The sequence below is a fragment of the Idiomarina sp. UBA3176 genome (genome assembly GCF_002364295.1).
GTDB lineage: Bacteria > Pseudomonadota > Gammaproteobacteria > Enterobacterales > Alteromonadaceae > Idiomarina > Idiomarina loihiensis.
The window spans coordinates 54,386-169,728 of record NZ_DEXU01000007.1; the positions used below are offsets into that span (position 1 = coordinate 54,386).

Annotated in this window: 104 protein-coding genes and 1 tRNA gene (2 of these 105 running past the window's edge); 65 read left to right on the forward strand and 40 right to left on the reverse strand. The window is 47.4% G+C overall.

The window, feature by feature from the left end; genetic code table 11:
• From gspE to B2U97_RS03445, 11 genes are all read left to right on the forward strand, one after another.
• Nucleotides 1-527 carry the final stretch of a type II secretion system ATPase GspE gene (gspE, locus tag B2U97_RS03395; RefSeq protein WP_011235253.1) on the forward strand. It extends 958 nt beyond the left edge of the window, so the window shows 527 of its 1,485 coding nt (coding positions 959-1,485); its start codon lies beyond the left edge, outside the window; it ends in the stop codon at nucleotides 525-527.
• Nucleotides 528-530: 3 nt separating this feature from the next.
• Nucleotides 531-1,757 carry a type II secretion system inner membrane protein GspF gene (gspF, locus tag B2U97_RS03400; protein WP_011235252.1) on the forward strand — a complete coding sequence of 409 codons (1,227 nt, stop codon included), beginning with the start codon at nucleotides 531-533 and terminating at the stop codon, nucleotides 1,755-1,757.
• Nucleotides 1,758-1,759: 2 nt separating this feature from the next.
• Nucleotides 1,760-2,197: a type II secretion system major pseudopilin GspG gene (gene gspG, locus B2U97_RS03405; protein ID WP_011235251.1), complete on the forward strand. Its 438-nt coding sequence runs from the start codon at nucleotides 1,760-1,762 to the stop codon at nucleotides 2,195-2,197.
• Nucleotides 2,172-2,738 (forward strand): type II secretion system minor pseudopilin GspH, encoded by a 567-nt coding sequence (gspH, locus tag B2U97_RS03410; protein WP_231378587.1) that lies wholly within the window; start codon nucleotides 2,172-2,174, stop codon nucleotides 2,736-2,738. Before gspG ends, gspH begins: the two co-directional genes overlap by 26 nt.
• 2 nt (nucleotides 2,739-2,740) lie before the next feature.
• Entirely contained in the window at nucleotides 2,741-3,133 is a 393-nt protein-coding gene (gspI, locus tag B2U97_RS03415) for a type II secretion system minor pseudopilin GspI (RefSeq protein WP_011235249.1), read from the forward strand.
• On the forward strand, nucleotides 3,123-3,806 hold the full coding sequence (gspJ, locus tag B2U97_RS03420; protein WP_011235248.1) for a type II secretion system minor pseudopilin GspJ: 684 nt from the start codon (nucleotides 3,123-3,125) through the stop codon (nucleotides 3,804-3,806). The genes gspI and gspJ overlap by 11 nt, the downstream gene beginning before the upstream one ends.
• Nucleotides 3,796-4,782 carry a type II secretion system minor pseudopilin GspK gene (gene gspK / locus B2U97_RS03425; RefSeq protein ID WP_011235247.1) on the forward strand — a complete coding sequence of 329 codons (987 nt, stop codon included), beginning with the start codon at nucleotides 3,796-3,798 and terminating at the stop codon, nucleotides 4,780-4,782. The genes gspJ and gspK overlap by 11 nt, the downstream gene beginning before the upstream one ends.
• Before the next feature lie 3 nt (nucleotides 4,783-4,785).
• Complete coding sequence (gene gspL, locus B2U97_RS03430; protein WP_286823031.1) at nucleotides 4,786-6,006, forward strand: type II secretion system protein GspL; 1,221 nt, start codon at nucleotides 4,786-4,788, stop codon at nucleotides 6,004-6,006.
• Complete coding sequence (locus B2U97_RS03435; protein WP_273024778.1) at nucleotides 6,003-6,521, forward strand: type II secretion system protein M; 519 nt, start codon at nucleotides 6,003-6,005, stop codon at nucleotides 6,519-6,521. Before gspL ends, B2U97_RS03435 begins: the two co-directional genes overlap by 4 nt.
• Nucleotides 6,518-7,264, forward strand: coding sequence for a type II secretion system protein N (locus B2U97_RS03440; RefSeq protein ID WP_011235244.1), 747 nt, complete (start codon nucleotides 6,518-6,520; stop codon nucleotides 7,262-7,264). The genes B2U97_RS03435 and B2U97_RS03440 overlap by 4 nt, the downstream gene beginning before the upstream one ends.
• An 83-nt stretch (nucleotides 7,265-7,347) precedes the next feature.
• The gene (locus B2U97_RS03445) at nucleotides 7,348-8,166 is read left to right on the forward strand and encodes a mechanosensitive ion channel domain-containing protein (RefSeq protein WP_011235243.1); all 819 of its coding nucleotides are present in this window, start codon (nucleotides 7,348-7,350) and stop codon (nucleotides 8,164-8,166) included.
• Nucleotides 8,167-8,220: 54 nt separating this feature from the next.
• On the opposite strand, the gene B2U97_RS03450 is transcribed toward B2U97_RS03445, so the two are convergent.
• Together B2U97_RS03450 and B2U97_RS03455 are read right to left on the reverse strand one after the other, a co-directional pair.
• The gene (locus B2U97_RS03450) at nucleotides 8,221-9,489 is read right to left on the reverse strand and encodes an O-acetylhomoserine aminocarboxypropyltransferase/cysteine synthase family protein (protein WP_011235242.1); all 1,269 of its coding nucleotides are present in this window, start codon (nucleotides 9,487-9,489) and stop codon (nucleotides 8,221-8,223) included.
• Entirely contained in the window at nucleotides 9,486-10,394 is a 909-nt protein-coding gene (locus B2U97_RS03455; RefSeq protein ID WP_011235241.1) for an alpha/beta fold hydrolase, read from the reverse strand. Before B2U97_RS03455 ends, B2U97_RS03450 begins: the two co-directional genes overlap by 4 nt.
• 151 nt (nucleotides 10,395-10,545) lie before the next feature.
• Between B2U97_RS03455 and xseA the strand changes: the two genes are divergently transcribed.
• From xseA to B2U97_RS03475, 4 genes are all read left to right on the forward strand, one after another.
• Entirely contained in the window at nucleotides 10,546-11,856 is a 1,311-nt protein-coding gene (gene xseA, locus B2U97_RS03460; protein ID WP_011235240.1) for an exodeoxyribonuclease VII large subunit, read from the forward strand.
• 75 nt (nucleotides 11,857-11,931) lie between these two features.
• Entirely contained in the window at nucleotides 11,932-13,239 is a 1,308-nt protein-coding gene (locus B2U97_RS03465) for an alkaline phosphatase (RefSeq protein ID WP_011235239.1), read from the forward strand.
• Between the two features lie 124 nt (nucleotides 13,240-13,363).
• A complete protein-coding gene (gene ppk1, locus B2U97_RS03470) occupies nucleotides 13,364-15,454 on the forward strand; it encodes a polyphosphate kinase 1 (protein ID WP_286823027.1) in 2,091 nt (696 codons plus the stop codon).
• A complete protein-coding gene (locus tag B2U97_RS03475) occupies nucleotides 15,429-16,940 on the forward strand; it encodes an exopolyphosphatase (RefSeq protein WP_273024768.1) in 1,512 nt (503 codons plus the stop codon). Before ppk1 ends, B2U97_RS03475 begins: the two co-directional genes overlap by 26 nt.
• Nucleotides 16,941-16,999: 59 nt before the next feature.
• On the opposite strand, the gene B2U97_RS03480 is transcribed toward B2U97_RS03475, so the two are convergent.
• Nucleotides 17,000-18,199, reverse strand: a complete 1,200-nt coding sequence (locus B2U97_RS03480; protein ID WP_286823026.1) for a DcaP family trimeric outer membrane transporter — start codon at nucleotides 18,197-18,199, stop codon at nucleotides 17,000-17,002.
• A 182-nt stretch (nucleotides 18,200-18,381) separates the two neighbouring features.
• On the opposite strand from B2U97_RS03480, the gene acs reads away from it, so the two are divergent.
• Genes acs through B2U97_RS03515 form a run of 7 tightly spaced genes read left to right on the forward strand, consistent with a single transcriptional unit; the run spans nucleotide 18,382 to nucleotide 27,875 of the window.
• Entirely contained in the window at nucleotides 18,382-20,322 is a 1,941-nt protein-coding gene (gene acs / locus B2U97_RS03485) for an acetate--CoA ligase (protein WP_011235235.1), read from the forward strand.
• A 21-nt stretch (nucleotides 20,323-20,343) separates the two neighbouring features.
• Entirely contained in the window at nucleotides 20,344-20,976 is a 633-nt protein-coding gene (locus B2U97_RS03490; RefSeq protein ID WP_011235234.1) for a response regulator transcription factor, read from the forward strand.
• Nucleotides 20,973-24,446: a PAS domain-containing hybrid sensor histidine kinase/response regulator gene (locus B2U97_RS03495; RefSeq protein ID WP_286830241.1), complete on the forward strand. Its 3,474-nt coding sequence runs from the start codon at nucleotides 20,973-20,975 to the stop codon at nucleotides 24,444-24,446. Before B2U97_RS03490 ends, B2U97_RS03495 begins: the two co-directional genes overlap by 4 nt.
• Nucleotides 24,443-25,444 (forward strand): UDP-N-acetylmuramate dehydrogenase, encoded by a 1,002-nt coding sequence (murB, locus tag B2U97_RS03500; RefSeq protein ID WP_011235232.1) that lies wholly within the window; start codon nucleotides 24,443-24,445, stop codon nucleotides 25,442-25,444. The genes B2U97_RS03495 and murB overlap by 4 nt, the downstream gene beginning before the upstream one ends.
• Nucleotides 25,441-26,436, forward strand: a complete 996-nt coding sequence (gene birA, locus B2U97_RS03505; protein WP_286823024.1) for a bifunctional biotin--[acetyl-CoA-carboxylase] ligase/biotin operon repressor BirA — start codon at nucleotides 25,441-25,443, stop codon at nucleotides 26,434-26,436. Before murB ends, birA begins: the two co-directional genes overlap by 4 nt.
• The gene (locus B2U97_RS03510) at nucleotides 26,423-27,211 is read left to right on the forward strand and encodes a type III pantothenate kinase (protein ID WP_272990294.1); all 789 of its coding nucleotides are present in this window, start codon (nucleotides 26,423-26,425) and stop codon (nucleotides 27,209-27,211) included. Before birA ends, B2U97_RS03510 begins: the two co-directional genes overlap by 14 nt.
• 37 nt (nucleotides 27,212-27,248) lie before the next feature.
• Nucleotides 27,249-27,875 carry a tetratricopeptide repeat protein gene (locus tag B2U97_RS03515; protein ID WP_011235229.1) on the forward strand — a complete coding sequence of 209 codons (627 nt, stop codon included), beginning with the start codon at nucleotides 27,249-27,251 and terminating at the stop codon, nucleotides 27,873-27,875.
• A gap of 52 nt (nucleotides 27,876-27,927) precedes the next feature.
• Here B2U97_RS03515 and nspC read toward each other — a convergent pair whose 3' ends face one another.
• The 9 genes from nspC to B2U97_RS03560 all read right to left on the reverse strand — a co-directional run bounded on the left by nspC (nucleotide 27,928) and on the right by B2U97_RS03560 (nucleotide 41,040).
• Entirely contained in the window at nucleotides 27,928-29,061 is a 1,134-nt protein-coding gene (nspC, locus tag B2U97_RS03520; RefSeq protein WP_273024763.1) for a carboxynorspermidine decarboxylase, read from the reverse strand.
• 15 nt (nucleotides 29,062-29,076) lie between these two features.
• Nucleotides 29,077-30,276 (reverse strand): saccharopine dehydrogenase family protein, encoded by a 1,200-nt coding sequence (locus tag B2U97_RS03525; protein WP_273024761.1) that lies wholly within the window; start codon nucleotides 30,274-30,276, stop codon nucleotides 29,077-29,079.
• Between the two features lie 72 nt (nucleotides 30,277-30,348).
• Nucleotides 30,349-32,505, reverse strand: coding sequence for a prolyl oligopeptidase family serine peptidase (locus B2U97_RS03530; protein ID WP_273024759.1), 2,157 nt, complete (start codon nucleotides 32,503-32,505; stop codon nucleotides 30,349-30,351).
• 65 nt (nucleotides 32,506-32,570) lie between these two features.
• Nucleotides 32,571-34,409, reverse strand: coding sequence for a GNAT family N-acetyltransferase (locus B2U97_RS03535; RefSeq protein WP_272990283.1), 1,839 nt, complete (start codon nucleotides 34,407-34,409; stop codon nucleotides 32,571-32,573).
• A 1-nt stretch (nucleotide 34,410) separates the two neighbouring features.
• Nucleotides 34,411-35,829 carry a sodium-dependent transporter gene (locus tag B2U97_RS03540; RefSeq protein ID WP_011235224.1) on the reverse strand — a complete coding sequence of 473 codons (1,419 nt, stop codon included), beginning with the start codon at nucleotides 35,827-35,829 and terminating at the stop codon, nucleotides 34,411-34,413.
• 249 nt (nucleotides 35,830-36,078) lie between these two features.
• The gene (gene zapE / locus B2U97_RS03545) at nucleotides 36,079-37,200 is read right to left on the reverse strand and encodes a cell division protein ZapE (RefSeq protein WP_011235223.1); all 1,122 of its coding nucleotides are present in this window, start codon (nucleotides 37,198-37,200) and stop codon (nucleotides 36,079-36,081) included.
• A gap of 93 nt (nucleotides 37,201-37,293) precedes the next feature.
• Nucleotides 37,294-38,145 carry a thioredoxin gene (gene trxA / locus B2U97_RS03550; RefSeq protein ID WP_011235222.1) on the reverse strand — a complete coding sequence of 284 codons (852 nt, stop codon included), beginning with the start codon at nucleotides 38,143-38,145 and terminating at the stop codon, nucleotides 37,294-37,296.
• An 82-nt stretch (nucleotides 38,146-38,227) separates the two neighbouring features.
• Nucleotides 38,228-39,601, reverse strand: a complete 1,374-nt coding sequence (locus B2U97_RS03555) for an aldehyde dehydrogenase family protein (RefSeq protein WP_011235221.1) — start codon at nucleotides 39,599-39,601, stop codon at nucleotides 38,228-38,230.
• A complete protein-coding gene (locus B2U97_RS03560; protein ID WP_034822553.1) occupies nucleotides 39,598-41,040 on the reverse strand; it encodes an NAD-dependent succinate-semialdehyde dehydrogenase in 1,443 nt (480 codons plus the stop codon). Before B2U97_RS03560 ends, B2U97_RS03555 begins: the two co-directional genes overlap by 4 nt.
• A 343-nt stretch (nucleotides 41,041-41,383) precedes the next feature.
• On the opposite strand from B2U97_RS03560, the gene B2U97_RS03565 reads away from it, so the two are divergent.
• On the forward strand, nucleotides 41,384-43,168 hold the full coding sequence (locus B2U97_RS03565) for a DEAD/DEAH box helicase (RefSeq protein WP_286823020.1): 1,785 nt from the start codon (nucleotides 41,384-41,386) through the stop codon (nucleotides 43,166-43,168).
• Here B2U97_RS03565 and B2U97_RS03570 read toward each other — a convergent pair.
• Complete coding sequence (locus B2U97_RS03570; RefSeq protein ID WP_286823019.1) at nucleotides 43,165-43,701, reverse strand: lipocalin family protein; 537 nt, start codon at nucleotides 43,699-43,701, stop codon at nucleotides 43,165-43,167. The genes B2U97_RS03565 and B2U97_RS03570 overlap by 4 nt on opposite strands.
• An 11-nt stretch (nucleotides 43,702-43,712) precedes the next feature.
• Entirely contained in the window at nucleotides 43,713-45,269 is a 1,557-nt protein-coding gene (locus tag B2U97_RS03575; RefSeq protein WP_272990269.1) for a cryptochrome/photolyase family protein, read from the reverse strand.
• 119 nt (nucleotides 45,270-45,388) lie between these two features.
• On the opposite strand from B2U97_RS03575, the gene B2U97_RS03580 reads away from it, so the two are divergent.
• Both B2U97_RS03580 and B2U97_RS03585 read left to right on the forward strand, forming a co-directional pair.
• Nucleotides 45,389-46,165, forward strand: a complete 777-nt coding sequence (locus tag B2U97_RS03580; RefSeq protein ID WP_011235216.1) for a hypothetical protein — start codon at nucleotides 45,389-45,391, stop codon at nucleotides 46,163-46,165.
• Nucleotides 46,166-46,170: 5 nt separating this feature from the next.
• Nucleotides 46,171-48,156 (forward strand): 3-deoxy-D-manno-octulosonic acid kinase, encoded by a 1,986-nt coding sequence (locus B2U97_RS03585; protein WP_153849601.1) that lies wholly within the window; start codon nucleotides 46,171-46,173, stop codon nucleotides 48,154-48,156.
• Nucleotides 48,157-48,225: 69 nt separating this feature from the next.
• Here B2U97_RS03585 and B2U97_RS03590 read toward each other — a convergent pair whose 3' ends face one another.
• The 4 genes from B2U97_RS03590 to mutY all read right to left on the reverse strand — a co-directional run bounded on the left by B2U97_RS03590 (nucleotide 48,226) and on the right by mutY (nucleotide 52,072).
• A complete protein-coding gene (locus tag B2U97_RS03590; RefSeq protein WP_011235214.1) occupies nucleotides 48,226-49,479 on the reverse strand; it encodes a glutamate-5-semialdehyde dehydrogenase in 1,254 nt (417 codons plus the stop codon).
• The gene (gene proB / locus B2U97_RS03595; RefSeq protein WP_011235213.1) at nucleotides 49,476-50,591 is read right to left on the reverse strand and encodes a glutamate 5-kinase; all 1,116 of its coding nucleotides are present in this window, start codon (nucleotides 50,589-50,591) and stop codon (nucleotides 49,476-49,478) included. The genes B2U97_RS03590 and proB overlap by 4 nt, the downstream gene beginning before the upstream one ends.
• Before the next feature lie 156 nt (nucleotides 50,592-50,747).
• Nucleotides 50,748-51,020, reverse strand: a complete 273-nt coding sequence (locus B2U97_RS03600; protein ID WP_273024748.1) for an oxidative damage protection protein — start codon at nucleotides 51,018-51,020, stop codon at nucleotides 50,748-50,750.
• A gap of 11 nt (nucleotides 51,021-51,031) precedes the next feature.
• A complete protein-coding gene (gene mutY, locus B2U97_RS03605; RefSeq protein WP_273024746.1) occupies nucleotides 51,032-52,072 on the reverse strand; it encodes an A/G-specific adenine glycosylase in 1,041 nt (346 codons plus the stop codon).
• A gap of 115 nt (nucleotides 52,073-52,187) precedes the next feature.
• Here mutY and B2U97_RS03610 point away from each other — a divergent pair, with 115 nt between their 5' ends.
• Nucleotides 52,188-53,279: an OmpA family protein gene (locus B2U97_RS03610; protein ID WP_273024744.1), complete on the forward strand. Its 1,092-nt coding sequence runs from the start codon at nucleotides 52,188-52,190 to the stop codon at nucleotides 53,277-53,279.
• 112 nt (nucleotides 53,280-53,391) lie between these two features.
• Nucleotides 53,392-54,129, forward strand: coding sequence for a tRNA (guanosine(46)-N7)-methyltransferase TrmB (gene trmB, locus B2U97_RS03615; RefSeq protein ID WP_011235209.1), 738 nt, complete (start codon nucleotides 53,392-53,394; stop codon nucleotides 54,127-54,129).
• Here the strand turns inward: trmB and hemW are convergent.
• Both hemW and rdgB read right to left on the reverse strand, forming a co-directional pair.
• A complete protein-coding gene (hemW, locus tag B2U97_RS03620; protein ID WP_011235208.1) occupies nucleotides 54,126-55,277 on the reverse strand; it encodes a radical SAM family heme chaperone HemW in 1,152 nt (383 codons plus the stop codon). The two genes, trmB and hemW, sit on opposite strands and share 4 nt — an antisense overlap.
• Nucleotides 55,274-55,882 carry an RdgB/HAM1 family non-canonical purine NTP pyrophosphatase gene (gene rdgB / locus B2U97_RS03625; RefSeq protein WP_272990307.1) on the reverse strand — a complete coding sequence of 203 codons (609 nt, stop codon included), beginning with the start codon at nucleotides 55,880-55,882 and terminating at the stop codon, nucleotides 55,274-55,276. Before rdgB ends, hemW begins: the two co-directional genes overlap by 4 nt.
• Nucleotides 55,883-56,015: 133 nt before the next feature.
• Between rdgB and B2U97_RS03630 the strand changes: the two genes are divergently transcribed.
• On the forward strand, nucleotides 56,016-57,740 hold the full coding sequence (locus B2U97_RS03630) for a potassium/proton antiporter (protein WP_272990251.1): 1,725 nt from the start codon (nucleotides 56,016-56,018) through the stop codon (nucleotides 57,738-57,740).
• A 2-nt stretch (nucleotides 57,741-57,742) separates the two neighbouring features.
• Here the strand turns inward: B2U97_RS03630 and B2U97_RS03635 are convergent, their stop codons facing one another.
• From B2U97_RS03635 to B2U97_RS03650, 4 genes are read right to left on the reverse strand one after another with little or no spacing between them, the layout of a single operon-like run.
• Nucleotides 57,743-58,165: a DUF4426 domain-containing protein gene (locus B2U97_RS03635; protein ID WP_272990248.1), complete on the reverse strand. Its 423-nt coding sequence runs from the start codon at nucleotides 58,163-58,165 to the stop codon at nucleotides 57,743-57,745.
• Nucleotides 58,166-58,187: 22 nt separating this feature from the next.
• Nucleotides 58,188-58,715: a YggT family protein gene (locus B2U97_RS03640; RefSeq protein WP_272990245.1), complete on the reverse strand. Its 528-nt coding sequence runs from the start codon at nucleotides 58,713-58,715 to the stop codon at nucleotides 58,188-58,190.
• A gap of 8 nt (nucleotides 58,716-58,723) precedes the next feature.
• On the reverse strand, nucleotides 58,724-59,548 hold the full coding sequence (gene proC / locus B2U97_RS03645) for a pyrroline-5-carboxylate reductase (protein WP_272990243.1): 825 nt from the start codon (nucleotides 59,546-59,548) through the stop codon (nucleotides 58,724-58,726).
• Nucleotides 59,548-60,258, reverse strand: a complete 711-nt coding sequence (locus tag B2U97_RS03650) for a YggS family pyridoxal phosphate-dependent enzyme (RefSeq protein WP_110013963.1) — start codon at nucleotides 60,256-60,258, stop codon at nucleotides 59,548-59,550. The genes proC and B2U97_RS03650 overlap by 1 nt, the downstream gene beginning before the upstream one ends.
• Nucleotides 60,259-60,294: 36 nt before the next feature.
• On the opposite strand from B2U97_RS03650, the gene B2U97_RS03655 reads away from it, so the two are divergent.
• Together B2U97_RS03655 and B2U97_RS03660 are read left to right on the forward strand one after the other, a co-directional pair.
• Complete coding sequence (locus B2U97_RS03655; protein ID WP_011235201.1) at nucleotides 60,295-61,329, forward strand: type IV pilus twitching motility protein PilT; 1,035 nt, start codon at nucleotides 60,295-60,297, stop codon at nucleotides 61,327-61,329.
• Complete coding sequence (locus tag B2U97_RS03660) at nucleotides 61,329-62,369, forward strand: phosphodiesterase (RefSeq protein WP_011235200.1); 1,041 nt, start codon at nucleotides 61,329-61,331, stop codon at nucleotides 62,367-62,369. The genes B2U97_RS03655 and B2U97_RS03660 overlap by 1 nt, the downstream gene beginning before the upstream one ends.
• Here the strand turns inward: B2U97_RS03660 and B2U97_RS03665 are convergent.
• Complete coding sequence (locus B2U97_RS03665) at nucleotides 62,347-63,903, reverse strand: amidase (RefSeq protein WP_011235199.1); 1,557 nt, start codon at nucleotides 63,901-63,903, stop codon at nucleotides 62,347-62,349. The genes B2U97_RS03660 and B2U97_RS03665 overlap by 23 nt on opposite strands.
• Before the next feature lie 126 nt (nucleotides 63,904-64,029).
• On the opposite strand from B2U97_RS03665, the gene tsaD reads away from it, so the two are divergent.
• A complete protein-coding gene (tsaD, locus tag B2U97_RS03670) occupies nucleotides 64,030-65,064 on the forward strand; it encodes a tRNA (adenosine(37)-N6)-threonylcarbamoyltransferase complex transferase subunit TsaD (protein ID WP_011235198.1) in 1,035 nt (344 codons plus the stop codon).
• Here the strand turns inward: tsaD and plsY are convergent.
• Complete coding sequence (gene plsY, locus B2U97_RS03675; RefSeq protein WP_011235197.1) at nucleotides 65,048-65,638, reverse strand: glycerol-3-phosphate 1-O-acyltransferase PlsY; 591 nt, start codon at nucleotides 65,636-65,638, stop codon at nucleotides 65,048-65,050. The two genes, tsaD and plsY, sit on opposite strands and share 17 nt — an antisense overlap.
• Before the next feature lie 97 nt (nucleotides 65,639-65,735).
• Between plsY and folB the strand changes: the two genes are divergently transcribed.
• Nucleotides 65,736-66,119: a dihydroneopterin aldolase gene (folB, locus tag B2U97_RS03680; protein WP_114982167.1), complete on the forward strand. Its 384-nt coding sequence runs from the start codon at nucleotides 65,736-65,738 to the stop codon at nucleotides 66,117-66,119.
• Nucleotides 66,120-66,130: 11 nt separating this feature from the next.
• The gene (gene folK, locus B2U97_RS03685) at nucleotides 66,131-66,640 is read left to right on the forward strand and encodes a 2-amino-4-hydroxy-6-hydroxymethyldihydropteridine diphosphokinase (protein ID WP_011235195.1); all 510 of its coding nucleotides are present in this window, start codon (nucleotides 66,131-66,133) and stop codon (nucleotides 66,638-66,640) included.
• Here the strand turns inward: folK and B2U97_RS03690 are convergent.
• The gene (locus B2U97_RS03690) at nucleotides 66,637-67,749 is read right to left on the reverse strand and encodes a CCA-adding enzyme (RefSeq protein WP_011235194.1); all 1,113 of its coding nucleotides are present in this window, start codon (nucleotides 67,747-67,749) and stop codon (nucleotides 66,637-66,639) included. The two genes, folK and B2U97_RS03690, sit on opposite strands and share 4 nt — an antisense overlap.
• 109 nt (nucleotides 67,750-67,858) lie before the next feature.
• Between B2U97_RS03690 and B2U97_RS03695 the strand changes: the two genes are divergently transcribed.
• From B2U97_RS03695 to B2U97_RS03710, 4 genes are all read left to right on the forward strand, one after another.
• Complete coding sequence (locus B2U97_RS03695; RefSeq protein WP_114982166.1) at nucleotides 67,859-69,277, forward strand: ExeA family protein; 1,419 nt, start codon at nucleotides 67,859-67,861, stop codon at nucleotides 69,275-69,277.
• Between the two features lie 12 nt (nucleotides 69,278-69,289).
• The gene (locus tag B2U97_RS03700; protein WP_011235192.1) at nucleotides 69,290-70,000 is read left to right on the forward strand and encodes a general secretion pathway protein GspB; all 711 of its coding nucleotides are present in this window, start codon (nucleotides 69,290-69,292) and stop codon (nucleotides 69,998-70,000) included.
• 108 nt (nucleotides 70,001-70,108) lie between these two features.
• Nucleotides 70,109-71,893 (forward strand): acyl-CoA dehydrogenase C-terminal domain-containing protein, encoded by a 1,785-nt coding sequence (locus B2U97_RS03705; RefSeq protein WP_011235191.1) that lies wholly within the window; start codon nucleotides 70,109-70,111, stop codon nucleotides 71,891-71,893.
• On the forward strand, nucleotides 71,883-72,320 hold the full coding sequence (locus B2U97_RS03710) for a hypothetical protein (RefSeq protein ID WP_114982165.1): 438 nt from the start codon (nucleotides 71,883-71,885) through the stop codon (nucleotides 72,318-72,320). The genes B2U97_RS03705 and B2U97_RS03710 overlap by 11 nt, the downstream gene beginning before the upstream one ends.
• A gap of 60 nt (nucleotides 72,321-72,380) precedes the next feature.
• Here the strand turns inward: B2U97_RS03710 and putA are convergent, their stop codons facing one another.
• A complete protein-coding gene (gene putA, locus B2U97_RS03715) occupies nucleotides 72,381-75,548 on the reverse strand; it encodes a bifunctional proline dehydrogenase/L-glutamate gamma-semialdehyde dehydrogenase PutA (protein WP_011235189.1) in 3,168 nt (1,055 codons plus the stop codon).
• A 225-nt stretch (nucleotides 75,549-75,773) separates the two neighbouring features.
• Here putA and B2U97_RS03720 point away from each other — a divergent pair, with 225 nt between their 5' ends.
• Nucleotides 75,774-77,273 (forward strand): inorganic triphosphatase, encoded by a 1,500-nt coding sequence (locus tag B2U97_RS03720; RefSeq protein WP_114982164.1) that lies wholly within the window; start codon nucleotides 75,774-75,776, stop codon nucleotides 77,271-77,273.
• Between the two features lie 7 nt (nucleotides 77,274-77,280).
• Nucleotides 77,281-80,130, forward strand: a complete 2,850-nt coding sequence (gene glnE, locus B2U97_RS03725) for a bifunctional [glutamate--ammonia ligase]-adenylyl-L-tyrosine phosphorylase/[glutamate--ammonia-ligase] adenylyltransferase (protein WP_114982163.1) — start codon at nucleotides 77,281-77,283, stop codon at nucleotides 80,128-80,130.
• Here the strand turns inward: glnE and lpxL are convergent.
• Together lpxL and tolC are read right to left on the reverse strand one after the other, a co-directional pair.
• The gene (gene lpxL, locus B2U97_RS03730) at nucleotides 80,106-81,047 is read right to left on the reverse strand and encodes an LpxL/LpxP family Kdo(2)-lipid IV(A) lauroyl/palmitoleoyl acyltransferase (protein ID WP_034822497.1); all 942 of its coding nucleotides are present in this window, start codon (nucleotides 81,045-81,047) and stop codon (nucleotides 80,106-80,108) included. The genes glnE and lpxL overlap by 25 nt on opposite strands.
• Before the next feature lie 100 nt (nucleotides 81,048-81,147).
• Complete coding sequence (gene tolC, locus B2U97_RS03735) at nucleotides 81,148-82,533, reverse strand: outer membrane channel protein TolC (RefSeq protein WP_114982162.1); 1,386 nt, start codon at nucleotides 82,531-82,533, stop codon at nucleotides 81,148-81,150.
• Between the two features lie 185 nt (nucleotides 82,534-82,718).
• On the opposite strand from tolC, the gene B2U97_RS03740 reads away from it, so the two are divergent.
• The 6 genes from B2U97_RS03740 to rraB all read left to right on the forward strand — a co-directional run bounded on the left by B2U97_RS03740 (nucleotide 82,719) and on the right by rraB (nucleotide 89,173).
• Nucleotides 82,719-83,336, forward strand: coding sequence for an NUDIX domain-containing protein (locus B2U97_RS03740; protein WP_114982161.1), 618 nt, complete (start codon nucleotides 82,719-82,721; stop codon nucleotides 83,334-83,336).
• 9 nt (nucleotides 83,337-83,345) lie between these two features.
• On the forward strand, nucleotides 83,346-83,807 hold the full coding sequence (locus B2U97_RS03745; protein ID WP_110013979.1) for a DUF1249 domain-containing protein: 462 nt from the start codon (nucleotides 83,346-83,348) through the stop codon (nucleotides 83,805-83,807).
• Between the two features lie 66 nt (nucleotides 83,808-83,873).
• Nucleotides 83,874-85,766, forward strand: a complete 1,893-nt coding sequence (gene parE, locus B2U97_RS03750) for a DNA topoisomerase IV subunit B (protein WP_114982160.1) — start codon at nucleotides 83,874-83,876, stop codon at nucleotides 85,764-85,766.
• Nucleotides 85,767-85,792: 26 nt separating this feature from the next.
• Nucleotides 85,793-88,036, forward strand: coding sequence for a DNA topoisomerase IV subunit A (parC, locus tag B2U97_RS03755; RefSeq protein WP_110013981.1), 2,244 nt, complete (start codon nucleotides 85,793-85,795; stop codon nucleotides 88,034-88,036).
• A 13-nt stretch (nucleotides 88,037-88,049) separates the two neighbouring features.
• The gene (locus B2U97_RS03760; protein ID WP_034822503.1) at nucleotides 88,050-88,790 is read left to right on the forward strand and encodes a 1-acylglycerol-3-phosphate O-acyltransferase; all 741 of its coding nucleotides are present in this window, start codon (nucleotides 88,050-88,052) and stop codon (nucleotides 88,788-88,790) included.
• Nucleotides 88,787-89,173 (forward strand): ribonuclease E inhibitor RraB, encoded by a 387-nt coding sequence (rraB, locus tag B2U97_RS03765; RefSeq protein WP_114982159.1) that lies wholly within the window; start codon nucleotides 88,787-88,789, stop codon nucleotides 89,171-89,173. Before B2U97_RS03760 ends, rraB begins: the two co-directional genes overlap by 4 nt.
• 121 nt (nucleotides 89,174-89,294) lie before the next feature.
• Here rraB and B2U97_RS03770 read toward each other — a convergent pair whose 3' ends face one another.
• Genes B2U97_RS03770 through pepA form a run of 3 tightly spaced genes read right to left on the reverse strand, consistent with a single transcriptional unit; the run spans nucleotide 89,295 to nucleotide 94,108 of the window.
• Nucleotides 89,295-92,144: a valine--tRNA ligase gene (locus tag B2U97_RS03770; RefSeq protein WP_272990223.1), complete on the reverse strand. Its 2,850-nt coding sequence runs from the start codon at nucleotides 92,142-92,144 to the stop codon at nucleotides 89,295-89,297.
• A 7-nt stretch (nucleotides 92,145-92,151) separates the two neighbouring features.
• Nucleotides 92,152-92,601 (reverse strand): DNA polymerase III subunit chi, encoded by a 450-nt coding sequence (locus tag B2U97_RS03775; RefSeq protein ID WP_153849578.1) that lies wholly within the window; start codon nucleotides 92,599-92,601, stop codon nucleotides 92,152-92,154.
• A 1-nt stretch (nucleotide 92,602) separates the two neighbouring features.
• Entirely contained in the window at nucleotides 92,603-94,108 is a 1,506-nt protein-coding gene (gene pepA, locus B2U97_RS03780) for a leucyl aminopeptidase (RefSeq protein ID WP_110013984.1), read from the reverse strand.
• A 133-nt stretch (nucleotides 94,109-94,241) separates the two neighbouring features.
• Here pepA and lptF point away from each other — a divergent pair, with 133 nt between their 5' ends.
• Nucleotides 94,242-95,351 (forward strand): LPS export ABC transporter permease LptF, encoded by a 1,110-nt coding sequence (gene lptF, locus B2U97_RS03785; RefSeq protein ID WP_255801599.1) that lies wholly within the window; start codon nucleotides 94,242-94,244, stop codon nucleotides 95,349-95,351.
• Nucleotides 95,351-96,421: an LPS export ABC transporter permease LptG gene (gene lptG, locus B2U97_RS03790; RefSeq protein ID WP_011235174.1), complete on the forward strand. Its 1,071-nt coding sequence runs from the start codon at nucleotides 95,351-95,353 to the stop codon at nucleotides 96,419-96,421. Before lptF ends, lptG begins: the two co-directional genes overlap by 1 nt.
• Nucleotides 96,422-96,443: 22 nt before the next feature.
• On the opposite strand, the gene B2U97_RS03795 is transcribed toward lptG, so the two are convergent.
• Nucleotides 96,444-96,953: an RDD family protein gene (locus tag B2U97_RS03795; protein WP_272990217.1), complete on the reverse strand. Its 510-nt coding sequence runs from the start codon at nucleotides 96,951-96,953 to the stop codon at nucleotides 96,444-96,446.
• 221 nt (nucleotides 96,954-97,174) lie between these two features.
• On the opposite strand from B2U97_RS03795, the gene B2U97_RS03800 reads away from it, so the two are divergent.
• Nucleotides 97,175-97,260 (forward strand) — tRNA-Leu (locus B2U97_RS03800).
• Between the two features lie 69 nt (nucleotides 97,261-97,329).
• On the opposite strand, the gene B2U97_RS03805 is transcribed toward B2U97_RS03800, so the two are convergent.
• Nucleotides 97,330-97,917 (reverse strand): hypothetical protein, encoded by a 588-nt coding sequence (locus B2U97_RS03805; protein ID WP_011235172.1) that lies wholly within the window; start codon nucleotides 97,915-97,917, stop codon nucleotides 97,330-97,332.
• A 37-nt stretch (nucleotides 97,918-97,954) separates the two neighbouring features.
• Nucleotides 97,955-98,311 carry a hypothetical protein gene (locus B2U97_RS03810; RefSeq protein ID WP_016341380.1) on the reverse strand — a complete coding sequence of 119 codons (357 nt, stop codon included), beginning with the start codon at nucleotides 98,309-98,311 and terminating at the stop codon, nucleotides 97,955-97,957.
• Between the two features lie 194 nt (nucleotides 98,312-98,505).
• Here B2U97_RS03810 and rnr point away from each other — a divergent pair, with 194 nt between their 5' ends.
• The 11 genes from rnr (at nucleotide 98,506) to dnaB (ending at nucleotide 107,154) form a co-directional block, all read left to right on the forward strand.
• Entirely contained in the window at nucleotides 98,506-100,815 is a 2,310-nt protein-coding gene (gene rnr, locus B2U97_RS03815) for a ribonuclease R (protein ID WP_272990214.1), read from the forward strand.
• Nucleotides 100,812-101,558: a 23S rRNA (guanosine(2251)-2'-O)-methyltransferase RlmB gene (gene rlmB, locus B2U97_RS03820; RefSeq protein ID WP_110013988.1), complete on the forward strand. Its 747-nt coding sequence runs from the start codon at nucleotides 100,812-100,814 to the stop codon at nucleotides 101,556-101,558. The genes rnr and rlmB overlap by 4 nt, the downstream gene beginning before the upstream one ends.
• Nucleotides 101,548-101,979, forward strand: a complete 432-nt coding sequence (locus tag B2U97_RS03825; RefSeq protein WP_011235169.1) for a hypothetical protein — start codon at nucleotides 101,548-101,550, stop codon at nucleotides 101,977-101,979. The genes rlmB and B2U97_RS03825 overlap by 11 nt, the downstream gene beginning before the upstream one ends.
• A gap of 137 nt (nucleotides 101,980-102,116) precedes the next feature.
• A complete protein-coding gene (gene rpsF, locus B2U97_RS03830) occupies nucleotides 102,117-102,467 on the forward strand; it encodes a 30S ribosomal protein S6 (RefSeq protein ID WP_011235168.1) in 351 nt (116 codons plus the stop codon).
• A 24-nt stretch (nucleotides 102,468-102,491) separates the two neighbouring features.
• Nucleotides 102,492-102,791 carry a primosomal replication protein N gene (priB, locus tag B2U97_RS03835; RefSeq protein ID WP_011235167.1) on the forward strand — a complete coding sequence of 100 codons (300 nt, stop codon included), beginning with the start codon at nucleotides 102,492-102,494 and terminating at the stop codon, nucleotides 102,789-102,791.
• 10 nt (nucleotides 102,792-102,801) lie between these two features.
• Nucleotides 102,802-103,029: a 30S ribosomal protein S18 gene (gene rpsR, locus B2U97_RS03840; RefSeq protein ID WP_011235166.1), complete on the forward strand. Its 228-nt coding sequence runs from the start codon at nucleotides 102,802-102,804 to the stop codon at nucleotides 103,027-103,029.
• 41 nt (nucleotides 103,030-103,070) lie between these two features.
• Nucleotides 103,071-103,523, forward strand: a complete 453-nt coding sequence (gene rplI / locus B2U97_RS03845) for a 50S ribosomal protein L9 (protein ID WP_011235165.1) — start codon at nucleotides 103,071-103,073, stop codon at nucleotides 103,521-103,523.
• 135 nt (nucleotides 103,524-103,658) lie between these two features.
• The gene (locus B2U97_RS03850; protein WP_153849575.1) at nucleotides 103,659-104,186 is read left to right on the forward strand and encodes an RNA polymerase sigma factor; all 528 of its coding nucleotides are present in this window, start codon (nucleotides 103,659-103,661) and stop codon (nucleotides 104,184-104,186) included.
• On the forward strand, nucleotides 104,176-104,691 hold the full coding sequence (locus B2U97_RS03855; RefSeq protein ID WP_011235163.1) for a hypothetical protein: 516 nt from the start codon (nucleotides 104,176-104,178) through the stop codon (nucleotides 104,689-104,691). Before B2U97_RS03850 ends, B2U97_RS03855 begins: the two co-directional genes overlap by 11 nt.
• A 13-nt stretch (nucleotides 104,692-104,704) precedes the next feature.
• Nucleotides 104,705-105,664 (forward strand): DUF4097 family beta strand repeat-containing protein, encoded by a 960-nt coding sequence (locus tag B2U97_RS03860; RefSeq protein ID WP_272990206.1) that lies wholly within the window; start codon nucleotides 104,705-104,707, stop codon nucleotides 105,662-105,664.
• A gap of 95 nt (nucleotides 105,665-105,759) precedes the next feature.
• Nucleotides 105,760-107,154 (forward strand): replicative DNA helicase, encoded by a 1,395-nt coding sequence (gene dnaB, locus B2U97_RS03865; RefSeq protein ID WP_011235161.1) that lies wholly within the window; start codon nucleotides 105,760-105,762, stop codon nucleotides 107,152-107,154.
• A 6-nt stretch (nucleotides 107,155-107,160) separates the two neighbouring features.
• Here the strand turns inward: dnaB and B2U97_RS03870 are convergent, their stop codons facing one another.
• Genes B2U97_RS03870 through zur form a run of 4 tightly spaced genes read right to left on the reverse strand, consistent with a single transcriptional unit; the run spans nucleotide 107,161 to nucleotide 110,941 of the window.
• The gene (locus B2U97_RS03870; protein ID WP_011235160.1) at nucleotides 107,161-107,631 is read right to left on the reverse strand and encodes a chemotaxis protein CheX; all 471 of its coding nucleotides are present in this window, start codon (nucleotides 107,629-107,631) and stop codon (nucleotides 107,161-107,163) included.
• Between the two features lie 3 nt (nucleotides 107,632-107,634).
• A complete protein-coding gene (locus B2U97_RS03875; protein ID WP_011235159.1) occupies nucleotides 107,635-108,141 on the reverse strand; it encodes a DUF6702 family protein in 507 nt (168 codons plus the stop codon).
• Nucleotides 108,134-110,464: a M1 family metallopeptidase gene (locus B2U97_RS03880; RefSeq protein WP_011235158.1), complete on the reverse strand. Its 2,331-nt coding sequence runs from the start codon at nucleotides 110,462-110,464 to the stop codon at nucleotides 108,134-108,136. Before B2U97_RS03880 ends, B2U97_RS03875 begins: the two co-directional genes overlap by 8 nt.
• 36 nt (nucleotides 110,465-110,500) lie before the next feature.
• Nucleotides 110,501-110,941 (reverse strand): zinc uptake transcriptional repressor Zur, encoded by a 441-nt coding sequence (gene zur / locus B2U97_RS03885; RefSeq protein WP_011235157.1) that lies wholly within the window; start codon nucleotides 110,939-110,941, stop codon nucleotides 110,501-110,503.
• Nucleotides 110,942-111,098: 157 nt separating this feature from the next.
• Between zur and dusA the strand changes: the two genes are divergently transcribed.
• The 6 genes from dusA to rplD form a co-directional block, all read left to right on the forward strand.
• Nucleotides 111,099-112,097 (forward strand): tRNA dihydrouridine(20/20a) synthase DusA, encoded by a 999-nt coding sequence (gene dusA, locus B2U97_RS03890; protein WP_011235156.1) that lies wholly within the window; start codon nucleotides 111,099-111,101, stop codon nucleotides 112,095-112,097.
• 172 nt (nucleotides 112,098-112,269) lie between these two features.
• A complete protein-coding gene (locus B2U97_RS03895; RefSeq protein ID WP_011235155.1) occupies nucleotides 112,270-112,527 on the forward strand; it encodes a hypothetical protein in 258 nt (85 codons plus the stop codon).
• A 174-nt stretch (nucleotides 112,528-112,701) separates the two neighbouring features.
• On the forward strand, nucleotides 112,702-113,922 hold the full coding sequence (locus B2U97_RS03900; protein WP_011235154.1) for a dipeptidase: 1,221 nt from the start codon (nucleotides 112,702-112,704) through the stop codon (nucleotides 113,920-113,922).
• A 208-nt stretch (nucleotides 113,923-114,130) separates the two neighbouring features.
• On the forward strand, nucleotides 114,131-114,442 hold the full coding sequence (gene rpsJ / locus B2U97_RS03905; protein ID WP_008488677.1) for a 30S ribosomal protein S10: 312 nt from the start codon (nucleotides 114,131-114,133) through the stop codon (nucleotides 114,440-114,442).
• A gap of 38 nt (nucleotides 114,443-114,480) precedes the next feature.
• Entirely contained in the window at nucleotides 114,481-115,119 is a 639-nt protein-coding gene (rplC, locus tag B2U97_RS03910) for a 50S ribosomal protein L3 (protein WP_011235153.1), read from the forward strand.
• 18 nt (nucleotides 115,120-115,137) lie between these two features.
• Nucleotides 115,138-115,343 carry the 5' end (the start) of a 50S ribosomal protein L4 gene (gene rplD / locus B2U97_RS03915; RefSeq protein ID WP_011235152.1) on the forward strand. 400 nt of this gene lie beyond the right edge of the window, so 206 of the gene's 606 nt are visible here — the first part of the coding sequence; it begins with the start codon at nucleotides 115,138-115,140; its stop codon lies off the right edge, out of view.

The following is a 115,343-nucleotide window of genomic DNA, read 5'->3' on the forward strand; positions in this document are numbered from 1 at the left end:
TAGTGATGGTTGGTGAGATACGTGATGTCGAAACCGCGCAGATTGCTGTGCAGGCGTCGCTCACCGGTCACCTGGTCTTGTCTACATTGCACACCAATACAGCCGCCGGCGCTATTACTCGTCTGGAAGACATGGGCGTAGAACCTTTCCTGCTTTCATCGAGCTTATTGGCGGTGTTATCACAGCGCCTGGTGCGGACACTCTGTAGCGAGTGCAAACAGCCGCACCAGCCTGATGACGAAGAAAAGAATATGCTGGGCCTTGATGCTTCAGATACGAGTGTGATTTATCGTGCAGGGAGTTGTGAACGATGCAATCACACCGGTTATCGTGGACGAACCGGTATTCACGAACTGCTGCTGGTGGATGACCACGTACGTGAGTTAGTCCATAACGGTCACGGTGAGCAGTCTATTGAAAAGTATATTCGGCAGTCGACCCCAGGTATTCGCCAGGACGGCTTAGCAAAAGTACTGAAAGGCAAAACAACGCTGGAAGAAGTGCTGCGGGTTACCCGCGAGGAGTAGAGGGTGGCAGCATTTGAGTACCAAGCCGTTGAAGCTAATGGCAGAAAGAAAAAAGGTGTACTGGAAGCCGATACTGAGCGACAGGTACGTCAGTTATTGCGTGAAAAAGGCTTAATGCCTTTAACCATTGAACCTGCCGCTGATCAAGACAGAAAGAAAACCTTACAGCCCCGATTTGGGCTTCCACAGCGTAAGGTTAAAGCGCAGGACTTGGCATTAATTACCCGTCAGTTATCCACCTTAGTAGGTTCAGCGTTGCCCATTGAGCAGGCATTGTTAGCGGTTGCTGATCAAACCGAAAAGCCGCGCCTGAAAAAGTTACTGATGTCGGTACGCAGTAAAGTGGTTGAAGGTTATGGCCTTGCCGAAGCTATGTCGGAGTTTCCCGGTGTTTTTGATTCTTTATATACCGCAATGGTCGCTGCAGGTGAAAAATCCGGCCATTTAGACACCGTATTGGATGAGCTGGCAAACTATACCGAGCAGCGGCAGCACATGAAAAGCCAGTTGACTCAGGCGCTAATTTATCCGCTTATGCTGACTTTGGTTGCCATTGGCATTGTGGTTTTTCTGTTGGTTTCTATTGTGCCGCAAATAGTGGATAACTTTTCAACCATGGGCCAGGACTTGCCGCCAACCACTCTGGCGATGATAGCCATTAGTGAATTCTTGCAAAACTGGGGGCTGTGGTTACTTATTGGTATTGCTTTGGTACTGGTGGCCTTTAACCAGTGGTTGAGAAATGAAAAGAACCGCCTGAAATATCATCGAAGGCTGTTAAAACTTCCCATGCTGGGTAAGGTCATAAGAGGTGTGAGTACCGCCCGTTTTGCCCGGACTTTAAGTATACTGACGTCCTCGGCGGTTCCTTTGCTTGATGGACTACGTATTACTTCATCAGTTATCGGTAATTTGGCCATACGCCAGGCGGTAGATGAAGCGGCCGGACGCGTTCGCGAAGGGGCGTCAATGCGCGGTGCGTTGCAGGAAACGGGGTTGTTCCCACCAATGATGCTGCACATGATAGCGGCAGGTGAGAAGTCCGGTGAACTGGAACAAATGTTAAAACGTTCAGCCGATAATCAGGACAAAGAATTTGAAAACTTGGTGTCGGTCAGCTTAAAAGTATTTGAGCCGGTGTTGATAGTGACGATGGCAGGTATCGTCTTCTTTATTGTGCTGTCTATCATTCAACCCATTTTACAATTAAATAATAGTGTAGGGCTTTAGGTATGAGACGTAATCAACAAGGTTTTTCATTGGTCGAAGTAATGGTGGTTATTGCCATTATCGGTATTTTGGCCACTATGGTGTTACCAAATGTACTGGGTAATCAGGAAAAGGCCAACGAGCAAAAAGTGATAGCCGATATTGTCGCTTTAGAAAACGCACTGGCTCAGTATCACTTAGACAACGGTATGTTTCCAACGACCGAGCAGGGACTTGAGGCTTTAGTCAATGAACCGAACATGGATCCGCAGCCTCGCAGCTACCGCAGCGGCGGTTATATTCGTCGTTTACCGCAGGATCCTTACGGCAATGACTATTTACTCCTGAACCCGGGTCAGTACGATGATGTTGATATTTTTTCCCCGGGCCCGGACGGTCAGCCCGGAACAGATGATGATTTTGGCAACTGGATGATTGGCAACAACAATCGTGATCAATAAGCGTTGTTCAGTTGGTTTTACTTTAATTGAAGTCATGCTGGTGATGGCCATTCTTGGTCTCATCGCCAGCGCTGTCATGTTTACACTGCCCGGTGGTGATCGTGGGCAGGACTCTCCTCAAAATGCGGCCGTGAGTTTACGTCAACAGCTAAACTATGCACGCGAATACGCCATGGTTCGACAACAACCTCTCGGATTAAAGTTTCAAGAAGATGGCTATCGTTTCTTATTCTGGAAAGATGAGCAATGGCGCGAACAAAACGCTCGTGGTTTGCGGGCGCAGGAAACAGAATGGCCACTACGCTGGCAGTTTACTAGCCGGGGGCTGAAGATATTGGAACAAAACGAATCGCTGAGTAGCGGGTTGTTTGCTGAGGAAAGTGACGAAGACAGCATCATTCCCGATATTCTGATTCTACCTAGTGGTGAAATGACACTATTTGAAGTTCATATTGAGCATTTAAACGACCCCGATGCTGAACGTTGGCTTATTGCTGAAAACAGCTGGCAAGTCAGTATTTCTGCCGAGGCTCCGGAGTAACTATGCGGTGGGTGCGTGGCTTTACCTTAATTGAAGTGATGGTTGCCTTGTCGGTGTTCAGTCTGGCGGCACTTGCTGCACTACAGGCCGCTAGTGGGCATCTGACCGGGTTAAGTGCTTTGCAGGATAAAACCTTTGCTCAGTACGTAGCTTCTAACCGCCTCGCAGAATTGTCGCTTGAACAAAAGTGGCCACTTGAAGATAAACGGAGCGGCCAGCAGGAACAGGCCGATGTTACCTGGTACTGGCAGCAACAAGTGACTGAAACCGTCACGCCGAATGTTGTTGCAGTGACGGTGAAAGTGATGAAAAACGAGGACGGTCGTGAGCACTTTCGGCTAACCCGCTATGTGCGTAAACCGGATTCAGCGGGAGGAACGAGCAATGGTCGTTAACTCCGCAAACAAGGGTTTTACCTTAGTAGAAGTGCTGGTGACCATGGTGATATTTGCCATTATCGGTATTGCCAGCTTTCAGGTTCTGAACCAAATGGTCAATACCGAAGAGCAATCTCAAAAACAGCGCGAGCAACTGGAACGTTTGCAGTTTAGCCAGTTGCTGATACAGCAGGATATTCGGCAAATGGTCGCTAAACCAACACGACCATCGGGTGTCGAAGTGACTCATCAATACCTGAGTAATGATCCGAGTTACTTCGATTCTGACGGCGGTGTGCTGGCCTTTGTCAGAAGTGGTTTTGATAACCCCGGTAACATGATGCCCCGCAGCGAATTGCAGCCGGTAGTTTACCGTTTATGGGATGGGAATTTGCAACGGGTAACCGAGACTTTCGTTAACGATCGCTCCTCAGAGCCATCCGTTCAGACCTTATTAGAAGGCGTTGAAGAACTGTCTTTTCGGTTTTACCGCAGTGATGGCGTGAGTAACGCGAATCAGGGGTTAGAACAAGGCTGGAGCGACAACTGGGAAAGCGCAGGTGATTTGCCTCAAGCCGTTGAAGTGACCATTCGTAGCAAAAACTTTGGCACCATCAGACGCGTGTTTTTGATAGCCGCAGTAGGACAGCAAGTGGAAAGTAATAGCGGAGGGCTGCAACGTGCCAATTAGCCCGCGTAAGTCATCACAAGCCGGAGCGGCACTGATAACCGTCTTGCTGGTTATTGCTATTGTGTCGGTTATTGCAGTGAATTTAGGCGGCAAACTGCAGTTGCAAATAACCCGTATGGGCAACTTGCAGCAAGCTGAACAAAGCTACTGGATGTGGTTAAGCGCAGAGGATGTGCTAAAAGAAGTGCTGCAAACTGAGCTGGAAGAGAACGATGGAGTTGCGCACAAAGAGCAAAACTGGGCTCAGCGCAGCGGACCTTTTCCGGTAGAAGGTGGGCAGATTGCCGCGAAAGTCAGGGATTTATACAGTTGCTTTAACCTTAATAGCCTGGTTACCGATGCAGAAGATCCCGGAACTCTGGAAAAGCGCAAACGACAATACAAAGCGCTGCTGGAAGCACTGGAAATTGATAACTATCAGGCCGAAATTTTAACCGACAGTCTGGTAGACTGGCTGGATGAAGACAGTCAGTTGTCGGGCAGTAACGGTGCCGAAGACCCTGATTACGAGAGTCTACCTAAGCCTTATTTGGCCGCAAACAGTCAACTACTTGAGATGAGTGAACTAAGAATGGTGCGTGGATACAGCGCTAAAGTTGTCAATTCTTTAAACTCTGTTGCTTGCGTTATTCCCAATGAGACAGACTTAAAAATTAATATTAATACTCTGGAACAGGATCAGGCTGCGGTTTTAACCGGGGTTACCGAAGGTAAGCTAGCACTTGCTGATGCTATGGCTTTGTTGAATAACCGGCCGCCTCAAGGCTACGAATCCGATGAGGAACTCGCTGAGTTGGCTGAGCTTTCGGGAGTGAGGTCGGAATTAGAAGGTGAGTTGCCGGAACTGACCGTGAGTAGTGAGTATTTTCAGCTGGTTGCGATGATTCAGTGGGGCGAGGTAGAAATGAGAGCGCGCTCGGTATTACATTTAAACGAAGGTCGAGTACAAACCCTGTACCGGGCGATGGGAGATTAGTTTATGCATGAAACACTGATTCTGCGGTTACCGGCTTATGGTACCGAAGAACCCATACCCTGGTTGGTCTGGCATAAAGGGCAGCAAGAGTTAATAGCCAGTGGAGAGCTGAGTTCGGTAGCAGAGCTTGTTCAGTTAAAAGATAAGGCCAACCGTTGCGAAGTCATTGTGGCCTTGCCCGGGCAAGATGTTTCGATGACAAGAGTGACTTTGCCCGCAGGCACAAAAAGGCATCTGCAGCGCATTATTCCTTATGCTCTGGAAGAAGAGCTGGCGACAGACATTGAGCAACTGCACTTTGCCTGGCCGGATCTAAAAAACACAGAATTGCCAGTTGCTGTAGTCGCCAAAGAACGAATGAATTATTGGCTGCAGGTATTAACCGAAGCCGGCATTGATTCTGCTTTCTGGGTACCCGACTGCTTCTTGTTGCCGCATCAGAACGATACCTGGCAGGCCATTGAGCTTGCCGACAGTGTTATTGTCAGAACTGGTGAGTGGCAGGGCTTTACCATAGAAAAAGAGCAGTTTGCTCAGTTAGCACCAGCTTTTGCTGCTGAACAGAACAGTCCAACAGAAATTATTCACTATGGCGCGCTAAACTGGCCGCAATCGCCAGCACCTTTAATCCCTGCTGATATTGAAGTGCCTTTTACTATCGCGGTGCAAAGTATCGCGACAGGAAATCGTATTAACTTAAGGCAGGGGGCTTATCGCTCACAACGGGCAAAACGTTCAGTTGATTTACCCTGGAAGGGGCTGGCTACTGCTGCGAGTGTACTCTTTGTTTTGGCCGTGTTGTTAAACGGCGTACGCTATTGGCAACTGGAGTCTCAGCGGGGCGCTTTAAAAGCTCAGGCTGAGCAACTTTATCGTGATGCCTTTCCGGGTCAGACTCGTATTGTGAATTTAAAAGTACAGTTGCAACGACAACTGGAAAGCCTTGGACTAGGCAGTGCGGATGAAGCTTCAGTGCTTGCGGTTTTGCAGCAACTGGCTCCGGCGTTTAAGTCGCAGCCTGAACTGCAGCTTGAGTTACTGCGCTTTCAGAATAATGAATTGCGCTTACAGGCAACTGCCAGTAGCTTTTCTCAATTTGAGGCTTTTCAACAGGCGGCGAAAGCCGAAGGGCTAACTGTTGAAGCGGGTTCAATGAGTAACCGTGGTGAACAAGTTTCGGGTTCTTTAACCGTGCAGCTCGATGCTCAGGGAGCGCAGTCATGAACAGATTTACTCGTCAGTTAACGCCTTATCTGGATTTAGGCAAGCAGCGCTGGAGCCAGTTTAACCAACGCGAGCAGAGCTTGTTAGCTGTTTTGGCAGGCGTACTGTTTATTGCTTTTCTGTACTTTGTCATTTGGCAGCCCAGCTCCCAGGCAGTAGCCAATGCAGAGCGTCAGCTTGCAGCTCAACAGCAGCAATACCAATGGGTTCAGCAGGCAATAGCGCGCTATAAAAAACTGGAAGAGAGCAGCTCTGAACAACAAAGTGCATCAGGCTCTGTCAGTCAACGTATCAACCGTGCTGCAGCTGCGCAGGATATTCAAATTGCGCGTTTGCAGCCTCAGGGGCAGGAGTATCTGTTAAGTGTTGATGAGGTGGCTTTTTCTGATTTATTAAGCTTTTTAGCCGAACTGGAGCAACGCCAGGGGTTATCACTAAAAGCTGTTGATATTGCGAAATTAAATACGCCCGGACAGGTGCGTTTACGTAAACTATTAGTAAGTGAGGCTTCATGAACTTAAAACGCTGGATACCCTGGTTAGTGGTCGTGTATCTGGTTGCCATGCTGGTGATGTTACCGGCAAGGGTTATTTACTGGTTTCCTTTACCGGATAACATCAGGCTCTCTCAGGTCAGCGGAAGCTTATGGAATGGCGTTGCCGGGCAGGTCGCAGTTGACGATATCGTACTGAATAATCTTAGCTGGAACTGGCAGGTGTCTTCTGTATTTCTGGGAGAGTTGGTCATGGATGTTAACTTGCCTGCCAAAAGTAACCCGTTTGCGCTGAATGGACGCTTACTGGCAGGGTCCACCAAAGTTGGAGCCAAAAATATAACAGCCAGTGGTGATGTTAATGCTCTGCTGCAGTTGGCAAACACCCGCTTGCCTTTAAAAACCGGAGGTAACTGGCGTTTGTCCTTAGACAGTTTTGTCGTTACTGCGCCCGGCCCGGTACGTTGGTGCGACGAGTTGAAAGGTCAGGCCCGGGGCGAGCAGATTCGGGTGTTGGTTAATAATCAATGGCAGTCGCTGGGAGATTTTCCGGTAGAACTTAGCTGTAACGACGATAACTCGGTGGGCTTAGCCATGAATGGTAATAACAGTTTAGGGTTAGACTTTCAGGGCAGCATTAACAGCCAGAGTTTCAATGCTGAAGGCACAGTGAAGCCGAATCTGGAAACACCTGAAGGGCTGGCTAAAATGATGGAATACATGGGAACGCCGGATTCGCGCGGACGTTACTCATTTCGCTTGTGATCCCACTTGCGGGCATAAACGTTTATGATTACTGTAATAATAAGTCACTAATTAAAGTCTCTGCGGAATAAGGAATAATTTGTATGGATAACATCGTCCAGTGGATTAATGATAATCAGGACATGCTGATAGGTTTCTCGATTAAATTTGTCATCGCTATTGCGATACTAATTGTCGGTAAAATCGTCGCTAACACCGTGACAGGTGTAATGACCAAAGGCATGAAAAAGCGTCAGGTCGACGGTGCTGTTATCAGCTTTGTCGGTGCAATTTTAAAAACGGTGATATTCATTGCCGCTATCATGATGGCACTGTCGCATGTGGGCGTTGAAACTACTTCCTTCATTGCCATACTAGGTGCCGCAGGTCTGGCAATTGGTCTGGCGTTGCAGGGCTCCCTGTCTAATATCGCATCGGGCGTTCTGCTTATTATGTTCCGTCCAATTCGTGCGGGTGAATATGTTGATGCTGGTGGTGTTTCAGGAACCGTTGAGCAAATTAATATCTTTCAGACCATTATGAAAACCCCTGACCGTAAGGTGGTTTTTGTGCCTAACTCTGAAATTATCGGTGGCCCTATTGTTAACTATAACCGAGAAGAATTGCGCCGTATCGACCTGGTTATTGGTGTAAGTTACAGTGCGAATCTACAGCAGACGAAGAAAGCACTGATGGATGTGATTACCAGCGATGAGCGGGTATTAAAAGATCCTGAACCTGTTGTTACGGTGACCAACCTTGGCGATTCGTCGGTCGACTTTAATGTTCGCCCGTGGACGAAAAATGAGGACTACTGGCCGACCCGCTGGGATTTACTAGAGCGAATTAAAGACCGTCTGGATGAGGAGGGCATTGGTATTCCCTTTCCCCAAATGGACGTTCACCTGAAAAAAGACGACTAACGTATTGTTGTTCTGACAAAAGGCCACTTCAACAGTGGCCTTTTTTGTGGGTGCTCAAGCGAGTGCCTGAGAGATATCGGCAATAATATCTTCCGCATTTTCAATGCCAACACATAAACGAATAGCTTCTGGTTTTACGCCAACCGCGGCCTGTTCGCCAGCAGACAACTGCCGGTGAGTTGTGGAGGCCGGGTGGCAGGCCAGTGACTTTGCGTCACCAATGTTGACCAGGCGTTTAAACAGTTTCAGCTTATCGTAAAACTCAACGCCAGCATCGTAGCCGCCTTTAACGCCAAAAGTTAACAGCGACGCAGGAACCCCATTTTTAATATACTTTTTCGCTCGCTCGTAGTTAGTGTGCTCTGGCAGCGCTGCAAAGTTTACCCAGTCTACGCTTGGGTGCGACTGTAAGTATTCAGCCACTTTCAGCGCGTTTTCGCAGTGGCGCTCAATACGCAAAGGTAAAGTCTCCAAACCCTGCAGTAACAGGAAGGCGTTAAAGGGTGACAAGCAAGCACCGGTATTACGCAAAGCGACAGTACGAACGCGGGCTATGAAAGCCGCCGGACCAAAAGCGTCGGTATAGACTACGCCGTGATAAGCTGGCTCCGGTGAGCTAAACTGAGGAAAGCGTTGTTTTTGTTTAACCCAGTCAAACCCTCCGCTATCGACTATTAATCCGCCAACTGAATTGCCATGACCCCCAATGTATTTGGTTAGTGAATGCACCACAATGTCAGCGCCAAAATCAATGGGTTTGCAAAGTATCGGTGTAGCAACCGTGTTGTCCACGACCAGTGGAACTCCATGCTGGTGAGCGACCTCAGCATAGCCTTCTAAATCGGCGATGTTTCCCGCCGGGTTGCCAATACTTTCACAGAATACGGCTTTAGTTTTACCGTCTATAAGTTTGCCTATGTCTTCCGCTTTATCCGATTCGGCAAAACGGACTTCAATGCCAAATGAAGGCAACATATGCTGGAATAGTGTGTAGGTTCCGCCGTAGAGTTGTGGTGTCGTCACTATGTTATCGCCCTGACGGGCAAGCGTAATTAATGCGTACTCAATGGCTGCCATGCCTGAGGCTACGGCAAGTGCGGCGACACCATGTTCAAGTTCTGCGACACGTTTTTCCAGAACATCGTTGGTCGGGTTCATAATGCGGGTATAAATATTCCCTTCAACTGCCAGGTCAAACAGGTCAGCGCCATGCTGTGCGTTATCAAACTCGTAGGAAACGGTTTGGTAAATGGGAGTAGCTACTGACTTAGTCGTTGGGTCAGTTTCATAGCCGTGGTGGATGGCCAATGTTTCGTCTTTCATACGGACTCCAGTTCAGATTCAGTTAAAAAATGCGTTAAAGCCGATTGGTACTGTTCAACATTCTTGATAAACCCGTCGTGGCCGAACGGCGTTTCAATAGTGACCCGGCCAAATGGGTTGGGAAGTAAGCTTTCCAGTTCATTCACCAGGCTGGGCGGGGCAATAGCGTCGTTGTTAAAGTCGACTAGCTGCACTTTTGCCTGCACGCGGGTTGGATTAATACTGTAATCATTGAGTATTGGCGTAAGGTGCGTAAATAAGCTGCGGCAGCCATTGCCGTTTTGCTTCAACAGTTTTTCGCCCTGATACAGTAAGTATTCAAAGGCATCGTCCGCATGATTAAAACGTTGTTCGAATTCTTCCGCGGTGCGATAACTCAGCATGGCCAGCGCCCGCGCCAGAATAATGCCTGACTGTTTATCATCGCATCGTTGAATGAGCGCTTGCTGAAAGTAGCGCAGTAACGCTGAATGTACTGACGGCTTATGAGCGGCGCCAATAGCACTTAAACGTGGCAACTCAGTTGGGTGGTCAGCGGCATACTGAAGTCCCAGAACGCCACCGAAAGACCCCCCGATCCATGCCTGTAAGTTGTCGGTTTCCTGTTTAAGTGCGTGTCGTATGGCTTCACTGTGTTGCTGCACCGTTAAAGGCACCGACGGACACTCTGATCCTCCTATGCCGCCGGGGTAATCGAAGCTGATGACTTGCACATCAGTCAGCTCTGAAAAGAGCGGATGCAGCGACTGCCACCAGCCACTTTCATCAGCTTTCCAGATTTGGCCACTGGCACTGATCCCGCCCTGAACAACAACGACCGGTTTATCAGGATCGCCATAGCGATAACCTTTAAGACGTGCGAACGGAGTGTTTGCATAAAAACTGCGGGCAACTGGCTGAACCATAGTTAACCTCAATATTCTGAGTGAGGTTTTGACTGTAATAAATAGATATCAGGACGTCAAGACATTTAGACGTCCAAATTGGCTGGGCGTATTTGAGTGCGAGCGGAATATGGTATGATTTATCTTTCATTTCAAAATAAGAGTGATGCCCATGGTGTATTCGGTCAGACAGTTAAATACTGAGATTCGACAACTGTTAGAGCAAGGCTTTGGTCAAATAAGCCTGGTTGGAGAAATCTCAAATTTTGCAGCGCCGGGTTCAGGACACTGGTATTTCACTTTAAAAGACGAGCGGGCTCAGGTTCGCTGCGCTATGTTCCGCAATGCGAATCAGCGTGCAAAGGTTCGGCCGCAAAATGGTATGCAGGTACTGGTAAGAGCCAAAGTCACGGTTTATGAACCGCGGGGCGACTACCAACTGATTATTGAGCAGGTTGAAGACGCTGGTCAGGGGCTTTTACAGCAGCGTTATGAACAGCTAAAAGAGAAATTGTCAGCCGAAGGGTTATTTGCGGCAGAACGCAAGCGCTTACTACCCGACCATATTCGCAAAGTCGGCGTGCTGACCTCACCCACCGGCGCTGCTATCAAAGACATTCTGGCGGTGATGAAACGCCGCGACCCCGGCGTCGAAGTGATTATTTATCCGAGCGCGGTACAGGGAGAGGCAGCGGTTCCGCAGTTGCAGGCTATGCTAAAAACGGCATTTGAACGTAATGAAGTGGATGTACTGTTAGTCAGCCGTGGCGGTGGCTCTCTGGAAGACTTGTGGTGTTTTAACGATGAGACTTTTGCGCGTCTTTTGGCAACCGCGCCCATGCCAACCATTAGCGCTGTAGGTCATGAGATTGATTTCACTATTGCCGACTTTGTTGCCGATGTCCGCGCTCCTACACCTTCCGCAGCCGCTGAGTTAGTTACCAGAGATCAACAACAACAACAGCAAAAAGCGCAGGCACTGCAACAGCGCTTAGGGCTGGCGCAGCAAAGATTGCTGCAGCGTTTACAGCAACGTTGGCAATTTTTACAAACCCGGCTGCAACAGCAGCACCCGCAACGACAATTGCAACAACAGTCGCAATTAGCCGATGAACTGCAAGCCCGAGCTAACCGGGCTTTGCAGAACCGGCTGGCGCGGCAGAAGCAGCAAGTGTCATATTTACATGGGCGCCTGCAGGCAATGCATCCGCAAAAAGAGTTACAGCGTTTGCAGCAAAAACTTCAGACGCAGCAGCAACGATTACCGCAGGTTATGCAACGAGTTTTAAAAGACAAGCGAACTCAGCAGCAACAGTTGATGCAGGCTCTGAACCTTGTCAGTCCTTTGAATACTCTGGAAAGGGGCTACGCTATTGTCCGTACAGAAAAGGGTGATGTGGTTCGTAGCGAGAAGCAAGTGACTGTGGGTGAATCAATAGAAGTTCGTCTGGCTGACGGTAATATTACCGCTAAACGGCAATGATTCTGCGGCTATTGTCATATTCCTGACATTCGCGCTTTGTTATACTGACTAGGTTATTCACAAAGGAGTCGTGGTATGAAACTCAAAGCATTGGCAGCCGGTATTGGACTGGCGTTGGCATCTACAATGGTGCAGGCAGAAGAACAGAAACCCAATATTATTTATATTATTGGTGACGGTATGGGATTTGAATATATTAGCGCGTACCGTTATGCCATGTCTGATTTAGACAGCAAAACGATTGCTGAAACTGAGTTTGATGCCATGCTGAAAGGCGCCGCAACAACCTATCCTGATGATAATACCTGGGTTACTGACTCAGCTGCGGGTGCAACCGCTCTGGCTACAGGCGTTAAAAGTTACAATGGCGCTATTGCGGTCGATTCAGATAAATATCCGCTGCAGAGTATCATGGAACTGGCTCGTGAAAATGGCTGGTCAACGGGTTCGGTATCGACATCACAAGTTAATCATGCAACACCGGCATCGTTTTTCACTCATCACCCGTCGCGCTACGAATATAATCAAATAGCCGACAAAATTGCGACTCAGGTGGTTGAAGGTAAGCCGTCTTTTGACGTCATGCTAGGTGGCGGACAAAGCTATTTTAACCGTGACGACAAAAACTGGCTGGATGTATTGCCAGAGCATGGCATGCAGGTAGTAACCGATATGCAAAAGCTAAACTCGGTTGACTCTACGCCTGTAATGGGGCTTTTTGCAGAAAAAGGTCTGCCGTTTGCTATTGATGGCGATGTTGATGCGTTGGCCAATATGACACGTACCGCTTTGCGCTTATTGGATAAAAAGCAGCAGCCGTTTGCTTTAATGATTGAAGGCAGCGAAATTGACTGGTGTGGTCATGCTAACGACATTGCTTGTGCCGTACACGAAATGGACGGGCTAAACCGCGCCTTGAAAGTGGTGAGTGAATACCGCGAAAACAACCCCAATACCTTAATTGTTATGACGGCTGATCACTCAACTGGCGGTCTGACACTAGGGCGTGACGGCGAGTATGCCTGGCATTCTGACCGTGTTATGAAAATTAAAAGCTCTATTGCGTCCATGAGTAAGGAAATGCTGACCATGGATACGGATAGCTGGGCGGAGTATGTAGCTGACAAAGTTAACTTTGAGCTGACTCAGGAGTATCTTGATGAACTTGCTATTGCTGCTGAAAAAGAAGGTGAAGAGCAGCAGGAGGCTCTGCATCAGGCATTGGTCTATATAACGGGCGATATTACCGGCACTGGCTGGACAACCAGCGGACACACCGGCGTTGATGTTCCTGTCTTCGCCGACGGCCCGTATAGCGAGAACTTCGGTGGCTATATGGACAATACTGATATTGGCAAGCAGCTAATAAAAGTCGTTAAATAATCCCTCTTTGTAAGTTCCCTCCGACAGTCGCGTTTTATAACGCGACTGTCATATTACTGTCATAAAAATACAGTCCGAGTACGCTAGGCTAGTGGCATGATGTATCTGTTGCCATGTCTACGCTATGAAATTTTTTAATAAAGAACTAAGCTGGCTTTCCTTTAACGAACGAGTGTTGCAAGAAGCTGCTGACAGCACGGTTCCGGCAATTGAACGAATTCGCTTTCTCGGAATTTTTTCCAGTAATATGGATGAGTTTTTTCAGGTGCGCGTGGCTGACGTAAAGCGCCGTATTTTCTTTAGCCAGGGGACAGAAGAGCGTGAACAATATGAGCAGTTGATGGCACAGTTGCAAAAAAAAGTTGTGTTGCTGCAAAAACGCTTTGATGAAGTACTGGAAGAAGTCTTAGAAACCTTAAGAAAAAATGGTATTTCACTACTAAGCATTGACCAGCTGAACGAGGAAGAAAAGCAAAGGCTGAAGCGTTTTTTCACGGAAAAAGTACAGCGTTTTATTGTGCCTATATGGGTCAATGGTAAAGGGAACCTTTCTAATATTATCCGTGAAGATGAAACCTACCTTTGTGTTGAAATTATAAACTCTGATGACAAACAGTATGCGCTGCTGGAAGTGCCTTCTGATCAGATGGATCGCTTTATTAAGTTGCCTGCTAAGGGGCACAGTAAGAAACATAAGCTCCTCTTTTTAGACGACATTATGCAGTTAAATTTAGAAGTGCTGTTTAAGGGAATTATTCCATTCAAACAACTGCGGGCTTTTTCATTTAAAACCACCCGGGACGCGGAATATCGTCCTTCAGATGATATTGAACAAAGCTTGCTTGAACGTATGGAAGAAGGCTTAAAGCAAAGGGTGAAGGCTGATCCTGTGCGTTTAGTTTATGACCGTGCAATGCCGGAAGAAATGCTCTCTTTTTTGAGTGAAAAGCTGCAGCTAACTCAGTTCGATTCCTTTGTCGCTGGTGGCCGTTATCGTAACACACGGGATTTCGCTAAGTTCCCGCACTTAGGCAAAAAATCACTGACGCACAAAGTTCTGCCTGCGTTGTTTCATCCAAAGTTCTCGCACTTTGATAATGTGTTTGATGCTATTCAGAAAAGCGATATAGCGTTGTATTACCCGTACCATCGATTTTCGCATTTTACGGAATTTGTCCGGCAGGCTGCTTATGACCCTAAAGTGACCCGAATCTCAATGTGTATTTATCGGGTGGCGCCCAATTCACGGGTAATACGTTCCTTGATGGATGCTGTGCAAAACGGTAAGCATGTGACCGTTATGGTTGAGCTTCAGGCTCGGTTCGATGAAGAAGCCAACATTGAATGGGCAAAGGAATTAACCGACTCAGGTGTCCGGGTTAGTTTTGGCATTCATGGGCTTAAAGTGCACTCAAAGCTGGTGCTGATTCATCGCAATGAAGGTAACCTTGACCGGCGTTATGCGGTGATTGGAACCGGGAACTTTCACGAGGGAACGGCACAAATTTATACCGATTTTAGTTTATTTACCTGTCAGCCGGATATTTGTAACGATGTTGAATCGGTATTTCACTACCTTGAGCAACCCTATCGGGCACATAAGTTCCGCCATTTAATGGTGGCGCCGGTAAATATGCGCCAGAGAATAAATGATCTTATCGAGTTCGAGATTGATCAGGCTAAAGCCGGTAAACCCGCAGAGCTGTTTTTTAAAGTGAATAACTTAGAAGACGAAAGCCTGATTGTGCAACTTTATAGAGCGTCGCGCGCCGGTGTTAAAATTAGAGGCATAGTGCGAGGCATGTGTTCTTTGCGCCCTGGAATCGAAAATCTCAGCGAGAACATTGAAATTCGTAGTATTGTTGACCGCTATCTGGAGCATGCCCGGGTGTACGTTTTTGAGCACGCCGGCAAGAAAGAAGTCTTTATTGCTTCGGCCGACTTAATGACACGTAACTTAGATCATCGTGTGGAAGTTGCCGCACCCATCTATGATGATGAGGTGAAAACTGATATTTTGAAAATTATGAACTTGCAGTGGCAGGATAAAGCCAAGTCACGCTTTATTGATGCGGAACAACAGAACAAATACTGTTTTGAGTCGGATCGACTGGCTCCTCCTAAAGGCCGTTCGCTGGTGCCTTCACAAGTCGCTATTCACCGATATCTTAAGCGACGTAAGAGAGATTATGAAAGCCAACAAAAAGACCTCTAATAATGACCCGAAGCAATTTGCTGCTTTGGATATTGGCTCCAATAGCTTTCATTTAATTATTGCGCGTTTAGTGGAAGGTCAGCTTCAGCCCATTTTCAAATTCAAGCAACCCGTACAACTGGGAGAAGGCCTCTCTAACCGGCACCTGAGTGATGCTGCGCTTTACCGTGGTGTTGAAGCACTCCGGCAATGCGCTGTTCGGCTGGAAGGTTTCCATCGCGATACCGTGAAAGTTGTAGCTACACACACCTTGCGAAAAGCTAAGAATCGTAAGCGATTTCTGGCTGAAGCCGCCAAAGTGTTACCTTTTCCTATCGAAATCATTTCAGGCAGGGAAGAAGCCCGGTTAATTTTTCGTGGCGTAGCGGAAACCAGTTCCGAATCTACCGGCTCTCAGCTGGTTATTGATATTGGCGGGGGCAGTACTGAATTCGCTATTGGAAAAAATCGCCAACCGAAGTTCTTAAGCTCCCGCAGTATTGGAAGCCTGGCTTTTTCAAAAGAGTTTTTTTCATCAGGGAAAATTACCCCCAAACGCTTTGATAAGGCGGTTGTATCCGCTCGTCAGCATGTTGAGCCAATAGCTAACTATTTGGCGGAGCACCAGGTAGAAAGTGTTTTCGGTACGTCGGGAACCATTAAGGCTATTTATCAGTGGATTGTAAAACGCGATGGTGAGCAACCTTTGGGCATAAACTATTCCCAGCTTCAGGGTTGCCGAACAGACCTTATTGCTGCTGAGTCGTTAAAAAAACTGAATAAAGAATGGGTTTCGCCCGAGCGCAGAGAGTCTATTGCCGGTGGTGTTGCGGTGCTGTTGGGTATTTTCGAAGAACTGGGAATTGAACGTCTGGTTCCTCACGACTCCGCGTTAAGAGAGGGCGTGTTGTATGAACTGGCAGGTGAAGTCTTGCTGCACCAGGACGTACGTGAGCGCACTATTAACAGTTTAGCGCAACGCTACTCGGTTGATTCTGCTCAAGCTCAGCGGGTGTTATCTACGGTTCAGCAAATTTGGGGGAGTGTAGCTGAAAACTGGGGACTCACCGGACAAGATTTGGAAGTGTTACTAGAGGGGGCAGCTAAGTTACACGAGGTGGGACTTAGTATTAGTGCCAGTGGTGTCCAAAAGCACTCTGGCTATATTTTAGCTCACGCTTATATGCCAGGGTTTAATGCCGAAGAGCAGCGTTTTCTATCGACCATTGTCCGGTACTTTCGTAAAAAAATACAAACCGCAGAATTTCCTGACTTGATTTTGTTTAGCCAGAATCAGCTTATTAAAATGCTGATAATTATGCGTCTGGGCGTTATTTTAAACAGCGATAGACAAAACTCGAGCTCATTGGATAAGGCTGTTATTGAAGACGGGGCGTTGAAACTGCAGCTGAAAGGCTCTGCTAAAGAGGATTCAGTGCTTACTATGCAACTTGAGTCCGAGGCCAACGTTATGCAGAAATTAGGTTATGAACTGCTAGTCTGCTGAAAACAGCAGGCGCACAAAATAAAATACATTTCTTTGTGCGCCCGTATTTATTTTATTGATTAAAACTTATACATAGCCATCAGCTGTAAACGGTTTAAGTCACCGTCGACATTGGCTTCAGTTTCACGGTTCGCTTGTGAAATTTCAGCACCAAAAGTCAGGTTAGACGCTGGTGAATACATCAGGTTAAATGCCAGACGTTGCGTGTATTCAGTGTAAGTCGCTGGGTTGACAGATGCTAATAACTCTTCATCGTTATCTGCCCAGCCACGCGAGTAAACCACGTTAGAACGTAATTTCTCAGTCCAGAAGTGACGGTAAGCAAACGAAACACCCGTTGAATCAATGGCTTCAAGTTCACCATTGCTGTCAATGTAGGCGCCATTCCAGGTGTTAAGACCTAAGTAGCGGCCTAAGCCAGAACCGGTGGTGATTGACGCACGAATGTCGTCCATGCCGAAGGTGTATTTAGCGCCAAGGCTAACACCATAACCAAAAGTTGTTTCATCATCGCCGGTTTGCGGAACATCGTAAGCCAGCTGGCGTAAAAGTGCTGATGCCTGCCAGGTTAAGTTGTCTGTCTTACCTGTGTATTTAAAGGTTACATCCGGAACAAAGCCATCGCTGGAAACAATACGCCCGCCCGGAGCCGCAACGCCGCCGGTTCTGGTTTCTGTAACCGTTGTTTCAGGGTTCTCGATAGAAGCGCTAAAACCGCCTGAGGTGTAACGAATCTGCGCCTGACGAACGAAGATAATGCCATCGGTGATGCCGATAAAGTCGACGGATTCAGCCAGAATGTTTAGGTCCTGAAAGTTAGACCAGGTTTGACCAAAAGTCCATTTCCCATATTTTAAAAATGCGTGACGTAGACGCGGATTATAAGAGTTTGAAATACGTTGGTCACCGTCAGGGGTCAACATAAAATCCATTTCGATATGGCCGGTCAGCGTTTCACCATTATCTAACTCAGTGTCGGTGGTAAGGAAAAAACGCGACTGACGTGCGTGAAAATCGGTGACCATGTCGTCGCCTTCACCACCCACAGGGGTGAGGCTTGGAATATACTGTTGCCGAGCGATACTGCCGCTTGAAGGTGCCTGACCATCGGTGTAGTCCGATACCATCATGTCCAGTTTAACAAAACCACCAAAATCGATGTCAGTTTCGTTTGCCTGAGCTCCTAAGCTCATAACACCGAGTACGGCAGCGCTTGCTGCTGATACGGTGAATTTCTTTGCGATACTTGCTTTAGCCATGGTGTTCTCCCCTGTAAGCCAAGTGTTCGTTTTGATCGTGCATTTTATTGTTATGCCAAAGATAAACGCTGTTAATTCTCGTTAACTGGTCAATTTTTATCAATCTAGACTATGGTCTAATAGTGTTTAAGCCCTTTAAAACGTACAACAGATACCATCTTGCGAATAAGGAGGAAGAGGTAATGTCGCAACTGTATTCAGTTCCTGAACATATCAAAGCTAAAGCCAAAATCGATAATGACGGTTATAAGAAACTTTACCAACAGTCAGTAGACGATCCTGAAGGTTTCTGGAGTGAACACGGACAGCGAATTACTTGGTTCACACCTTACACCAAAGTTAAAAATACCAGTTTCGAACCGGGTAAAGTCAGTGTTAAGTGGTACGAAGACGGCACTCTAAACGCCTGTTACAACTGTGTCGACCGTCACCTTGCTGATAAAGCCGATAAAACCGCGATTATCTGGGAAGGCGACGACCCTAGTGTAGACAAACACATCACCTACCGCGAGCTACATAAAGAGGTATCCCGTTTTGCTAATGGCCTGAAAAAACTAGGTATAAGCAAAGGTGACCGCGTTGCTATTTACATGCCAATGGTGCCGGAAGCGGCTTATGCCATGTTGGCTTGTGCGCGCATTGGTGCGGTTCACTCGGTTATCTTCGGTGGCTTTTCTCCGAACGCCATTGCTGACCGTATTAACGACTGTCAGGCAAAAGCCATTATTACCGCTGATGAAGGTCGTCGTGGTGGCGGCACCATTGGTTTGAAAGCTAATGTTGATAAAGCCATTGCTGACGATGCTTGTCCAACGCTGGAGCACAGCATTGTGTGCCGTGTAACAGAGGGTGATGTTGACTGGACTGAGGGTCGTGATGTTTGGTGGCACGAGCTGGTTGGCAACGTCAGCGACGAGTGTCAGGCAGAAGTGATGAATGCCGAAGATCCGCTATTCATTCTTTATACCTCGGGTTCAACCGGAAAACCTAAAGGGGTTGTGCACACCACCGGTGGTTATATGGTGTACGCATCCATGACCCACGAGTATGTTTTTGATTATCATGAAGACGAAGTCTATTGGTGTGCAGCGGACGTTGGCTGGATTACAGGCCATTCTTATATTGTTTACGGACCATTAGCAAACGGCGCAACGACCCTGATGTTTGAAGGTGTGCCTACTTATCCCGGTGTTGGTCGTATTGGCGAAATTGTCGATAAACACAAAGTGAATATTCTTTATACGGCGCCAACCGCTATTCGCGCGTTAATGGCTAAAGGCGACGAAGCGGCCAAAACCTCAACCCGCGAAAGCTTGCGTATTTTGGGCAGCGTGGGCGAGCCGATTAACCCTGAAGCCTGGGAGTGGTATCACCGCGCTATTGGTAACGGTAAGTGCCCAATTATGGATACTTGGTGGCAGACCGAGAACGGCGGTATTTTGATTACTCCGCTGCCGGGCGCCACGGATTTGAAGCCGGGTTCTGCAACTCGTCCTTTCTTCGGTATTCAGCCCGCGCTGGTTGATAGCGAAGGCAACATTCAGGAAGGTGAAGCCGAAGGCGGGTTGGTTATTAAAGACTCCTGGCCGGGTCAAATGCGCACATTATGGGGTGACCATGAGCGCTTTGAGCAAACCTACTTCTCTACCTTTAAAGGTATGTACTTTAGTGGCGACGGCGCACGCCGCGATGCCGATGGCTATTACTGGATAACCGGTCGTATGGACGATGTACTGAACGTTTCCGGCCATCGCCTGGGTACCGCTGAAATTGAAAGTGCTCTGGTTTCGCATAAAGCGGTAGCCGAAGCAGCTGTTGTCGGATATCCGCACGACTTAAAAGGTCAGGGCATCTACGTTTATGTCACGCCGGTTGAAGGTGTTGAAGTTACTGATGAGCTGACTAAAGAAGTTCGTAACTGGGTTCGCTCTGAACTTAGCCCAATTGCAACTCCAGACTTAATTCACTGGACTACAGGCTTACCAAAAACCCGCTCCGGTAAAATTATGCGTCGTATTCTGCGTAAAATTGCCGCTAATGAGTACGAAAACCTTGGTGACACCTCTACGCTTGCCGATCCAAGTGTGGTAGATTCTTTGATAGAGAATCGAATGAATAAATAATGTCACTTAATCTGGAATCTCATGGCGAAATTTTTAATCGCAGATGACCACCCATTGTTTCGCGAGGCGCTGCAGGGCGCTCTCGCGAATCACTTTTCTGAGCTGACCTTACGCGAAGCTGAAGACTTAGACTCAACTCTGACTGCACTGAATAACGACGACGATGTCGATTTATTGCTGCTGGACTTACACATGCCCGGCAGTGGTGACTTGTATGGTCTTATTCGTGTCAGAGAAGACTATCCGCTGCTTCCTGTTGCCATCATCTCCGGTAGTGAGGATTCCTCGATTGTGGCCAAGTGCATTGGCTTTGGGGCTTTGGGCTTTATTCCAAAATCATTACCCTCTGCAGAAATAGCCGAAGCAATAGATACCATCCTGCAGGGCGACACCTGGGTTCCGAAAGAAAACAGAGAACGTCTCGATGTGATTTCGGACGAAGATCAGCAGCTTGCACAAAAGGTTTCGGAGCTTACCCCGCAGCAGTACCGGGTTTTGCACTTTCTTCATGAAGGCTTGCTGAACAAACAAATTGCCTATCAACTGGGCATTACTGAAGCAACAGTCAAAGCACACATTACGGCAATTTTCCGCAAACTGGGAGTGTACAGTCGTACCCAGGCAGTTTTGGTGGCTGAACGTCTGCAATTATGACCTGGTTACTGATATTTGCCTCGCTGGCTTATGTGATTTTCCTCTTCGCAGTTGCCACCTGGGGCGACCGTTTAGGCTCGTGGGCGAATAAAATCAGTCACAAGCCAGTTGTCTACTCTATGTCGCTGGCCATCTACTGCACGTCCTGGACGTATTACGGCGCTGTGGGTAATGCAGCAGTTGACGGTTGGGCGTTCTTTCCTATTTTGCTCGGGCCAATTTTGCTGTTCTTGTTTGGTATCCGAATTCTGGAAAAGCTGGTTTCGGTTAGTAAACAACAAAATATTACTTCAATAGCCGACTTTATTTCTTCCCGCTTTGGTAAACGCCGCCGGCTTGCCGTGGCTGTTACCGCCATTGCTGCCGTTGCTATTATTCCTTACATTGCGCTTCAGTTAAAAGCTGTGGGCATTAGCTTTGCGGTTCTGACTGAAAGCTCTGGAGTGATGGCACAGTTTTCGATAAAAGAACTGGGTGCTGCTGCGCTAATGGCAATTTTTGCTATGTTGTTTGGTACCCGCCACGTCGAAGTCACTGAATATCGCAGTGGCATGATACTGGCTATTGCTGTTGAGTCGATGATCAAACTGGTTGCATTGCTGGCAGCTGGTGTTTTTGCCTGGTTCCTGATTCAGGGAGACGCGCAATCGGACTTATTCAGTTCATTCAGTGACGCAACGAAACCTCAGTGGTCATTTGCAGCCTTTGGCGAGTTTGAGTTCATTGTACAAACCCTAATGGCGGCCGGGGCAATTTTGTGTTTACCCAGACAGTTTCATGTGGCGGTAGTGGACAATGTTGATGTCCGGCATTTACGCACGGCTCGTTGGGGCTTTCCTCTGTATCTGGCGCTGACCGCTGCCGCAATTGTCCCCATTGCTATTGCAGGAACTTTCTATTTGTCAGCAACCACCGACGGTTCAACGTTTGCGCTGCAACTGCCGTTACTCAAAGACCAGCTTTGGTTATCACTGGTTATTTTTATTGGTGGTATATCCGCAGCAACAGCCATGGTGATTATCGCGTCCGTAACCTTAAGCACCATGATAACTAACGACGTTATCATGCCCATTTTGCTGCAGCGCGAGTCGCGCTTGCCGCTAAAACATCGGCGTCGTGAATACGACCGGGCCTTACTATTAATTCGGCGTGTGGCTATTGCCGTTACTATGGTGCTGTCGTTCTTGTGTTATTACTTCTGGGCAGCCCGGACTAACTTAGTCAGTATTGGTTTGTTGGCTTTCTCGCTGGTGTTGCAGTTGTTGCCGGCATTGCTTGCCGCACTTTACTGGCGTAAAGGACATGCACGGGGTGTTTACGCCGGGTTGGCTGCAGGTTCCGTCGGTTGGGTTTTAGCGGTATTAATACCCCTTTATACCGACTTACAGCTAACCGATGTGGAAATAATAACCCGCGGTACTGTGGTTTCTTTAGCCTTAAATTGCTTCGGGTTCATTGTATTTTCATTGTTGGCAAAACCACGTCTGGTTGATCGTATTCAGGCAACGGCTTTTGTTAAACCCCGAGCCGCTTTACCCGATTTGCATTTCAACAAAAACGACAGTGCTACCAATGCCGATATGTTGTTGCTGTTAAGGACCTTTTTAGGGGCGGAACGGGCTCAGCAGTTAATGCAGTATTATCAGCGTCCGGAAAGCACTGAGCTTCCGCTGGAAGGTGTGGCTGAAAAAACCTTTATCAGTTTTGTGGAAAGAGCGATAGCTGGTGTACTTGGCTCTGCCACAGCGCGCTCTCTTGTCGATGCGGCACTGCGTGATAAGCAGCTGAATTTAGAAGAAGTTGTTCACTTCTTTGACGATACAACGCAAGCTCTGCAAACCCAGCAATCCATTCTGTTTAGCTCACTGGAGAATCTGGCTCAGGGTATTAGTGTTGTCGATGCGGAGCTGAGGCTGGTGGCCTGGAATAAACGCTATATGGATTTATTCCAGTACCCTGAGGGCATGGTGAAACCCGGACAGCCCATAGCGACCCTTATTCGCTATAACGCAGAGCGCGGTGAATGTGGTCCTGGTGACGTTGACGGATTGGTTAATAAGCGTTTGCGTTATATGCAGTTGGGGTCGCCACACCGTTTTATTCGTCGGCGTGCCGATGGCCGGGTGATAGAAATGGTAGGTAACCCTTTGCCGACCGGCGGCTTCGTTACCAGCTTTACCGACATTACGTCGCACGTTGAAACCCAGCAGGCACTGGAAGATGCCAATATTGATCTGGAACAGCGGGTTGACGTTCGGACCCAGGAAATACGCGAGATAAACCAGGAGCTGACAGCAGAAATAGACAGGCGCCGACAAGTTGAGGATGAGCTGAAAAAAGCCAAGGCCGAAGCGGAAGCGGCCAATGCTTCTAAAACGCGTTTTCTGGCGCTGGCCAGCCATGATATTTTACAGCCTCTTAATGCGGCGCGTTTATACCTTTCGGCTATTCAGGAAAAAGAACTTTCGGAGCGTAACTTGTCGTTAGTTGGCAAGCTGGATACTGCGCTTGGGTCAACTGAGCATTTACTCTCTACCTTATTGTCGATAGCAAAAATGGATCAGGGGGCTTTAAAACCGCAGTTCCGGCATGTGCAGCTTAGCTCATTACTGGAACCGCTAGTCGAAGAATATGCGGTGCTGGCCGAGCAGCGGAAGCTGGATTTTCGTGCATTTTATAAAGACCGGCCGGTGTACACTGACCCAACGTATTTGCGCCGAATTGTGCAGAACTTTTTATCTAATGCCATAAAATACACCCAAAGAGGCAGCGTGTTGTTGGGTGTGCGCAAGCGCGGAGATGAGCTTCAGATAGCCGTGTGGGATACCGGGCCAGGTATTGCGGCTCAGCAGCAGAATAAAGTGTTTGATGCATTTTATCGAGTACAGAACCAAACTGTAGACGGTGTCGGCCTTGGATTAAGTGTCGCGCAACGTATGGGGGAGCAGTTAAACTGTGACGTACAGGTTGAGTCGGTTGAAGGTAAAGGCTCGTGTTTTTCGGTACGAGTGCCGTTAGGCAATGCTGCTCAGGTTGTCAGCCGACCGAAAAAACAACTGGAAGATGCTTTATCTGATCCTTTACAGCTTATTGTGGTCGATGACGACAATGAAAATTTAAGTGCGTTGAGTGCGCTGCTGAATAAGTGGGGGTGCGAAGCCCTGACATTTAATCGTTATAGCAAAGCTTTAGCCTATGCTAAGGCTCACAGCCAGAACAAAGCGCCGCACGGACTGTTGTTAGATTACCAGTTAGGTGACGGTGACGGCTTGCAGTTGGCGCAGGAACTACGTGATATTTGGCAGCAACAGATACCGGCCGCTTTGGTGACAGCGATGCGTGACGATGCCGTGAAGCAGGCGGCCCGCAAAAGCGGCCTGCAGTTTTTACCTAAACCCGCTAAACCTGCCGCATTAAAAGCATTTTTAAAATACATTAGTACCCGAAAGGCGGGAGGAGCCAGAAGTTGATAGAGCTTGCCGAGCGACACTCATTTAAACTCCCGGCACAATGCCGTGCGTTAATTGAACTGAAAAGCAGCGACGACGTTGAGCAGTTAGCATTTGAAGAACCTTATTATTTGCTTGGTGAGGGCAGTAACACCTTATTTGTTGATGACTTTTATGGAACCGTCATTTGCAACCGGCTACTGGGTGTCTGTATTGAAGAACAGGAAAGCTCGTATTTAATTACTGCCGCAGCAGGCGAGAACTGGCATAACTTTGTTGCTGACTTACGCGCAAGAAGTATCGACGGGCTGGAGAACTTAGCGCTAGTTCCGGGCTCAGTTGGTGCTGCTCCGGTACAGAATGTCGGGGCATATGGTGTCGAGGTGTCAACCTTTATTGAGCAGGTAACCGCCTGGGATATTAAAGAAAAGTGCTGGGTTTCTATGAATAAAGAAGCCTGCCAGTTCGCGTATCGCGACAGTGTATTCAAGCAACACCCTGGGCGTTGGTTGATAACTTCGGTGGTGTTTCGCTTGCCCAAAGACTGGCAACCGGTTACTCACTATGCTCCGTTGAACCAACTTCAGGGGCATGTGAGTGCCCAGAAAATTTTCGATACGGTTGTGGAAGTGCGTCAGAAAAAACTGCCGGACCCAAAAGTTATACCCAATGCAGGCAGCTTTTTTAAAAACCCGGTTATTAACAAAGCGCAGCTTGATGGGCTGTTGCAGAAATGGCCGGACATGGTCTATTTCCCGGTAGCCGATAACCATGTGAAAGTGGCGGCTGGGTGGCTTATTGAGCATTTAGGTCTGAAGTCTGCGTTTGTCGGCGATGCTGCTGTTAACCCGCATCAGGCATTGGTACTGATTAATAAAGCACAGGCCACGGGCAGTGATATTACGCAACTGGCACTGAAAATTATGAAACAAGTGGCGGATGCCAGTGGCATTATGCTGGAACCTGAAGTTCGTCTGGTGGGCCAACATGGCCTTGTGCAGTTGGCGGTAGAGAAATGAAGCAGGCGGAACGTCTTGATCAGTTAATTACTTTACTGGCTAATGGTGAGTTTCATTCCGGGCAGGCTATTGGTGAGTCTCTGGCTATATCTCGGGCAGCGGTAAACCAGCACATTCATAAACTAGAAGAGCTTGGGTTGGAGCTGTTTTCGGTTACCGGGCGAGGCTATAAGCTTGCCTGGCCGATTGAGCTTTTGCAGGCCAGGGTTATTGAAAATGAAAGCCCGGAAAAGTGGCGGCAGTCGCCGGAGTTTGAAGTGAAGTCGGTGGTTGATTCCAGCAATGACCGGGTTAAAGAACTGGCCAAAGAAGGGCCTTTAGAAGCGGGTTTTTCTATTTTCGCCGAAGCTCAGACCGCCGGACGTGGGCGTCGTGGAAAAAAATGGATTTCGCCCTTTGGCAATAACCTTTACTTTAGTGTGTATTGGCCTTTGGATGAAGGTATTCATGGCGCCATGGGGTTAAGCCTTGCGGCTGGGGTCGCCTTAGCGGAATGTTTTACCGACCTGGGTATTGAAGGCGTTAGCGTAAAATGGCCTAACGATGTTTATATTGGCGGGAAGAAAGTGACCGGAATACTGGTCGATCTTGAAACCTCGCCGGAAGGCGCTGCGCACAGCATTATTGGCATTGGCATTAATTTAACCATGCCAGAGCATGTTGGTGCGAGCATTGATCAGGCCTGGACGGATCTGAACTCCGAATTGCCGCAGCCAATGTCGCGTAATCATATTGCGGCGCAGGTACGTGCCTCTGTACTGTCGGCTTTACAGCAATACGAGCAACACGGGCTGGCTGCGTTTCAGCAAAGCTGGCGCCGCTACGACTGCTTTTTGGACAAGCCGGTGAAGCTCATTATGGGGCAGAGAGTTTGTTTAGGAACCTGTCGTGGAATCGACGAAAATGGTGCGTTACTGGTAGAAGATGAGCAGGGCGTACGTCGTTATTTTGGTGGTGAAGTTTCATTGAGGGCGCAAGATGCTACTAATTGATGCGGGCAATACCCGCAGCAAGTTTGCATGGTGGGATGCTGACACCGATAAAATAGAGATTCTGGGAGCTATTCCTCATCAAAGCTGGCTAAACGATTTAAGTCAGCCGCTAAAAGATTTGCTTCTTGAGGTTATTAGCGGCCGTCAGCTAGAACGCGAGCAACAGGCCATTGGTTGCAGTGTGGCCGCTGTTCAGGTTATGGATACGTTAAATAGCTCGCTGGCGGAACTGGGTATAAAAGTTTTCTGGCAAAAAACCAGAGCACAGCAAGCAGGGGTTACTAATGGTTACACTAAAGAACCTGAGCGCCTCGGCTCGGATCGCTGGATGGCCTTACTCGGTTGTCATGAGCAAGTGAAACAGAACGCACTGATTGTCGATGCGGGTACTGCACTAACCATTGACTGGCTGATGGCTGATGGCCGTCATCTTGGCGGCTGGATTGTTCCCGGACGACAGTTAATGCTAAATGCCCTGGGTCAGGGTACGGCTAATTTAAAGGGCATTACGGTAAATGATATTGAGCGTGATGGTTTAGCTGCCGGCTTGGATACTTTTGACGGTATTACCCAAGGGGCTGAAGCAGCTTTAACCGGTGCTATTGCACAAGCGATTCAGTTGTCCGGCCGCTATTTTTCTGACCAGCCTTTTGATGTGGTGGTCACCGGTGGTGACGGTGAGCATTTGATGCGAACCTTGTCGGTTGAATTCTGTCGTTATGACGATTTGTTGTTTAAGGGTTTGCGACTCTGTGCCGATAACCTAAACAGTTAAGCTTTTAGGTATATTCAGAGAGACCACAGGCAACTTTATGAAGATAGTCATTCCAATGCTGATTGCTGTAGCCGGATTGACCGCTATGCACAAGGCGCAGGCGCAGGATGTTGAAGCGGTACAGTTATATTCAGACGCGGAACTGGTTGAGATGTTTGCAACTAATGCGCATCTGAAACGGGTACGCGATACCGATCGCTGCCAGTTGGCACAGGATATTGAAGCTCAGGCCGAGCTTGAGCGCCGACCGACTTATCAGTTTCTTTATGGCGACATGATGGCCTGGGGTGTGTGTTATGACCGTGACCCCGAACTTGGCCTGCTGTATATGGAGAAAGCAGCTCAGCATGGCTTACTGGAAGCTCTGGAGCAGTTAGGTCGCTATTACCATGAAGGGGTTTTGGTGCAAAAAGACATTGAGCGTGCCATTCTGTACCTTCGTGAAGCCGCATCGTTAGGGAATTTGCCTGCGCAACGACGCTTTGCCGATATTCTGCTGGCCGATGAAGGCAGCCCTTATGATTATGAAAAAGCTTATCATTGGCTGCATAATTCAATTACCGCTGATAAGCGGACTTATGCGGATATTGAACAGAAGCTTGCAAAGCTGGCTGAGAGAATGCCACCTTCGGTGGTTGAGAAAGCAAAAAGGCCACTTGATTAGAGTATATAGGATTAGGTGGCCTTTGATTTGAACTGCGAAAGCTTATCTGTGTTTAAGACAAGCGATTGCGGAAATCTTCGTAACTAAATTGTCGTACACAATCAAACTGACCATTTTCCCGAAAAATTCCAATAGCCGGATGCTGAACGCCGTTAAAGAATGATGTTTTCACCATGGTGTAATGCATCATGTCCTCAAACACCAAGCGGTCGCCAACAGCCAGCGGCTGATCAAAACTGTACTCACCGATAACATCACCGGCTAAACAACTGTTGCCGCCTAAGCGATAGCTGAAGGCTTTTTCCGCTGGCAAACCGGCTCCGGTAATGACCGGGCGATAAGGCATTTCCAGTACGTCCGGCATATGTGCGGTAGCTGAAATGTCGAGTAAAGCGATTTGTCCCTGGTTCTCAACAATATCCACAACTTCACAGACCAGCGGGCCCGTTTGCCAGGCAACGGCAGAGCCGGGTTCCAGTATCACTTGCAGATCGTAGGTCTCGCGCAGGCGCTTTAACTGCTTTATCAGATGATCAACATCGTAGCCCTGACGAGTCATTAGATGCCCACCACCCAGATTTAACCATTTCATTTGTTTTAGCTGTTCGCCAAAACGGTTTTCCACGGCGTCCAGTGTGCGCTCAAGGGCAAAAGAGTCGCACTCGCACAGGTTGTGCACGTGCAAACCTTCAACGCCGGTTAAGTCCTGCTGCTTAAGTTCGCTGGCACGAATACCCAGACGAGAGCCCGGTGCGCTGGGATCATAAAGCTCAGTTTCAGCTTCCTGATGCTCCGGGTTAATACGCAGACCAACGGAAACTCCGGCATCAGCTGTCTGTTCACGGTACTTGTGCCATTGAGAGACACTGTTGAAAGACAAGTGATTCACTAACGGCAGTAGTTCGTCGATGTCTTCTTGTTTATAAGCTGGCGCATAAGCATGAACTTCGCGCGAAAATTCCTCCGCTGCCAACTTTGCCTCCCAGACAGAGCTGGCTGTGCAGCCTTTAAGATATTGACGAATAAGCGGAAAAGCTGACCACATGGCGTAGCCTTTCAGTGCCAGAATAATGTCGGCACCACTTTGCTCCTGTACCTTTTGCATCAGCTCGAGGTTTTTGCGTAGCAGCTTTTCGTCCAGCACATAGCAAGGAGACGGAATTTCCGGCGATGTATATTGACTCATGCGTTGTCTTCTCTGTTACTTCTCAAATGGCTTATCGCATTCCAGAACTTGCCATGGAAGGCCATATTTGTTTAGCCGCTCCATAAACTCGTCCGGGTCAAACTGCTCCATATTCCAGACGCCTGGTTCCATCCAATGACCCTGCAACATCATAGAAGCGCCGATCATTGCCGGTACGCCGGTAGTGTAAGAAACCGCCTGAGCACCTACTTCTTTGTTCGTTTCAGCGTGGTCACAGTTGTTGTATATGAAGATGGTTTTTTCCTGACCGTCTTTCATACCGGTGACATAAGTACCAATACAGGTTTTGCCGGTGTAACCTTCTGCCAGAGAACCGGGGTTAGGTAGTACGGCTTTCAGAAACTCCAGTGGCACAATGTTTTTGCCTTCAAACTCTACCGGCTGGATAGAAGTCATGCCAACGTTCTCAAGTACACGTAAGTGAGTCAGATACTGCTCACCGAAAGTCATCCAGAAACGCGCGCGTTTAATGGTCGGAAAGTGCTTAACCAGCGACTCCAGCTCTTCGTGGAACAGCAGGTAAGACGGGCGAACACCAACATTTGGGTAATCCAGATCTTTACGCACGCTGATAGGGTCGGTTTCGTGCCACTCGCCGTTTTCCCAGTACTTACCTTTTTGGGTAATTTCGCGAATATTAATTTCCGGGTTAAAGTTGGTTGCAAAGGCCTGACCGTGGTCACCACCGTTGCAGTCAACAATGTCCAGATAATGCACTTCGTCAAAGTAGTGCTTGGCGGCATAAGCCGTAAATACGTTGGTAACACCCGGATCAAAACCGGCACCCAACAAGGCCATTAAACCTTTTTCTTTAAAGCGTTCCTGATAAGCCCACTGCCACGAATATTCAAATTTCGCTTCGTCTTTTGGTTCGTAGTTTGCGGTATCCAGGTAGTGAACGCCGGTTTCGAGGCACGCATCCATGATAGGTAAGTCCTGGTATGGAAGCGCAACGTTAATAACCAGTGACGGGTTAATGCCACGAATAAGCTCAGCTACTTCTGCAGAGTCATCGGCGTCTATCTGATACACTCCTACAACGCGGTCTTTACCGGCTTTTTCCTGCAGTGCCTGACATTTGGACAGGGTACGGCTGGCAAGATGAATCTCAGAGAATACTTCAGGCAGGCCCGCACATTTTTGTACGACTACGCCAGCAACACCGCCGGCACCAATAATTAGAACTTTAGACATGAATGCTATCCTTCACAGAAATCTTTTAACTAATAAAGTTGCTGCGAAAGATAGCATATTTTTATGGAATCATCATTCAGAAGCGTTGCTTTGTGCTGCCTCTGAATTCATGCCTAAATGCTTATGTAAAAATGCCCAGTTTTCGGCATGTTCTTCAATGCGCATCCATGTTGGTGTACCGGCTCCGTGACCAGCGCGAGTCTCTACATTTAACAGTATGGGTTGGTCGCAACTTTGGTCACGTTGCAGTGCAGCTGCAAACTTGTAGCTGTGCCATGGAACCACTCGATTATCGTGATCGCCGGTGGTGATCAAGGTTGCCGGATAACAGGTGCCGCTCTCGGTATTGTGCACCGGCGAGTAAGCATAAAGAGTTTTGAACTCCTCTTTATTTTCGCTTAAACCAAATTCACTACCCCAGCCTCGTGCATTGGCGCTGGGCAGTTGGTATCTCAGCATATCCATAACACCAACGGCAGGAAGGGCTGCGGCAAACAACTCAGGACGCTGAGTCATGGTAGCGCCGACCAATAAACCGCCGTTACTGCGTCCCTGAATAGCGAGTTTGTTCTTGTTGGTGTAGTTGTTGTTTATTAACCATTCAGCCGCGGCAATAAAGTCGTCAAAGACGTTTTGCTTGTTTTCTTTAGTGCCTTGTTGATGCCACATTTCACCAAATTCACCGCCGCCGCGAAGATTTGGAATGGCCAGTACGCCGCCCATTTCTAACCAGACAAGACGGGTTGTGTCGTAATCTGGCGTAATAGAAATATTGAAGCCGCCATAACCATATAACAGCGTTGGGTTTTCGCCGTTAAGCTCAATGTTCTTGTCGTGCACTAAAAACATTGGAACTTCGGTGCCATCGGCACTGTTGTATACCACTTGCTCAGTTGTATATTGATCTAATTCGGCTGGCACTTTGGTTTCATACCACAAGGTGGTACGTTGCTGGTCAGGCTGGTAGCGATAGATTTTTCCCGGTTCGGTAAAGCTTTTGAAGGAAAAGAATACATCGGGTGCTTTATGGCTGCCTTCAAAACCGCTAATTGAGCCAATACCGGGTAAAGCCAGCTCCTGAAGCATGGTTCCTTTTATATCAAAGATAGCCACTCGCGAGCGCGCTGACTGCAGATAATGCGCAAATAGTTGACCATCTACTGCATGTACGTCTTTCAGTGTATGAGTTTTAGCAGCAATAATTTCTGTCCAGTTCTCAGGTTCAGGTTGTTTAGGGTCAACGGCAACGACACGACCTGTCGACGCTTCATTGGTAGTCTTAAAATACAGCAGGCCTTTTTGGCTGGTAACGTACTGATATTGGCCGTCCCACTTGGTGAAAAGCCCTTTAAAAGGTGCATTTTCCTGTGCTAGCGGACGCAGGTAGACGGCATTAGCGTCGTAGCCTTTAAAGACATCAATAAGTAAGTATTTACCGTCGTCCGATACTTTGGCGTAAGGGTTTAGTTCGGGCTGGTTGTCAAAAGCAAAAATCAGCTCATCGTCACTTTGTTCGGTTCCCAGTTTATGAAAATAAACACTGACGGGTTTTGTATCATCAAAGCTGCCGTCTTTATTTTCAGGGTAGCGGCTGTAATAAAACCCCCGTTCATTTGGTAGCCAGGCAACTTCGGTAAATTTAACCCCTTCAATAACGTCGCTGGTGTCTTTTCCTGAGTCTACATTACGGACTTTTATTTCCGTCCAGTCGCTGCCGCCGTCAGAAGTGGCATAAGCAACATAGGTAGCGTCGGGAGAAACGTTAATACGCGCCAGCGACACGGTTCCGTCGTCGCTGAAGTTATTAGGATTAATCAGAATATCCGGCGCACTGTTTAAATCGGTCATGGTGTATAGCACGGACTGATTTTGAAGGCCGTCATTTGCGAAGTAGAAATACCGGTCAGCATAGCGAAAAGGCGTGCTGACTTTTTCATAATTCCACAGTTCAGTCATGCGGTCTTTAATGTCCGCGAACGCCGGAAGATTTTGCAATAAAGGGGTAGATAACTGGTTTTGTGCATGCACCCAATTAGACACTTCCTGATTGTCCTGCTCTAGCCAGCGGTAAGGATCTTCAACCCGGGTACCGTGATAATCATCTTGCTGCTCGACGGTTTTAGTTTCGGGGTAAGGGCCTTTAGGTTGTTCCTTTTCCTGTTCAAACGAGCTGCAGGCACTCAGTATCAACACAGTTGAACAAAGAATAAAAGCTGAATAACGAGTCATGGTTGGGCTTCCTGTTTAGGTTCTGCGGTGATCATAGGAATTTGCTGTCAAAACAACAAGTCACATTAGTGTAGTAAGCATACTTCTTTACAGAGATTTTCATTCGCCTGACGCTGAGATACTCCACCCCAATACTCGCCCAGATGTTTGAGTGTTGTCGATGAGTTACACAACAGTTCGGTTAGAGGGTGATTACTATGTTGCCAGTAGAACCACTGAGCTAAGGCAAAATGTGTCGCGTCAAACGGGATAGTCTTACTGCGATAGGCTTGAATAAGGCTTGTTCTTATCTCATTGTGTTCGTCTGTCAGTTGCAGCATATCTTTGCCATCTGACAACCATTGTAGCTGGTTTTGTCCCCACTGACCGAGCAATTGACATACCCGGTATAATTCAGTGAATTCATTGGTTAGTGGGAGTGCATAAATAGCCGCCGGCCGTGCGGACACACTGTCTATACGGCTACTGAGGCGCCAAAGGGCATAGCCATTTTTCTTCCAGAAATTATCCAGTCCCGGTGACCAGGCAAAACTGGTGCCCAGCATTTGGTAATTGTTGTCCAGTGCCCACCGGTAAATCTCAGCCAGCAATTCGGAGGCGGCTTTACGTCGTCTTTTCGCAGCTGGTACCGCAATACGTGCAACTCTTAGCCAATGTAAATCCATAGCCCAGTCCTGTTGCAGAAAGTAGCCTATGGCCTGAGGCAGTAAATTTCCTTTGGGGCGTCTTTGCCCTTGTCTGACTTCTTCTTTTAATGGCGATAAAATGGGTCCCTCACTCATAAGCCAGGCAACCGCAGTAACTTCGCCGTTTGTGGACTGATATGCGAGCTTATGTCCGGGTTCGGTCAGCAGCAGGTTAAGGTCATTCGGGCTACTTTGGTAATGTGCGCTGAGAAGAAGTTGAAAACATTGTTGCAGCAAAGCTTCTTCAAGTTCCGATGCGTGTTTAATAAAAGTGCCGGACTCCCGGCTCCCGAATTGTGTTACTGGTTGCTCGTTCAGTAGAAAAGTCTCGGTCAGCCACTGCTCTAATGGATCATTTGCGGGCCAGCGTAATGGTTGAGTTAGCTGGTGAACCGATACCTGTGGCAAGGTTTTCCTGGCCCAGTCGGTAAAGTGCACAGCAAAACCACGACCACAACCTTCATAACCAGCAACGGTTGTGGCAAGCAACCAGGGATTAAATTTTTGGCATAGCTGTTCTGTTGCCCACAATGGCAGACCCGCAGCTTCATCAATAATTAATGTTACTTCCGAATTACCGGGTTGTTCCAGCAGCTTATCCCAGGCGACGAAATGAGCTTCCGGCGCTTGCTGTAGTAAAACTTTCGCATTGGCTTTTCGCGGTGCCGTCACAATAATCGAGCTGTGCTCTTTTGCTTGGGCAAGCGCCTGACCTAACAAGGTACTTTTACCGCGGCCGCGTTCGGCGGTAATGATATGAGTTTCGCATGGTTTTGCTGTGCTTTGTGTAAGAGCGTTAAAAATAGAGTTCTGCTCATTCGTTAGCTGTAGCGTCTCATTTGCTGAGCGTGTTTCAGTTTTGTTGACCGATGAATAGGGTTTGATGTTTGATTCGGCAAAGTGTTTTGCGGCAAAACGCTCCATGCGGTGACTCATGGCGTTGCTCTCAGCCGGGAGTAAAATAGACAACAGACCACCGGCGGTAACGGTGCCACAAAGCGCTGCTATGGCGTCGGCGTGCAAACCGTCGTGGCAGTCTATCCAGACTTGTTCAAACTCATGCCCCAGATAATCGCGGTAACGGGAGAGTACGGCATCGGCATGAGTCTGTAGGTTTGATAAGTAGATAGAACTTTCAGAACGAGCCTCGCAGTATTCGCGCCAGAGGCTCGCATCTTGCAGCAGTTGAAGTTGTCGGTAACCGCTGCGCTCTGCCATTTTAGAAAATAGGATAAGCGAAGAATTTAGTTAACACTGTATTAATAAATACCGCCGCTAATATCAAGGGAATGAATGTACAGATAGATAGACGTACATATTTGGCCAGTAGTGTATTCGGATAACCGGGGTTGCCTTCAGCAAGTTCTGCATCCAGGTTTTTACGGCGCCAGTGGAAGCTGACAAATAAGCAAATCAAAAGGCCATTCAGTGGCAAGATGGTGTCGTAAAAAACGTCGTAGATTACATCAAAAACTGACTTAGGCGTGTCAGCGTAGAAAGTAAACTCAGTGAATGCCGGAACAAAACCAAAAGAGGTCGCGGCAATAAGAGTCAGTACAGTAACGGCGATACCCATAACCAGCAGGGCTTTTTTACGGCTTATCTTCGCTTGCTCAATAACCGCTGCGGTTGGTACTTCAAGAATAGAAACCAAAGATGTAATAGCAGCAATAAAGGTCAGCAGGAAAAAGATAGTAGCGGCAATGCTTGCGCCAACATAGCCGACAACGCCTTCCAGAGCGATAAAGATTTGCGGAAAGAAAGAGAAAATCATACTAACCGAGGAGTCACTCAATGAATCCGGGTTGGTATTGGGATTGATGGCGAATATCGCGGGCAGAGTCATTAAACCGGCGGTAAAAGCAACGGCTGTATCTGTTAAAGCAACCAGTTTACCTGAGGTCACAATGTCGTCCCTGCGGCTGAAATAAGAGCCGTAGGTTATTAAAATGCCCATACCGAGAGATAACGAGAAAAAGGCCTGTGATAATGCGCCGTTGATTACTGAACCATCAATTTTTGAAAAGTCGGGAACCAGATAAAACTCAAGTCCGAGCACGGCGTTATCCAGTGACAGAACAAAGATAACCAGCAGAATGAGCATAATAAACAGCGCTGGCATCAGGAATTTCGCGGCTTTCTCTATCCCCTGACGAACACCACCAAGCAAGATAACATTGACGATTATTGTCACTGCAATAAGGAAACCAACAAAGCCGTAGTCGTTTACGAATTGGCCAAAGTATTCGGCGTCGGCGAGCATATCGAGGTTGCCGGTAACTGAATGCCAGAGGTAACCGAAGATCCACACCGTGATGACCATGTAGAAAACCGCAATCATAAATGGCGTGATAACTGCCAGTAAGCCAGCAAGATGCCAGCCTTTATTGTTTGGCGATAATGCTTTGTAAGATCCCAGAGGGCTTTTTTGAGCGCGTCGGCCCAGGCCCATTTCTGCCAACATAACTGGCACGCAGATAAAGGCAACGAATAACGCATAGATAATTAAAAATGCCCCACCGCCATTTTTAGTGGCAGCAACGGGGAACCCAACTAAGTTACCAATGCCGACGGCAGAACCTGCCGCCGCTAATATAAAGCCAATCTTAGAGCTAAATTGATCGCGTTGTTCGCTCATTCTGAACCTTCTTTTATCGTTTTTGTTTTACGCTTTTTAAGCGCTGCTGTTCAGCAAATTCCAGCAATCCTAGCAAGGCGTTAATTTAACGGCAAGCAGCTAATTACTGTTTGTGCGGCAGAATGCGGGAAATCCGGCTTGGAAACAAAACTTATTTTAACATCCATGACAATTGTAATATTGGAATTTGTTGCAAGTCATGTAACATTTAATTAACTCAGTTTTAACACGCTGGTAAATACAGGGAATTCAACTCTCTGGAACAGATTGGCGTCTTTTTACCAGCGTGTTTCCTGCAACTGAGTCACCCCATTGCTGCATTTCAAAAAGTCGTGAAACGCAACGCCGGAAAGGAAAAGCCAATTGTCTGGCCTGATATAATTTATCGATGTCGGTTTCGGCGGTTACCAATAAGTGACATTTTCGGTCATAGCACTCATCGACCAGAGCTATAAAACGACGGGCTTCGTTATCCAGTTTGCTGACAATATTTGCCTGATGTTCGCGCTGGTATGTTTCCTCTACACCATGTACCAGGTCTTTATCTGGTATATAAGAAAAAGCCGGAACCTGATGCACCGCTATAGCAGCATAACGATCGGCCAGTTCCATATAGTCGCGCTGACTTCTGGGGCCGGAGCAGAGAGACATAAAGTCAAAACCAATCACTTTATTGTTGTGCCATAAGCACGGAATTTCACGCTTCATTATCCGAACGGAGGGGGTTTCTTTTGTGCGGCCGAAATGACTCTCTGCGAGTGAACGGAGCTGTTGCAGCGTGCCTTGCTTAAGGTAATAGGGTAAATCGGCTTCGTGCAGTCGGCGATAATCAACGCCCATACCCAAGTCCAGACAGTCACACTCCTTATTCAACAACTCTATTGTAGGTTCGAAGCGATGGCGCGCCAAACCATCTCTGTAAAGCTCATTAGGTGGGGCGTTCGAGGTTGTTATTAAACTAACCTCCTCGTTGAACAGCGCATGCCATAGTCCGGCTAAAATCATTGCGTCGCCAATATCTTCAACGAAAAACTCATCCAGACAGATTATCGAATAGTGCTGTGACCACCTCTTAGCAATAATCTGCATCGGGTTAGCTTCGCCCTGAAGGCTATTCAGTTCTTCGTGGATTTTGGCCATAAAATGGTGGAAATGCAGCCGAATAGACTGACTTTTCGGAAGATGTTGATAAAACATGTCCATCAGCAGGGTCTTCCCTCGGCCGACCGGGCCAAATAAGTAAAGACTTTTCGGTTTATGTCCGCGAGCAAGTGAGTCCAGTCGTTGCTGCAGCGCCTTTACCGCCTCTAACTGATATTTATCGGGTTGGAGCGCACCGGACTGAATGTCTTGATTATAGTTTTCCTGCATGAGCTTATTATCACAAAACGTCAGGACAAAAAGAAGCCGGCTGGGGAAGCCGGCCAAACACTGCTGCTAGTGAACAACCATCAATACAGGTCTTCAATACATTGTGCTGTAAAGCTTTCTACGATAGGTCGCTGCCAGAGGATCACCATCGGGTAATGAATTGATAATGTCGAGTGCGTATTTTTTCGCATCAGCAAAATTGACGTCTTTACCTAATACAGTGAAAATCTGCTGCAGGGCTTCTTCATCACGACTTGCTTCATGAAACTTAAGTGCTAACTGTAATTTTAAAGCCAGGTCATCGGGGGTATTTTCTACTTGCTCCTGTAAAGCGCGTAGCTCTGGAGAGTCAGCGGCGTCTTCCGCCAGCTCAAGCTTGCCTTTTATACGTTGGTAGTCACCGTCTTGCTCTACCAGTGGAATCTTAGCGACCAGCTCTTTGGCCTGATCCAACCGGCCAGCATCGACCGCAGCTTCGGCTAGCAGTTTAAGAGCCTGCATATTAGTGTTGTCTAAATCGTAAGCTTGTTTAGCCAGAGTATAAGCCGTATTCGCGTCACCTTCGCCCATAGCTGTCTGAGCTTGTTGAATTAAGTCGTCTGACGGACTGGGCAGGTGTTTCGTTAGTATTTCCTGAATTTCACCTTCGGTTTTCACTCCACCGAAACTGTCAACTGGCTGACCGTCTTTAAAAAAGGCTACGGTAGGTAAACTGCGAATACCAAACTGGGCGGCTAATTCTTGTTGTTCATCACAATTTATTTTGGCCAGAATAACCTGGTCGCTGTATTGCATAGCCAGCTTTTCAAGCACTGGCATAAGTTGTTTGCAGGGTTCACACCAGTCAGCCCAAAAATCGATAATAATGAGTTTTTCTTTTGAGCCTTCCAGCAAAACTTGCTGAAAGTTCTGCAAGTCAAGGTTAACGATATTGGATTCGGACATCAGCTGCGACGCTCCTGTTTTAATAAGCCACTTTAATCTCTGTTATCAGAGATATGCAGACGCGAGTCCATAATTTCAATGGTTAATGACTAAACCAGGATAAGATTTTATCTTTTAACTTGCTGTAAGGCGGGTAGCGCAAAACGACGTCGAAACGAAAACTGCGTGTCATCACGGGTTTTAAATGGCTGAAGGTATCAAAGCCCCATTTACCATGGTAGCGACCCATACCACTGCGACCAACGCCACCAAAAGGCAATTCGTCGTTCAGCATGAACATGAGTGTGTCGTTGTAACAAACATTGCCGGCAGACACTTGCTGTGTAAATAAATCAAGCAGGCGCTGATTGTTGCTAAACACATAGAGTGCTAATGGTTTTGGATGACGACGGATTTCCTCAATGGCATCCGCTGCTGACTTAATGGTTATAACAGGCAATATTGGACCAAAAATTTCTTCCTGCATGAGCGCACTGCCGTCTTTTACACCATCCACTATTGTGGGTGCAATATAACGTTCGCTCTTATCAGAGTCTCCACCGACAACCACGTTTTCGCCTTCCAGCATTTGCGTCAGGCGCTGCCAGTGCTGCTGATGGATGATCCTGCCGTAATCACTGCTGTGCTGAGGATCTTCACCGTAAAAACTGATGAGTTCGTGCTGCATGGCGGCAATTAACGGCTCTTTCACGCTATCCTCTACCAGCACATAATCCGGCGCAATACAGGTTTGGCCTGCATTAAGAAACTTACCCCAGATAATACGGCGGGCGGCAACTTGAATGGGTGCGTCGGCTAAAACTACCGCCGGGCTTTTACCGCCAAGCTCCAGCGTAACCGGGGTTAAGTTTTCTGCGGCAGACGCCATAATTGCTTTGGCTGCGTTTTCTCCGCCAGTATAGAAAATGTGGTCGAAGGGCAGTGCTGTCAGTTGTTGTGACTCGGTTACGGATCCTGTCACGAGCTTTATTGCGGCATTGTCCAGGTAGTCTGGTAACTGGTGAGCCAGTAGGTCTGCTGTTGCTGTTGCATGTTCAGAGGGCTTTATGACAGCGCAGTTGCCAGCGGCAATGGCTGCAATTAAAGGCGCCAGAAGTAATTGTAAAGGGTAGTTCCAGGCTCCCAGAATAAGTACGGCGCCAAGCGGTTCAGGAATTAACTGGCTGGTTGCCGGCCACGCCAGTAAAGGATTACCCACTTTGCGAGGCTTGCTCCACTTTGGCAGAGCTTTAATTGTCTGCTTAATATCGCTTTGGAGGAACTGTAATTCAGTTAAACGCGCTTCGCTAGGGTGTTTGTTGAGATCAGACTTTAGAGCTTGCAGTAAAGACTTTTCGTTCTCCGTAAGAAATCGCTGAAGTTGCTGAAGTTGATTTAAACGCCATGACAGCGGACGAGTGAGCCCGCTGTCAAAATGGCTTTTTAATTGCTTCAGTGTGTTTTCAAACGGGTTCATCCAAGTCCGCCAAGAGTCACCGTTTTTAACTCAAGATATTCATCAATACCGTACTTAGAACCTTCACGGCCAACACCGGATTCTTTGATGCCACCGAATGGATTATAAGCGTGCGATATGCCACCAGTATTCACACCAACCATGCCGTATTCAAGCGCATCACTTACACGGAAAATACGAGCGGTGTCTTTGGCTGCGAAGTAAGAAGCCAGGCCAAATGGAGTATTGTTGGCTTTTTCAATGCCTTCTTCTTCTGTTTCAAAGGTATTAATAGCCACTACCGGACCAAAGATTTCTTCTTCACTAATATCCATTTCTTCGGTTACACCTGTAATGACCGTTGGCGCATAGAATAAATCGCCTAACTCGGTCATTACTGAACCGCCAGTTTCTATGGTTGCACCGTCAGACTTAGCAGCAAGTACTAAACGTTGTACTTTATCAACAGCGTCCTGATCGATAAGCGGACCTAGGTCGACATTTTCTTCTGTACCGGGCCCTACTTTCAGAGCTTTCACTTTACTGACAACCGCGTCGGTAAATTTTTCGGCTACAGACTGTTGTACCAGTATCCTGTTCGCTGAAACACAGGTTTGCCCGCCATTGCGGAATTTGCAGGCTATTAGCTGTTCCGCGGCTTGCTCTATATCGGCATCGTCAAAGACCAGGAATGGAGCATTACCACCAAGCTCAAGAGACAATTTTGTGACGTGCTCTGAACATTGCTGCATTAGAATTTTCCCGACACCTGTAGAGCCGGTAAATGACAGCTTGCGAACCTGTGGTGAGGTCGCCAGACGTTTACCTACACTTTTAGCATCGCTGGTCGGAATAATATTAATAACGCCGTCGGGAATGCCAACTTCACTAGCCAGTTGGGCTAATGCCAGACTAGAAAGCGGAGTTAATTGCGGTGGCTTAACCACGATAGTGCAGCCCGCTGCCAGTGCCGGCGCAATTTTACGAGTGATCATGGCGTTGGGGAAATTCCATGGGGTAATGGCCGCACAGACACCAACCGGCTCTTTAGTGACCATTACACGCTTACTGCTATCAGCGTTGGGTAATATATCGCCATCGATGCGTTCAGTTTCACCGGCAAACCAGTCAACAAAGCTGGCGCCGTATTCGACCTCGCCAACGGCTTCGGCGACGGGCTTACCTTGCTCGGCACTCATTAATTCACCCAGTGCCTGCTTGTTGTCCATCATAGCTTCGTACCATTTACGCAGCAGCATCGCGCGTTCACGGGCGGTTTTCTTGCGCCAGCTTTTAAGAGCTGTCTCTGCAACGTTTATGGCACGTTGAGTTAAATCTTCGTCAGCGTCAGCAACCTCGGCTATTACTTCGCCAGTTGCAGGGTTAGTGACTGAGAAACGTTTGTCCGTAGGAACCCAGTGACCTTCAATAAAGCAGTCTTTCTTAGTCAGGGATGACATAGAATGTGCTGACATAATTCCTCCAAATTTGAGAATAACTCTAATAATGTAGGCAATATAAAAAGAAATGGTTCAACTTTTTCGATTATTTTGACGGAAATAGATGCGTTTGGTGAAAAAAAGGTCAAAGGCATTGCTTTTTGAGTAAAAAAACGTATAATCCGCCGTTCCTCAAGGAACACCGCATAACTGATGAGGCAGCGGTCACCCTTGATTCGTGGGGTTGCAGCGCCTGATTCCAGTCCAGACAGTTTAGAGACTGAACACTGATTCCTGTTGCCGGGCCATAACCCCTTTTTTATTGTGTTTGCCAATGGGCAAACGGGAATAAAGTGAGACAAATATGTCAAATACCCAAACGGGTCTGTCGTTTAACGACATGGCCTTACCTAGTGCTGTGCTTGAACAATTAAACGCAATGCAGTTTTTAACTCCGACTCCTATTCAGCTACAGGCTATTCCTGCATTGCTGGAAGGGCAAGACGTGCTGGGCGAAGCTCAGACCGGTACCGGTAAAACTGCTGCATTCGGTCTGCCTGCACTGGCAAAAATTGATGCGTCGGTTAAGCAAACTCAAGTATTAGTCGTAACTCCAACTCGTGAGCTGGCTATTCAGGTAGCTGAAGCGCTTGAAGGCTTTGCTGCGAAAATGCGTGGTGTTGGCGTAGCAACCGTTTACGGTGGCGCTCCATTTGGTCCTCAGGTTAAAGCCCTGAAGCAGGGAACCGCTATTGTTGTTGGTACCCCGGGTCGTCTTATCGACTTATTGAATAAAAACGTCCTGCAACTAGATGGTTTGAAAGTGGGCGTTCTGGATGAAGCTGATGAAATGCTTAACATGGGTTTCATTGAAGACATCGAGACGATTCTAAAAGCTGTACCGAATACGGCGCAACGCGCGTTATTCTCAGCAACTATGCCGAATGCAATTCGCAAACTGGCAAAAACTTTCCTGAAAGATCCGCTGAACATTCAGATTGAAGCTATTGCCCGCGAAAAAGCGACGATTAAGCAGAAAGCATGGAAAGTTCAGGGCATGACGAAAATGACCGCTCTGACTCGATTGTTAGAAGTGACTCCGTATCAGCGCGCACTGATTTTCGTACGTACCCGTCAGGATACGATGGATGTGGCTGAATTATTGCAACGCAACGGCTTTAAAGCGGCGCCATTAAGCGGTGACTTGAACCAGGCTCAGCGTGAGCAGACTGTCAGTCAGTTACGTAGTGGACACATCGAAATTCTGGTAGGGACCGACGTTGTTGCTCGTGGCTTAGACGTTCCTGAAATTACGCACGTTATTAACTATGACTTACCAAGCGATACTGAATCTTATGTTCACCGTATTGGACGTACTGGTCGTGCGGGCCGTACCGGTGAAGCGATTCTTTTCTTCCGTGCAAAAGAACGTCATTTGTTGCGTCACTATGAGCGCTTAACCAATGCACCGGTTGAGTTCTTTGAAGTACCAAACGCAAATGAACTGAGCAAGTACCGTCAGCAACAATTGTTAGAGAAGTTGCAGGCGTCACTGGCTCCTGAAACTGCAAGCGCCGATAAGCCTAAGCTAGAGAAACTGTTAGGCGAGTGGCTGGAACATTCAGAGTTAAGTGCTGAAGAAATTGCTTTAGCGTTATTGGCTCAGCATAATGAGCAGCGCCCGTTGTTCCTGAAAGAAGACCGTCCGGTACGTGAAGCACGCAACGAGCGTAGCGAACGATCAGGTCGCAATGAACGCAGTGACCGTGGCGATAAGCGTAAACCTCGTGCCGAACGTGGTGGTCGTGCAGCGGATGTCGATTTTGAAACCTACAAAATTCAGGTAGGCCGTGAGCACGGCGCTCGTCCTGGTGACATCGTTGGTGCTATTGCTAACGAAGCATCAATGGACAGCAAGTATATTGGGCAAATTCAGTTGTTTGATAATCATTCTTTAGTGCAGCTACCAAAAGGTATGCCAAAAGACATTATGCACGTACTGAAAAAAGCTCGTGTGCGTCAACAGCCTATGGGTCTTGAGCTAAGTGATGAGCAAGTTAAACGTGCGCCACGCCCACCGCGTGACCGCGATGCTCGTGGCGGACCTAAGCGCAACTCCGGTAAGGGTGCTGCGCGTCGTTTTAGTTAATTAGCGTCTCTTAACTCGGCCGGATGATCAACAATGATCATCTGGTCGATGTCATATCCCCACTCATGAGCGTTGGCTAAAGCGTAATCAATATCTGCCTGAGAAACATCAGGACTTCTGGATAAAAACCAGAAATACTCGTGTGAGTCGCTGGTTACTATAGCCTGCTGATAATCACCACCTAACCAACTTACGTAATATCCGCCATAAAAGGGCCAGAAGAAGGTGACCTGATATGCGGCCTCCATGTTTTCGACTGGCTCAGCCAATCCAATAGCGGTTTGCCATTCTTCATTTTGGGTGTGATAACCCCGGTTGGTCACTTCCAGTGTGCCATCACCATTTAAGCGATACTCTGCCGTAACACCCTGCAAGCCTTCTTCAAAGCTGTGTGGCATGCGGACTATTTCGTACCATTTTCCCAGGTAACGCTCGGCTTCAAAGTCGTCAACAACTTCGGCTACCGGTGTTGGTTGAGAGTTACAGGCACTCAGTAGAAACGTAAAAAGTAATGACACCATCCATTTTTTCATTGTGCTTCCTTTTATAACTCGTTGATATTATCTAAATAAGTTTCGGCTTGTTTCATTAACGCCTGCTGTTCTTCTTCGGTTTTTTTATTCCAGACCTGATACATCATGCTCATTCTGTGATTGTCTTTAAAGCGTTCTTTATGACGTTCAATAAAATGCCAGTACAGGCTATTAAAAGGACAGGCTTTTTCGCCGGTTTTCTTCTTCGGATCATAATAGCACTCTTTACAATAGTGCCCCATTTTTTGCATATAGTTGGCACTGGCAATGTAGGGCTTGGTTGCTATTAGCCCACCGTCGGCATACTGACTCATGCCGCGAGTATTGGGCAGTTCTACCCACTCAATGGCATCAATATAAATACCAAGATACCAGTCATCCAAAGCGTCCGGTGATACGCCGGCCAGCAGAGCGAAATTTCCGGTTACCATTAACCGCTGTATGTGATGGGCGTAGGCATAGTCTAACGACTGCTTAACGGCGTAATGCAAACATGCCATTTTGGTATTGGCAGTCCAGTAAAACTCCGGTAGCGTTCTGGTGTGGTTAAGTGCGTTAAGATTTTTATAGTCGGGCATATGCGCCCAGTAAATCCCCCTTACAAACTCTCGCCAGCCAATAATTTGCCGACAAAAGCCTTCAATTTGGGCTAGGGAAATGGTGTCTTTGTTTTTCGACCAGGCATCAATAGCAGCGTTAACCACTTCTAACGGATGCAGCATTTTGGTGTTTAGAGAAAATGAAAGCCTTGAATGATAAAGACTCCAGTGGGCCTTCCCAACGTTGTTTTCTGTTGCCATTGTATCCTGATAACGACCAAAATCAGGAAGTCCGAATTGACAAAAATGTTCAAGCAACTGTTTAGACTGTTTTCGGCTAACCGGCCATATCAGGTGAGCCGCGTTCGCTTGTCCCATGGTTTTAATTTCACTGCTACGCAGCAGTTCATCTATATCTGATACGTCATTGGAGAAGATTAAAGGCAGTTCTAGGTCATGACTTGCGGGAACCTTTTTCTGGTTTTCTTTATCGTAATTCCAGCGGCCACCAGTCGGACGTCCTCCATCCATTAGAATATCGTATTGCTTACGTACCCTTCGGTAGAAGGTTTCCATTAAGTAGTTTTCGCTATTGGGGAAATACTCTTTTAGCGAGTTGCGGCCGGTAAGAAAGTGCTCTGTATCAAACCAGTTTAAATGAATGTTATTGGCGCCGGCCCAGCTTTTCAGTTGATGATCGAGCCGGTATTCGTCGGGTTGCTGACATTCCAGAGTGGTCACTTCGTACTTTTTCATTAACTGCTGAAGGTTCTGAGTCAGGCTTTGTTCATTAGTATCATCATCAAGTTTTATATAGTTTACCTGATGTCCTGCCGTGTTCAGAGCGTTACCGAAAGCCCGCATCGCTGCGAAAAAAGCTAATACTTTTTGCCGATGGTGAACAACGTAATCAGTTTCTTGTTTGAGCTCCATCATTACATAAAGTACACCCGCGTCCTTTTCTCTGAACCACGAATGTCTGGCATTGAGTTGGTCGCCAAGTATGAGTCGTAGAGTATGAATTTTCATAAACAGTGAGGAGTTAGAGTTGATAGCTTCATTACGTTCTATTCAGGGATTCAGATCGGCATACCTAAATGCCCCAAAATATGGCATTATGCGCGGTAGTTTCAGATTCAGGAGCAGTTATGAACCAGGCAGCGGGTAACGAGAATTCATCAGAGCAAAAAACGGTCAATGTCATTTGCATTAAATGGGGTAAAAAATATGGCCCCGATTACGTCAATACATTGCATTCAATGGTCAGTCGCCATCTTAGTAGACCGTTTCGTTTTGTCTGCTTCACCGATGACTTTGAGGGTATCAATGACGACATTGAAGTAAAAGCTATTCCTAAAATTGGCTTTAAAGACTTTGATGAACAAGTTCCGTGGACAAAAGGTCACGGCTGGTTAAAGCTTACCTGCTTTGCGAACCCGCTTTATGATCTTGAAGGCCCGACTTTATTCCTGGATCTGGATATTATTATTGTTGGTAGTCTGGACGAGTTCTTTGAGCCGGAAGGTGAGTTTATGGTGATCAAAGAGTGGGATAAATCTGACGCTACCGGGAATACATCGGTATTTCGTTTTGATATTGGCGCTCATGAAGACGCGTTAGAGCATCTGAAAAAAGATCCGAAAGCGGCTATCGCTGACGTACGAAATGAGCAGGAATATATTACCCATTTTGTCGATCGCCAAAACAAGCTGACGTACTGGCCGGAAAAGTGGTGTCGTAGCTTTAAGCGCCATTGTCTGCGTCCGTTTCCACTTAGCTTCTTTCAGGAACCGCGTATTCCGGAAGAAGCAAAAGTTATTATTTTCCACGGCAAGCCGCATCCGGATGACGCGTTGGAAGGCCGAAGCGGCAAGTGGTACCGTAAGGTTCTGCCAACCAAGTGGATAGCCGAATACTGGCGTTAAATGATATGCAATTGTGGATCTACGGAGTATTAATACGGCTGGTCACTCCAGCCGTTTTTGTCTGGTTGTGGCTACGCGGCGGAAAAGACAGTCGCTACCGTCAGAACTGGTCAGAACGGCTTGCGCTGGGCTCTGTTGATAAAAAACAGCACGGCTGTTTGGTTATTCATAGTGTTTCCGTTGGTGAAACCTTAGCGGCGAAACGGTTAATCGAGCAGCTTTTGCGTCAGGAGCCAGGTCAAAAAATACTCATTACCTGTATGACACCAACGGCCCGGGAACTTATCCAGCAGCATTTTGGCGACACTGTTAGTTGTCGCTACTGGCCGATAGATACTCCGGGTGCCGCGAAGCGTTTTGTGCGTAAGTTTAAACCTAAAGCCGTGTGGGTAATGGAAACCGAGCTTTGGCCGCAAATGTTGAACCAATTTTCCAAAGCGAATATTCCTGTCGCATTGTTAAACGCGCGACTTTCGGCTCGCTCAGCGGCAGGTTATCGGCGTTTTCATTGGTTGATGAAGAAGGTCTGGAAACAACTGACACTGGTTTCCGTTCAGAATAAAGAAACGGCGCGCAGAATGAAGGTTTTAGGTGTCCCCGATAGTGTGCTTTTTGTGGACGGAAACCTAAAATACGACATTGAGCTTTCTGTCACAGATATTGAGAAGGCTCTGTTGTGGCGGCAAAGCTGTGCGTCGCGACATGTGTGGCTTGCCAGTAGCAGTCATCCGGGCGAGCATGAGCTGCTGTTAGAGGCACATAAACTGATTCAACAGGACTTATCCAATTCCTGTCTTATCATTGCCCCGCGACACCCTGAGCAATTTGAGGTGGTAGCAAAAATGATACGGGAGTCCGGGCTTAAGCTTGCCCGCAGAAGCGAGAGTAATGCGATACCTGAAGATTGTGATGTCTTTCTTGCTGACAGCATGGGCGAAATGATGCTTTGGGGGCAATTAGCCTCAGCCAGCTTTGTCGGTGGCAGTATTATTGAACGAGGAGGGCACAACCCCCTTGAAGTTATAGCTGCTGGCTCCAATGTTATGTCAGGGCGGCACGTGTTCAATTTCCCGCAAGTTTATGGTGAACTGGCAAAAGCCGGTGCCGTTCAGTGGGTTAATAATGCCGGAGAAATTAAACAAGCTGTGGAGTTGATGCAGCAGACAGCTGTCATGAAAGCGCAACATGAAGCTGCTAAAAGCGTTTTACAGACGCACCAGGGTGCTACGTTAAGAGTATTAAAGCGGGCACTGGAATATACTCTGACAGGAAGCGGTATGATAAAAACAGAGCAGAGTCCCCAAGGGCTTATTCGCTACGACAGCGATATTTTTGAAACAATAGAAGATAAACATTTCACAGCCCAGTATTGGCAGCAACAAAAGTCAATTGCAGGAAACTCAACGGGACGCGCAACAGTCTGGTTTATTCAGCAAGGCGATCTGGGACTTTTACTGCGGCATTACTATCGTGGTGGTTTAGTTGGTAAAATTAATAAAGATCGTTTTTTACGTGAGCCGGCGGAGAAAAGCCGGGCAATTCATGAATTTGATTTGCTGCTAAAGCTGCGGGAAATTGGTTTGCCCGTTCCGCGTCCGGTAGCCGCTCGTATGGAAAAAACAGCAGTTTTTAGTTACAAAGCAGACATATTGGTGGAAGTTATTCCGGGGGCTGTCGATGTTTTTCGCTTACTGCGTGAAAAGAAACTATCCGCGGAGCTATGGCAAAAGTTGGGAAGCGTCATTAAAGAATTGCATGATACCGGTGTCTACCATTCAGATTTAAATTGTCACAACCTTATGCTGGATGACAAAGACAAAGCCTGGATTGTCGATTTTGACAAGTGCGACTTCCGTGAAAACGGTGACTGGAAAGAAGCTAATATCCAACGGCTATTGCGCTCTTTACGCAAAGAAAAAGAGAAGAATGAAACCTTCTATTGGAAGGAGTCCCGTGACTGGCCAGAACTATTAACAGGCTATCGTCGTTAAGTTTTAAGCCATAAAAAAAGCCCCGGCCACTTGAAGTGACCGGGGCTTTTTAATGCGCTAAGCACTGAATCAGTCGCGAACCTGACCGTTACCGGTCACCACGAATTTTTCAGTTGTTAGTGCCTCAAGACCCATTGGTCCGTATGCGTGCAGCTTGCTGGTGGAGATACCAATTTCAGCACCCAAACCTAACTGGCCGCCATCAGAGAAGCGAGAAGAGACATTTGCCATGGTAACGGCTGAATCTACTTCACGAATGAAACGCTTAGCGGTTTCATCGTTTTCAGTGATAATAACTTCGGTATGACCGCTACCAAACTCCTGAATATGCTCAATAGCACCTTCGTAGTTGTCGACGGTGCGAACCGCAATCTCAAGAGCCAGGTATTCTTCACCAAAAGCATCGTCTGCAATCTCATCAGCGCCATCAAAGTAGCTTACTGAACGCTTGTCGGCGTGAATGGTTACGTCTTTCTCTGCCAGCGCCTTAGCAGCCATAGGCAAGAACTTATCAGCAACGTCCTGATGAACCAGTAAACCTTCTAGCGCATTACAAACGCCGGTACGCTGAGTTTTACCGTTAAGTAAAATTGCCAGAGCTTTATCAAGGTCTGCGTCTTTATCCACATACAGGTGGCAAACACCTTTGTAATGTTGAATGACTGGGATTTTACTGGTATCGCTAACGAAGTGAATCAGACCTTCACCGCCGCGAGGAATAACCAGATCGATATAGTCTTTCTGTTGCAGAAGTTCAGTCATCAGTTCGCGGTCAGGTGTTGGCACCACGGTGATAACGTCTTTAGGTAGATTGCTGGCTTCTAAAGCTTCGTGCAAGGCTTCAGCAATGGCTTTACTGCTCTCAATGGCTTCCCGGCCACAACGTAAAATTACTGCGTTACCAGACTTAAAGCATAGCGCTCCAGCGTCAGCTGTGACATTCGGACGTGCTTCATAAATCATGCAGATAACGCCGAGAGGAATACGCATTTTCTCAATTTTCATGCCGTTAGGGCGCTCATCGAGAACGTAGCTGTCGCCGACAGGATCTTTCAATGCAATGATCTCTTCAATGGCAGAAGCCATGCCTTCGACACGCTCTGGCGTTAATTCCAGGCGATCCATCATAGCGTCGCTTAGGCCTTTTTCTTTGCCTGTGGCCAAATCTTTTTTATTTACTTCAATAATCTTATCCTGACGTGCGCGAATAGCGTCAGCCATTTTTTGAAGTACGGCGTTTTTGTCCGTTTCCGATAAGGTTGCTACAGCGCGTGCCGCTTTTGCGGCGCGTTGCGAAATTTCTTTTGCTAGTTGCTGGCTCATGAATCCTCCAAAATCATTAGATCGTCGCGGTGAATAACTTCCGTAATTGGGCTATAGCCAAATTTTTCCGCTATATCTTCCGTTTGCTGCCCTTTAATATGCATCAGTTCATGTGCGCTGTACTGACAAATACCTTTTGCGATAGCGTCAGTATCGTTGGCGCTGCGAACCAGCACGGCGTCACCGCGATCAAAGTCACCTTGTACATCAACAATGCCTGAACTCAGTAGTGAGGCACCGTTCTCAATTAATGCTTTCTCAGCACCTTCATCAACCAATATTTCACCTTGGGCAACCAGAGTATGTCTTAACCAATGCTTTTTATTGCTAATTGGATCAGATTGGCGACGGAATAATGTGCCGGGGATGTCCCCCTGTAGTAACGATTCAAAAGTTTCACCCTTACGACCGTTAACTATGTAAGTATCGATACCGTGTGAAGTAGCTTTTTCTGCCGCCTCAACTTTAGTGCGCATTCCCCCGGTACCGACGGAACTTACTGAACCACCGGCAAGCGAATAAATGCTTTCGTCAATTTGTTCAACCACCGGTATTTTTTTCGCGTCCGGATTCAGGTTCGGATCTGAGTCATACAGACCGTCGATGTCTGAACAAATAAACAGCGCGTCGGCATCAACCAAAGTCGCGATCATGGCCGACAAGTTGTCGTTATCACCCACTTTCATTTCGTCAGTAGCAAGAGCATCGTTCTCATTTACCACAGGTAAAATGTCGTGCTCTAACAATCTGTTTAGGGTGTTTTTAATGCTGACGTAGCGAGCTCGGTCGCGTAAGTCACTGTGAGTCATAAGCAACTGGGCGCAGGGGGAATCGAAAAAGCGTGACCAGTAACCCATCATTTCATTTTGACCGACTGCGGACATTGCTTTACGCACAGCAACCGGTACTTTCTTGTGTTCAAAGTTAAAATGTTTGCGGCCGGCAGCAACGCTGCCTGACGAGACTAAGACAACTTCTTGCCCGCGTTCTCGGCACTCGTTAATAAAACGAGCTATGGGTAATAGGTATTTGGTGCTAACCCCAGTTTCATCTGGCGCGATGAGCGCACTCCCCACTTTCAGTACGGCTCTTCGCCAGGATGGCGCTTTCATAGAGACTCCCTTTTGTTGAATTCGTTAGTAGTCTAACAGATTGGCTGTCTAAGCTCCAGCGAGGCTCATAAGCCATACCTATTGTCAATATATTAGACAATAATTTCGATTTACAAGAAAAAAGAGTCAAGTCCGGAAATTCGTTAATGTAATGCATTAACTCTCTGGTGGGGTGTAGCCTTCAATTTCAGGGGCTTTTCCTTCGAATAAAAAGGCTGTCATCTGCTTTTCAAGAAACTCACGATCAGTCGGATCCATCATGTTTAACCGTTTTTCGTTTATCAGCATGGTCTGCTTCTTTTGCCACTCAGCCCAGGCGTCTTTTGATATATGGTTAAAAATACGCTCGCCCAGCTTGCCGGGGTAGAGTTGAAAATCGAGGCCTTCGGCTTCTTTTTGAAAATGCTCACAAAATACAGTGCGGCTCATGCGGTGTTCACCTATTTAGTAGTTAACTGCTCCATCAGTTTAACGGTTGGTGCAGCAAAGCCCAAGTCCTGATTGGTATCAGCCTTTACCCATAAGTGTTGTGCTTCGTTGAGTAAAGTCTCAGAGGGAGCGACATCAATCAGCAGAGGCTTACAATCCAGGTGGAAGTGACTAAAAGTATGACGAAAAGGTGTCAGTTGCTGTCTTGCTAGTTCAGTGACACCGTATTGTTGGGCTAAGGAAGGAATGTCCGTTTCCTCATCACATTGTGGAAAGCACCAAAGCCCGCCCCATATACCAGACTGGGGACGCTTCTCCAGCAAGAACTGATGATTATGTCGAAAAAGCAGCATGTGGGTTGTTTTTACGGGTTTAATCTTTTTCGGCTTCTTTCCCGGATACTGTGCTATTGTGTCCGTTGCTCTGGCAATACAGGTGCTATTGACAGGGCATTGCTCGCAAAGCGGTTTACTGCGAGTACAAATCATTGCACCGATATCCATCATTGCCTGATTGTATGCGCCGGAGTCCTGCTTCGGGGTCAATTGTTCACTCAGTTGCCACAGTTGCTTTAAAACATCTGCCTTACCAGGCCAGCCAGAAACAGCAAAATGACGTGCTAATACACGCTTGACGTTGCCATCCAAAATAGGTGCGTATTCACCATGCCCAAGAGAGCGAATTGCACCGGCTGTTGAGCGACCAACCCCAGGTAGTTGTTCGAGTTCATGAACTTTTTTGGGAAATTCACCGTTATATTCAGTGCAAACAAGTTTTGCAGTTTTATGAAGGTTCCGGGCTCTTGCGTAATAGCCTAGTCCAGTCCATAAATTCAATACTTTGTCTTGTGGGGCTGAGGCCAGTTTCTGAACCGTAGGAAAGGTTGCCATAAAACGTTCGAAGTACGGAATAACGGTAGTGACCTGGGTTTGTTGCAGCATAATTTCTGACACCCAGACGCGATAGGGCGTGACGTTTTTCTGCCATGGCAGATGCTTGCGCCCGTATTGCTGAAACCAATTGAGAACCTGTGAGCTAAATGTCTGAGTCAACTGTAAATCTCTGCAAATAAAAATGACTTATTCAAAAAATGTACTAGTCTTTATGTCATACACAGTCTCTCATATTCCGAGCATGATTGTTATTGCAATTAAAAGGAGCTTTGCAATGAAAACCTTAAATCTAATTACTTTATCTTTGCTAACCGCTGGACTAACCGCGCCAGTTTTTGCGCAGCAGACCGAGGTTGAGCAAAACGACTTTTACCTGGGCGCGCGCTTAGGCGCATTCTCTGCTGACGACGATCGCGTTGCGGTAAAAAATGGTCAAGCATTTTTTGTAGATGACGGATTTAAAACCATCACTTCGGGTGTCGAAGCGGGCATGATGTTTACTGAGGCCTGGGAAGCCCGTATTTATTATGACTACATGGAAGCCGATCTGGTTGGCGCAGGCGACGCCTACGGCGACAGCTACGGTGTTGATGCGCTATACCACTTCAACAACAACTTTTATGCTGGTTTAGGTGTAAACAACACTGAAATTGGTGATGTGACGGATGTTGCTGCACGAGTCACGCTTGGTCATCGTAGCTTTATTACCGATAATCTGGCATGGCGTGTGGAAGGTGGCGCTCAGCGTGGTTGGGAAGAAGACTACACGGAAATGTTCGCAAACGTTGGTCTGCAATGGTTCTTTGGTGGTCGCGATACCAGCCCTGAACCTAGAACGCGTCCAGAGCCACGTCCTGAACCTCAACAAGCGGCACCTGAGCCGGAGTCTAAACCTGTAGATTCTGATGGCGATGGCGTTGTCGACTCAAAAGACAAATGCGCCAATACACCTAAAAATTACTCAGTAGATGAGACCGGTTGTATTCTTTATGAAAACGAGACCATTACTGAAGAGTTGCTGGTAGAGTTTGACTTAAACTCTTCGAACATCCGCAGTGGTGAACGGTCAGACATTAAGGATATGGCGGAGTTCATGAAAGAGCATCCACAGTTGGATATCACTATTCACGGACATACGGACAGCACGGGCGAAGCGAAATATAACCAGTGGTTGTCTGAGCGTCGCGCAGAAGCTGTTGCCAACGCACTTGTTAAGCAACATGGTATTGAGAAGAGCCGCGTTGACTTTAAAGGTCACGGTGAATCTCAACCAAAAGTTCGTGAGAACAGCGCTGCTGACAGACAGGAAAACCGTCGCATAGAAGCAACATTGAAAGTCGTAAACCGGGTACCTAAAACTCGTTAATACCGATTGTATTGATTGCTTGAAATAGCGATAATAGCTCTACTCTAAACAGGCCTGATTTTTCAGGCCTGTTTTTTTGGTATTCGCTAAGTCATTAATTTTCAGGAAAGTCATGAGCCATTTTAAAAGTGCCGAAGAAGCCGCCGCTGCAGGCAAATACGTGAGAACAGTGCGCAGCTTTGTGAAAAGAGAAGGAAGGCTGACCAAAGGCCAGGCGGCGGCTATTGAACGTCTATGGCCAACCGTTGGACTAACGCTGGAAAATGGACGACTGGATCTTGCTATGGTCTTCGGCCGTGAAGCCCCGGTAACGCTGGAAATTGGTTTTGGTATGGGGCATTCACTAGTTGAGATGGCAGCTAATGCTCCCGAACGTGACTTTATTGGTATAGAAGTGCATGAACCCGGTGTAGGTGCTTGCCTTATGGCGGCAGAGGAAGCAGGGGTGGAAAACTTTCGGGTGTTTCATGAAGACGCGGTCGAAGTATTAAAACAATGCATTCCGGATAATAGCCTGAACTGTGTTCAAATTTTCTTTCCCGACCCCTGGCATAAGAAGCGTCACCATAAACGCCGCATTGTGCAGCCTGAGTTTGTGAAATTATTAATTCAGAAAATTGAGACTGGCGGAGTCATTCATCTTGCAACAGACTGGGAAAACTACGCAGAGCATATGCTGGAAGTTCTGAATGACGAACCCCGGTTAACCAATTTGTCGTCTTCAGGTGACTACGTACCACGTCCTGAGAACCGCCCAAAAACCAAGTTTGAACGCCGGGGCGAAGGAAAAGGCCATGGCGTTTGGGATCTTCAGTTTAAAACCAATAAATCTGCCACGCTTCTGGGTTAATCCAGAAGCGTATCCAGAACCGAGTTTAGAAATCTGTGACCGCGTTGAGTTAGTTGCCAGTTAAGCTCGTCTTCCGTTACAAGCTCCAGAGTTTTCGCTTCCGTTAACTGCTTTGAAGCTACCTCTGCAGAAAGAGCTGTGGTTTGTTCAAAGTTACTTTTACTAACCGGCTCCAGTAAGCGGAATTGGTTCATGAAAAACTCAAACAAGCGGTCTTCTACTGCAACTTCTTTTAATTGATAGCGCAGAGGCTTGGTTAAATCTAAATAGCCTTTGGGGTGCTTCACTTTTTCGCAACGCAGAATTTTATTTTGTTGAGGCAGAGTGACTTTGCTGTGGGCTCCGCAACCAATACCTAAATAGTCGCCATATTGCCAGTAGTTACGGTTGTGCCTGCTTTGATGGCCGGGTTTAGCGTAAGCGCTCACTTCGTACTGAGAATAACCCGCAGCCTCCAGAAGTTTATGGCCCTGCTGGTAAATTTCCCACAGTGTATCGTCGTCCGGTAGTTCCGGAGGTTGGCTCGCAAACAGCGTGTTAGGCTCAATAGTCAACTGATACCAGGAGATATGCGGTGGATTCAGGGCAATGATCTGACGTAGGTCGTCTAAAGCCATTTCTACGGTTTGATCCGGTAAGCCGTGCATAAGGTCGAGATTAAAACTGGATAGCGGTAGTTCACTTGCGTGTGCGGCCGCATTTATTGCCTGTTGCGGATTGTGAATACGCCCCAGGCGTTGTAACTGATGCTCCTGTAAGCTCTGGACACCAATAGATAACCGGTTTATGCCTGCGGCAACGAAGGCTGAGAACTTTTCGGTCTCAAAGGTTCCCGGGTTGGCTTCCATAGTCACTTCGCAATCGGGACTTAGTGCGACTATTGAACGAACGCCGTCCATTAACTGCTGTATCGCTTTTGCAGACAAGACACTCGGCGTCCCCCCACCGATAAATATTGACTGAATTTCCCGACCCTGAACCCAGTCAATGTCGGCTCGTAAGTCTTCTAAAAGACGGCCGACGTAGCTTGCTTCAGGTACATCTCCGGTCAGTTTATGTGAGTTAAAATCACAATAAGGGCATTTTTGAATACACCAAGGAATGTGTATATACAGCGATAACGGAGGAAGCGTCAGAGGAGAAGTCATTTAGCCAGCTGCTCCAGCAGTTGCTTCAAAGCTTGTCCGCGGTGGCTGAGTGCTTGTTTTTCTGTTTTGCTTAACTGCGCTGCGGAACAGTTTTTTTCCTTAACCCAGAACACAGGGTCGTAGCCGAAACCTTCTTCTCCAACCGGGTGAGTTAATATGTGTCCGTCCCAGCGGCCCTGACAGATGATTGGTGTCGGATCTTCCGCACTTTGCATATAAACCAGTACGCAATGAAAACTGGCCTGACGCTGGCTTTCTTCAACGCCCTCTAAGGCTTTCAGTAGTTTATTGATATTGTCAGAGTCGGTGGCATTGCCGCCAGCGTAGCGGGCCGAGTAAACGCCCGGAGCGCCATTTAAAGCGGTAACGGCCAGACCTGAATCATCAGCAATAGCAGGTAACCCCGTTTGCTGGCACGCGTGGCGAGCTTTTATAATGGCATTTTCGACAAAAGTGGTGCCGGTTTCATCAGCCTCAGCGAAGTCCCACTCTGACTGCGGGCGAACTTGCCAGTCGGCCGTGGCATGTGTCTGACTTAACATGTGACGCAACTCTGCAACTTTTCCTGCGTTGCCGGTAGCCAGCACTAAGGTGTTTTGTGACATTATAAGCGAACCTGTACCCTAATTATCAAGAGGCACAGGATAAAGGGTTTTAACGTGATTTGAAATCTAACATTAGCCTCCAAGTGAAACCTGCTATGATGAACAAGCAGAGACAAAGATAAGGAGATTCTATTTGGATTCGGCTAACACCTTGATTTTATTGTGTGGCTTGCTGCTGGTTGTCAGCATTTTAGCCGCTGTAGCATCCAACCGGCTGGGTGCACCTGTACTGCTGACCTTTTTGTTAATTGGCATGTTAGCGGGTGAGCAAGGTGTATTAGGTGTCGAATTTAACAATCCGGATATCGCGTTTTTTATTGGCTCTGCAGCTTTGGTTATTATCCTGTTTGATGGTGGGATGCGAACGCACCCTGAGCGTTTTCGGGTAGCCCTCTGGCCCGCTATTAGCCTGGCAACTATAGGTGTTGCGTTAACTTGTACTCTGGTGGCTTCCGCCGCGGTATATTGGTTTGGTTTGCCCTGGCCTGCGGCTTTACTAATGGGAGCGATACTCAGCTCAACAGATGCCGCGGCGGTGTTTGGCATATTTCAATCCCGCGGGTTGCAGATTAAAGAGCGGGTCGCATCCACCCTTGAGATAGAGTCGGGCAGTAACGACCCCATGGCCGTTATTCTGACTTTAACCATGACTGGCGCGGTAGCCAGCGGTAGCTTCCCTGACTGGTACTGGGTAGGTCTTGATGTCATCTGGCAGCTAATTGGCGGCCTGACCATAGGTTGGCTAGGTGGTCGGTTATTCATTATTGCGGCGCGTAAGTTGCCTCTTAGTTTCAGCTTTTTTCCATTGCTAGCAGTAGCCTGCGCTATTTCCATTTATGCGTTAACAGCAAAACTTCATGCCAGTGGGTTTCTGGCGGTCTATTTAATGGGCTTTGTTATTGGCAATGCGCGGCTACCCCAACTCGTGCATATACTGCAAGTGCAGGATGGGCTGGCCTGGCTTAGTCAGATAGCTATGTTCCTTATTCTGGGGTTATTGGTTGTTCCTTCTTATTTAATGGCTAATGCGCCGGTAGCCATTGGTATTGCCTTTACTTTAATTTTTATTGCCCGCCCGTTAGCTGTCGTTGTTAGCTTACTGCCGTTCAGTTTTCCCTGGCGTGAACAGGTGTTTATCAGCTGGGTGGGTTTAAGAGGTGCTGTTCCTATTATACTGGCGCTATTCCCCTGGCTAAGTGGCGTACCTGATCAAGAACTGTATTTTGATATTGCTTTTGTTGTGGTCATGATCTCACTCATTATCCAGGGGTGGAGTATTGCACCGGTAGCGCGTTGGTTAGGGCTTGAGGTGCCGTTAAAAGCTAAACCTCAGCAGCGTATGCCGCTGTCCTCAGTGCCCAGTAAGGAAGCGTTAGAAGTCTGGCTTTATCAAATCGACAAAAACTCGCCAGCTTGTGACCATACCTGGAAGGAGCTAAAACTAACGGCTCCGGCTACCTTCGTTGGGTTAATTCGCGATGGTGAATGGTTACAGCCAGAAACTCAGCCTATGGTGGAAGAGGGTGATGGCCTACTGGTCGCCGCGACGGTAAACGATATTGATGAAGTGAGCAGAATTCTCGCATCAGGTGGTAAGGGCTTAAAAGTATCCGAGAAAGACTTCTTTGGCGACTTTACTTTACGAGGCGACCTGACGCTGGCTGATGTCGGGAGCTTTTATCCTCTGGGTAATCTGGACGATGCTCTACTGAGTACGACAATCGCTGATTACTTCTCGCAGAAATTCCATCGCCGCGTTGTTATTGGTGACAATATACGTTTGGGCGATGTCATTCTGACGGTAAGGAAAATCAGTGATAAAGGTGATATTCAGTCAATAGGCGTTAAGCCGGTTTAAAGCTAATCGTTTAACCAGAACTCCTGGTTAAATTTAAACTGCTGCTCACCAACCTGGATGGTAAAACGCAGGGTTTCGGCATTAGAGTGCTCAAACTGAGCCAGGTAATAACTGGCATCACCTTCAGTTACCTGTTGAAAATCGAGCTCCTGTATTTGTCCCAGCGGATTAACCACTTGCCCGGTTACCCCGGGTGTTTGTGCTTTTTGAGTCTTTTTATCCAATACCGCAATATTGAGCACGCCTTTCGATGCGCTGCGGGTTAAGTCGTATTGCGTCGCAATAGCGGGAGATAAAGAGGTGGAGTTAAAAGCGCTGTAGTGAACATCCCAGTCGCCTAGGGTCTCTTTTTGTTCAGCCATAACAAAGCCTGAAAATATTAAAGAAACGACCATTACTGTTTTAACAAAGAATGTTTTACTCATCACTTTTCCTCCACCAGTAGCATTAAACACCAATTAATATGCGTAAAAACTGCAGTCCAATAATGACAACCAGTACCGATAAATCTAAGCCTCCAATTGGAGGAAGAATTTTACGTACAGGCGCTAATAACGGCTCTGTAATTTGGTGCAACATGGCTTCTACCGGGTTGTACCCCTGTGAGAACCAGCTGAGTATTGCCCGAATAACCAGTACCCAGAACAACATTGACAGCAAACTGCTTACAGCCGTTAGTATTCCCTGAATAACAATCACCAGTGGGTCGACAACTAAATTATTAAGCCAGACCAGAGCCGCTACTTTCAGCATGCCTAATGCCAATGCAAAAATTAAGCTGGCTGTGTCCAGCTTACCCAGCATCGGCATAAAGCTTCGCAGCGGACCCACTATAGGCTGGGTTGCCTTATAAACAAACTGACTGACCGGGTTATAAAAGTCAGCTTGAGTTAACTGCATCCAGAGTCGCAACAGTACTATGACCAAATACAGGTCAATTATGGTTGCGACTAAAAATGTAAGGGCGTTATTCATAGTGACTCCTAAAAGAGTTTCGCCATTTCCTGATTACGGTTAACCGCGGCTTTTACCGCTTTTCCCGAAATGCCGTGTAAGTCAGAGTCTTGGTAGGCTTCAACACCTTTTGCTGTTGAGCCGCCTTTACTGGTGACTTGTTTGCGCAAGTCTTCCAGTGATAATTCACTTTCTTTGGCCATTTGAGCAGCACCTAAGCAAGTTTGCTGAACCATAGCGCGCGCTTTCTCGGCATCAAAACCAAGCTCGGTTGCAGCTTTTGCCAGGCTGTCCATAAACTCGAAAAAGTAAGCTGGCCCACTGCCTGCTACGGCGCCAAGAATATCGAGTTGATCTTCGTCACTAACCCAGAGTGTTTCACCTACGCCATTAAAGGCTTCGGTTACAAAGTTTTTATCGGCTTCGTCAACGGAATCGTCAGTAACTAAACCTGACATGCCCTGACCTACCAGTGACGGCGTATTTGGCATAACCCGGATAATACGGATGTTTTCGCCTAAATACTCGCGATATTTAGGAATACGAATACCGGCGGCAATGGTAATTATTAATTTGTCTGTCAGGTTGTGAACGTTTTCACGTAAGTGAGCGCAAACTTCCGCCATTAACTGAGGTTTAACCGACAGTACAATAGCGTCAGCGTTATTCACCACTTCCAGATTATCGTTACTGGTATTGACGCCCAGCTCCGATTTCATTTTTTCTAATTTGGCATCGCTGGGGTTACTGACCCAGACTTTGTCAGCAGGGTAACCGCTTTTGCACATACCGCCGACAATGCTTTGTGTCATATTTCCTGCGCCAATGAAGGCAATATTCCGAATGTCGTTCATTAGGACTCCCGTTCTCCAAAAATTGCTGTTCCAATACGTACCATGTTAGCACCCTCAAGCACCGCTTGTCGCATATCACCCGACATCCCCATGGATAAGGTATCAATTTGCTCGCCGTAAGTTTGTTGCAACTGTTGGTAGAGCTTATACATCTGCTGAAAGCTTTTTTCGCGCTCGTCTTCTGTTGTCCCAGCTTTAAGAATAGTCATTAAACCGCGTAATTTTAGTTTAGAGCAATTCATAACGTATTCCGCTAAAGCTTCAACCTGCTCGGGGGCTAAACCCGATTTGTTGTCGTCATCATCAATATTAACCTGCAATAATAGGTTGAGCTGCTGGGAATCGTCGGGGCGCTGCTCATTGAGACGACGGGCTATTTTCTCCCGCTCCACGCTCTGTACCCAGTCAAAGTGCTGAGCTATATCTTTGGTTTTGTTCGACTGAACCGGGCCGATAAAATGCCACTGTACCGGATCAGTAGTTTGTTCTTTTAGCTGAGTTATTTTAGCGACGGCTTCCTGAACATAGTTTTCGCCGAAGTGCATTTGCCCGGCGGCTATAGCGGCTTTTATCGCTTCTAAAGAATGTTTTTTACTCACCGCCAGCAATTTGACCGACTGCTGGTGTGGCGATTCTTCAGATAAAATCTGCAATTGCTGACGTATTTCCGCGAGATTATTTGTTATCTTTTCTGCTACCTTAGTTGTCATTGCCACCGTCATCTCACTTATTCAGGGATAAGATATATGAATGTTAACGAATTACTGGCCTTCAGTGTGAAACAAAATGCCTCGGACTTACATTTGTCCTCCGGCAGTGTCCCTATGATTAGAGTGGATGGGGACATTCGTCCGCTAAATCAACCCGAGCATCAGCCGGATGAGCTGAAAGACATGTTGTTTGAGGTGATGACCAAAGGCCAGTGGCAGGAGTTCGAGGAAAAATTTGAGTGTGATTTTTCCTTTGAAATAGAAGGCGTTGCGCGTTTCCGTGCCAACGTGTTTACCCAGCGCAAAGGCATTGCCGCCGCTTTTCGTATGATACCTGCCGAAGTCACCACTTTAGAGCAACTGGATGCTCCGGAGATATTTAAGGACATTGTCAGTGCTAACCGGGGTTTAGTGTTAGTAACCGGACCGACTGGCTCGGGTAAATCAACCACATTGGCGGCCATGGTTAATTATTTGAATCAAAACCGGGCGTTGCATATTTTAACCATTGAGGACCCCATAGAATTCGTTCACGACAACCAAAAAAGCCTGGTCAGCCAGCGTGAAGTTCACCGGGACACCCGCAGTTTCAGTGCGGCTCTGCGTTCAGCACTGCGTGAAGACCCAGACGTGATTCTGGTGGGTGAAATGCGTGATTTAGAAACCATCCGTTTAGCTATGACGGCAGCCGAAACCGGGCATTTAGTTTTAGGTACCTTGCATACAACTTCTGCACCTAAAACTATCGACCGCATTATTGACGTATTTCCGGGCGATGATAAACCGATGATCCGCTCCATGCTGTCAGAATCTTTACGTGCGGTTATCTCGCAGAGCTTGCTAAAACGAGTTGGCGGTGGTCGTGTTGCCGCACATGAAATTATGCTGTCATCGCCAGCTATTAAAAACTTGATTCGAGAAGACAAAGTGGCGCAAATGTACTCCTCTATTCAAACTGGAGCAGAGCGGGGCATGCAAACATTAGATCAGGCACTCAAGAAATTACTGGCTCGTGGCGATATAGAGGCAGAAGAGGCACGCCGCTGTGCGGTGACTAAAGAGGATTTCTAATGCTAATACGGAGCGTTTGGCTGCTTCTGCTGTTGGCTGCGGCGTTTAGTGCGCCTGCACAGCAGACAACACGAGTGGCTTTTGGCTGTTGCATTGACCATACCAAGCGACAGGAAGTCTGGGATGCGATTAATCATGCGCAGCCTGAAGTCTTTGTGTTCCTGGGTGATACTATCGGTGAGAACGCCGGCGACATGGACGACTTACTGGATGCCTATGAGGTGTTTAACCGTTACCGCGGGCCACGGGTTCTGCGACGCAACTCTGCGGTTATGTCGGTCTGGAACCGCAACGATTACAGTCTGGATGGCAAGAGCGGAAAAAATAACCCGAATCGCTATGCCGTCCGCAACCACTTTCTTACCTTCTGGCGTGAGCCGGCAACCTCGGAACGGCTGTTTCAAAGTCATGGTATTGCAAAGAGCGTAATTTTTGGGAATGAACCGCAACGTGTGCAGGTTATTGTTCTGGACGGTCGCTGGAACCGTGACCCACTGAGTCAGGTGGGCTGGGTAGAGCGTCAGACTCGCCGCTTTAATGCTGATTTAGGTCCTTATGAGTCGAATAATACGGGCGATTTGCTGGGTGATGAGCAATGGCAGTGGCTTGCGGAGCAATTACAACAGCCTGCCGAAGTCCGCATTATTATGAGCGCGACACCGGTAATAGCTCCTGCCAATGGCTATGATAGCTGGGCACTTTACTTGCGCGAACAAAACCGTTTAAAAGAGTTGTTAACGGAACTGAAACCTTCAGGTTTATTGCTGGCGAGCGGTGACCGCTTGTTCGGTGAGTTCGCTAAGTCAGATGAATTCCTGCCTTATCCACTCTGGCAGGTGACGCCTGGGTCCATTAACTTTGATGGTGAAACGCCTTACTCATCTAGTTATCGCGACGGTGAGGCTTATGCTGAAAGCCGTTACGGTCAAGTTGAAGTTATTTGGAAAGAGCAGCCGGAACTGGAACTAACACTCCGCGATGTCGACGGCCGGCCGCTCGATACTCGTAAACTCAACCTTAGTCAGTTACAACCAGATTAGGCGGTTTACGGTGCTTTGTTGCCTGTTCGTAGGCGAAAGCCGCTTCTATGAGCGTGGCCTCAGAGCGTGCAGCGCCAAAGAAACTGATACCGACCGGCAGGGCGGGTTCGTCTCCAATTTGGATATAACCCATAGGCACTGATATGTGCGGGTATCCGGCAACGGCAGCCGGTGAACTGGCTGAGCCTGAATAGTTGTCGCCAAGTACGTGATCGATTTTCCAGGCAGGGCTTGTTGTCGGAGCTATTAGTAAGTCGATATTGTTCTCCTCAAGCATGGCATCGATGCCTTCTTTACCTGCCAGCTTTTTGCTTTTGGCCAACGCTTTCTGATAAGCGGCTTCGTCATCCTGAGCCTCTGCCATTTCAAAGAGCTCCTGACCAAATAGTGATAACTCCTGCTCAGGCAATTCATTATTTGCCGCTATCATATCGCTTAAATTGTTATAGGGCAGATTCGTGCTGCTCAGGTAAGCCGCCATATCCTGTTGAAACTCATACAGCAGCACGGTAAATTCATCGCCGCCGTATTCTCCGTAGGTTGTCATCTCAACGTTAATAATTTCAGCTCCCTGAGCTTCCATAATCGAGAGCTGTTGCTCGAACTGTTCGTCAAGCAAGTTGTTGTAACCCATTAAGTTACGAACCACACCAATACGCTTGCCTTCGAGTCCGTCTGCTTTTAAATGCGAGGCAAAATTCGTTTCAGTACGATAGCCTGCGGGGTCATCCGGATCGTAAGCTTGCATCGCATCCAGCATTAAGGCGGCTCCGGCTACGCTACGAGCCATTGGGCCTGCAGTATCCTGACTATGCGCAATAGGGATAATGCCGTCGCGACTGATAAGGCCCAGCGTTGGCTTGATGGTAACAATGCCATTAACAGCGGCCGGACAGGTTAACGAGCCGTCGGTTTCGGTACCTACCGCAAGTGCGACTAAATCGGCGGCAACAGCGGTAGCGGAACCTGCACTGGAGCCACAAGTAGAGCGAGTCGTGTCATACGGATTCACGGCCTGACCTCCAATAGCACTCCAGCCCGAACTGGAGCGGGTAGAGCGAAAATTCGCCCACTCACTTAAGTTGGCTTTGCCTAAAATAATAGCTCCGGCATCACGCAATTGTTCTACAAGAAAAGCATCATCTTCCGGGTAGTTTTCTGCGAACAATAATGAACCCCCGGTATTTGCCATACCGTCGGCGGTATCGATGTTGTCTTTTAACAGAACAGGAATGCCGTGCAATGGACCGCGAACCTTGCCTTGTTCGCGCTCGGCATCAAGCCGTCTGGCATCTTTCAGAGCATTCTCATTTACGCTGTTTACCGCTCGTAAATTCGCACCCTGACGGTTATGAGTATTGATGCGCTGCAAATAATATTGTGTGAGTTGTTCGGCATTTAAATCACCATTGGTCATGGTGTTTTGCAATTCGATAACAGAGGCGTCCTGCCAGGAAAACTTACCCTGCTCCGTCGGTGATGTCTGACAAGCCGATAAGGTCAGAATAAATAGAAATGCAACGAGTTGTCTCATGCTAAAGCCTTTGTTGTTTTTATGTTTTCATAAAGTGGCATAACTTTTCCTGTAAGGCGAGTCATGCGAATAAAAATCAGGTAAAATAGCGTCAATTGTCGGTAAATAGCAGAATTGGTTAGTATTATGCGGGTATTGGGTATTGAAACGTCTTGTGATGAAACGGGTGTTGCGGTGTACGACACCGAAAAAGGCTTATTAGCCCACCAGTTGTACTCGCAGGTGAAACTGCATGCCGACTACGGCGGCGTAGTGCCCGAGCTGGCATCTCGTGACCACGTGCGCAAGACCTTACCGTTGATTAAAGCTGCGCTCAAAGAGGCCGGGATTTCGCATCAGCAACTGGATGGTATTGCTTATACAATGGGGCCTGGGCTGGTTGGTGCTCTGTTAGTTGGTGCTTGTATTGGTCGTAGTCTGGCTTTTGGATGGAATTTACCCGCGGTTGGAGTTCATCATATGGAAGGCCATTTGCTGGCGCCTATGCTGGAAGAAAACCAGCCCGAATTTCCTTTTGTCGCCTTGTTGGTTTCCGGCGGGCATACTCAACTGGTTCAAGTAAAAGGTATAGGCGATTATCATTTGCTGGGCGAATCAGTAGACGACGCCGCAGGCGAGGCTTTTGATAAAACAGCTAAGCTAATGGGGCTTGATTATCCCGGGGGGCCGCGATTGGCTGCTTTGGCTGAACAGGGCAACAGCGATCGTTTTACCTTTCCCAGACCAATGACAGACAGACCAGGTCTTAATTTTTCTTTCAGTGGTTTGAAAACTTCTGCGGCTAATACTCTGGCCGCTAATGACAGTGATGAGCAGACCCTGGCGGATATTGCGCGGGCATTTGAAGATGCGGTGGTTGATACCTTGGTGATTAAATGTCGCCGGGCGCTAAAAGAAACCGGTTACAAGCGTTTGGTCGTTGCCGGTGGGGTCAGTGCCAATAAGCATTTACGCGCAAAACTTGAAGCTTTATTAGAAAAACAAAAGGGCCAGATATTTTACCCGCGTACGGAATTTTGTACTGATAACGGTGCGATGATCGCCTTAGCGGGCGCTCTGCGTTTAGAAGCGGGAGAACGTGAGCCATTGGCAGTGAAAACACACCCAAGATGGCCGATGACAGATTTGAAACCCATGGTGAATATTAGCGACGCCGTTTAAAGGCTTTTTCTTCGCCGGAGGACAAGCGCAGAATATTGGCCTGGTGACGCCAGAGTATTAATAGCGAAATCATAATAACCGGCACTGTGTATTGGGGTTTTATCCAATAGGCATAAAAGGGTGCCAGACAGACGGTTACTAAAGCCGCTAAAGAGGATACCCGGCTGACACGGAAAACCAGTAACCAGGTGGCAATGAGCAACAACGCCATTTCCCAGGCAACCGGAAACATAGCACCTAAGGCGGTAGCAACAGCTTTGCCGCCACGAAAATGAAAGTAAAGCGGAAAAATATGGCCAAGGCAGGCTGCAACCGCAATTAGCCCAAGGAAAAAGGGCTCAATGCCGAGAAAGTAAGAGCCCCACACCGGAACCATACCTTTTAAAACATCAAACCAAAGAGTTAATAACGCAGGGATTTTTCCGCCAACCCGGTAAACATTCGTGGCTCCGGGGTTGCCGGAACCTTCTTTGCGCGGGTCAGGTAAGCCCCAAAGCCGGCAGATAACCACAGCGCTACTGATAGAGCCCAGAAGGTAGGCTGAAAGTATCATCAGTAAAGTAAGCGCTGTCATGGGGTACGAATCCCTCGTTGGTTAAGGTAGACTGCGATTAAAACTCAATGTCCCTAGAATAAGCGGTTTTTTGGGCAATTACCACGGGTTAACACAAATGGAACAAGCAGATATTGATGTCGTTAGCATTGAAGGCTTAACCGTAGAAACCATCATTGGTGTCTATGACTGGGAAAAAGAAAAAAAACAGCAGTTGGTGCTGGATATTCAGATGAGCTGGGACAACCAGCGCGCGGCAGTTACTGACAATATTGACGACGCTTTAGATTATGCAATGGTGAGCGAGCGAGTGTCGGCCTGGGTAGCAGAGAAGCCGCGTCAGCTCATAGAAACGGTTGCTGAAGGCGTTGCCAGCCTCATTTTGAATGAATTCGGTGTGCAGAACGTTGAAGTGCGGGTGGCTAAACCCGGAGCTGTGCCTAATGCTAAAACGGTGGCTGTAAGCGTTCGCCGAAGTGTTTTCGACAGCCCATTTGGGTAAGAGGATAAGTTGTGGCGCAAGTTTTTCTCGGAATAGGTTCTAATACGGATCGTGAAAAACATATTCGGGCAGGGTTGAAAGCCATTGCAAAGAGCTTTACCTGGCAACAACGCTCAAGAATTTTTCGCAGTGCCTCGGTAGGGTTTTCCGGAAGTGATTTTTACAATCTGGTGGTGGAGGTAATAACCAACCTTTCTGTTACCGAAGTTCTGGCTGAATGCAAGCGCATTGAGCAGGAAAACGGACGGATTCCGGGCAGTGCTAAGTTCAGCCCGCGAACATTAGACATTGATGTCTTATTGTATGATGACGTTATTCGGGAGCAACAACCGCAGTTGCCCCGTGGCGAAATTCTTGAAAATGCCTTTGTGCTCTGGCCACTGGCTGAAATAGCCGGGCACCACCTGCATCCGCTTTTAAATGTGAGTTACGAGCAGTTGTGGGAGCAATACCAGCAGACTCATAAAGACTCACCGCAACAATTAGAGCCTATTAGCGACACTTCTTGGCTGGAAGGTTAATTCAATGCCTCAGCCAGTATCTGCTCACGCTGTTCGCGTAAAGCATCGCCCAGGGCTTTACCGGTAAAGCCCTGCTGCTGCAAAGTCCCAGCATTAAGCGCTGCGGCTTTTTCTGCCCCCGAACGTAACTTTTTATGCTGAGCAGCAATACTTTTCTGCTGCTTAGATTCACTATATTCAGCTTGCCGTAACTGTAGCAACTGCTCCAGCTTCTCCGGTCGGCGCCAGTAGTCAATTTGTTTCAGTAGTGCAGCCAATTGAGCTTTTTCTGGGAGCTCCGGTGTGGTAATGAAATCTTCATGATTTCTTGCCAGCAAAGCGCTGTCACGATAATGATTCGGTATGGCCAGTTGCCTGCAGAACTGCTTCAGGCTCTCAGGGGTTTCTTGCTCTATAAATAAGCTGGCAAATCTTAGCGTCACTGAATCGGAATAAGCCGATGTTCTTTGCAATCGTTGCAGTTGTGAATCATCGGCGGTTATTCCGGGTAACACCTGAGAAAGCGCCTGTATGTCTCTAAGCAGAGTTAAAAAGACAGTTGGCGTTTGGGTTAACAGTGACTTCTCCCATTCCCGCCAGACCCGTTCAGGGACTAAGTGACTGAGTTCCTGACTGGCTGACATTTCCTGCAGCATTTGCTGAGTCTCTTCGGCGACGGTAAAATCTAAGTGGGCAAAACGTGCGGCAAAGCGCGCCACTCTTAATACCCTTAGCGGATCCTCAGTAAAAGCCTCAGAAACATGGCGTAACTTGCGCGCTTTAATATCTTGCACGCCATTGTATGGATCGACTATTTCACCGTCCTCACTTTGCGCAATGGCGTTAATGGTTAAATCCCGGCGGGCTAAATCATCTTCCAGAGTCACATCGGGAGAGGCAAAAACGTCAAAGCTGGTGTGGCCTTTGCCGGATTTTCGTTCAGTCCGGGCCAGTGCGTATTCTTCGCGGGTACTGGGGTGCAGGAACACCGGGAAGTCTTTACCAACTTGCAGAAACCCCTGTTTCAGCAAGTCTTCTGCACGGGCACCGACCACTACCCAGTCGCGTTCGTGTACTGGTAATTTCAGAAGTTTATCGCGTACTGCGCCACCAACTAAGTATACGTCCACTGTTCACCTCAACTTTGTTTGGCATGATCATGTCGAATCACTGGTCGATGTGCAAGCAAGTCGTTACACTGTTGAACAAATAATATTATCAGCACAGTAGCGGGCCGATATGTATCAGAACTATTTTGGTCTTCAGGCAGAGCCTTTCTCCATTGCCCCGGACCCAAATTACCTTTACCTGAGTGAACGGCATCAGGAGGCTTTGGCGCATCTTACACAGGGGCTACAAGGCAGCGGTGGTTTTATTCTGTTAACCGGGGAAGTGGGCACAGGTAAAACCACGGTATCCAGAGCGTTACTGGAGCAGTTGCCCGAGTCAACGGAAACGGCGTTCATCCTCAACCCTATGTTGAATGAAGATGAACTGCTTGCCAGCCTGTGCGATGAGTTTGGTATTCGTTATCAAAAGCGCTCTGCGACCCGTAAAACACTGACCGATAAGCTCAGCCAGTTTTTTCTGAAAGCTAATGATGATGGCCGCCAATGTGTGGTGCTCATTGATGAAGCTCAGCATTTGCGACCACAGGTTCTGGAACAGCTGAGGTTACTGACCAACTTAGAAACTCATGATCGTAAATTGCTTCGGGTCATTTTAATTGGTCAGCCGGAATTACAGGACTTACTGCGCCGACAGGAGCTTCGTCAACTGGCACAGCGTATTACCGCCCGCTATCATATTTTGCCGCTGACAGAGCAGGACACGCAACGCTACATTGCTTACCGCCTGCAGGTGGCTGGCGCAAACCGGCCTTTGTTTACTGCTGCTGCAGGAAGGAAGGCACACCAATTAACCCAGGGTATTCCCCGCTTATTAAATCTTTATTGTGACCGGGCATTGTTGGCAGCTTATACGGAATCCAGTAGCGAAGTGTTGCCAAGGCATATAAAGCAAGCGCATATTGAGCTGAATGGCACTACCGGTAGTCGGAATAGACAGCCGCACTCAGCTTTATGGCGTTGGGCGGGGGCTTTTTTGCTTCTTGTCGCCAGCGCGGTTGGCAGTTACACCCTGATTAACGATACGGAAAAACCGTTGGACGCAACGTCCAGCAGTCAGTATCAGGCGGCAAAAGAGTTGGCGAGTGTCTGGGGCTTGCCCGAACCGCCGGTAGATGCTGTTTTTTGTCAGTGGATAGAACAATATGATCTCGTCTGTCTTGAGTTAAACCAGAGCCTGCAGCAACTGCGCAGCATTAATTACCCGGCATTGCTTTATAGGCGAGATAAAAGCGCCGATTTAATAACCGATGGTACGGCGATAGATACTAATGGCTGGAACGGGGCTTTCCTTATTTTGTATCAACAGCCGCTGGCTGAAAGTGACGACGCACACCAACAGTGGGTTCGTGAACAACTGATAAAACACCTGGGTTCTAAATGGCAAAGCAAGTCATCGGACGAGCAATTTAAAGAGCTGCAAAAAAGCCAGGGGCTAAGGGTAACCGGGAAACTAGATGAAGCGACAATGGCATGGCTGGCATCACGCGCGTCTGACTTTGGGCCCCGATTGAATGAAAAAAGCGAGTAAAGAGAGCAAATAATGTCATCCTTATTAAAAGCATTAAAGCAGCAACAGTCGCCATTATTAAAACAAACCTCGGTGCTTGATGCCTCGCTTATGGCTAACGATAAACACAGCCGTAGCTGGAGTTGGTTACTTTGGCCTTTGGTGCTTATTCTCGGCGCAGTGCTGGGCTCTGCCGGAGCTGTTTGGCTTGGTGAAACAAACCAGTCTGAACGTCCTGAAGCGGAAGGCTTCCGGTGGGGAGAAACCGCCAGTATTGAATCGGTTGAATGGGAAGCAGAACCCGAACCCGTTCCGGAAGAAGAACCCGAAGTCACACAAAGCAGTGGTCAACAGCAATCATCAGAACCCGAGCCAAGCGCCCAAGCTGGATCGCAGCGGCAGGCTCTGGATCTTTCTACTGTTTCGCCAGACTTGTTGCAGCGTTTTGAAGCGGCAGTGAACGACACCAGCAATAGCGATGATAATAGAGCCGATACTAGTGTAATCCCTTCATTAAGTGAACTCTCGCGCTCGTTTCAGCGAGAGGTTCCTGCGTTTAGTTACGACAGCCATATGTATCGCTCCAGTGCATCTCAGCGGTGGATTGAGCTGAACGGCCAGCGACTGTACGAGGGCGATGCGTTAAATCAGCTGACAATATTGCGAATAGAACCGCAAAAGGTGGTTTTGGTGAAAGACTCACAGGCATTCTCCCAGCCCGCTTTAGAAGACTGGCAACCATAGAAATTATTGACATCCTGCGAAGGGATTCATACTCTTGTGCGATACAGTTTAAACAAGCGTTTAAATTATTAGTTTGAACGCTTTGTAATTTCTACAAGAGGTAATGATATGGCTGACTACAGAGCTCCCCGCGACGACATGGATTTTGTTTTGCATGATGTATTCCGCGTTGCTGATGACTGGCAGCAGACTCCGGAACTTGCCGACATGATGGACGTTGAAACCGCTGGCGCTATTCTTGATGAAGGTGCAAAAGTTGCGGAAAACTTGGTTGCGCCCATAGCCCGCGAAGCAGACGAAGAAGGTGTTAAGTTTAAAGACGGCGAGGTGACAACACCTAAAGGCTATAAAGAGAACTTTCGCCAGTTGGCTGAAGGTGGCTGGGTTGGTGTAACGGCAAATCCTGATTTTGGCGGCATGGGTTTGCCGAAATCTTTATCTGCTCAGTACGAAGAAATGCTTTGCAGCGCCGACATCGCTTTCTCTCTATATCCGGGCCTAACCTCCGGCGCAATCATGGCAATTAACTCACATGGCAGTGATGAGCTGAAGAACCATTATTTACCGCGTATGGTTTCGGGGGAATGGACAGGTACCATGTGCCTGACTGAACCTCATGCCGGTACGGATTTAGGCATTATTCGCAGTAAGGCTATTCCCGCGCAAGACGGCAGTTTTTCACTTAGCGGCACCAAAATATTTATTACTGGCGGTGAGCATGACTTAACCGACAATATTGTCCACCTGGTGTTGGCTAAATTGCCTGACGCACCGGCGGGTACAAAAGGTATATCGTTGTTTGTGGTGCCTAAGTTTTTATCCGACGAGCAGGGTAACCTGACCGAACGCAACAATGTTAGCTGCGGTTCTATTGAACACAAAATGGGGATTCACGCGTCAGCAACCTGTGTGATGAACTTTGATGGAGCTAAGGCCTGGCTGGTTGGTGAGCCTCATCGAGGTTTACCCGCTATGTTTACCATGATGAACTATGAGCGATTAGGCGTTGGTATTCAGGGGCTGGGCGCAGCAGAACGTTCGTATCAAAATGCTCTGGAATACGCTAAAGATCGTATTCAGGGACGCGGCGCAAAAGCAACTCGTAACGACCAGGCCGAAGCCGACTCAATTTTAGTGCATGGTGACGTGCGCCGTATGTTGCTGACCATGAAGTCTCTGACCGAAGGTGGTCGCGCGTTTTCTACCTGGGTGGGGCAGCAGCTCGATCGTTCAAAATACGCCGGGGATGATCAGGTTAGACAAAAAGCCGATGCCATGGTGGCGTTATTGACGCCTGTTGCGAAAGCGTTTTTAACCGACACAGGACTGGAGTCGACCATTCATGGCCAACAGGTTTTTGGCGGGCACGGTTATGTCAGAGAATGGGGCCAGGAACAATTGGTTCGCGATACCCGTATAGCTCAAATATACGAAGGCACTAATGGTATTCAGGCGCTGGACTTGCTGGGTCGTAAAGTTTTTGGTTCACAAGGTCAGCTACTGCAGCCATTTAATGAAGAAATTCAGAGCTTTCTGGATGAAACGGTTACTGGCAGCGAATGGATAAAGCAGCGAGAGCAATTGCAGCAGGCGCTAAATATCCTCAATGGTGTCAGTGAGGAAGTACTGCAAAAAGCAGCTGGTGATGAGAACTTAGTGAACAGTGTGGCGGTTGAGTATCTGCATCTGGTAGGCTATGTTTCTTACGCTTACCTGTGGTTGAAAATGGCAATAGCCGCCGAGCCACTATTAAGCGACAAGCCATACCTTGCAACTAAAGCAAAAACGGCACGTTTCTATTTTGCCCGCATTTTGCCTCGCATTCATAGCCTGGCAGCTGCGATAAAAGATGGTAGTGAAAGCCTTTACTTACATAGTGACGATGAATTCTAAAGACGAAAAAAAAGAAAACAATGCACTGACGTTTTATCGTGATAGTCGCCGCCCCCAGGCCTGGGGCGGCTTCTTTTTAGCGATATGGATGGCAATTTATATTGGTGACGCGGTTTCCTTGTGGATTATTGTTACAGGCGCGCTGCTGACCATGGTTATTGTTATGGCAATTGTAGTGAAATTCAGGCCATTGCAACCAGCCGCGTTTTATAATGATCTTGAGTTAACGGAAAAACGCCTCATTTTACCCCCCAGAACTTATCAGTTGGAACACCCGCCGGTACTGCAGCAGTATGAAAAAGATTTAGCCGGTTTGAGTTTTGTGGATGAAAAAGGGCGCAAGCAGGAAATTATTGTCGTTTTAAATGACAGCCTCAAACCGCAACTGGAAAATTACCAGATAGAGCTAAAAGTTACGAAGAAATAAACGAAGAATAAAGTAAAAAGCCAGCGATTTCTCGCTGGCTTTTTTGTCTCTTGCTGGTCTCTAATCGTCCAGAGACAACAAGGTGGCGTTACCACCAACGGCAGTAATATTATCACTACGCGTTTTTTCGGTAATAAAGCGGGTCAAGTAGTGTGGACCACCGGCTTTCGGTCCGGTACCTGACATACCTCGACCACCAAATGGTTGTACGCCAACAATCGCACCTATCTGGTTACGGTTAATGTACACGTTACCTACATCAATGCGGCTTGCCACGTCGTGAGCAAAGGTTTCGTTACGGCTGTGAATACCAAAAGTTAAACCAAAGCCTGTGTTATTAATACTCTCGATAACCTCGTCAATTTCACTTGTTTTAAAGCGAATAACGTGCAGAATTGGCCCGAAGTTTTCTTTCACCAGCTGGCTGATACTGTCGATTTCGATCGCTGTAGGCGCAACAAAGGTACCACCCATAGCGTAATCTGGCAGTGGCGCGCGAGCAATCAGTCGACCGGCCTGCTGGATATCAGATATGTGCTGTTCCAGGTTGGTTTTTGCAATGCCGTCTATAACCGGACCAACGTCGGTTTCATGCAGCAGTGGGTCACCAACTTGCAGCTCTTCCATAGCGCCACGTAGTAAGTCGAGAACACGATCAGCAACATCATCCTGTACGAATAGAACTCGCAGGGCTGAACAACGCTGTCCCGCACTCTGGAAGGCACTGGCAACGATATCGGTGACAACTTGTTCCGGCAGAGCGGTAGAGTCAACCATCATGGCGTTCTGTCCACCGGTTTCAGCAACCAATGGCACAATTGGACCAGTACGTGCCGCTAGTGCCCGGTTAATGGCCTGAGCGGTATAAGTTGAACCGGTAAAGCAAACACCACCAATGTCTTCCTGGCTGGTTAAATAGCTACCGACCTCGGCACCACTGCCAGGCATAAAGTGCAATACGTTACCCGGAATGCCTGCTTCCAAAGCCAGCTGCACTGCGCGGTATGCGATAAGCCCAGTTTGCTCTGCCGGTTTAGCAATAACTGAGTTACCGGTAACCAAAGCGGCTGCAACCTGGCCGACGAAAATGGCAAGAGGGAAGTTCCATGGGCTAATACAAATGAAAGTTCCACGGCCTTCAACAAATAGCTCATTGTCTTCGCCTGTCGGACCCGGTAACTGAATAGGGCCACCCATGAGTTCACGCGCCTGATTGGCGTAATAGCGACAGAAATCAACGGCCTCGCGAACTTCGTCGATCCCGTCCTGTAAGCCTTTTCCTGCTTCTACAGAACACAGAGCGATAAGCTCGTTGCGGTTAGCTTCCATTAAGTCGGCAAATTTCTCTAAACATTCCGCTCGCTCGTCGGTAGGAACCTTACGCCAGGATTTGTAGGCAGCGTTCGCACTTTTCAGTGCCTGTTCAGAGAGTTTTTTATCACCCCAGTAGATACTACCAACCTGCTTCGAGGTTTCCTGAGGGCTGGTAATACTGACGTGGTGATCGGTTTCTATGGTTTTCCCATCGACGATGGGGCCGCCTTGCCATTGTTTGTCACGGTACTGTTGAACCGCTGCAATAAAATCATCTGCTTGTGAGTGAATATTCATATTCAATCCTAATGAATTTGTGCGATCCCCATACATTTCTGAGGGAAGTGGAATTTTGCTGTTTGCGTACTTCTCGTAGCCGGACGCGGTTTTCATCGGGTGCTCGACTAAGTCATTGACCGGTGTGTCTGCATCTAGCAGTTTGTGGACAAACGACGAGTTAGCACCGTTCTCTAGAAGCCGGCGGACTAAATACGGCAACAAATCTTTGTGAGGGCCTACTGGTGCGTAGATACGTACCACCATACCTGGATTTTGCTCCATTATGGTGTCGTATAAGCTATCACCCATGCCGTGCAAACGCTGATACTCAATTCTACGCTGGTGGGTCTCATTCATTTGTTGAATGGCCATAAAGGTTTGCGCGTTGTGAGTCGCGAATTGCGGATAAATGGCACCGTCAGTGTCGTCACTTAGTAAGTAACGGGCACAGGCCAGGTATGAAATGTCGCTGTGTGACTTACGAGTAAATACCGGATAACCAAGTAAACCGTTTTCCTGAGTCCACTTAATTTCGTTATCCCAATAAGCCCCTTTTACCAAACGAACAGGAATTTCATCGCCACACTCTTTTGCCAGTGCGGTTATCCAGCACAAGGTTGGTAGTGCACGCTTCGAGTAGGCCTGTACAACCAAACCAAAACGTGGCCAGCCTTTACAGACGCCGCTGCGGTAGACTTTCTCAAACAGCTCCATTGAAAGCTCGTGGCGATCGGCTTCTTCGGCATCAATGGTCACACCAACATCGGCTTCTTTGGCCAGCTTGACCAGTTCAGTCAAAGTGGTGGCCAGTTCAGTTAGTACACGTTCGTGATTTGATGCTTCATAACGAGGGTGCAAGGCTGACAATTTAATTGAAATTGTTGGCCGTGGTGCATCCGGGTTATTGAACTCTTCTTTGGTGATCGTCTTGATTGAGTTGACGTACTGCTGCTTGTAGTAATCCGCATCCTTCATAGTTAATGCGGCTTCGCCAAGCATATCGTAAGCGTGAGTGTAACCCTTGTCACGGTTATCACGGCTTTCTTTCAAGGCTTCCTCAATGGTACGTCCCAATACGAACTGCTTACCCATAATTTGCATGGCGGTATAGGTTGCCTTGCGAATAATGGGTTTACCGAGTTTGCGAACAAGACGACGGAAAGCACCACGAGGTGTTTCCATGGCTTTGCCTGTAGGGTTTGTCACACTGTTTGTCAGTGCCAGCCCCCAGGTACCTGAGTTAACTAACCAGGACGCGCTCTGGCCCATATGTTTCTGCCAGTCTCCGCCGGAGAGTTTATCTTGAATTAACGCGTCGGCTGTATAAGCATCAGGAATTCGCAATAGTGCCTCGGCAAGGCACATTAAAATAATACCTTCTTTGGTATCTAGGCTGTACTCTTGCAGAAATGCGTCGACGACGCCGTTATCTGCCTGTTCCCTCACTTGCTCAACTAACTTAGCTGCGCGCTCGGTTACTGCGCTAACCGTATCATCATCGGCAGGAACCAGCGGCAACAGCTCACGCATATATTCGTCTTCATCAACAATATAATTGTCAGTAATTGCCTGCTGTAAGGACTTTAAGTCCTCAGCCTGATGCTGTTTGGATAGCACCTCACTCGCTTTGAACATAGCATCTCCTGTGTAGCCAGGCCGAAGCTCGGCGTGCTTCCCCAAAGTTGGGAATCGGCGCAAGTATAAGCTTATTTTTGCGCGGGTAAAGACCCTTCATGGTCGGATCTCACGTTGCAACTTTTCACCCTTGGTGTCAAGTGAACTAAATGCCCGTGTTTGTTGACCGTTAGCCGCCAAGCCAGTACCTTTAATCTAACTTATTAAACGCATCGGAATCGATTTATGTCACAAGAAGTTGAGCTCAAGTTACTGATTGCTCCAGAACAGCGAGAAAAAGCGCTCGAAGTCTGCCAGTCGTTGGCGGATTCTCATCAGGCAAAACCCCGCAAAGAGCAGTTTGAACTCAAAAATGCTTATTTTGACACGTCCGATTTACGTTTACGTCAGTTCGATATTGGATTACGGATACGTAGCGATAAAGATCATAAAGAGCAGACGGTGAAGTTGGCTGGTCGAGTTATGGGCGGCATGCACCAAAGGCCAGAGTATAATATTGACATTGATAGCGACAAACCCGACTTAACCTTGTTTGATAACGAAATATGGCCGGAGGACTTTCCGGTTTATGATATTCAGCGCGATTTGGACACCTTGTTCGTTACCGATTTCACCCGAACCCGTTGGCGGCTTCCCAGCGGTGAAGGTGTTATCGAAATGGTTCTTGATGAGGGATACATAGAGTCGGGCGAGCAGCGAGAGCCAATAGCGGAGATTGAACTGGAGTTACAGGGAGGTTCTTTGACCGAGGCCTATCGACTGGCACAGGAGTTAGTGAAAAAAGCCGGTGCGCGAGTAGGCTCGTTGAGTAAAGCGGCAAGAGGCTATCTGCTGGCCGGAAAAAGCTTGCTGGAGCCTTTTACACAAATGCACTACGTACCAATCCACTCTGAGCAAAATGTGGGCCAGGCGCTTTACCGGTCGCTGGAATCGGGCTTGCGCCATTGGCAGCACAATGAAGCCTGCCTGGACTTCCAACCCAGTGTCCGGGCGGTACAGGGAATGGCGGACGGTATGCAAATGGTGCGGGTTGTGTTGGAACAACTTATTGAGAACGGGGTTGGTGAACGACGGTTGCTGACCGGCATCTCGCAAATAACCGCAAAACTGCAATGGTTGAAGCGATTTGAAGGGCTGGATGAGTTAACCGCTGAAGATGGTGCTTATCATCGCGCGCTTAAGCGTTACAGCAAATTGTATGAATCTTTAGTCAACAGTCAGGAGGATGTTATTCGCCTGAATGAAGTTGCTGAACTGGTGCATTCTGCGGCATACCAAAAAACCGTACTGGGATTGTCAGAGTTTCTCTTGAAAGAAGAAATGACAGAGGAGCTGGAGCAGCCGGTTTTACCCTGGAGTAGTCAACTTTTGAAAAGCGACTGGCAACTAGTGCAAACGGCATTTTCTGAGCATGAAAAGCTCAGTGAAGAAGGGTATCTTAAGTTGCTTACACCCTTGCAAAACAGCCTTTTGATGGGAACTTGCTTCGGACATTTGTTTGATGCTGACTTGAGAGAAAGCTTCCGGCTGCCGTGGCAGGATTTAGCCCGGGGTATTCGTGAAATTACCGCATTGCATATTTTACATGAGCGTATTCGGGACCGCGACGACGAAGTGGATGAAAAACTAATGGACTGGCAAAAAGTCCAGCGAGAGTCCCTGCTAAAAGCTCTTGAATATTCGCGTAAAGCTGCGCTGAAACGTGAACCATACTGGTTAAATTAAGGTGGTTATGCAGACTCCCGACAACAAACTGATGAGCGAGACTGAAACAACCTGGGAACGTTTTAAAGAGGTTGCAGAGAGTATTACACTCACAGCTGAACAGGAGCAAATATTACGGGCATTATTCGCTGTCAGCCCGTTCATTGGCAGGGTTGCGGAAAGTTACCCAGAGCATCTTTTAACCGACTTTTTTGACGACGGTGGAACGAGTATTTGTTTGGTTGATGCTGACAGCTACGGTGACCGTATAGCAGAGTCGTTAAATCAAATAACGCATGACGATGACGCAAAAAAATGCCTCCGCAGGCTACGGCACTGTTGGATGGCGAAGCTGGCCGCAGCCGACATCCTGCAGCAAGTGTCGTTAAAAGAATCTTTGCACCACTACAGTACCTTTGCTGATGCAGCAATCAATAAGAGTCTGCAGTGGTTGTTTGAACGTTTTGTCCAACGTCACGGTAAACCGCTAGATGCTAATGATCAGCTAATGCCAATGCTGGTCATTGGAATGGGCAAGCTGGGCGGAAAAGAGCTGAATTTCTCGTCCGACATTGACCTTATTTTTGCTTTTCCTGAACAAGGCGAAACCCAGGGGCCCGGACGTAATCTGGAGCACGGGGTTTTTTACAAGCGGCTGGCGCAGTCACTTATTGGGTTACTTGACGAGACGACTGCAGACGGGCAAGTGTTTCGGGTCGATATGCGGTTAAGGCCTTTCGGTCAGTCGGGTCCTCTGGTAACCAGTTTGAATGCGCTGGAACATTACTATCAGGAGCAGGGGCGTGACTGGGAACGTTACGCCATGGTTAAAGCCCGTATGATAGGGGCAGATGAACAGTATGAGCAAGCGTTTCAGCAGTTGATACGACCTTTCGTTTACCGCCGCTATATTGATTTTGGCGCCATTGAAGCGCTGCGTAAAATGAAGCTTTTGATTACCCAGGAAACCCGCCGACAGGGAGTTAAAAATAACATCAAGCTGGGTGCCGGCGGGATTCGTGAAGTTGAGTTTATTGTTCAGGCGCATCAGCTTATCCGCGGGGGGCAGGAAAAATCACTGCAGACACGTTCAGTTTATATCGCCATGAACGGCCTGGTGGAACTGGATTTGATAAGCTCGGAGCATGCCAGTCAGCTATTAAAAGATTACGAGTATTTGCGGGTTATTGAGCACCGCCTGCAACAAATTGATGACCAGCAAACTCAGCAATTACCCAGCGATGAAACTGGCCGCGCACGGTTGTGCACAATGCTGAATGAACCTGAGTGGGAAACCTTGCAGAGAAAAATAGACAAGTGCATGGAGCGCATTCATGCTGAGTTCCAGCAAGTGGTTGGCGCGGAGTCTGAAGATGACGAGGATGAACAAGGCTTGCAGGTTTTGTGGCAGGACATGCTGGATGATGATGCTGCGATAGAAATCATAGAGAGCGAGGGCGTTGATGAACCTCAGGCATTATGGACTCTGATTAAAAACTTTCGCCAGGAGAGCCGCCGTCGTAGTTCGGGCCCAAGAGGGCGTTCAGCGTTAGCTAGGTTAATGCCCATAATGCTCCGGCATGCCATTCAGCATCAGCACCCGGAGCGGCTACTGGAAAGGCTGCTTTCTATTATCAAGGCGGTTATGAGTCGAACGGCGTACATTGAACTGCTGGCGGAAAACCCCGGCGCCCGCGAGCAGCTTTGCAAATTGTGTATGGCGAGCCCATGGATCTCTGAACAGTTGGCTTTGCACCCCATACTTCTGGATGAACTGATTGACCCGCAGCAGCTATACAGCCTACCTGAGTCAAAGGACTATGCGGCCGTGCTGCGCGAATATCTTGTACGTATTCCTGAACAAGATCTGGAAACTCAAATGGATGCGTTGCGTCAGGCTAAGCAGGCGCTGCAACTGAAAATTGCTGCAGCGGATATCAGTGGCGTTTTGGAACTGATGAACGTTAGTGATCATTTGAGTGCGCTGGCAGAAGCCACTATTTCTCAAGTGGTCGGTCTGGCCTGGCAACATCTGACTCAAAAACATGGGAAGCCCGCGGGAACCAGTATCGATAATACCGGGTTCGCAGTATTGGGATATGGGAAACTAGGCGGGCAGGAGCTGGGTTATGGTTCCGATCTTGATCTCGTTTTTGTAACGGATGCTAATTATCAGGGACAGACAGACGGTCAACGACCGATTGAAGTTCAGCAGTTTTACTTACGACTGGCGCAACGAATTCTGCATTTATTTACTACCCGTACCGTTGCAGGCATTTTGTATGACGTGGATTTACGCTTGCGCCCGTCAGGGCAGGCTGGTTTACTGGTGACGCAGGTGAGCTCTTTTGCCCGTTATTTGCGCGACGACGCCTGGACCTGGGAGTTGCAGGCACTGGTGCGTGCGCGGCCTGTATTCGGCGTTCCGGCTTTAAGGGATACAGTTATGGATATACGCCGGAGTGTTCTTTCTCAACAACGAGATGAACACGAACTGCGTCAGAATATCGTTAGTATGCGAGAAAAAATGCGTGAGCATCTGACCCAAAGAAACAGTCGGAAGTTCGACTTAAAACAAGACCCGGGTGGTATCGCTGATATTGAATTTATTACTCAGTACCTGGTTCTGCGTTACGCACATCAATATCCGGAGCTATGCAAATACAGTGATAACGTCAGGCTTCTGACCGAAGCGCAACAGTTACACCTACTTACAGAGGTGGACGCTCAGAATTTAATTAACGCATTTCAGATTTTCCGCTGTGAGAGTCATTCGCTGGCGTTGCAGGGGGAGCAGTTATTGGAGGAGCACAACCTGGACAGCGAACGTCAGGCTGTGCTCAATTGCTGGAATCATTTATTGGAAGATGACTTGTAGTAGCTTGGCATGTCAGGGTCGGGGCGGGTTTTAAACCTGCGGTGAACCCAGAGGTACTGGGCCGGAGCTTTTAGAATGGCGTCTTCCACCAAACCATTAACGCGTTCGGCATCCGCTTTCTTGTCTCCCGTGGGGAAATTTTCAAGGGGCGGTTCGTAAAAGAGATCGTAACCGCTTCCGTCGTCACGTCTGACGCAACGGCTAACCATGACTTTGCAGTTCGGGTTGCGGGCAAAAAGCATAGTACCCAAGGTTGTTGAAGCATCTGGTACTTCAAAGAACTTAACAAACTCGACGCGACGACGGCCATAATCCTGATCCGGAAGATAGCCGGCGATATCACCTTCGGTCAGTGATCTCATCATCGCTTTAACATCGCGACGCTGGATCATATATTTGTTTGAACGCCCTCTGCCGCGGGTTTGTAAGAACTCCATGACCGCATTATTATGTGGGCGGTAAAGACCTACAGCTGGCTCGACAAAGCCATGTAAGCGGGCATGAACTTCTAAGCTCAGGAAGTGAAAGAGCAATAACAGTACGCCGCTGCCATCCTCCTGCGCCTTACGTAAGTGCTCTTCACCATGGACGTGTAGCTTACGTTTAATTCGCCAGTTCGGCCACCACCAGGCCATGCCAACTTCAAAGTATGCGATTCCGGTATTTTTCATATTTTCGGTTAGCAATGCCTCGATCTTCTCATTGCTGTATTCCGGGAAGCAAAGCTTTAAGTTGGTACGGGCTATATTCACCCGGCGCGGCATGAGTTTTTTAAACAACAACCCCAACCCGCGGCCCATGGCAAGCTGTAGCCGATAAGGCAGCCATGACACGCTATACAGGATGAAAACACCGAGCCAGGTAAGCCAAAACTTAGGATGTAAAAAGTAGAATTTAAATTTGGGAGGTTCGATCACAGCTGATGTCGCTTATTATTCGCTATTTGCCGCGGATAGTAACATAAAAATTCTAAAATGAGGCACCGCCAATAGTCAGGCGGTGCCACGGTCTGCGCAACTAGTCTGCGGCAGTGCCTTGTACGTTTTCAGAAAGACTGCTGTTAATCGCCATCAGGTCTTGTTCCTGCAGTTGTCCAGCGGCTTTTTCCAGAGTCAGCACTTGACGGATGTAGCCATAGCGCGCTTCTGACAAGTTACGTTTTGCATTGTAAAGGTTACGAGTACTGTCCAGCACATCAACAATAGTACGAGTACCTACTTCAAACCCTGCTTCTGTGGCTTTTAAAGCACTTTCGGCAGAAACAACTGACTGTTGAAATGCTTTAATACTGGCAATCGACGCAGAGACTTCATAAAAAGAGTTACGAACTTGGCGCTCCACATTACGGCGGGTCTGCACCATTTGTTGACTGCTAACAACGTAGTTATCCCGTGCTTGCGCAATTTCAGATGACGTGCGGAACCCGGAGAAAATAGGAACACTGACATTCAGACCAATCGAACGGCTGTCGAGTCGGGGCAAATTCGTTGTCTGCTCTTGTCCATTATCGCCGGTAATTGTGCGCTCGTTATCACTTGTGGAATAGCGTGCCTCTAAAGATACTGTAGGGTAGTGTCCACTTTGCTGCAGTTTTATTTGTTGCTCTGCAATTTCTACCTGTACCTGACTCTCCAGTAAACTCAAGTTAGCATTTTCAGCTTTTTTAACCCATGTTTCGATGTTGTCAGGAGATGGATCGCTCGGAGAAAATGTTTCAGTGTTTAGGGCCGCGAGATCTTGTGGGTAGCGACCAGTAATTTCACGAATGTCTTCCAAAGCAATTTTGACTGCATTCTTGGCCTGAATTTCACTAGCGACAGCGCTATCATACTGAGCTTGTGCTTCGTGGACATCAGTAATAGCTGTTAAACCTACCGAAAAACGCTGTTTCGTTTGTTCAAGTTGGCGTTCAATGGCTTTTTTCTCAGCTTCAGCGAAAGATAAATCGTCGCGCGCCTGCAAAGCCTGAAAATAAGCATTAACAACACGGATCATTAAATCTTGCTGAGCGTTACTGTAGGCAACTTCTGCCTGGTATGCTTGTTTTTCTGCAATATCTGCATTTTTCCAGACACTCCAGTCAAAAAGGCTTTGATTAAGACTTACACCTGCACTCCAGCCATTGCTGTCAGTATCAAAAACCTGAATGCCGGATTCAAAAACCAGAGGTGATTCGCTGGTCGAGTCAGTGTAACCTGCGTCACCTGTAATTTGTGGCAGGAATCCTGACTTGGCAATATCAATGCCTTTTTGTGCGGCGTTTCGCTCCGCTGCGGCACTTAATAGGGTCGGGTCGTTATCAACGGCTAAACGATAAATTTGAGCCAAATCTTCAGCGTTTGACGTAAAAGATACTGTGGTCAGTGCCAGACCGACGGCTGCCGACAAAATATGCTTTTTCATGGTAGTCAGTTTCCTGTTACTTAACGTGCAATTGTTCAATGATTGCGCATAGTTTACATACAGTGTTGAATGATTACCAGTGTAAATGATTTGCGCAGATAGTTTAAGAAAAACATGGTTTCAGAATTCGCTCAAGTGTAACAGAATGTTTGTCTTATCCGCCTATGTAAAAAAGGACACTAAGTATGACAATTCGTTTTCACCGGAATGATGTGAAAGTAAAGGAAAAGGCACCTCTTTATCAAGGTTTTTTATCGGTTTATCGCTATTCTTTACAACATCGGCTGTTCTCTGGTGACTGGAGTCCGGAGATAAACAGGGAGTTAATGGAACGCGGGCACGCTGTTGTGGTTATTCCTTATGACCCAGTCCGCGATGAACTGGTTGTTCTGGAGCAGTTCAGGGTTGGTGCACTCGACGACAGAAATGGGCCATGGTTGTTTGAGTTCGTTGCCGGTATGTTTGACGCGGACGAGAGCTCAGAGGAAGTGGCCACGCGTGAATTAGAGGAAGAAGCTGGATTAAAAGCTAAGCGGCTAATTTACGCTACCAGCTATTATTCAAGCCCGGGTGGTACCGACGAGAAACTGACTATTTATATTGCCGAAGTCGACAGTCAATCGGCTGCCAGTTTTGGCGGGTTAGCTGAAGAAGACGAAGATATTCGAGTCCACGTTTTACCCAGAACAGAAGTTATTGGCATGCTCGAACGTGAAGAAATCAACAACGCGGCAAGTGTTATTGGGTTACAATGGTTGCTATTACATCGTGATAAGGTGTTCTCTGACCAGGAGCAAAACTGAGGTTTTATTATGCAACAGCGCTATGTTGTCGACGTTGCGGAACTGCACCGACTAACCGAACTAAATTACGCAGGCCTTTTACCGCTGCTGTCTCAGCTTGAATCTGAAGCTGAGGTAACGCTCTACGCGGGCGAAAATTTGGCTTTCAATTTACGTAACGTCAGTGAATCGCGATACACCTCAGATATTGAAATTGAGCAATTAAAGCCAAACTGGGCGGATTACTTGCAGGCGAAAATGACGGTAAGATTATACCATGATGTGCGTATGGCTGAGATCATATCCAGTCAGGGTGTTACCCGATTAGCGGCACGTTATCAACAACCTAACCGCGAAATGCGGCACCGGGACGAAAAGCATCAGGTTAATCAGTTTTTGGCTGACTGGTTAACCTTGTGTCGAAAGCAAGGTCATATTCAACCAAAACTCAGTGAAGCCGTTCAGAAATTTATGCCTTACTACTTCAAATAGACGTCAGTTAGCGGTAAATTGAGGCACACTTTTCGCGGATCGAGCCAATAATAAAAACAGGGACTCATGACAGACTATAAATCCGACTCCATTGAGGTGCTGAACGGACTGGAACCGGTTCAGCGCCGCCCCGGTATGTACACTGACACCTCTCGACCTAATCACTTGGGTCAGGAAGTTATAGATAACAGTGTCGATGAAGCTCTGGCGGGGCACGCTAAGTCATTACTTGTTGTTTTGCATCCCGATCAATCTCTCGAAACGACAGATGATGGACGGGGAATGCCGGTGGATATCCACCCGGAAGAGGGGGTTCCCGGCGTTGAGCTGATTATGAGCAAACTGCACGCCGGCGGTAAATTTTCAAATAAAAACTATCAATTCTCCGGTGGTTTGCACGGTGTGGGGATTTCAGTTGTTAATGCGCTTTCTAAGCGCGTTGAGCTGACTATTAAGCGTGACGGCCAGGTTTATGAAATGGCCTATGAAAACGGTGATAAAGTCAGCGAGCTGGAGGTTACCGGTACCGTAGGCAAGAGAAATACCGGCACCCGGGTTCACTTTTGGCCAGACCCTCAATATTTCGATTCGGCAAAATTCTCGGTTACCAAACTAAAACATATTTTGCGAGCTAAGGCGGTACTCTGCCCCGGGCTTAAAATAACCTTCCGCAACAAAATAGATGACACAGAAGATACCTGGTTCTATCAGGACGGTCTGACTGACTACCTGGTGGAAGCGGTAAAAGATGTACCGACGTTGCCGGAAATGCCGTTTGACGGAAGTTTTAGTTCTCAGACTGAAGGTGTTGACTGGGCCGTTACCTGGCTCCCGGAAGGCGGTGAAGGGGTCTCAGAAAGTTACGTTAACCTCATTCCTACTACGCTCGGCGGTACTCACGTTAATGGATTGCGTCAGGGCTTGCTGGAAGCCATGCGCGAGTTTTGTGAGTTTCGTAATTTGTTACCCAGAGGTGTCAAATTAACACCAGAAGATGTCTGGGAGCGTTGCAGTTATATCCTGTCGACAAAAATGCAGGATCCGCAATTTGCCGGACAGACCAAAGAGCGTTTGTCATCCCGTCAGTCGGCCAGTTTTGTTTCCGGTGTGGTAAAAGACGCTTTTAGCCTGTGGCTGAATGAGCATACCGATCAAGCCGAACTTTTAGCCGATGTGTGTATTAGTAACGCGCAGCGACGCTTAAAAGCCAGTAAAAAAGTTGTTCGTAAAAAAGTAACTCAGGGTCCGGCGCTGCCTGGCAAGCTCACCGACTGCTCAAGTCAGGAACCTGGCCGCAGTGAATTGTTTTTAGTGGAAGGGGACTCGGCAGGAGGCTCTGCTAAGCAAGCCCGCGATCGCGAGTTTCAGGCGGTGATGCCGTTGCGGGGAAAAATCTTAAATACCTGGGAAGTCGACCCGGAGCAAATTTTAGCCTCGCAGGAAATTCATGACATTTCGGTAGCTGTCGGAGTCGACCCAAACAGTGTTGATTTAGACAAACTGCGGTATGGAAAAATTTGTATTCTTGCTGACGCCGATTCCGACGGTCTGCACATTGCCACCTTGTTGTGCGCATTGTTTGTAAAACATTTCAGACCTTTGGTTGAACATGGTCATATTTTTGTGGCGATGCCTCCGCTGTACCGTGTCGATGTGGGGAAAGAAGTGTTTTACGCACTAGATGAAGCAGAAAAGCAGGGTATCCTGGACCGGATTGAAGCAGAGAAACGTAAAGGCAAAGTGAATGTGCAGCGTTTCAAAGGTCTGGGTGAGATGAATCCGCTGACACTGCGAGAAACAACCATGGATCCTAATACCCGCCGGTTAGTCCAGTTGACCATTGATGACGGCGAAGTAATGGAAGAATTAATGGATATGCTGTTAGCGAAAAAACGCGCTGGTGATCGCCGTACCTGGCTGGAAAGCAAAGGTAACATGGCCGATTTGGCTGAACTGTAAGCACTTGTGAGCAAGGAGAAGTCAGAATGTCGACGGAAGTTACAGAAACCCGCCCACTGAGTCGCTTTACCGAAGAGGCCTACCTTAATTACTCCATGTACGTAATTATGGACAGGGCATTGCCAAATATTGGCGATGGCCTGAAGCCGGTACAGCGACGCATTGTTTACGCAATGTCAGAGCTGGGTTTATCTGCATTAGCAAAATATAAAAAATCGGCTCGTACCGTGGGTGATGTGCTGGGTAAGTTCCACCCTCATGGTGACAGCGCCTGTTATGAAGCAATGGTATTAATGGCGCAGCCCTTTACCTATCGTCACCCTCTGGTCGATGGTCAGGGTAACTGGGGTTCGCCGGATGACCCTAAGTCTTTCGCGGCCATGCGTTATACCGAAGCCCGGTTGTCTAAGTTCAGCGAAGTACTGCTGAGTGAGCTGGGTCAGGGCACGGTTGACTGGATACCGAATTTCGACGGCACCATGAAAGAACCTCAGGTACTGCCGGCACGGTTACCACATATTTTGCTGAATGGCGTAACTGGCATTGCGGTTGGCATGGCGACGGACATCCCGCCGCACAATGCCCGTGAAGTAGCAAATGCCTGCGCGATGTTACTGGAAAAGCCCGGTAGCCAGCTTGAAGATATTATGGAAGTCTTGAAAGGTCCTGACTATCCGACTGATGCGGAGATAATCACTCCGTCAGAAGACATCGTCAAACTCTATGAAACCGGACGAGGCAGCATTAAAATGCGAGCCTGTTACAGTATTGAAGATGGCGAAATTGTTATTACTGCGCTACCGCACCAGGCATCTGGCGCAAGGGTTTTAGAGCAAATAGCGCATCAAATGCAGGCGAAAAAGTTACCTCTGGTTGCAGACTTACGTGATGAGTCTGACCATGAGAACCCGACTCGATTGGTAGTGGTTCCGCGTTCAAACCGTGTCGATACCGAACAGTTAATGAACCACCTGTTTGCTACCACTGACTTAGAAAAGCAGTATCGGGTTAATCTGAATATTCTCGGCTTAGACGGTCGGCCAAAAGTGAAGCCTTTGGTGGGCATTTTGAAAGAGTGGCTGGAATTCCGTCAGACCACTGTTACCCGACGTTTGCAGCATCGTTTAGATAAAGTGCTGGCCCGTTTGCATATTCTGGAAGGCTTACTCATTGCTTATCTGAATATTGATGAAGTCATTGAGATTATTCGTACAGAAGACAAGCCGAAAGAAGAGCTGATGAGCCGTTTTGCGCTCACCGATAAGCAAGCCGAAGCTATTCTTGAATTGAAGTTACGTCACTTAGCTAAATTGGAAGAAATGAAGCTGACTGGCGAGCAGGATGAATTGAATAAAGAACGAGAAAAACTTGAGACCTTGCTGGGGTCTGATCGTCGGTTGAAAACTTTAATTAAGAAAGAGTTGCTGGCGGATGCTGAGAATTATGGCGATGAACGTCGTTCACCTATTGTTGAACGCTCTGAAGCAAAAGCGCTAAGCGAACGAGACTTAACCCCTGCTGAAGCGGTCACTGTTGTGCTCTCTAAAAAAGGCTGGGTACGTACAGCCAAAGGTCACGATATAGAAGGTGATAAGCTCAGTTATAAATCCGGAGACAGCTATCTTTCTTCGGCTGAGGGGAAGAGTAATCAGCCGGTGGTGTTCCTCGATACTTCGGGGAAAAGCTTTTCTTGTGAGGCTCATTTGTTGCCATCAGCGAGAAGTCAGGGGGAACCTCTGACCGGACGTTTCAGCCTGGTTGCTGGCGAGAATGTCGAGCATGTTTTAATGGCAAAAGATGAAAGTCATTTGCTGCTGGCCTCTGACGCAGGCTACGGGTTTGTTTGTCAGTTTAGTGATTTAGTCAGCCGTAATAAAAATGGTAAAGCCATTATTACATTACCTACCGGGGCTAAGATCCTGCCGCCGAATAACGTGAATGACCTGCAACACGACAAAGTCATTGTTATTTCTAACGAGGGCCGGATGTTGGTCTTCCCGGTTGCAGACTTACCGCAGTTGAGCAAAGGAAAAGGAAATAAATTAATTAGTATTCCGGCCTTAAGAGCGCAGTCCCGCGAGGAGTATGTGGTTGCTTTAGCTACCGCCGCGCCGGATACTGCCATTACTCTCATTGCAGGTAAACGCAAACTGACTCTGAAGCCGGCTGATTTAGAACATTATTACGGAGAACGTGGTCGCCGGGGCAATAAACTGCCGCGCGGGTTACAACGTGTCGACGAAATAGTGGTTGAGGAAAACAAGGATTAATTGGGGAGTTTGGATGTTAGCCTTGTTGCGATGGTTGTTTCTTGGCGGTTTTGTTGTGGTGTTCGGTGTTGTAGGCTGCTTGTTTTGCATTGTCCGGCCGTTTCACCGCAACAATACCTATCGTTTTGCCCATATTTTTGGTTGGGCAATACGGGTTTTGGGGATGCGAATTGAGGTCAGCCGGCACCCGGATATTGAAAAGGGCGGGCCTTATGTCTTTATTTGTAATCATCAAAATAGCTGGGAAATTTTCACCATAGCAGCAATGCTGCCAAAAAATACGGTGACCGTTGGCAAGAAGAGCCTTAGATGGATACCTTTTTTCGGTTGGCTCTACTGGTTGGCAGGCAATATCCTTATAGACAGAAAAAATGCCGGTAAAGCCCATGGCACAATCGGGCAGACGGCGGATGCGATAAAGCAGCGCGATATTTCGGTGTGGATGTTTCCTGAAGGCACCCGCAGTTATGGACGTGGTTTGTTGCCATTTAAAAACGGTGCTTTTCATACTGCGTACCGGGCTCAAGTGGACGTAGTGCCGGTTTGTGTATCTGAATTGCACGGTAAGATAAAAATGAACCGCTGGAATAACGGAGTGTTAAAAGTGGCGTTTCTTGAACCGGTGAGAATTGCCAATTATCAGCGAGAGAATCTACGTGAACTGAGTGCTCACTGTCATCAAAAAATGGATGATAAAATTAAGCAGTTAAACGCGAGCATTGAGCAAGAACAGGCTAAAAAGGAAAAAACATGAGTCGAGATCTTAATGATCTACTTACGCAAAGTGAAGAAACTGTACAGGCTTTGATTGCTGATGGTGCAGAAACAGAACTCTTGTATGAAATTGAGCATCACTTAGCCAGCCAGGACTTTACCAAACTGGAAAAAGCCGCTGTTGAACTGGTTAAGCAGGGATATCATGTGGACGATGCCGACGAGTTTGAAGACGAACGAGGCAAGCGTTGGTTTGCGTTTATGGCGGTAACAGACGCCGAGCTTGATAACGATATTTTAAACCGTCAGGTGCGTGAAATAGCCGCTATAGCTGATGAGTGCGAAGTGGAGTATGACGGCTGGGGTACGCTGATTGAAGACGAAGAACTTGACGATGAAGGCTTAGATGACAGAGAGGAGTGAGCCTCTCTCTGCTTTTATTAGCAATTCAAGGTTACAAGTTTTGTTTTAGAATAGATGACGTTAAAAAAAGCCCGAATCTAATGATCCGGGCTTTTTTGTTCAGCAATGGCGTTGTACAAAATTAGAGAGCTTTAATTTTGTCCTGTTGCTCCTGCAACTGCTTCAGGGTTGTTTCGGCCTCTGAAAGCTTTTCACGTTCTTTGGCAATGACAGCTTCAGGTGCTTTACTGACAAAGTTGTCATTGCTTAACTTGCCATTCAGGCGCTGCCACTCTTTATTTGCTTTCTCAATAGACTTTTGCAGACGCTGCAGCTCAGCTTCTTTATCAATTAAACCTGCCATTGGAATGTGTAGCTTCAACGTGTCAACCAGCGCGGTCATACTGGCTGGTGCGTCATCGTCGCTTTCAATAAACTCAATAGATTCCAGTTTTGCCAGGCTACTGAGGAAGCTTTGGTTATTTTCAATACGGCCCCTGGCCATTGCATCAGCATTTGAGAGCAGCAGAGGCAAAGGCTTATTCGGTGATAAGTCCATTTCGCCACGAATATTACGAATAGCCAGAATAACACGCTTAAGCCACTCCATGTCCTGCATTGCCTGATGGCTGACGTTGTCCTCAACCTGAGGAAACGGCTGCAGCATAATGGTCTCACCCGTATTACCAACCAGCGGCTTAACGCGTTGCCAGATGGTTTCAGTAATGTAAGGCATGACTGGGTGTAGAAGACGCAGTAGCTGTTCCAGAACATTCACCAGTGTGTGGCGGGTACCGCGTTGTTGTACTTCTGTACCATTTTGCAGCACCGGCTTAGTGAGCTCCAGATACCAGTCACAGAATTGGTTCCAGGTAAACTCGTACGCAATAGCCGCAGCCTGATCAAAACGGTAGGTATCCAAAGCCTGACGAAAGTCTTTTACTGTGCTGTTAAAACGGGCAATGATCCATTCGTCTGCCAGTGACAGGGTCATATCGTCGTTTTCGAGACCACAGTCATGCTCCTCGGTACTCATTAGCACATAACGGCTGGCGTTCCATAGCTTGTTACAGAAGTTGCGATAACCTTCCAGGCGCTTCATGTCCCAGTTGATATCGCGACCTGTTGAGGCAAGTGCTGTTAAGGTAAAACGCAGTGCATCGGTGCCGTGAGCGGTAATACCTTCAGGGAACTCCTTGCGGGTGCGTTTTTCAATTTTCTCGCGCATTTTAGGCTGCATCAAATTCGCGGTACGTTTAGCGACCAGCTCGTCAGCGCTAATGCCGTCAATCATGTCCAGCGGGTCTAATACATTACCTTTAGACTTCGACATTTTCTGGCCTTCTTCGTCACGAATAAGGCCGGTCACATAGACTTTCTTAAACGGAACCTGCGGCTGGCCATCCTCATCTTTTATGAAGTGCATGGTCATCATGATCATGCGGGCAACCCAGAAGAAAATAATGTCGAAACCGGTAACCAGCACATCGGTCGGATGGAAGGTTTTTAAGTCTTCGGTATTTTTTGGCCAACCGAGAGTAGAAAAGGTCCATAGCGCGGAAGAGAACCAGGTATCTAATACGTCTTCGTCCTGCTGAAGAGGAGTATCGCCTAAATTATGTTTGTCCCGCACTTCTTCTTCGGTGCGACCAACATAAACATTGCCTTGTTCGTCGTACCATGCCGGAATACGGTGTCCCCACCATAACTGACGCGAAATACACCAGTCCTGAATGTCACGCATCCAGCTGAAATACATGTTCTCGTACTGCTTGGGTACAAACTCAATACGACCGTCTTCAACCGCTTCAGTCGCCTGTTTGGCCATAGGCTCAACGCGGACATACCATTGGTCGGTTAAATGCGGTTCAATAGGAACGCCACCACGGTCACCATACGGTATTTTGTTGGTGTGCTTTTCAATTTTTTCCAGCAAACCGAGTTCGTCAAATTCAGCAACCAGTTGTTTACGAGCCTCGAAACGCTCTTTACCGGCGTACTGCTCAGGAAGCGCACCGTTAAACCCGTTCAGCTCTTCAAGCGTTTCACCCGTACTGGTGTAAAGCCCCGCTTTTGCCATAACATGAGCCGTGTCATCGAAAATTGAAATCATGCCAGTTTGATGACGCTTGCCAATTTCGTAATCGTTAAAATCATGCGCCGGGGTTACCTTTACGCAACCAGTACCGAATTCGCTGTCAACGTGATGGTCGGCAACTATCGGAATGCGGCGGTTAACAATGGGTAACTCAAGGTGTTTACCGACTAAATGAGCGAAGCGCTCGTCGTCGGGATGCACGGCAACACACACATCGCCTAACATGGTTTCCGGGCGGGTGGTCGCGACCACTAAATGATCTTTACCGTCTTCGGTTTTCTCACCATCGGCCAGCGGGTAGCGTAAATACCAGATAGAACCTTGTTGTTCTTTGTTCTCGACTTCTAAGTCGGAAATGGCAGTCTGCAGCGCAGGGTCCCAGTTTACCAGGCGCTTACCACGATAAATCAGGTTGTCTTCGTGCAGTTTTACGAAGACCTCGCGGACCGCATCTGAAAGACCTTCGTCCATCGTGAAGCGCTCGCGATCCCAGTCAACTGAGTCGCCCAGACGGCGCATTTGTTGGGTAATAGTGCCACCGGATTGTTCTTTCCACTCCCATATTTTATCAATGAAAGCGTCGCGCCCAAGTTCCTGGCGAGTTTGTCCCTGAGCTGCCAACTGGCGTTCAACAACCATCTGCGTAGCAATACCTGCGTGGTCGGAACCAACTTGCCATAATGTATTAAGGCCATCCATGCGCTGGTAACGGGTCAGCGTATCCATAATAGTGTGTTGGAAGGCATGGCCCATATGCAGACTGCCAGTAACGTTGGGTGGCGGAATCATAATCGAGTAGGAGTCGCCTTTACCTGAGGGCTTGAAATAGCCCTTATCTTCCCATTGTTGGTAGAGATCTTGTTCTATCGCTGCAGGGGAGTATGTTTTATCCATAATGACCTTACTTCTGTTCGGATGTCAGGGGCTCGGTTTGCATTTGGCAACCGCGCGCCCTGTAATGTTTGTAACGCTCGCGAGCTGTTTTTTTGCCATTGTCATCGGCTGGAACAATGTCATAGAGCTTTTGGCTCTGCTGGGCTTGCACCGGAATTTCTTCCGCCAGATTAAACAGCGCATAACCCGGACGGTTTTTTACTGCATCGGCCTCAGGCCAGCAAAACTCTACCGGAGCACCTGTAGCCGGGCCTTCGCCGTGTAAGTTATGCGGAATAAAAGCATCACTTGGTTGTTGCCACAAAAGCTCGTCCAGAGCTTCAGCCTGTTGTTGATTGCGGGCCCAGACCCGCAACTTTTTATGCTTTCGGTACAGTTGCGCTATCTTATCGCAGATAAGCCGGTTTTGCTCATCTTCGGCTCCGTCCGGCATTAAGAAAAAGGTGGCTGACGACATGTTATTCAGCTGCCTCGGTGTTACACCGGTTAATTAAGAACTGAGTTAACAGTGGAACCGGACGGCCTGTTGAGCCTTTGTCTTTACCACCTTGCCACGCTGTGCCTGCGATATCCATGTGCGCCCAGTTGTACTTTTTAGTGTAACGCGAGAGGAAACAAGCAGCAGTAATAGTGCCGGCTTCACGACCGCCGATATTCGCCATATCCGCAAACGGGCTATCCAGCATCGACTGATATTCGTCCCAAAGCGGCATGCGCCAGGCTTTGTCACCACTTTGCTGAGCAGCGTTCAGAATTTCGTGTGCTAACGGATTATGCTGGCTGAGCACGGCGGAAGCATGACTGCCTAAAGCAATAACACAGGCGCCTGTCAGCGTGGCTAAATCAATCACGGATTCAGGTTCAAATCGCTCGATATATGTCAGGGTATCGCACAGCACCAGTCGACCTTCCGCGTCAGTATTCAGTACTTCAACTGTTTGGCCGCTCATGGTGGTTAAAATATCACCTGGTCGGTAGGCTTTGCCATCCGGCATGTTTTCACAACCGGCGACCGCACCAATAACATTGATAGGCAGTTGCAGTTCGGCCAGAGCCTGCATGGCGCCTAAAACGCCCGCTGCACCGCCCATATCGTATTTCATTTCATCCATATTCGCGGACGGCTTAATTGAAATACCGCCAGAATCAAATGTCAGACCTTTACCTACCAGCACAATAGGAGCCTGGTCATCGGGTGCGCCTTTATAATGCATTAATGTGAGCACTGACTCATGCTCTGAACCGCGACCAACCGCTAAGTATGCATTCATACCCAGTTTTTCCATTTCGGCTTCTTCAACCGTGGTAACTGTTAAGTTGTCGTAATTATCAGCCATTAATTTGGCTTGATCGGCTAAATAACGAGGCGTGCAAATGTTAGGTGGCATATTCGCTACGTTGCGGCAAATATCCATTCCGGTTGCCACCGCTAATGCGTGCTGCACAGCTTGTTCGCCCAAAGCCAGCTCTTTGCGGCTTGGAACGTTAAAAACCAATTTGCGTAACGGGCGGCGAGGCTCTTCTTTTTTACTTTTGAGCTCATTAAAGTTATACAATGTTGCCCGGGCTGCCTCTACTGCCTGGCGAACTTTCCAGTAGGTATCGCGCCCTTTAACGTGCAGTTCACTGAGAAAGCACACCGCTTCCATTGAACCTGTTTCGTTCAACGTGTTCATAGTACGAGCGATAATTTGGCGGTACTGACGCTCATCAAGTTCGCGTTCTTTACCGCAGCCGACCAGTAAAACCCGTTCGGCAAGAATATTGGGGACATGATGTAACAGCAAAACCTGACCGGATTTACCTTCGAGGTCTCCGCGGCGTAATAGGTTGCTTAAATAACCATCACTGACTTTGTCTAATTGTTCGGCAACGCCAGACAGACGACGAGGTTCAAATACGCCAACAACGATACAAGCAGAGCGTTGTTTTTCCGGATTACCACTTTTGACGCTGAACTCCATGACAGTGCTCCTGTTTCAGGTGGCTTCAATGCCTGCTATAGTTTCGCTATAAAGACACTTTGTTGTTAAAATAACAAGTTTACTTAAAAATCACAGCTATTCCAGTAAAAACCTAAGTTATGAGTGAACGCCAGTGCGCATATTCCGATATTTGATCAGTGAAACCTTGAAGTCGCAGCTTGCTGTACTTTTTATCCTGATGACAATTTTTGTCAGTCAGAAATTTGTCCGTGTGTTATCGGATGCGTCAGAAGGGGACATACCGGGCGCTATTATTTTTCAACTGTTGTCGTTGAACCTGCCGGCATTATTGTCACTGATTTTGCCTCTTAGCCTGTTTTTAGGGATTTTACTGGCTCACGGACGTATCTACGCCGACAATGAAATGACCGTTTTGCACGCTTGTGGCGTCAGTGAGTGGTACGTAACTCGAGTGACTCTGGTGCTCTCACTGATTCTGGCTATTATCACCGCGTCTTTTACTTTGTGGCTGGTGCCATGGTCGCTTGATCAGGAGCAAAAACTAGAAGATAAAGCTCGTTCAGAAAGTGGACTTACCGCGCTTATGCCGGGGCGATTTCAGCAAGCCAGCAACCAGAAGGCGGTTATTTTTGTACAAAGTGTTGGCGATGATGGTGATTTAGAAGAAGTTTTTGTTGCGCAGCACACGCACAATCAGGGCGAGTTACAGTCTGGTAGTGTGGTGATGGCCAAAACCGGCAAAGTGATTAGTGAAACAACCGGCTCGCAATGGCTGGAGCTGGGTCAGGGAAAACGTTATGCCGGCGATGACGACAGCTATCAGATGATGTCGTTCGACAGTTATCAATTGCAAATTAAAGAGCAGCAGGCAAGTGAGCAATTACGAAAACTTGAGGCTTACCCAACTGTTGAACTGTTATCGCGGAAAGAACCGGCAGCGATTGCTGAATTACAGTGGCGTATTGCTATTCCGCTGGCAATGCCGTTACTGACACTTATTGCGGTGCCACTAAGCCGGGTAAACCCGCGTCAGGGTAAGTTCGGAAGAATGGCGCCGGCGCTGCTTATTTATCTGGGGTACTTTTTATTGCTTATGGCAGCTAAGTCAGCCATTCGGGACGGCGTTATTCCGCCTATTATTGGCTTGTGGTGGATACACTTCATTTTGCTGATTTTTGGGTTGGCTCTGGTGGGTAAGGGGCGTCCGCTCGGGTTGAGGTTACTGGCAAACTTGCGCTTTGGCGCTGCGCGGGGGCACTGATGTTTAGTATTTTAGATAAGTACATTGGGCTTTCCGTATTACGGACATCGCTTTTAAGTCTGGCCGTATTAACCGGGCTTTCCTCGTTAATCCGCTTTGTGGAGCAGCTTAAAGCGGTGGGTCGCGGCGACTACAATGTTATGGATGCGGCACTCTTTGTGTTTTACAGCCTGCCGCGCGATGTTGAAACTTTCTTTCCAATGGCCGCTTTACTCGGCGGGCTCATTGGCGTGGGGATGCTTGCCAGTAACTCGGAACTGGTGGTCATGATGGCCGCCGGGCGGTCGCGTTTAAATATTATTGGCGCGGTAATGAAGTCAGCTATTATTATGATGGTCGCGGTTATGGCCATTGGAGAGTGGATAGCGCCGCCTATGGAAGCTCAGGGCCGGGCCATACGTTCACAGGCTATTTCCGGCGGTAGCTTAATATCTGCTCAGCAGGGAGTGTGGGCAAAAGATGGCTCGGACTTTATCAATATTGGCGAAGTAGAGGATACCGGACGGCTTAACGACGTATTAATTTACGACTTTAATGACAATCGTGAGTTGCAAAAAGTAACTTACGCCCGGACCGCTAATTTCAGTGGTGACAAATGGCGCATGCAGCAGGTAACTGTAACTCAGCTTGATGATATCCGAATGTTACGTGATGAAAAGCCTAGTATGGTTTGGCAGTCGAGTTTAACGCCGGACAAACTTGGAGTGGTGACTATAAAACCAGAGTCGCTTTCTATTACCGGGCTGTTGGACTACTTAACCTACCTGGAGAGTAATCAGCAATCTGCGGAGCGCTACGAGTTGGCTTTATGGCGGAAACTTTTCGCGCCGATAACGGTAGCGGTTATGCTGTTGGTGGCCTTGTCTTTTATTTTTGGCCCGCTGCGCTCAACAACAATGGGTGCCCGAATATTACTTGGTGTTATTACTGGTTTTGGCTTCCATGTGAGTAATGAAATTTTTGGTCCGTTGGCTCAGGTTTATCAAATTCCGGCTATTCTGGGAGCTTTATTACCCAGTATTTTATTTGCCGGAGTGGCCGTTTACTTTATGCGGGGGCGTACGGCCTGACAATTGGCCGTACCTCTATAGGCTAAAGTTCATTCCAGTAGAACAGCTGATTTGCTTCTTTTGAAAGCGTGACAACTTCGGTGCCGGCAGCGTAATCATGCCAGGCTCGTTTGTTTTTAAAATCTACCAGAACCCAGAGGTTTCCAAGGCCTGCACAACAAGTAATCAGCCTGATAAAAACCTGGCGATTAGTCAGCCTCGAACCATCACGGTTTTGAAGTTTCAGGCGCCACGCGCGCATACCTAAGGTTTGACCCGAACGTTTCCAGAACCAGCCAAAAAATAGCGAAACAACGGAAAGAAGATACAAGCTGTACCAAGGTCCCTGGGCTAACCAGGCGGCGTGATCCATTCCTTCTGGCAACACTAACCAGTCAAAAGTAGTCAGCAGCGCGGCAAAGAGTAAAGCCAAGGCTGAAGCGAGCATAATAATAGCTACGGCGACTAAAAAGTCATAAACCCAGGAGACAAAACGTCTGGGAAAGCCGGCACTGGGGGAACTGGCGTGTAATTTCTGTGCTGCGGAACTCATGTGAAACTCATTTAACTCAATCGTGTTTTAATCATATCATGAGCTAAGCGGGCTGACAGCTACCTCAGTTTCACTCTCAGTTGTGCTCTTAGCTGTATAAGGAATCAGCAGTTAGTTGGATTATAAGGTATTTTAGTGAATTATTGCTTGATTAGAGAGAGTGGACGAGTATAATTCCGTCCCGTTGCTTTGTTACGCAACGCCTTCACCTTATAAAGCATGGCGCTGTGGTGGAATTGGTAGACACGCCTGATTCAAAATCAGGTTCCTTCTGGGAGTGACGGTTCAAGTCCGTCCAGCGCCACCAAGTTTTTCCCTTCGTAGTTAGTACTGAAAATGCCAGAAGCGCAAAAGCACTTCTGACATATAATTGATTTCAGTCAATGACCTCATGATGATTTATCGCTGAAATAATTTCCGCAAAAGTTGAGGGCAGGTGATAAACGTTTACTGACTCCCCTGTTAATTCAGCTATTCTAAGAGATGACACTACGCCACAGACTTCTCCATCGTTAATCACGAGAAGAAAGTCGCGGCCACTGGCTTTGAGAGTTGCCGCTGCGTCACCGATTTTAGCTTTCTTTAAGTCCTCAAGTCTTACCTGTGGTAATGCCACCAGAGGTAACATCAACTCTTTTACTGCCAATTCCCGCCAGCCAATTTGCTTGACGGTACTTAGCTGAGTTGCTTTGCGTCCGTGAAGCTCACGCAATGCCAGTAAACCTGTCATTTCATCACTTTGATTTTTTATGCAGGCGTAGCGGAGGTTGGCATTACGAAGCTTTTGCTCTGCGTCGCTGACCAGAGTGCTCTCCTTTATTTCTAGAGGAGATACTTTTGTGAAATCATCAACAACATGCGTAGCACTATCGTGCCAGCTAATTAACGGTTGATGCTCATAGTTGTGGTGTATTGCAATTTTATCGGCTGCAGAAGACCATTGAATTTCTTTAAACTCACTCATGACAAACTCCTTTAAAAATTAAAAAAATACAGAATTTTTAAAGGTGAGCGGGTGGCCCCCGGACGAGATGCCAATTCCATTGGGTAAGCTTCGGTTCGCTTTTCTCCTGAGATAGAGGAGCAAGCGCTAAGACGTTTTGAAAAACTCGTGAGGATGCGTCGATTGCTTTATCGAATTCGGGATCTTCTGCCTGAATTTCAGATATAGGCGATGACAGGTCTACAATGAAAACAGCGTTGGAATTTTGCTGCGCCGTTAGCTGTTTTTCACTAATTTCGCCAGATGCGGCGTAGCTGGCTGTACTGAAAACGATGAGTAATAAACACAGCAATACCCGATAGCTCCACTGTTGGAGCCCGTTTAATTCGGTTGTAGTTGCTGAATATTTTTGCATTTTTTGATCTTCGTAAATGTTCCAGTTCTCAAATTAGAGTATATAAGACGATTCGACAACTCATTTTTTTACCTATTAAGTAGTACATGGGTACGTTTTGTTCAAAATACAAGCTAAGCACTGACATTATGACTTTCAGCACGTATACTGTTGCCCATCGGTCCTCCTTAACCGTGCAACTACAATAGGATTCTATGTCAGATAATCAACAGAACAACAGTACGCCAGAATATGAAGTTGAAATTCCGGGCCGTGAGCAATTGCTTGAACTTGTAACCTCAAACAGTAAACCGGTTCAGTTTGATGAGTTCATTCGTCACTTTGGTTTAGATGATGAGCGCCAGGCAATTGGTTTGAAACGGCGTTTGCGCGCTATGGAGCGCGACGGACAGCTTATATACAGCAAAGCGAATGCTTATGGTCTGCCCGAGCGTATGGATTTGATCAAAGGTCGTATCATTGGTCATAAAGATGGTTTTGGATTTTGTCAGACTGAAGATGGCGGTAAAGACCTGTTTATTCCACATCATCAAATGTATTCAGTTTTGCATGGTGATCGCGTACTGGTTAAAACCAGTGGTAAAGATAGCCGAGGTCGCACCGAGGGGCGTATCGTTAGAGTTACAGAGCCCCGCGACAGTAATATTGTTGGCCGTTACTTCGTTGAACATGATCTGGGCATAGTAGTACCGGACGATGGCCGTATTAGTCAGGATATTCTTATTCCTGATGCGGATAAAAATGGCGCGCGTCATGGACAGCTTGTGGTCGTTGAAATTACCCGACGTCCAAGTCGCCGAACCAGCCCAATTGGTCGGGTCAGCGAGGTGCTGGGTGAACATATGGCACCGGGTATGGAAATTCAGGTCGCGATTCGTGAGCACGATATTCCTACCGAATGGCCAACTGAAGTTGACGAAGAGCTGAAAAAATATAGCGAAGAAGTCCCAGCCGAGGCCTACGAGGGTCGTAAAGACTTACGTGACCTGCCGCTTATTACTATCGATGGTGAAGACTCTCGCGACTTTGATGATGCCGTTTGCTGCGTGCAGGAAGAAAAAGGCTGGCGCCTTTGGGTAGCAATTGCCGATGTGTCTTACTATGTTCGTCCGGACACCGTTCTTGATAAAGCCGCAACAGAACGCGGTAATTCAGTTTATTTCCCCAGCAATGTTATTCCAATGCTACCGGAAAAACTGTCTAATGGTTTGTGTTCATTAAACCCCGATGTCGACCGTTTGTGCATGGTTGCAGAAATGGAATTGGGACCTCGTGGAAAACTCAAGTCCACAGAGTTTTATCCGGCAGTAATGAAAAGCCATGCGCGACTGACTTACAATAAAGTTAAAAAGCTACTTGATGGCGATGAAGAACTGCAACAGCAGTACCAGCATGTCATGGACAATGTGCAGGAACTGGAGCGACTTTATAACGCATTAAGTGCAGCTCGTAAGCGCCGCTCAGCTATTGAGTTTGATACGCAGGAAACCCGCTTTATTTTTAATGCTCAGCGTAAAATTGAGAGTATCGAACCGGTTAAACGTCATGTTGCTCACAAAATTATTGAAGAGTGCATGATTATGGCAAACGTGGCCTCTGCTCAGCTTATTGAGTCAGATAAAGAAGTTGGCGCGTTGTTCCGCGTGCATGAAACTCCGGCTGATGAACGATTGAACAACTTCCGCAGTTTTCTTGGTGAACTGGGTCTGAACCTGGAAGGCGGTGATGAACCATCTCCGAAAGACTATGCGACTTTGCTTGAGCAAGTGAAAGATCGTCAGGATCATGAACTGATTGAAACCATGTTGTTGCGCTCTATGCAGCAGGCGGTATATCAACCAGAGAATAAAGGGCACTTTGGCTTGGCATTGAAGTCTTACGCGCACTTTACCTCACCTATTCGTCGTTACCCGGATCTTATTTTGCACCGCGCGATAAAAGCAATTTTGCGCAAGAAAAAAGGTGAAGAGAAAGGCTTAGTGGGTGCATGGGCATACTCTGATAAGCAATTGGATGAACTGGGTGTACATACCTCAATGACCGAGCGACGTGCAGATGATGCTACCCGCCAGGTTGACGAATGGCTGAAGTGTGAGTTCATGCTAGACCATATTGGTATGGAGTTTGAGGGCGTTATTTCCTCAGTCACCAATTTTGGCTTGTTCGTGCGCTTAAGTGACTACCAAATTGACGGTCTTATTCATATTAGTAACCTCGACAACGACTACTATCACTTTGATCAGCAAAAAGGAATGCTAATCGGAGAGAACAGCAACAGCGTTTTCCGTCTGGGTGATAATGTGAAAGTCAAAGTGAAAGACGTGAATCTGGACGATCGTAAAATTGATTTAACTTTGCTGGAAGCGACGAGTCCGGGTGGCCAGAAACGAAATATGCCAGCTAAAGGTTCAGGCAAAGGTAAGAGAAAAGGACAGTCTCGTGGAAAAGGCGGCCAGCGGAAAAGCGGTAGTCGCAGCAGCAATAAGGGACGTAGCAAGTCATGAGTCAAAAAGTGACCGTATTTGGCTTGCACGCGGTGCGGGCCATATTAAAAAATCATCCAGACCGTTTGGTAGAGCTCTACGTTTCTAAAGAGCGTCAGGATGATTCGGTGCGTGACATTGTCAATCAATGCCATGCAACTGGCGTCAGACCTCAATGGGTGCCTAAACAAGCTTTGGAAAAACGAGCTGAAGGCGGTAACCACCAGGGCGTTGTGGCGACCGTTCAGTCGCCGCCTACTTTAACTGAGCACGACTTGCCTAAATTACTGGAACAAAGTCAGCAGGCCGGGTTGTTCTTAATACTCGATGGCGTGACCGACCCGCATAATTTAGGTGCTTGCCTGCGCACGGCCGATGCAGCAGGCGTTACGGGCGTTATTGTACCAAAAGACAAGTCGGCTCAAATTACTCCAACCGTGCGTAAGGTGGCGTCGGGTGCTGCCGAGAACGTTCCTCTTGTTGTGGTCACCAACTTAGCCAGGGCGCTTCGTGACTTACAGGAATTGGGCGTGTGGGTATACGGCACAGCAGGCGAAGCAACTCAATCTGTTTATGATGTTGATTACAGAGGGCCTGTCGCTTTGGTTATGGGTGCCGAAGGTAAAGGTATGAGACGTCTTACCCGCGAAACCTGTGACGATTTAGTCTCCATTCCTTTGTCTGGTAGTGTCAGTAGCTTAAATGTTTCTGTAGCCAGTGGTGTTTGCTTATTTGAGGTTGTCAGACAGCGCAATGGATCTTAAACGTCGCCTTTTGCCTATAGCCATTGCCTTAGCAATGGTCGCAGTATTGTTTGTCAGTTGGACGCCTAACTGGGAATCACCAACCTGGCTGCGTTCAGAGAAACCCTATGTCGCTTTTCATTTTGACGTTGAGGATGACGCAACCCAGTCTGTGCAAAACCTTGCCTTTGATATTAGTAATCGACTGGATGTCAGGCACGAATGGCACAGAGTCGAGGATAGTAATGCTGAATGGCAAGTCACTCTTGTATTCGCTGAACAGCAGGATGCGGTGCAAATTGATGCTACAGCTCGTCGCCAGGGCAAAATCGTAGACAATATTGTGGTTCGTGGCGACAAAGCCGTAGCAAACGAATTGGCCGACCGCGTTGTTGCTTTACTCAGCTCCCGCATTGAAAAAGCCCATAAAAACGCCGATTAATTTGCAATTGGCGTTCATTTTAGTTAGTATCGCGCGGCTTAAATCAGCCATATTTTCATTTTACTGAATGTGTTCCTTGCTTCTATGTTAGTGCGGCTGAGCTAAACTGAGGCTATACGAACCAAAAGGAAACTGTAATGCGTCATTACGAAATCGTATTTATGGTCCACCCGGACCAGAGCGAGCAAGTACCTGGCATGATCGAGCGCTACAGCGAAACGATCAAGCAAGGTGGTGGTCAAATCCATCGTTTAGAAGACTGGGGCCGTCGTCAATTGGCTTACCCAATCAACAAACTGCACAAAGCGCATTATGTTCTGTTGAACATTGAAGCGTCTGCAGAGGTTGTGGAAGAGCTTGAAACTGCATTCCGTTATAACGATGCAGTATTGCGCAATATGATCATGCGCAAAAAAGAATCTATTACTGAGCCTTCGCCGCTGACTAAGCCGAAGGAAGATCGTAAAGGTGACAGTGAAGCAGCGTAAGCTTGCTGACTTTCAATAGCCCTTATGAATCGACTGCATTTAACCGGAACACTTGGCAAAGTACCTAAGCTGGAAACCAGCCCGTCAGGTATTGAGCATTTACAATTAGTGATTGAACATCGGTCTATGCAACCGGAAGCTGGTATGAATCGTCAATCTTATGTGCGTATTCAGGTCGTTTTAAGTGGTGAAGGTTTACAACACTGGTTAGAAAAATTGACGGTGGGTTGTGAAGTTCTGGCAGAAGGTTTTCTGCACCGTCACGAGGATAGCAATGGCTCACCTCGTTTGGTACTTCATGCTCAGCATCTCGAATTGATTTAAGGAGACCATCATGGCTCGTTTTTTTCGTCGCCGCAAATTCTGCCGCTTTAAAGCAGATGGCGTAAAAGAAATTGATTATAAAGATATCGCTACGCTTAAGAACTACATTACTGAAACTGGTAAAATCGTTCCTAGCCGTATTACTGGAACATCCGCTAAGTATCAGCGTCAGTTAGCGCGCGCTATCAAGCGTGCTCGTTATTTGTCACTGCTGCCTTATACTGATTCACATCAGTAAGCTAGCACCGGTTCGATTACCAAAAGTAGAGGTAGCGAGAAATGAATGTCATTTTGTTAGATAAAATTGCTAACTTGGGAAGCCTTGGCGATCAAGTCAGTGTAAAATCTGGTTACGCACGTAACTTTCTTTTCCCACAGGGAAAAGCTGTACCTGCAACCAAAAGCAACGTTGATCTATTCGAACAACGTCGTGCTGAGTATGAAGCGAAATTAGCGGATCAATTAGCTGCTGCTCAAGCTCGCGCTGAAAAAGTAAATGCTTTAGATGCAGTAACTATTGCTTCTAAAGCTGGTGATGAAGGCAAACTATTTGGCTCTATCGGTACTCGCGACATCGCAGATGCAGTAACAGCTGCTGGCGTTGAAGTGAAGAAGAGCGAAGTATTAATGCCGCATGGTACATTACGTGAAGTCGGTGAGTTTGATATTGAACTGCACTTGCACGCTGATGTATTTGCAAACATTACATTGAAAGTTGTACCGGCTGAATAAGTCGTTACGGTTTTATCAAAAAGCTGCCTCCGGGCAGCTTTTTTTTTGGGGAAAAAATGTTTCCTGTAAACCTTCCTGATGTCTGTGTCGTCTAAACTACTATATTGATAATAAAGTGTGCCTAGGGAGAGAGCCTTGCAAAGCGAAACGGCCTGTGAAGATGTGCGACTGGCTGCGCAGGGTGATGTAGAAGCTTTTCAGCGCCTATATCATTTATATATACGGCAAGTATACGGGCTGGTATTGCGTTTGTGCGCAGACAGAACATTGGCGGATGACGTCGTTCAAGAAGTGTTCGTGCAACTTTGGCAGAAACTTAGCTCTTTTCGTGGCGAGGCAAAGTTTAGCAGTTGGCTTTATCGTGTAGCGACAAATATCTGTCTGACTGAAATGCGCAAACGAAACCGTTGGTTTTCCAGGTTTTTATCTCAAGAGCATAAGGCCCATGAGGAGTTTGATGAAGGGGAGATGGATATTCATCAACTCGATAGATTGATTTTTAAGCTCCCTGAGCAAACCCGGCAAGTTTTTGTTTTGCATGCGTTGCAGGGAGAATCTCATCAACAAATTGCGAATTGGCTGGGAATTGCAGTGGGGACAAGTAAAGCACAGTTTCACCGGGCCCGTAAAAAATTGGAGGAGTCACTTCAGGATGGCAAATAATGAAGAGTACCAAAAGTTCGAAAGTCGACTCGAAGAAATTAAGCTCAGCGGGATTAACCCTAGCAAAGATTTTTGGCCCGAAATTGAAAGGCAAATTGATTATCCGATATCGCGAAGAAGGTCTAAAACAACTTTTTGGCAAGGAGCCTTGGCCGCCAGTTTTTTGATTGCTCTCTTTATGACTGGATGGCTGTTCAGTTCTTTGCCGCCAGCAGAAAAAACGGTATCCGGATTCTACTTGTTAGCTGAAGAAATGAATGCTGAACAGCGACAGCAGCTGTATAGTCTACGCACAGGTTATGAAATGGCGGGGTATCATCAACTTAATGGTGAAATTGAAGCTCAGCTAATGCAATTGGCGTTAGCCAGGCAGGACATTACTGAATCGTTAAGGCTTAGCCCCGGGGATCCGAGTTTATTGGAATTGTTACGCTGGGTAAATGAGCAAGAGCTGAAATTACTAAATCAGTCTTATACGTTGAATAATAATTTACGAGAAATATAAACAGGAGAAAGAAATGAACAGAATATTATACTTAGTTGGATTATTGCTACTAACTTTGAGTTTCACAGTACTGGCACAGGAAGAGGTCGATGAAACCTTATCGGTCTCGCCAGGAGCAAGAGTGCTAATCGATAATATGAGAGGCAAAGTAGAACTCATTGTGCACGAAAAAAATGAAATTAGAGTGGTTGGGACACTGGATGAGAAGACAGAGAAGTTTATTTTCGAACAACGTGGTAATGGTATTCATATTAATGTTGAAACACCGCAAGAGCGAGGGTTCAGTTTTTCATCTGATGACGGCGGTTCCGACCTAAAAATTTATCTACCAGCGTCAATGGATATCAAAGTTAATGGTGTGTCCATGGATGTTATTGCAAATGAGTTTAACGGTGGCTTGGAAATTAGGCTGGTCAGTGGGGACGTTAGTGTCAATAAAATTAAAAACCGTCTGTTGTTAAAAACCGTTAGTGGTGACATCGATGCAAAAGATATTGAAGGTGATGTGCGTTTTGAGACGGTAAGCGGCGATATTATGGATATTCGGAATAGTTCTGACGCTGCGACTTATCAATCTGTGAGTGGCGATATTACAAGTCAGTCTGACTCAATTACTGAGTTTACTGCTCAGTCGGTTTCCGGAGATATTGACGCAAAAATTGGAACATTACGTAAAGGGAAAATGACCACCGTGAGTGGTGATGCCACTCTAACCGCAGCCCTGAATGAAAATGCACGCCTGGAGGCGAGCTCAGTTAGCGGCGACTTAACTTTTAAGTGGGAGGGCGAGATTCACGCAAACTTCAACTTGAAATCTAACGCCGGTGGTGAAATTACCAATTACTTAACAAAAGATAAAGCTATTGAAGCCGAATGGGGCCCATCATCTAATCTGGAGTTTATGATAGGAGAAGGCAGTGCGGATATATCTGCAACAACGGTTAGTGGTGAAATAACACTCGATAAAAATTAAATCGTGCTGTTAGGCGTTGCTTCGCTTTCTAAACAAGAGGGGATTTTGTATAGTAATCCCCTCTTATTATTTCCCTTTGCGAGACAACTTTCCCCATGGCAGAGAAGTCAAAAAAACGCGACGCGTCAATAGAAGCACTGCGCTCGGCACCACATTCAATTGAAGCTGAACAATCCGTTCTTGGCGGTTTAATGCTCGATAATGATGCCTGGGACAATGTTGCCGGTAGCGTCATCGCTGAAGACTTCTATCATCGTTCGCATAGGCTTATTTTTAAAGCCATGCATGAGCTTGCTCAACGCAGTCAGCCAATGGATTTGGTGACAGTTTCCGAAAACTTGGAAACGGCTGGGGAGCTTGAGCAAATAGGTGGTTTTGCCTACCTTGGAGAAATTGCGAAAAACACCCCCAGCGCGGCAAATATATTAGCCTATGCAAACATTGTCCGCGAACGAGCGGTGTTAAGGGAAATGATTGGTGCGGCAAATGATATTGCTGAGTCAGGTTACGATACTCAGGGGCGAAGCAGCGCCGAATTGCTTGATCTGGCGGAATCAAAAGTCTTTCAAATTGCTGAGAAGCGAGTCAGTTCCAGCGAAGGGCCGCAAGGTATCAATTTAATTCTGCAGCGTACGGTTAGCCGTATTGAGCAGTTGAGTAAGCTGAAAAACAATAACGGCGTGACCGGTGTTTCTACCGGCTTTACTGACCTCGATCAGATGACTGCTGGTCTTCAGCCTTCTGACCTGGTCATTGTAGCGGCACGTCCGTCTATGGGGAAAACGACCTTTGCCATGAATCTGGCAGAGAATATTGCGCTCAATGATGACCGTCCGGTATTGGTGTTTAGTTTGGAAATGCCCGCAGAGCAGCTGATGATGCGTATGCTGGCGTCACTTAGTCGGGTAGATCAGAATAAAGTACGTACCGGTAAGCTTGAAGATGACGACTGGGCTCGCATCGCGTCTGTCATGAACATGCTAAATGATAAAAATAATATCTACATAGACGACTCATCTGGCTTAACTCCTACCGAAGTGCGCTCCCGTGCTCGCCGGATTCATAGAGAGCATAAGGGAATATCCATGATTATGGTGGATTATCTGCAGCTAATGACGGTTCCGGGCATGTCGGAAAACCGAACGCTGGAAATTGCAGAGATATCTCGTTCTTTGAAGTCGTTAGCGAAAGAGCTGGAAGTGCCTGTGGTGGCGCTGTCTCAGTTAAACCGTTCACTTGAGCAGCGTTCCGATAAAAGACCCGTTAACTCAGACTTGCGTGAGTCTGGCTCTATTGAGCAGGATGCTGATGTTATTATGTTTATTTACCGTGACGAAGTTTACCACCCAGACTCAGCTGAACAGGGCTTAGCTGAAATCATTATCGGCAAACAGCGTAATGGGCCTATTGGTAAAATTGAATTGAAATTCCATGGGCAATTATCGAGGTTTGACAACTATGCCCGCCATGCCAGCGACGAGCGTTATTAGTCGTCGCTATTTGATTTTATCGAAGCATATTTCTATGTAAGCTTTGCCGGCAACGTGGTTGAATGGCATGATTAATTTTGAGCCTTCAGATTTATGAGAAATGGTATGGTCTTTACCTGAAACCACAATTGGAGTAGCCATATCAAAATCGTAACCTTTTTCACCTAGTGTCTTTTTGGCTCCGCCGGTAACCATATTCGTGATTTCGCCGACCATATCACAGACATCTTCGTTAATTGAGTTTGGTAACTCACCTAACATTTTATTCATGATTTCACAGGCCAGATTTTCCTCAAATGAAATTGAGAATGATCCTTTTATCTGTGGGCCCACCATACCGATGACGCCTGATACATCGCCCCGCGCGTACTCATCCTTTTTTAGTTGAGCTTTACCGGGCTTCAATTCCATTTGAGCCATCATCGACAAGACATTTTGCAGTGCTTGAAGAAATGGGTTTACGAACTCGGCATTCATTTTCTATTCCTTTATCTCTTGCTGGCACGTAATTGTGTCAGATGTATTTTCAATGGTCAGAATTAGGCTACGATTGCCATGATCATCGACGACATTGATAGTATTTACCTGGGCAGAAAAGCTATCCATTAATAGCTTATTTGAAACATCCCACCCACACAGGTTATCACGCTTCGGTATCTCCTGATAAACCCAAATTTTCTGGTAGTCAGCTTCAAAACCTACCCAGTTTGGCTCAACTTTATTTCCTTGCGAGTTTACCAGTTGAAACTTTTCAGTTATCCAGTCTCTGATATGTTTTTCAGAACCTTCTTCTTCCAGTCTAAAAGCCTTTCCCAGCCGCTTTTTAAGCACTTGTTGTACGTCATGCAAAGTATACTGATGAATAATTTCTATTGCTTGGGTGTTTTTATTCGCACTTATTTCGGTTAACCCAAAAAAATAGCGATGCGCTGATACAGAAGGTATCAGCGCGAACAAAAAAACAATAGCAGCAACAAGTTTAATCATCGTTGCCCGACTCCAACTCCTCGTTGAAGTCTTCCATCATGCTCTTATTACGGTCTTCACGCTTAAACAGTTCAATCCGGGATGGCACTGCTCTGGCTGGCCAGTAGTTGTTACTGGTATCAACATCTGCCGTCTCCCAGTTAGGGTCAACAACGACTTGAGTCAAAGTTTTATCGCGAATTAATAACTTGCTCACCTTTTCTGGAGAGCGACGCCATACTTCGGCCGGAATGCGAACATGTTCTTTACTGCCATCTTCAAACTGAAGATCTAGTAAAATAGGCATAACTAAGCCGCCTTTATTGACGAAATCAAGTACGTAGAAGTTGCTGCCGTTCTTCAGCATTTCCCGCTGCTCTTCGTTAAGCCCCTCTATCAGCTCTTGATATTTGTTTCGGTCAGCGTTAGTGACAGTGTAGTCGTCGTTCTCATTATAAAAGTCAGTAAGATCCGGTTGCTGATGAATTTTATAATTAACGTCGGCATTACGCTGAGTTGTCAAAGACTCTGGCTCAGCATTTTCTTGCTGTTCTTGCCATGCTTTTTCGATTTCCGGATCTTGCGTATTAATAGTCAACTGATTGACTTGCTCAAGGGCGATATCGACATGGTCAGTAGAGTAGAACCAGCCTCTCCAGAACCAGTCTAAATCAACGCCGGAAGCATCTTCTATGGTTCTGAATAAGTCTTCTGGTGTAGGACGTTTAAATTTCCAACGCTGCGCATACTGACGGAAAGCGAAATCAAAGAGCTCACGGCCAACGATAGTTTCACGTAATATATTAAGTGCTGTAGCTGGCTTTCCGTAGGCATTATTACCAAATTGCAGAATCGACTCTGAGTTGGTCATAATAGGCATTTGGTTACTGCTGGCCATGTAACTGGTAATGTTACGCGGTTCACCGCGCCACGACGGATAATCTTTTTCCCATTTTTGTTCAGCCAGAAACTGTAGGTAAGTATTGATACCTTCATCCATCCAGGTCCACTGGCGTTCATCAGAGTTAACTACCATAGGAAAGTAAATGTGACCAATTTCGTGGATGATTACAGAAATTAGACCGTATTTGGTGCGTTTAGAGTAGTATTTCTCACCTGAATCCTCATCAACGTAAGGGCGCGGACCATTAAAGGTAATCATCGGGTATTCCATACCACCAACAGGGCCGTTTACCGATATAGCGACAGGATAAGGATAGTCAAAGCTGTAATCGTTATAGTGCTCAATTGTGTGAATAATAGAAGCGGTCGAGTAACGTTCCCATAATGGATTGCCCTCTTCAGGGTAATACGACATAGCCAGCACATTGGTATCGTTCTTTTTGTAACCTTGCGCGTCCCAGATAAACTTGCGCGACGAAGCCCAGGCAAAGTCACGAACTTTATCTGCTTCGAAAATCCAGGTTTTAGTATTGCTGGTGCTTTCCTTCTGATTTTCTAATGCCTCTTCTTCAGTGACAATTTTTACCGGCTTGTCTGAATTACGGGCTTTTTCCAGGCGTTCACGCTGAGTAGAAGTGAGTACTTCATCGGGATTTTGCAAAACACCAGTAGAGGCTACAATATGATCCGCCGGAACCGTTATCTCTACGCGATAATCACCAAACTCTAAAGCGAACTCTCCGTTGCCGATAAACTGTTTATTCTGCCAACCTTCAGCGTCGTAATATGCGGCCATACGAGGGAACCACTGTGCCATCTCATACAGGTAGTTTCCGTCGTCTTCAAAGTACTCATAACCGCCGCGACCACCAAGTACTTCAGCTTCGATAATATTGAACTGCCAGTTGATATTAAAAGTGACACTTTCGCCGCTTTTAAGGGGCTCATCCAGATCCAGCCTTAGCATAGTGTCATTAACGTAATGTGCTAAAGGTTCACCATCTTCGTTACTGATTTCTGTAAGCTCATAACCGGCCGGAAACTCTTCCTGAGTGAGCATGCTTTCCATTCTGGAAAAGCTAACTCGGTCTAAATCTCCGGAGGCTTGACTCTGCGGCCCAATGGAGTCTTTCTTAAAGCGGTTCTGGTCAAGTTGAACCCATAAATAGCGCAAAGTATCGGGGGAGTTATTGGTGTACGTTATGGTGCTTTGTGCCGTAATACTCTGATTCTCATCGTCCAGAGCAACCTCAATTTTGTAGTCCGCTTCCTGTTGCCAGTAAGCATGTCCGGGAGCACCGGACGCCGTACGATAAATGTTCGGACTACGGAATTTATCATCGTTAAGCTGGCGGAATTTATCTTCAAAAGCTTGAGCGGTTGCCGCCTGATTAACGGTTAAACAAACCGCTGCAGTGGCAATAAGATGATTGAGCTTCATAGTGTTACCTATTGTTATTATTTAATAGCGCTAATATTAAAGGCATTTAGTGCACAAACCATGTGCTTCTATAGTTTGGCTCTGAACCTTAAACCCTTGATCTTCGGCTTGATGTTTCAATTCGTCATAAACCCCTTCGGACTGAATTTCCTGAACATCGCCGCAGGAACTGCAGATTAACATTTGAACCGGATGTTGATGGTCGAAATGCGAGCAAAGAACAAAACTATTCGACGAAGTGATTTTATGAACGAAGCCTTGTTCTTGTAAAAAGTCTAAAGCGCGGTAGATTGTCGGGGGTTTTGCATTGGGCATGACTTCCCGCAGTTGATCAAGTAAATCATATGCGCCGACGGCTCCTGAATGCTCTGCGAGTATCGCGAAAACTTCGCGGCGGGCATTTGTCAGGCGGGCACCACGTTGTTGGCAGAGTTTTTCAGCTTTTTGTATAAGTCGTTGTGCTTCTTGAGCTTTCATTATTGACTACAATTTATGACCATTTTAGTCATTGTAGAGAGTTTTAGGGGTAAGGAAAAGGGTTTTACGGAAGAGGCTGCTTACTGGTGTATTCTGAGTTAAAATAGTCTGCTAAATATACTGACTTTGTCGGTTAACTTTTTACCGGGTGGATGTTTTGACCGAACCATATTCTTATAAGCTTTCTGTAGCCCCGATGCTGGACTGGACCGATCGCCATTGCCGGTATTTTCATCGTCTCCTGACCAGGAGTACCTTGCTTTATACCGAGATGGTAACGACAGGTGCGATTATTTTTGGTCAGCAGGATTTTCTGGCATTCAATGCAGAGGAACATCCGGTTGCTTTGCAGCTGGGAGGTTCGGAGCCCGCGGCTATGGCCGAGTGCGCGCGTTTGGCACAAGAGCGGGGGTACGATGAGGTTAATATTAATGTCGGTTGCCCATCTGACCGAGTGCAAAATGGTAGCTTTGGCGCGTGCTTGATGGCTCAACCGGAAAAAGTTGCTGAATGCGTAAAGGCAATGAAAGCGGTAACCGATATTCCGGTTACCGTAAAAACCCGTTTGGGCATTGATGAGCAGGATTCTGATGACTTTCTATATGAATTAACCGATGCCGTTGTTGCTGCTGGTGTTGATCAACTGACTTTGCATGCCCGTAAAGCCTGGCTGCAAGGCCTTAGCCCGAAAGAAAACCGGGATATTCCTGAATTGCAGTATGAACGGGTTTACCGGGCCCAAAAAAGATACCCTGATGTCCCCGTGGCGATTAACGGCGGAATTGTCGAATTGCATGAGGTTAAGCAGCATTTAAACCAGGTCCATGGGGTGATGATTGGCCGGGCAGCCTACCAAAATCCCTGGTTACTTACTCAGCTTGATTCTTTGAGTGAAACGAAGCCGGCAGAGTTAACTCGTGAGGCTGTAGTTACCGCGATGATACCTTATATAGACAACCATATTCGACAGGGCGGGCGCGCCTGGCATGTGGCCCGCCATATGCTGGGACTGTTTCAGGGAATGACCGGAGGTAAGCGGTGGCGCCAGTATCTTAGTGTGAAAGGCCCCAGAGCCACCAGCGCCGAACAACTGCTTTATGGTGCTCTGGCTTTTCGCGATGATCACAGTCAGCACGTATCATCATTAACGTCATAAATTGACTAAAAGTTGGTGAAAAACACTAACCTGAGAAATCTTCTTTCTCTCAGTTAAAAATAAAAAGTGATTATATAACAAATGGTTAGCAACATTTAAAAAGATGGCACAACCTTTGAATTACATAGTGTGACTTAACTAACGCACTGTCATTTATTCAAAGGAGAAAATCATGAAAGCGTTAATCGTAAGTGTTGTCAGTGGTGTTATGTTGTTCAGTGCATCGGTCTCAGCTGCCGATGAGAATAGAGATTCTATCACTGCTGAGCTTCAAGCTCAGATTGCTGAAATTTCTGAAGAAGCGATGCAAAGTGTCAAACAGTCGGTTTCAGAGTCAATTGAAGAGTGGGTTATAGAGTTTTTGCCTGATTTAAAGCAAGCTGAAACTCAGATTGACCCTTCTGAACAAAAGAATAAGCAGTCTCAGTAAGGGGCTCCCGTGATTTTATTAGATCAATGGTGGCTCATTTGGTTGGCGGCACCGGTATTAGGAACCTTGATTGTCGGCGCTGTCATAAGTTTCAGCGTATCAGTAATGCGGCACAGCTAGACTTTTGCTACTCTGCGTATATCTCGTATAAAAATAAAAAGAGGAATACGTATGATGAAGTCTCTGATAGCCGCTTCTGTACTGGCCGTTATTACCGGTTGTGCAACAGCGGGGCAAGCCGCAACCAACGTTTCTGAACAAGCGGAATATACCGCTAGTGACAAAGCTGAAAAATTGGCGAAGCAGTATTTACTAATAGACACACATATTGATGTACCTTATCGAATTCATGATAAGTGGGAAGATGTAACAGAGGCCACTGCAGAAGGGGATTTTGACTACCCGCGTGCAGTAGAAGGTGGCCTCGATGCCCCGTTTATGTCTATTTATATTCCGGCCTCTTATGAAGAGAGTGGCGGCAGTGTTCAGTTGGCTCATGAGCTTATCGACGGTATGGAAGCGCTTGTCGGACGTGCACCAGATAAGTTCGCAATGGCTTATAGCACTGATGATATCCGCGAAAATAAAGAGCAAGGCTTGATGTCAATTGCTTTGGGCATGGAAAACGGCACTCCTATCGAAGGCGATCTTGACAACCTGCGTATGTTCTATGAGCGCGGTATTCGCTACATTACTCTGGCTCACTCATTATCTAATCACATTTCAGACTCTTCTTATGACATTCGCCGTCAATGGGATGGCTTAAGTCCATTCGGTAAAAAATTGGTCAAAGAAATGAATAAGGTAGGGGTTATGGTTGATGTGTCGCACATTTCCGATGAGGCGTTTTATCAGGCGGTTGAAATTAGTGACGCTCCGGTCATTGCGTCGCATTCGTCGCTGCGCTCTTACACTCCGGGTTTTGAACGTAATATGAGCGATGACATGCTAAAGGCCTTAGCGAAAAATGAGGGCGTTATCCAAATTAACTTTGGTTCGTCGTTTTTGGCTGAGCAGGCCAACCGTTACCGTGACATGATGAAAAAGCGGATTACCGCAGTAAAAGAGCAATATGGCGAAGACAGCGACGAAGCGAAACGTCGCATTAAGGACATTGAAGCTAATAATCCGTACCCCTTTGCGACTGTAGATACCGTTTTAGACCATATCGATCATGTACGTGATTTGATTGGGGTTGAACATATCGGTATTGGCTCCGACTACGATGGTGTTGGTGATTCCTTACCTGTTGGACTAAAAGACGTATCTAGCTATCCAAATCTTGTTCAGGGGTTGATGGACAGAGGGTACTCAGATAAAGAAATTGAAATGATTCTGGGTGGTAATTTAATGCGTGTTTGGGAGCAGGTTGAAGACTACGCCAAAACACATTAAGGCCTTGACACCAGGCCGTGAATCGGTATAATTCGCGGCCACGTCTTTTGAGTTTATCGGCTTTGGCCGTGTGAAAGGCGTTCGACAACAGTCCCGATTGGGGACTGAATGGTTGACGTAGAACATCGCACCCCCGGTATGTGCCAGGGAGGTTGCGATTTTCTGTGCTCTTTTTTAAATGCTCTTTTATTGAGGCTTTGATTTATTTATGGCTAATCAAAGAATTCGGATTCGTTTGAAAGCGTTCGATCACCGTCTGATCGACCAGTCGACTGCAGAGATTGTTGAAACTGCAAAACGCACTGGTGCTCAGGTACGTGGTCCTATCCCACTGCCAACACGGAAAGAACGCTTCACCGTGCTGATTTCTCCACACGTGAATAAAGACGCGCGTGACCAGTACGAAATCCGCACCCACAAGCGTCTGATTGATATCATGGACCCTACTGACAAAACGGTTGACGCGCTTATGCGTTTAGATTTGGCAGCTGGCGTTGATGTACAGATCAGCTTGGGTTAAGTGGGCAGTAATAGGATTACACACGAGAGGTTTTAACAATGGCTATAGGTCTAGTCGGTCGTAAAGTAGGAATGACGCGTGTCTTCCAGGAAGACGGCGCTTCTGTTCCTGTTACTGTGATCGAAGTGCTGGCGAACCGTGTGACTCAGGTTAAATCTGATGACACTGACGGTTACCGTGCCCTTCAAGTAACCACAGGCGAGAAGAAAGCGAGCCGTGTAACCAAGCCTTTAGCAGGTCACTTTGCTAAAGCTGGTACAGAGGCTGGTCGTGGTCTTTGGGAATTCCGCCTGCAAAATGGCGAAGGCGAAGATTACGCAGTAGGTTCTGAACTGACTGTTGATATTTTTGCAGAAGTTAACAAAGTAGACGTTACTGGTACTTCAAAAGGTAAAGGCTTTGCCGGTACTGTGAAGCGCTGGAACTTCAGCATGCAGGACGCTACTCATGGTAACTCATTATCTCACCGTGCACCGGGTTCAATCGGTCAAAACCAGTCGCCTGGTAAAGTATTCAAAGGCAAGAAAATGGCTGGTCAGATGGGTAATGAGCAAGTCACTACGCAATCACTTGAATTAGTTCGGGTTGATGCAGAGCGCAGCTTGTTGTTGATCAAAGGTGCGGTCCCGGGTGCAACCGGAAGTGATGTGATCGTTAAACCAGCGGTCAAGGCATAACGTCTGAGGAGAATAGTGATGGAATTAACATTGAAAGACGCAAAAGGCGCTCTTGAGGTTTCCGAAGCTACCTTTGGACGTGAGTTTAATGAAGCCCTTGTCCATCAAGTAGTTGTAGCTTACGCTGCAGGTGCTCGTCAGGGCACAAAAGCTCAGAAAACTCGTTCTGAAGTAGCCGGTGGTGGTAAGAAGCCTTGGCGTCAAAAAGGTACTGGTCGTGCCCG

Excerpts from the sequence above, each read along its gene's own strand:
- gspG (WP_011235251.1), top strand. The coding sequence starts at position 1,760 with ATGAGACGTAATCAACAAGGTTTTTCATTGGTCGAAGTAATGGTGGTT.
- gspI (WP_011235249.1), top strand. The coding sequence starts at position 2,741 with ATGCGGTGGGTGCGTGGCTTTACCTTAATTGAAGTGATGGTTGCCTTG.
- gspJ (WP_011235248.1), top strand. The coding sequence starts at position 3,123 with ATGGTCGTTAACTCCGCAAACAAGGGTTTTACCTTAGTAGAAGTGCTG.
- gspL (WP_286823031.1), top strand. The coding sequence starts at position 4,786 with ATGCATGAAACACTGATTCTGCGGTTACCGGCTTATGGTACCGAAGAA.
- B2U97_RS03435 (WP_273024778.1), top strand. The coding sequence starts at position 6,003 with ATGAACAGATTTACTCGTCAGTTAACGCCTTATCTGGATTTAGGCAAG.
- B2U97_RS03440 (WP_011235244.1), top strand. The coding sequence starts at position 6,518 with ATGAACTTAAAACGCTGGATACCCTGGTTAGTGGTCGTGTATCTGGTT.
- B2U97_RS03445 (WP_011235243.1), top strand. The coding sequence starts at position 7,348 with ATGGATAACATCGTCCAGTGGATTAATGATAATCAGGACATGCTGATA.
- B2U97_RS03450 (WP_011235242.1), bottom strand. The coding sequence starts at position 9,489 with ATGAAAGACGAAACATTGGCCATCCACCACGGCTATGAAACTGACCCA.
- B2U97_RS03455 (WP_011235241.1), bottom strand. The coding sequence starts at position 10,394 with ATGGTTCAGCCAGTTGCCCGCAGTTTTTATGCAAACACTCCGTTCGCA.
- xseA (WP_011235240.1), top strand. The coding sequence starts at position 10,546 with ATGGTGTATTCGGTCAGACAGTTAAATACTGAGATTCGACAACTGTTA.
- B2U97_RS03465 (WP_011235239.1), top strand. The coding sequence starts at position 11,932 with ATGAAACTCAAAGCATTGGCAGCCGGTATTGGACTGGCGTTGGCATCT.
- ppk1 (WP_286823027.1), top strand. The coding sequence starts at position 13,364 with ATGAAATTTTTTAATAAAGAACTAAGCTGGCTTTCCTTTAACGAACGA.
- B2U97_RS03475 (WP_273024768.1), top strand. The coding sequence starts at position 15,429 with ATGAAAGCCAACAAAAAGACCTCTAATAATGACCCGAAGCAATTTGCT.
- B2U97_RS03480 (WP_286823026.1), bottom strand. The coding sequence starts at position 18,199 with ATGGCTAAAGCAAGTATCGCAAAGAAATTCACCGTATCAGCAGCAAGC.
- acs (WP_011235235.1), top strand. The coding sequence starts at position 18,382 with ATGTCGCAACTGTATTCAGTTCCTGAACATATCAAAGCTAAAGCCAAA.
- B2U97_RS03490 (WP_011235234.1), top strand. The coding sequence starts at position 20,344 with ATGGCGAAATTTTTAATCGCAGATGACCACCCATTGTTTCGCGAGGCG.
- B2U97_RS03495 (WP_286830241.1), top strand. The coding sequence starts at position 20,973 with ATGACCTGGTTACTGATATTTGCCTCGCTGGCTTATGTGATTTTCCTC.
- birA (WP_286823024.1), top strand. The coding sequence starts at position 25,441 with ATGAAGCAGGCGGAACGTCTTGATCAGTTAATTACTTTACTGGCTAAT.
- B2U97_RS03510 (WP_272990294.1), top strand. The coding sequence starts at position 26,423 with ATGCTACTAATTGATGCGGGCAATACCCGCAGCAAGTTTGCATGGTGG.
- B2U97_RS03515 (WP_011235229.1), top strand. The coding sequence starts at position 27,249 with ATGAAGATAGTCATTCCAATGCTGATTGCTGTAGCCGGATTGACCGCT.
- nspC (WP_273024763.1), bottom strand. The coding sequence starts at position 29,061 with ATGAGTCAATATACATCGCCGGAAATTCCGTCTCCTTGCTATGTGCTG.
- B2U97_RS03525 (WP_273024761.1), bottom strand. The coding sequence starts at position 30,276 with ATGTCTAAAGTTCTAATTATTGGTGCCGGCGGTGTTGCTGGCGTAGTC.
- B2U97_RS03530 (WP_273024759.1), bottom strand. The coding sequence starts at position 32,505 with ATGACTCGTTATTCAGCTTTTATTCTTTGTTCAACTGTGTTGATACTG.
- B2U97_RS03535 (WP_272990283.1), bottom strand. The coding sequence starts at position 34,409 with ATGGCAGAGCGCAGCGGTTACCGACAACTTCAACTGCTGCAAGATGCG.
- B2U97_RS03540 (WP_011235224.1), bottom strand. The coding sequence starts at position 35,829 with ATGAGCGAACAACGCGATCAATTTAGCTCTAAGATTGGCTTTATATTA.
- zapE (WP_011235223.1), bottom strand. The coding sequence starts at position 37,200 with ATGCAGGAAAACTATAATCAAGACATTCAGTCCGGTGCGCTCCAACCC.
- trxA (WP_011235222.1), bottom strand. The coding sequence starts at position 38,145 with ATGTCCGAATCCAATATCGTTAACCTTGACTTGCAGAACTTTCAGCAA.
- B2U97_RS03555 (WP_011235221.1), bottom strand. The coding sequence starts at position 39,601 with ATGAACCCGTTTGAAAACACACTGAAGCAATTAAAAAGCCATTTTGAC.
- B2U97_RS03560 (WP_034822553.1), bottom strand. The coding sequence starts at position 41,040 with ATGTCATCCCTGACTAAGAAAGACTGCTTTATTGAAGGTCACTGGGTT.
- B2U97_RS03565 (WP_286823020.1), top strand. The coding sequence starts at position 41,384 with ATGTCAAATACCCAAACGGGTCTGTCGTTTAACGACATGGCCTTACCT.
- B2U97_RS03570 (WP_286823019.1), bottom strand. The coding sequence starts at position 43,701 with ATGAAAAAATGGATGGTGTCATTACTTTTTACGTTTCTACTGAGTGCC.
- B2U97_RS03575 (WP_272990269.1), bottom strand. The coding sequence starts at position 45,269 with ATGAAAATTCATACTCTACGACTCATACTTGGCGACCAACTCAATGCC.
- B2U97_RS03580 (WP_011235216.1), top strand. The coding sequence starts at position 45,389 with ATGAACCAGGCAGCGGGTAACGAGAATTCATCAGAGCAAAAAACGGTC.
- B2U97_RS03585 (WP_153849601.1), top strand. The coding sequence starts at position 46,171 with ATGCAATTGTGGATCTACGGAGTATTAATACGGCTGGTCACTCCAGCC.
- B2U97_RS03590 (WP_011235214.1), bottom strand. The coding sequence starts at position 49,479 with ATGAGCCAGCAACTAGCAAAAGAAATTTCGCAACGCGCCGCAAAAGCG.
- proB (WP_011235213.1), bottom strand. The coding sequence starts at position 50,591 with ATGAAAGCGCCATCCTGGCGAAGAGCCGTACTGAAAGTGGGGAGTGCG.
- B2U97_RS03600 (WP_273024748.1), bottom strand. The coding sequence starts at position 51,020 with ATGAGCCGCACTGTATTTTGTGAGCATTTTCAAAAAGAAGCCGAAGGC.
- B2U97_RS03610 (WP_273024744.1), top strand. The coding sequence starts at position 52,188 with ATGAAAACCTTAAATCTAATTACTTTATCTTTGCTAACCGCTGGACTA.
- trmB (WP_011235209.1), top strand. The coding sequence starts at position 53,392 with ATGAGCCATTTTAAAAGTGCCGAAGAAGCCGCCGCTGCAGGCAAATAC.
- hemW (WP_011235208.1), bottom strand. The coding sequence starts at position 55,277 with ATGACTTCTCCTCTGACGCTTCCTCCGTTATCGCTGTATATACACATT.
- rdgB (WP_272990307.1), bottom strand. The coding sequence starts at position 55,882 with ATGTCACAAAACACCTTAGTGCTGGCTACCGGCAACGCAGGAAAAGTT.
- B2U97_RS03635 (WP_272990248.1), bottom strand. The coding sequence starts at position 58,165 with ATGAGTAAAACATTCTTTGTTAAAACAGTAATGGTCGTTTCTTTAATA.
- B2U97_RS03640 (WP_272990245.1), bottom strand. The coding sequence starts at position 58,715 with ATGAATAACGCCCTTACATTTTTAGTCGCAACCATAATTGACCTGTAT.
- proC (WP_272990243.1), bottom strand. The coding sequence starts at position 59,548 with ATGAACGACATTCGGAATATTGCCTTCATTGGCGCAGGAAATATGACA.
- B2U97_RS03650 (WP_110013963.1), bottom strand. The coding sequence starts at position 60,258 with ATGACAACTAAGGTAGCAGAAAAGATAACAAATAATCTCGCGGAAATA.
- B2U97_RS03655 (WP_011235201.1), top strand. The coding sequence starts at position 60,295 with ATGAATGTTAACGAATTACTGGCCTTCAGTGTGAAACAAAATGCCTCG.
- B2U97_RS03660 (WP_011235200.1), top strand. The coding sequence starts at position 61,329 with ATGCTAATACGGAGCGTTTGGCTGCTTCTGCTGTTGGCTGCGGCGTTT.
- B2U97_RS03665 (WP_011235199.1), bottom strand. The coding sequence starts at position 63,903 with ATGAGACAACTCGTTGCATTTCTATTTATTCTGACCTTATCGGCTTGT.
- tsaD (WP_011235198.1), top strand. The coding sequence starts at position 64,030 with ATGCGGGTATTGGGTATTGAAACGTCTTGTGATGAAACGGGTGTTGCG.
- plsY (WP_011235197.1), bottom strand. The coding sequence starts at position 65,638 with ATGACAGCGCTTACTTTACTGATGATACTTTCAGCCTACCTTCTGGGC.
- folB (WP_114982167.1), top strand. The coding sequence starts at position 65,736 with ATGGAACAAGCAGATATTGATGTCGTTAGCATTGAAGGCTTAACCGTA.
- B2U97_RS03695 (WP_114982166.1), top strand. The coding sequence starts at position 67,859 with ATGTATCAGAACTATTTTGGTCTTCAGGCAGAGCCTTTCTCCATTGCC.
- B2U97_RS03700 (WP_011235192.1), top strand. The coding sequence starts at position 69,290 with ATGTCATCCTTATTAAAAGCATTAAAGCAGCAACAGTCGCCATTATTA.
- B2U97_RS03705 (WP_011235191.1), top strand. The coding sequence starts at position 70,109 with ATGGCTGACTACAGAGCTCCCCGCGACGACATGGATTTTGTTTTGCAT.
- B2U97_RS03710 (WP_114982165.1), top strand. The coding sequence starts at position 71,883 with ATGAATTCTAAAGACGAAAAAAAAGAAAACAATGCACTGACGTTTTAT.
- putA (WP_011235189.1), bottom strand. The coding sequence starts at position 75,548 with ATGTTCAAAGCGAGTGAGGTGCTATCCAAACAGCATCAGGCTGAGGAC.
- B2U97_RS03720 (WP_114982164.1), top strand. The coding sequence starts at position 75,774 with ATGTCACAAGAAGTTGAGCTCAAGTTACTGATTGCTCCAGAACAGCGA.
- glnE (WP_114982163.1), top strand. The coding sequence starts at position 77,281 with ATGCAGACTCCCGACAACAAACTGATGAGCGAGACTGAAACAACCTGG.
- tolC (WP_114982162.1), bottom strand. The coding sequence starts at position 82,533 with ATGAAAAAGCATATTTTGTCGGCAGCCGTCGGTCTGGCACTGACCACA.
- B2U97_RS03740 (WP_114982161.1), top strand. The coding sequence starts at position 82,719 with ATGACAATTCGTTTTCACCGGAATGATGTGAAAGTAAAGGAAAAGGCA.
- B2U97_RS03745 (WP_110013979.1), top strand. The coding sequence starts at position 83,346 with ATGCAACAGCGCTATGTTGTCGACGTTGCGGAACTGCACCGACTAACC.
- parE (WP_114982160.1), top strand. The coding sequence starts at position 83,874 with ATGACAGACTATAAATCCGACTCCATTGAGGTGCTGAACGGACTGGAA.
- parC (WP_110013981.1), top strand. The coding sequence starts at position 85,793 with ATGTCGACGGAAGTTACAGAAACCCGCCCACTGAGTCGCTTTACCGAA.
- B2U97_RS03760 (WP_034822503.1), top strand. The coding sequence starts at position 88,050 with ATGTTAGCCTTGTTGCGATGGTTGTTTCTTGGCGGTTTTGTTGTGGTG.
- rraB (WP_114982159.1), top strand. The coding sequence starts at position 88,787 with ATGAGTCGAGATCTTAATGATCTACTTACGCAAAGTGAAGAAACTGTA.
- B2U97_RS03770 (WP_272990223.1), bottom strand. The coding sequence starts at position 92,144 with ATGGATAAAACATACTCCCCTGCAGCGATAGAACAAGATCTCTACCAA.
- B2U97_RS03775 (WP_153849578.1), bottom strand. The coding sequence starts at position 92,601 with ATGTCGTCAGCCACCTTTTTCTTAATGCCGGACGGAGCCGAAGATGAG.
- pepA (WP_110013984.1), bottom strand. The coding sequence starts at position 94,108 with ATGGAGTTCAGCGTCAAAAGTGGTAATCCGGAAAAACAACGCTCTGCT.
- lptG (WP_011235174.1), top strand. The coding sequence starts at position 95,351 with ATGTTTAGTATTTTAGATAAGTACATTGGGCTTTCCGTATTACGGACA.
- B2U97_RS03795 (WP_272990217.1), bottom strand. The coding sequence starts at position 96,953 with ATGAGTTCCGCAGCACAGAAATTACACGCCAGTTCCCCCAGTGCCGGC.
- B2U97_RS03805 (WP_011235172.1), bottom strand. The coding sequence starts at position 97,917 with ATGAGTGAGTTTAAAGAAATTCAATGGTCTTCTGCAGCCGATAAAATT.
- B2U97_RS03810 (WP_016341380.1), bottom strand. The coding sequence starts at position 98,311 with ATGCAAAAATATTCAGCAACTACAACCGAATTAAACGGGCTCCAACAG.
- rnr (WP_272990214.1), top strand. The coding sequence starts at position 98,506 with ATGTCAGATAATCAACAGAACAACAGTACGCCAGAATATGAAGTTGAA.
- rlmB (WP_110013988.1), top strand. The coding sequence starts at position 100,812 with ATGAGTCAAAAAGTGACCGTATTTGGCTTGCACGCGGTGCGGGCCATA.
- B2U97_RS03825 (WP_011235169.1), top strand. The coding sequence starts at position 101,548 with ATGGATCTTAAACGTCGCCTTTTGCCTATAGCCATTGCCTTAGCAATG.
- rpsF (WP_011235168.1), top strand. The coding sequence starts at position 102,117 with ATGCGTCATTACGAAATCGTATTTATGGTCCACCCGGACCAGAGCGAG.
- priB (WP_011235167.1), top strand. The coding sequence starts at position 102,492 with ATGAATCGACTGCATTTAACCGGAACACTTGGCAAAGTACCTAAGCTG.
- rpsR (WP_011235166.1), top strand. The coding sequence starts at position 102,802 with ATGGCTCGTTTTTTTCGTCGCCGCAAATTCTGCCGCTTTAAAGCAGAT.
- rplI (WP_011235165.1), top strand. The coding sequence starts at position 103,071 with ATGAATGTCATTTTGTTAGATAAAATTGCTAACTTGGGAAGCCTTGGC.
- B2U97_RS03855 (WP_011235163.1), top strand. The coding sequence starts at position 104,176 with ATGGCAAATAATGAAGAGTACCAAAAGTTCGAAAGTCGACTCGAAGAA.
- B2U97_RS03860 (WP_272990206.1), top strand. The coding sequence starts at position 104,705 with ATGAACAGAATATTATACTTAGTTGGATTATTGCTACTAACTTTGAGT.
- dnaB (WP_011235161.1), top strand. The coding sequence starts at position 105,760 with ATGGCAGAGAAGTCAAAAAAACGCGACGCGTCAATAGAAGCACTGCGC.
- B2U97_RS03870 (WP_011235160.1), bottom strand. The coding sequence starts at position 107,631 with ATGAATGCCGAGTTCGTAAACCCATTTCTTCAAGCACTGCAAAATGTC.
- B2U97_RS03875 (WP_011235159.1), bottom strand. The coding sequence starts at position 108,141 with ATGATTAAACTTGTTGCTGCTATTGTTTTTTTGTTCGCGCTGATACCT.
- B2U97_RS03880 (WP_011235158.1), bottom strand. The coding sequence starts at position 110,464 with ATGAAGCTCAATCATCTTATTGCCACTGCAGCGGTTTGTTTAACCGTT.
- zur (WP_011235157.1), bottom strand. The coding sequence starts at position 110,941 with ATGAAAGCTCAAGAAGCACAACGACTTATACAAAAAGCTGAAAAACTC.
- B2U97_RS03895 (WP_011235155.1), top strand. The coding sequence starts at position 112,270 with ATGAAAGCGTTAATCGTAAGTGTTGTCAGTGGTGTTATGTTGTTCAGT.
- B2U97_RS03900 (WP_011235154.1), top strand. The coding sequence starts at position 112,702 with ATGAAGTCTCTGATAGCCGCTTCTGTACTGGCCGTTATTACCGGTTGT.
- rpsJ (WP_008488677.1), top strand. The coding sequence starts at position 114,131 with ATGGCTAATCAAAGAATTCGGATTCGTTTGAAAGCGTTCGATCACCGT.
- rplC (WP_011235153.1), top strand. The coding sequence starts at position 114,481 with ATGGCTATAGGTCTAGTCGGTCGTAAAGTAGGAATGACGCGTGTCTTC.